The 95,076-nt window shown below is 70.9% G+C and carries 85 protein-coding genes, 2 tRNA genes and 2 pseudogenes (1 of these 89 cut by a window edge); 57 read left to right on the top strand and 32 right to left on the bottom strand.

From position 1 onward, the window contains the following. A partial coding sequence (locus HDC37_RS11445; RefSeq protein ID WP_179560501.1) for an HNH endonuclease occupies positions 1 to 555 on the top strand: 555 nt, incomplete at its 5' end. Between the two features lie 80 nt (positions 556 to 635). Here the strand turns inward: HDC37_RS11445 and HDC37_RS11440 are convergent. After that, the gene (locus HDC37_RS11440; RefSeq protein WP_179560500.1) at positions 636 to 1,334 is read right to left on the bottom strand and encodes a GAP family protein; all 699 of its coding nucleotides are present in this window, start codon (positions 1,332 to 1,334) and stop codon (positions 636 to 638) included. A 1-nt stretch (position 1,335) separates the two neighbouring features. Next, positions 1,336 to 2,442: a methyltransferase gene (locus tag HDC37_RS11435; protein WP_179560499.1), complete on the bottom strand. Its 1,107-nt coding sequence runs from the start codon at positions 2,440 to 2,442 to the stop codon at positions 1,336 to 1,338. A 108-nt stretch (positions 2,443 to 2,550) separates the two neighbouring features. Here HDC37_RS11435 and HDC37_RS11430 point away from each other — a divergent pair, with 108 nt between their 5' ends. Both HDC37_RS11430 and HDC37_RS11425 read left to right on the top strand, forming a co-directional pair. Further along, complete coding sequence (locus tag HDC37_RS11430; RefSeq protein WP_179560498.1) at positions 2,551 to 3,015, top strand: DUF3817 domain-containing protein; 465 nt, start codon at positions 2,551 to 2,553, stop codon at positions 3,013 to 3,015. Positions 3,016 to 3,039: 24 nt separating this feature from the next. After that, on the top strand, positions 3,040 to 3,450 hold the full coding sequence (locus HDC37_RS11425; protein ID WP_179560497.1) for a hypothetical protein: 411 nt from the start codon (positions 3,040 to 3,042) through the stop codon (positions 3,448 to 3,450). On the opposite strand, the gene HDC37_RS11420 is transcribed toward HDC37_RS11425, so the two are convergent. Further along, complete coding sequence (locus HDC37_RS11420; RefSeq protein WP_179560496.1) at positions 3,447 to 4,184, bottom strand: EI24 domain-containing protein; 738 nt, start codon at positions 4,182 to 4,184, stop codon at positions 3,447 to 3,449. The two genes, HDC37_RS11425 and HDC37_RS11420, sit on opposite strands and share 4 nt — an antisense overlap. A gap of 56 nt (positions 4,185 to 4,240) precedes the next feature. Between HDC37_RS11420 and nagA the strand changes: the two genes are divergently transcribed. The 6 genes from nagA (at position 4,241) to HDC37_RS11390 (ending at position 11,882) form a co-directional block, all read left to right on the top strand. Next, positions 4,241 to 5,395, top strand: a complete 1,155-nt coding sequence (nagA, locus tag HDC37_RS11415; RefSeq protein ID WP_179560495.1) for an N-acetylglucosamine-6-phosphate deacetylase — start codon at positions 4,241 to 4,243, stop codon at positions 5,393 to 5,395. Next, a complete protein-coding gene (locus HDC37_RS11410; RefSeq protein WP_179560494.1) occupies positions 5,392 to 6,180 on the top strand; it encodes a hypothetical protein in 789 nt (262 codons plus the stop codon). The genes nagA and HDC37_RS11410 overlap by 4 nt, the downstream gene beginning before the upstream one ends. A 108-nt stretch (positions 6,181 to 6,288) precedes the next feature. Beyond that, the gene (locus HDC37_RS11405) at positions 6,289 to 8,832 is read left to right on the top strand and encodes an ATP-dependent Clp protease ATP-binding subunit (RefSeq protein ID WP_179560493.1); all 2,544 of its coding nucleotides are present in this window, start codon (positions 6,289 to 6,291) and stop codon (positions 8,830 to 8,832) included. Between the two features lie 29 nt (positions 8,833 to 8,861). Continuing rightward, positions 8,862 to 9,632, top strand: a complete 771-nt coding sequence (locus tag HDC37_RS11400; protein WP_179560492.1) for an LLM class flavin-dependent oxidoreductase — start codon at positions 8,862 to 8,864, stop codon at positions 9,630 to 9,632. 34 nt (positions 9,633 to 9,666) lie between these two features. After that, the gene (locus tag HDC37_RS11395; protein WP_179560491.1) at positions 9,667 to 11,187 is read left to right on the top strand and encodes an ATP-dependent DNA ligase; all 1,521 of its coding nucleotides are present in this window, start codon (positions 9,667 to 9,669) and stop codon (positions 11,185 to 11,187) included. Between the two features lie 2 nt (positions 11,188 to 11,189). Next, complete coding sequence (locus HDC37_RS11390; protein ID WP_179560490.1) at positions 11,190 to 11,882, top strand: NAD-dependent deacylase; 693 nt, start codon at positions 11,190 to 11,192, stop codon at positions 11,880 to 11,882. A 38-nt stretch (positions 11,883 to 11,920) separates the two neighbouring features. Here the strand turns inward: HDC37_RS11390 and HDC37_RS11385 are convergent, their stop codons facing one another. The 11 genes and pseudogenes from HDC37_RS11385 to hrpA all read right to left on the bottom strand — a co-directional run bounded on the left by HDC37_RS11385 (position 11,921) and on the right by hrpA (position 26,353). Continuing rightward, on the bottom strand, positions 11,921 to 13,192 hold the full coding sequence (locus HDC37_RS11385; RefSeq protein WP_179560489.1) for a sugar ABC transporter permease: 1,272 nt from the start codon (positions 13,190 to 13,192) through the stop codon (positions 11,921 to 11,923). Further along, on the bottom strand, positions 13,189 to 14,001 hold the full coding sequence (locus tag HDC37_RS11380; RefSeq protein WP_179560488.1) for an ATP-binding cassette domain-containing protein: 813 nt from the start codon (positions 13,999 to 14,001) through the stop codon (positions 13,189 to 13,191). Before HDC37_RS11380 ends, HDC37_RS11385 begins: the two co-directional genes overlap by 4 nt. A 96-nt stretch (positions 14,002 to 14,097) precedes the next feature. Then, positions 14,098 to 15,159, bottom strand: coding sequence for a sugar ABC transporter substrate-binding protein (locus tag HDC37_RS11375; protein WP_179560487.1), 1,062 nt, complete (start codon positions 15,157 to 15,159; stop codon positions 14,098 to 14,100). Positions 15,160 to 15,305: 146 nt separating this feature from the next. Next, positions 15,306 to 16,487, bottom strand: a complete 1,182-nt coding sequence (locus HDC37_RS11370; protein ID WP_179560486.1) for a sugar ABC transporter permease — start codon at positions 16,485 to 16,487, stop codon at positions 15,306 to 15,308. Beyond that, positions 16,484 to 17,347, bottom strand: a complete 864-nt coding sequence (locus HDC37_RS11365) for an ATP-binding cassette domain-containing protein (RefSeq protein ID WP_179560547.1) — start codon at positions 17,345 to 17,347, stop codon at positions 16,484 to 16,486. Before HDC37_RS11365 ends, HDC37_RS11370 begins: the two co-directional genes overlap by 4 nt. Positions 17,348 to 17,355: 8 nt before the next feature. Continuing rightward, positions 17,356 to 18,429 (bottom strand): sugar ABC transporter substrate-binding protein, encoded by a 1,074-nt coding sequence (locus tag HDC37_RS11360; RefSeq protein WP_179560485.1) that lies wholly within the window; start codon positions 18,427 to 18,429, stop codon positions 17,356 to 17,358. Positions 18,430 to 18,436: 7 nt separating this feature from the next. Further along, positions 18,437 to 19,639, bottom strand: coding sequence for an ROK family transcriptional regulator (locus HDC37_RS11355; RefSeq protein ID WP_308472185.1), 1,203 nt, complete (start codon positions 19,637 to 19,639; stop codon positions 18,437 to 18,439). A 17-nt stretch (positions 19,640 to 19,656) separates the two neighbouring features. Next, positions 19,657 to 20,514, bottom strand: coding sequence for an NYN domain-containing protein (locus HDC37_RS11350; protein ID WP_179560483.1), 858 nt, complete (start codon positions 20,512 to 20,514; stop codon positions 19,657 to 19,659). Further along, positions 20,514 to 21,497: a Gfo/Idh/MocA family protein gene (locus HDC37_RS11345; protein WP_179560482.1), complete on the bottom strand. Its 984-nt coding sequence runs from the start codon at positions 21,495 to 21,497 to the stop codon at positions 20,514 to 20,516. Before HDC37_RS11345 ends, HDC37_RS11350 begins: the two co-directional genes overlap by 1 nt. Positions 21,498 to 21,782: 285 nt before the next feature. After that, a pseudogene (locus HDC37_RS17235) lies at positions 21,783 to 22,364 on the bottom strand (zinc-binding alcohol dehydrogenase family protein); the annotation flags it as partial. Positions 22,365 to 22,495: 131 nt separating this feature from the next. Then, on the bottom strand, positions 22,496 to 26,353 hold the full coding sequence (gene hrpA, locus HDC37_RS11335) for an ATP-dependent RNA helicase HrpA (RefSeq protein WP_179560481.1): 3,858 nt from the start codon (positions 26,351 to 26,353) through the stop codon (positions 22,496 to 22,498). A gap of 97 nt (positions 26,354 to 26,450) precedes the next feature. Between hrpA and HDC37_RS11330 the strand changes: the two genes are divergently transcribed. Next, the gene (locus HDC37_RS11330; RefSeq protein WP_179560480.1) at positions 26,451 to 27,284 is read left to right on the top strand and encodes an aldo/keto reductase; all 834 of its coding nucleotides are present in this window, start codon (positions 26,451 to 26,453) and stop codon (positions 27,282 to 27,284) included. 11 nt (positions 27,285 to 27,295) lie between these two features. On the opposite strand, the gene HDC37_RS11325 is transcribed toward HDC37_RS11330, so the two are convergent. Beyond that, positions 27,296 to 28,543, bottom strand: coding sequence for a glutamyl-tRNA reductase (locus HDC37_RS11325; protein ID WP_179560479.1), 1,248 nt, complete (start codon positions 28,541 to 28,543; stop codon positions 27,296 to 27,298). Between the two features lie 56 nt (positions 28,544 to 28,599). Between HDC37_RS11325 and hemE the strand changes: the two genes are divergently transcribed. The 6 genes from hemE to HDC37_RS11295 are packed head-to-tail and all read left to right on the top strand — an operon-like array spanning position 28,600 to position 34,893. Further along, positions 28,600 to 29,676, top strand: a complete 1,077-nt coding sequence (hemE, locus tag HDC37_RS11320; RefSeq protein WP_308472184.1) for a uroporphyrinogen decarboxylase — start codon at positions 28,600 to 28,602, stop codon at positions 29,674 to 29,676. Continuing rightward, on the top strand, positions 29,666 to 30,961 hold the full coding sequence (locus HDC37_RS11315; RefSeq protein ID WP_179560478.1) for an NAD(P)/FAD-dependent oxidoreductase: 1,296 nt from the start codon (positions 29,666 to 29,668) through the stop codon (positions 30,959 to 30,961). The genes hemE and HDC37_RS11315 overlap by 11 nt, the downstream gene beginning before the upstream one ends. Then, positions 30,958 to 31,641, top strand: a complete 684-nt coding sequence (gene hemQ / locus HDC37_RS11310; protein ID WP_179560477.1) for a hydrogen peroxide-dependent heme synthase — start codon at positions 30,958 to 30,960, stop codon at positions 31,639 to 31,641. The genes HDC37_RS11315 and hemQ overlap by 4 nt, the downstream gene beginning before the upstream one ends. Next, a complete protein-coding gene (gene hemC, locus HDC37_RS11305) occupies positions 31,638 to 32,561 on the top strand; it encodes a hydroxymethylbilane synthase (RefSeq protein ID WP_179560476.1) in 924 nt (307 codons plus the stop codon). The genes hemQ and hemC overlap by 4 nt, the downstream gene beginning before the upstream one ends. Beyond that, a complete protein-coding gene (hemB, locus tag HDC37_RS11300) occupies positions 32,558 to 33,550 on the top strand; it encodes a porphobilinogen synthase (RefSeq protein WP_179560475.1) in 993 nt (330 codons plus the stop codon). The genes hemC and hemB overlap by 4 nt, the downstream gene beginning before the upstream one ends. Next, complete coding sequence (locus tag HDC37_RS11295; protein WP_179560474.1) at positions 33,547 to 34,893, top strand: glutamate-1-semialdehyde 2,1-aminomutase; 1,347 nt, start codon at positions 33,547 to 33,549, stop codon at positions 34,891 to 34,893. Before hemB ends, HDC37_RS11295 begins: the two co-directional genes overlap by 4 nt. Here the strand turns inward: HDC37_RS11295 and HDC37_RS11290 are convergent. Next, positions 34,890 to 36,413, bottom strand: a complete 1,524-nt coding sequence (locus HDC37_RS11290; RefSeq protein ID WP_308472183.1) for a phospholipid carrier-dependent glycosyltransferase — start codon at positions 36,411 to 36,413, stop codon at positions 34,890 to 34,892. The genes HDC37_RS11295 and HDC37_RS11290 overlap by 4 nt on opposite strands. A 40-nt stretch (positions 36,414 to 36,453) precedes the next feature. On the opposite strand from HDC37_RS11290, the gene rsmI reads away from it, so the two are divergent. Genes rsmI through HDC37_RS11270 form a run of 4 tightly spaced genes read left to right on the top strand, consistent with a single transcriptional unit; the run spans position 36,454 to position 40,307 of the window. Further along, on the top strand, positions 36,454 to 37,299 hold the full coding sequence (rsmI, locus tag HDC37_RS11285) for a 16S rRNA (cytidine(1402)-2'-O)-methyltransferase (RefSeq protein WP_179560473.1): 846 nt from the start codon (positions 36,454 to 36,456) through the stop codon (positions 37,297 to 37,299). A 9-nt stretch (positions 37,300 to 37,308) separates the two neighbouring features. Next, entirely contained in the window at positions 37,309 to 38,913 is a 1,605-nt protein-coding gene (gene metG / locus HDC37_RS11280; protein WP_179560472.1) for a methionine--tRNA ligase, read from the top strand. Next, positions 38,910 to 39,794, top strand: coding sequence for a TatD family hydrolase (locus HDC37_RS11275; protein ID WP_179560471.1), 885 nt, complete (start codon positions 38,910 to 38,912; stop codon positions 39,792 to 39,794). Before metG ends, HDC37_RS11275 begins: the two co-directional genes overlap by 4 nt. Positions 39,795 to 39,800: 6 nt before the next feature. Further along, entirely contained in the window at positions 39,801 to 40,307 is a 507-nt protein-coding gene (locus tag HDC37_RS11270) for an NUDIX domain-containing protein (protein ID WP_179560470.1), read from the top strand. Positions 40,308 to 40,322: 15 nt separating this feature from the next. Here the strand turns inward: HDC37_RS11270 and HDC37_RS11265 are convergent, their stop codons facing one another. Together HDC37_RS11265 and HDC37_RS11260 are read right to left on the bottom strand one after the other, a co-directional pair. Then, complete coding sequence (locus tag HDC37_RS11265; RefSeq protein ID WP_179560469.1) at positions 40,323 to 41,585, bottom strand: MFS transporter; 1,263 nt, start codon at positions 41,583 to 41,585, stop codon at positions 40,323 to 40,325. 53 nt (positions 41,586 to 41,638) lie between these two features. Further along, positions 41,639 to 43,066: a sugar porter family MFS transporter gene (locus HDC37_RS11260; RefSeq protein ID WP_257021468.1), complete on the bottom strand. Its 1,428-nt coding sequence runs from the start codon at positions 43,064 to 43,066 to the stop codon at positions 41,639 to 41,641. A 108-nt stretch (positions 43,067 to 43,174) separates the two neighbouring features. Between HDC37_RS11260 and rsmA the strand changes: the two genes are divergently transcribed. Then, positions 43,175 to 44,035 carry a 16S rRNA (adenine(1518)-N(6)/adenine(1519)-N(6))-dimethyltransferase RsmA gene (rsmA, locus tag HDC37_RS11255; RefSeq protein ID WP_179560467.1) on the top strand — a complete coding sequence of 287 codons (861 nt, stop codon included), beginning with the start codon at positions 43,175 to 43,177 and terminating at the stop codon, positions 44,033 to 44,035. A gap of 113 nt (positions 44,036 to 44,148) precedes the next feature. After that, on the top strand, positions 44,149 to 45,099 hold the full coding sequence (locus HDC37_RS11250; protein ID WP_179560466.1) for a phosphodiesterase: 951 nt from the start codon (positions 44,149 to 44,151) through the stop codon (positions 45,097 to 45,099). On the opposite strand, the gene HDC37_RS11245 is transcribed toward HDC37_RS11250, so the two are convergent. Further along, positions 45,053 to 46,630 carry a stealth conserved region 3 domain-containing protein gene (locus tag HDC37_RS11245; protein ID WP_179560465.1) on the bottom strand — a complete coding sequence of 526 codons (1,578 nt, stop codon included), beginning with the start codon at positions 46,628 to 46,630 and terminating at the stop codon, positions 45,053 to 45,055. The genes HDC37_RS11250 and HDC37_RS11245 overlap by 47 nt on opposite strands. Before the next feature lie 115 nt (positions 46,631 to 46,745). Between HDC37_RS11245 and HDC37_RS11240 the strand changes: the two genes are divergently transcribed. From HDC37_RS11240 to HDC37_RS11205, 8 genes are all read left to right on the top strand, one after another. After that, positions 46,746 to 47,681: a 4-(cytidine 5'-diphospho)-2-C-methyl-D-erythritol kinase gene (locus tag HDC37_RS11240; protein ID WP_179560464.1), complete on the top strand. Its 936-nt coding sequence runs from the start codon at positions 46,746 to 46,748 to the stop codon at positions 47,679 to 47,681. A gap of 92 nt (positions 47,682 to 47,773) precedes the next feature. Then, positions 47,774 to 48,076 carry a DUF427 domain-containing protein gene (locus HDC37_RS11235; RefSeq protein ID WP_179560463.1) on the top strand — a complete coding sequence of 101 codons (303 nt, stop codon included), beginning with the start codon at positions 47,774 to 47,776 and terminating at the stop codon, positions 48,074 to 48,076. 21 nt (positions 48,077 to 48,097) lie between these two features. Next, positions 48,098 to 48,925, top strand: coding sequence for an ABC transporter ATP-binding protein (locus tag HDC37_RS11230; protein WP_179560462.1), 828 nt, complete (start codon positions 48,098 to 48,100; stop codon positions 48,923 to 48,925). Beyond that, a complete protein-coding gene (locus HDC37_RS11225) occupies positions 48,922 to 49,611 on the top strand; it encodes an ABC transporter permease (protein WP_179560461.1) in 690 nt (229 codons plus the stop codon). The genes HDC37_RS11230 and HDC37_RS11225 overlap by 4 nt, the downstream gene beginning before the upstream one ends. Continuing rightward, positions 49,608 to 50,327: an ABC transporter permease gene (locus HDC37_RS11220; protein WP_179560460.1), complete on the top strand. Its 720-nt coding sequence runs from the start codon at positions 49,608 to 49,610 to the stop codon at positions 50,325 to 50,327. The genes HDC37_RS11225 and HDC37_RS11220 overlap by 4 nt, the downstream gene beginning before the upstream one ends. Positions 50,328 to 50,367: 40 nt before the next feature. Next, positions 50,368 to 51,291: an ABC transporter substrate-binding protein gene (locus HDC37_RS11215; RefSeq protein ID WP_179560459.1), complete on the top strand. Its 924-nt coding sequence runs from the start codon at positions 50,368 to 50,370 to the stop codon at positions 51,289 to 51,291. A gap of 66 nt (positions 51,292 to 51,357) precedes the next feature. Then, positions 51,358 to 52,665: a GNAT family N-acetyltransferase gene (locus tag HDC37_RS11210; RefSeq protein WP_179560458.1), complete on the top strand. Its 1,308-nt coding sequence runs from the start codon at positions 51,358 to 51,360 to the stop codon at positions 52,663 to 52,665. A gap of 60 nt (positions 52,666 to 52,725) precedes the next feature. Then, positions 52,726 to 54,540 (top strand): ABC-F family ATP-binding cassette domain-containing protein, encoded by a 1,815-nt coding sequence (locus HDC37_RS11205; protein WP_179560457.1) that lies wholly within the window; start codon positions 52,726 to 52,728, stop codon positions 54,538 to 54,540. Positions 54,541 to 54,543: 3 nt separating this feature from the next. Here the strand turns inward: HDC37_RS11205 and HDC37_RS11200 are convergent, their stop codons facing one another. Continuing rightward, complete coding sequence (locus tag HDC37_RS11200; protein WP_179560456.1) at positions 54,544 to 55,041, bottom strand: MarR family winged helix-turn-helix transcriptional regulator; 498 nt, start codon at positions 55,039 to 55,041, stop codon at positions 54,544 to 54,546. 45 nt (positions 55,042 to 55,086) lie between these two features. On the opposite strand from HDC37_RS11200, the gene HDC37_RS11195 reads away from it, so the two are divergent. The 6 genes from HDC37_RS11195 (at position 55,087) to HDC37_RS11170 (ending at position 60,666) form a co-directional block, all read left to right on the top strand. After that, positions 55,087 to 55,158, top strand: a tRNA-Gln gene (locus HDC37_RS11195). 1 nt (position 55,159) lies between these two features. Then, positions 55,160 to 56,632: a bifunctional UDP-N-acetylglucosamine diphosphorylase/glucosamine-1-phosphate N-acetyltransferase GlmU gene (gene glmU / locus HDC37_RS11190; RefSeq protein ID WP_179560455.1), complete on the top strand. Its 1,473-nt coding sequence runs from the start codon at positions 55,160 to 55,162 to the stop codon at positions 56,630 to 56,632. Then, positions 56,607 to 57,641, top strand: coding sequence for a ribose-phosphate diphosphokinase (locus HDC37_RS11185; RefSeq protein WP_179560454.1), 1,035 nt, complete (start codon positions 56,607 to 56,609; stop codon positions 57,639 to 57,641). The genes glmU and HDC37_RS11185 overlap by 26 nt, the downstream gene beginning before the upstream one ends. Before the next feature lie 94 nt (positions 57,642 to 57,735). Further along, entirely contained in the window at positions 57,736 to 58,194 is a 459-nt protein-coding gene (locus HDC37_RS11180) for an FMN-binding protein (RefSeq protein WP_179560453.1), read from the top strand. A gap of 1 nt (position 58,195) precedes the next feature. Next, on the top strand, positions 58,196 to 59,098 hold the full coding sequence (locus HDC37_RS11175; protein ID WP_179560452.1) for an FAD:protein FMN transferase: 903 nt from the start codon (positions 58,196 to 58,198) through the stop codon (positions 59,096 to 59,098). Next, positions 59,095 to 60,666, top strand: coding sequence for an FAD-dependent oxidoreductase (locus HDC37_RS11170; protein ID WP_374939173.1), 1,572 nt, complete (start codon positions 59,095 to 59,097; stop codon positions 60,664 to 60,666). The genes HDC37_RS11175 and HDC37_RS11170 overlap by 4 nt, the downstream gene beginning before the upstream one ends. On the opposite strand, the gene HDC37_RS11165 is transcribed toward HDC37_RS11170, so the two are convergent. From HDC37_RS11165 to HDC37_RS17230, 5 genes are all read right to left on the bottom strand, one after another. Further along, positions 60,660 to 62,138, bottom strand: a complete 1,479-nt coding sequence (locus tag HDC37_RS11165) for an ATP-binding protein (RefSeq protein WP_308472182.1) — start codon at positions 62,136 to 62,138, stop codon at positions 60,660 to 60,662. The two genes, HDC37_RS11170 and HDC37_RS11165, sit on opposite strands and share 7 nt — an antisense overlap. Further along, on the bottom strand, positions 62,135 to 62,866 hold the full coding sequence (locus HDC37_RS11160) for a response regulator transcription factor (RefSeq protein WP_179560451.1): 732 nt from the start codon (positions 62,864 to 62,866) through the stop codon (positions 62,135 to 62,137). Before HDC37_RS11160 ends, HDC37_RS11165 begins: the two co-directional genes overlap by 4 nt. A 70-nt stretch (positions 62,867 to 62,936) precedes the next feature. Further along, entirely contained in the window at positions 62,937 to 63,929 is a 993-nt protein-coding gene (locus HDC37_RS11155) for an SDR family oxidoreductase (protein ID WP_179560450.1), read from the bottom strand. A gap of 14 nt (positions 63,930 to 63,943) precedes the next feature. Then, the gene (gene gndA, locus HDC37_RS11150) at positions 63,944 to 65,443 is read right to left on the bottom strand and encodes an NADP-dependent phosphogluconate dehydrogenase (RefSeq protein WP_308472189.1); all 1,500 of its coding nucleotides are present in this window, start codon (positions 65,441 to 65,443) and stop codon (positions 63,944 to 63,946) included. A 150-nt stretch (positions 65,444 to 65,593) separates the two neighbouring features. Continuing rightward, on the bottom strand, positions 65,594 to 65,716 hold the full coding sequence (locus HDC37_RS17230; RefSeq protein WP_257021435.1) for a hypothetical protein: 123 nt from the start codon (positions 65,714 to 65,716) through the stop codon (positions 65,594 to 65,596). A gap of 229 nt (positions 65,717 to 65,945) precedes the next feature. Between HDC37_RS17230 and HDC37_RS11145 the strand changes: the two genes are divergently transcribed. Then, on the top strand, positions 65,946 to 66,611 hold the full coding sequence (locus HDC37_RS11145; RefSeq protein WP_179560448.1) for a 50S ribosomal protein L25/general stress protein Ctc: 666 nt from the start codon (positions 65,946 to 65,948) through the stop codon (positions 66,609 to 66,611). A gap of 9 nt (positions 66,612 to 66,620) precedes the next feature. Continuing rightward, entirely contained in the window at positions 66,621 to 67,205 is a 585-nt protein-coding gene (pth, locus tag HDC37_RS11140; protein ID WP_179560447.1) for an aminoacyl-tRNA hydrolase, read from the top strand. Between the two features lie 10 nt (positions 67,206 to 67,215). Here pth and HDC37_RS11135 read toward each other — a convergent pair whose 3' ends face one another. Next, the gene (locus HDC37_RS11135) at positions 67,216 to 67,716 is read right to left on the bottom strand and encodes a hypothetical protein (protein WP_179560446.1); all 501 of its coding nucleotides are present in this window, start codon (positions 67,714 to 67,716) and stop codon (positions 67,216 to 67,218) included. Positions 67,717 to 67,764: 48 nt separating this feature from the next. On the opposite strand from HDC37_RS11135, the gene mfd reads away from it, so the two are divergent. Next, a complete protein-coding gene (gene mfd, locus HDC37_RS11130; protein WP_179560445.1) occupies positions 67,765 to 71,394 on the top strand; it encodes a transcription-repair coupling factor in 3,630 nt (1,209 codons plus the stop codon). Here mfd and HDC37_RS11125 read toward each other — a convergent pair. Then, a complete protein-coding gene (locus HDC37_RS11125; RefSeq protein WP_179560444.1) occupies positions 71,379 to 74,048 on the bottom strand; it encodes a phosphoenolpyruvate carboxylase in 2,670 nt (889 codons plus the stop codon). The two genes, mfd and HDC37_RS11125, sit on opposite strands and share 16 nt — an antisense overlap. 131 nt (positions 74,049 to 74,179) lie before the next feature. On the opposite strand from HDC37_RS11125, the gene nhaA reads away from it, so the two are divergent. Genes nhaA through hisS form a run of 3 tightly spaced genes read left to right on the top strand, consistent with a single transcriptional unit; the run spans position 74,180 to position 77,385 of the window. Then, positions 74,180 to 75,376 (top strand): Na+/H+ antiporter NhaA, encoded by a 1,197-nt coding sequence (gene nhaA, locus HDC37_RS11120; RefSeq protein ID WP_179560443.1) that lies wholly within the window; start codon positions 74,180 to 74,182, stop codon positions 75,374 to 75,376. 16 nt (positions 75,377 to 75,392) lie between these two features. Next, entirely contained in the window at positions 75,393 to 76,079 is a 687-nt protein-coding gene (locus tag HDC37_RS11115) for a MazG family protein (RefSeq protein ID WP_179560442.1), read from the top strand. A 31-nt stretch (positions 76,080 to 76,110) separates the two neighbouring features. Continuing rightward, positions 76,111 to 77,385 (top strand): histidine--tRNA ligase, encoded by a 1,275-nt coding sequence (hisS, locus tag HDC37_RS11110; protein ID WP_218869692.1) that lies wholly within the window; start codon positions 76,111 to 76,113, stop codon positions 77,383 to 77,385. Here the strand turns inward: hisS and HDC37_RS11105 are convergent, their stop codons facing one another. Continuing rightward, positions 77,386 to 78,648, bottom strand: coding sequence for an APC family permease (locus HDC37_RS11105; RefSeq protein ID WP_179560441.1), 1,263 nt, complete (start codon positions 78,646 to 78,648; stop codon positions 77,386 to 77,388). It abuts the gene before it with no gap. Between the two features lie 130 nt (positions 78,649 to 78,778). Here HDC37_RS11105 and HDC37_RS17225 point away from each other — a divergent pair, with 130 nt between their 5' ends. The 13 genes and pseudogenes from HDC37_RS17225 (at position 78,779) to HDC37_RS11045 (ending at position 89,667) form a co-directional block, all read left to right on the top strand. Continuing rightward, complete coding sequence (locus HDC37_RS17225; protein ID WP_257021434.1) at positions 78,779 to 79,090, top strand: hypothetical protein; 312 nt, start codon at positions 78,779 to 78,781, stop codon at positions 79,088 to 79,090. Next, a pseudogene (locus tag HDC37_RS17220) lies at positions 79,039 to 79,281 on the top strand (SGNH/GDSL hydrolase family protein); the annotation flags it as partial. The gene HDC37_RS17225 and the pseudogene HDC37_RS17220, both read left to right, overlap by 52 nt. A 149-nt stretch (positions 79,282 to 79,430) precedes the next feature. After that, positions 79,431 to 80,096, top strand: coding sequence for an O-methyltransferase (locus HDC37_RS11095; protein ID WP_374939177.1), 666 nt, complete (start codon positions 79,431 to 79,433; stop codon positions 80,094 to 80,096). A gap of 88 nt (positions 80,097 to 80,184) precedes the next feature. Then, a complete protein-coding gene (gene eno / locus HDC37_RS11090; protein ID WP_179560439.1) occupies positions 80,185 to 81,465 on the top strand; it encodes a phosphopyruvate hydratase in 1,281 nt (426 codons plus the stop codon). Positions 81,466 to 81,577: 112 nt separating this feature from the next. After that, positions 81,578 to 82,006, top strand: a complete 429-nt coding sequence (locus HDC37_RS11085; protein ID WP_179560438.1) for a septum formation initiator family protein — start codon at positions 81,578 to 81,580, stop codon at positions 82,004 to 82,006. A 9-nt stretch (positions 82,007 to 82,015) separates the two neighbouring features. Further along, positions 82,016 to 82,531, top strand: coding sequence for a DUF501 domain-containing protein (locus HDC37_RS11080; protein WP_179560437.1), 516 nt, complete (start codon positions 82,016 to 82,018; stop codon positions 82,529 to 82,531). Further along, positions 82,528 to 83,811: a S8 family serine peptidase gene (locus HDC37_RS11075; RefSeq protein ID WP_179560542.1), complete on the top strand. Its 1,284-nt coding sequence runs from the start codon at positions 82,528 to 82,530 to the stop codon at positions 83,809 to 83,811. The genes HDC37_RS11080 and HDC37_RS11075 overlap by 4 nt, the downstream gene beginning before the upstream one ends. Before the next feature lie 21 nt (positions 83,812 to 83,832). Then, on the top strand, positions 83,833 to 85,257 hold the full coding sequence (locus HDC37_RS11070) for an FAD-dependent oxidoreductase (RefSeq protein ID WP_179560436.1): 1,425 nt from the start codon (positions 83,833 to 83,835) through the stop codon (positions 85,255 to 85,257). Positions 85,258 to 85,286: 29 nt separating this feature from the next. Continuing rightward, positions 85,287 to 85,359 (top strand) — tRNA-Leu (locus tag HDC37_RS11065). A gap of 23 nt (positions 85,360 to 85,382) precedes the next feature. After that, entirely contained in the window at positions 85,383 to 86,624 is a 1,242-nt protein-coding gene (locus HDC37_RS11060) for an alanine racemase (RefSeq protein WP_374939172.1), read from the top strand. Then, a complete protein-coding gene (locus tag HDC37_RS11055) occupies positions 86,621 to 87,928 on the top strand; it encodes a D-arabinono-1,4-lactone oxidase (protein WP_179560435.1) in 1,308 nt (435 codons plus the stop codon). The genes HDC37_RS11060 and HDC37_RS11055 overlap by 4 nt, the downstream gene beginning before the upstream one ends. Before the next feature lie 84 nt (positions 87,929 to 88,012). Beyond that, positions 88,013 to 88,582 carry a LemA family protein gene (locus HDC37_RS11050; RefSeq protein WP_124293613.1) on the top strand — a complete coding sequence of 190 codons (570 nt, stop codon included), beginning with the start codon at positions 88,013 to 88,015 and terminating at the stop codon, positions 88,580 to 88,582. Continuing rightward, the gene (locus HDC37_RS11045; protein ID WP_179560434.1) at positions 88,579 to 89,667 is read left to right on the top strand and encodes a DNA glycosylase AlkZ-like family protein; all 1,089 of its coding nucleotides are present in this window, start codon (positions 88,579 to 88,581) and stop codon (positions 89,665 to 89,667) included. Before HDC37_RS11050 ends, HDC37_RS11045 begins: the two co-directional genes overlap by 4 nt. Here HDC37_RS11045 and HDC37_RS11040 read toward each other — a convergent pair. Next, positions 89,664 to 90,569 carry a hypothetical protein gene (locus HDC37_RS11040; protein WP_179560433.1) on the bottom strand — a complete coding sequence of 302 codons (906 nt, stop codon included), beginning with the start codon at positions 90,567 to 90,569 and terminating at the stop codon, positions 89,664 to 89,666. The two genes, HDC37_RS11045 and HDC37_RS11040, sit on opposite strands and share 4 nt — an antisense overlap. A 14-nt stretch (positions 90,570 to 90,583) precedes the next feature. Beyond that, entirely contained in the window at positions 90,584 to 91,837 is a 1,254-nt protein-coding gene (locus HDC37_RS11035; protein WP_308472181.1) for a DNA glycosylase AlkZ-like family protein, read from the bottom strand. 61 nt (positions 91,838 to 91,898) lie between these two features. Here HDC37_RS11035 and HDC37_RS11030 point away from each other — a divergent pair, with 61 nt between their 5' ends. Both HDC37_RS11030 and ilvA read left to right on the top strand, forming a co-directional pair. After that, positions 91,899 to 93,086: an AI-2E family transporter gene (locus tag HDC37_RS11030; RefSeq protein ID WP_179560431.1), complete on the top strand. Its 1,188-nt coding sequence runs from the start codon at positions 91,899 to 91,901 to the stop codon at positions 93,084 to 93,086. Then, positions 93,083 to 94,330, top strand: coding sequence for a threonine ammonia-lyase (ilvA, locus tag HDC37_RS11025; protein WP_179560430.1), 1,248 nt, complete (start codon positions 93,083 to 93,085; stop codon positions 94,328 to 94,330). Before HDC37_RS11030 ends, ilvA begins: the two co-directional genes overlap by 4 nt. Before the next feature lie 15 nt (positions 94,331 to 94,345). Here ilvA and greA read toward each other — a convergent pair whose 3' ends face one another. Further along, positions 94,346 to 94,837 carry a transcription elongation factor GreA gene (gene greA, locus HDC37_RS11020; RefSeq protein WP_179560429.1) on the bottom strand — a complete coding sequence of 164 codons (492 nt, stop codon included), beginning with the start codon at positions 94,835 to 94,837 and terminating at the stop codon, positions 94,346 to 94,348. Positions 94,838 to 94,918: 81 nt separating this feature from the next. Beyond that, positions 94,919 to 95,076, bottom strand: the end of a protein-coding gene (locus HDC37_RS11015) for a DUF4307 domain-containing protein (RefSeq protein ID WP_179560428.1). 235 nt of this gene lie beyond the right edge of the window; only the last 158 of its 393 coding nucleotides appear in the window; its start codon lies beyond the right edge, outside the window; the stop codon is at positions 94,919 to 94,921.

Here is a 95,076-nt window from a genome sequence, read left to right as displayed (position 1 = left end):
GCCCTGATGGGGCAAAGCGATGTCCCCTGCGACCTCGCCGGGGTCGGACCCATCGATGCGAAGACGGCCCGGTTGCTGGCGGGGAACAGTGACGGGACGTGGGAACGGTTGCTGGTCCACCCGATCACCGGGTTGACGATGGCGGTGGACACCTACCAGCGCACCACAGCCATGGACCGGTTCCTGAAGGGCAGGGACAAGCACTGCCGGTGGCCGGGCTGCCGCATGCCCGCGAGGAAGTGCGAGGTCGACCACAACCACGACGCCGCACTGGGTGGGAAGACGGAGATCTGCAACCTCTGCTGCCTGTGCCAAAGACACCACAGCATGAAACAGTTCACCGCCTGGAAAATCCGACAACTCGACGGCGGGGTCATCGAGTGGACCTCCCCGACGGGACGGGTCTACATCGACAACCCACCAGGACACGGGGTCCACTTCACCCCGGAAGAAGACCTCCCCGACGACCTCTGGGCGAAATGGACCAACCCCGGCACCGAATTCCGCATCACCCGCGAACCCGCTCACGACCCCCGACAACCCCCACCGTTCTGACAGAACCCACCGCTCTGACGACGGTCGTCACGTCAGAGCGTGCACACGCCGTGACAGAGAAGCGACGGTGTGCGCTCCTGTCATTGCCCGGCAAGAAGCCCGAAGCCGAGGCACACGATGCCGGCGACGGCGAGGACCGCCGCGTACGTCCACCGGTAGTCGAGGTGGATGAGTCGGTCGTAGGTGCGCGAGACGAAGGCGGCAGTACCGGGCAGCCGCGACCACAGACCGGCGAGCATGACGAACGGGGCGATAAGGGCGAGAAGGAAGACGGCGTACGCCAGAATCCGAGGGACCACCTCGTCGCTGAGGCCCGCGGTCACACGGCCCGTGGTGTACATGATCGGCAGCGTCGTGAAGCCGACGATCGAGCAGCTGAGACCGAGCCAGAAGTAACTGCCCGGATGAGCGCGCGCCCGCGCGGGGCGGGCGGACGCTGCTCGTCGAGGGACCCGAAGTCGCCAGATGACGACAGCGATCGCCGCGGCCAGAAAGACCCCTGCGGCGATGAGGTCGATCGTCCGGCTGAGCGCCAGGGCGTCGGCCTCGCGTTCGGCCGCAGCGACGAGATTCGTCGGATTGAAGCTCTGCAGGGCCACGAGGAGGATCGTGGCTCCCGTTGCAAGGCCTCCGACCATCCACGCCATCCGCGCCGGCACCTGCGTGTTGCGCGCCAGCATGTCGGCCGTCGCGCCATACAACGCAGGGTTCAGCCCGAGCGCGAGACCCAGACCGATCAGCGTCGACAGGGCGACGGTCCACCGGCCGATGTCGTGCATGTCAGGCGCTCCTGGACACGGTGACGGTGAATTTGGCGTTCCGCGCGACCTGGCGAGTGGGACCGACGAGCCGTTCGAGTGCCGACCGGTAGCGAAGATGCGAGTTCCAGACGGTCCAGAGCTCCCCGCCCGGGGCGAGCACCCGTGCGGCGTCCGCGAACAGTCCGTGGGCGAGCCGCTCATGCACGGCTGCGCCGGTGTGGAACGGAGGATTCAGCGCGATGAGGTCGGCCACGCCGTCGGGAAGGCTCGACAGACCGACATCCTGGATCACCTCGACGCGATCCGCGACGCCGTTGGCGGCGACCGTGGCCCGCGCCGAGGCGACGGCGGCCGCCGAGACGTCGGAGGCGTGAACCCGCACGCGGGGATGACGCCGGGCGAGCGTCGCAGCGACGACGCCGTTCCCGCAGGCCAGGTCGACGACGAGTGCGCTGTCTCGAGTCGGCGTAGAGAGATTGTCCAGCAGAAACCGCGTGCCGATATCGAGGCCCGCGCCGGCGAAGACGCCGCCGAAGGCGCAGACCTCCAGATCGCCGACCTGCGCGCGCTTCGGCTCGGGATCGCGTCCGCCGTGAGGTTCTGCGGCGATGAGGACGCGCGACTTCTGCCGTGCTGCGCTGATGTCGAGGCGGCCGAAGTACCGCCGCAGGACGTCGTTCATGGCAAGGGTCATGTGTTTGATCCGTCCGCCGGCAAAGACGCGCACCTCCGGATGGGCGTACTGCGCGATGAGCCCGGCGACGTCGTCCAGCGCATCCAGGGAACGGGGGAGGCGGAGCAGGACGACCCTCGCGTCGCGGACGAGCTCCCCGCTGAGCGGCAGCGAGGCGATCCGACCGGGCGTACCGACTCTCTTGGCGTTCGCCGCGAGGGCGCGCTCACCGAGCAGGGAGTCCTGGTGCACCCGCACGGGCTGGCCCCCGGCGGCCGACGCGAGGGAGAGTGCCCCATAGGCATCGCCGATCACGACGACCTCGCCCGGCGCCGCGTCGCGGCGTGCGTCCTCGGACAGGTCCAGCAGCAGGCGGTCGGCGGCATCGACGGCCACGAGATCCGGTGCCTCGACGTCGGGCCACCGCCGCAGCGCGTCGAAGGGGAACTCCACCCCTCCACGCTAGGCGCCGACGCAATCTCTTGACACCGACACGACCGGGCGCGGGCGTTCTGTGCGCTTCTCTAGGCTGGAAACCCCGCCCCTCGCCGAGGAGAACCCGTGTTCCGCACGCCCCTGACCCTCTTTCGCACCCTCGCCATCGCCGAGGCGGTGTCGTGGACCCTGCTGATCACCGGACTGATCCTGCGAGCGACCGCCGGTCTCGACATCGCGGTGACGATCGGGGGCGGCATCCACGGCTTCGTGTTCCTCGCGTACGGGGCGACCGCTGTCCTCGTCGCCCTCAATCAGCGCTGGTCGCCGGGGCCCGCGATCGTGGCCGTCGGCAGCGCGGTGATCCCGTACGCCACCATCCCGACCGAGATCTGGCTGCAGCGCTCCGGCCGCCTGGGCGGCGCGTGGCGCACCGAGGAGTCGTCCGATCCCCGCGACCGCCGTCCCCTGGACCAGATGCTGCGCTTCTTCCTTCGGCGCCCGTGGGTGCTCGCGCTGCTCATCGCGGCCGCGGTGGTGCTGCTGTTCGTCGTGCTCCTCATCATCGGTCCGCCCGGCGGTCGGGACTGATCTCCCCGCCGATAGGCTGACGGGATGTCGGACAGCTCGAGCCCTCTGCGCACCTTCGCCCGCTGGTCGCTGGCGGGAGCCATGGTGTTCGCCGGCGTCACCCACCTGTTCTGGGGACGCAAGGAGTTCCAGGCGCAGGTACCCGACTGGACCACCCGCGGCACCGGATTCGACAAGGACGACGTCGTCATCGTCTCGGGAGTGCTCGAGGTCATGCTCGGCGCGTCGCTCGTGCTCCTTCCGGGTTCACGACGGACGCTCGGGAACTACCTGGCGGCGTTCTTCGTGGCGATCTTCCCCGGCAACATCGAGCAGTACCTGAAGAAGCGGGACGGCTTCGGCCTCGACACGGACCGCAAACGGTTCGTGCGGCTCTTCTTCCAGCCCGTCCTCGTCGCCGTGGCGCTGTGGTCGACACGGGACGGACGGCGCTAACCGCTCGCGTCCTCCCCGACGAGCGTCCGCGCGAGCATCGTCGCGCCTGCCGTCGCAGCCGGCATGACCGCCACCGCGCCCAGCGGCACGAGGAAGCACAGCTGAGTCGCGATACCGAAACCCCACACCCGAGGTCGGGCGCGGCGGAGCAGCGCGCGCCGCTCCTTCCGGGAGATCCCGCGCGCCGTCAGGGCGCGAGAGGTGAGTTCGTCGGCGAGGACCCACCCGGTGAGCGTCGTTCCGACGACCGCGCCGAGAACCGTGCCGACGACGGGGACGAAGCCCAGCAGAGCCGCGCAGATCGCGACGACGATACCGCGGCCCAGCAGCGAGAGCGCATCTCCGGCCGATCGCCAGAATCCGTAGTCCGCGCCGGGGACATCGCCGCCCGCGCTCTTCTCCACCGAGCGCCAGATGCGATCGTAGAACGGCTCGCCGGCGATGAGGGTGACGGCGGTGAACGAGACGATCGCGATGATGCCCGCGCCGCCGAGCAGCGCCGCACTCACCGCGATGCGCAGCACCCCTGTCCAGAACTCCGGCCATCCTGCGGCGAAGGGCGTCAGCCACTCGGCGACCCCGGGGACCCACGCGCCCAGGACGACCAGGGCCGTGAGGAAGACCACCGCGACGACGACGGCGGGAATGAGACCGAGCGCCATCGCCGCGGGACGACGAGCCCACCACCCGAACCCACGGAGGAGGAGTCCCACCCCGCGCCACAGTTCCGACATCCTGCTCCTTCCGGCCCTGTGAAGGATAGCGAGGCGCGGACGGATATCGTGGCGGAGTGAGCGCGACCGGCACGACAGTCCTGCATTCGGCCCGGCTGGTCTCGGGCGGTGAGATCCACGACGACGCCTGGCTGGTGCTCGACGGCGACACCGTCGGCGCCCGCGGCACCGGCGACGACTGGCGGCGTCACGCTGCCGGAGACGTCGTGGACGTCGCGGGGCGTGTCCTCACCCCCGGATTCATCGACCTGCACTGTCACGGGGGAGGCGGGGCCTCCGTCGACGACGGCATCGCCTCCATCGCGCGAGTCTTGGACACCCACACCGCCCACGGGACGACGCGCTCGGTGCTCTCCCTCGTCAGCGCACGCGTCGACGTGCTCGCCTCGCGCCTCGCAGCGATCGCGGAGGCGAAGGCCCGCGACACGCGCGTCCTGGGCGCGCACCTGGAGGGCCCCTTCCTCCACCCCGACTTCCGGGGCGCACACGATCCGCACGTCCTGTGCGACCCTGATCCCGAGACGGTGCGTCGCCTGCGGGATGCTGCGGGGGATGCGCTCGTCCAGATCACCCTCGCTCCCGACCGGCCTCACGCCCTGGAAGCGATCGAGACGTTCGTGGCCGCCGGCGTCGTCGTCGCGGTGGGACACACGGGTGCCGATCGCGCCCTCGCCGATGCGGCGTTCGAGCGCGGCGCGAGCCTTCTGACCCATGCCTTCAACGGGATGCGCGGCATCCATCACCGGGCCCCCGGGCCCGTCCTCGCCGCGGTGGGCGCGCCGGGAGTCGTCCTGGAGGCGATCCTCGACGGCAGCCATCTCGACCCTCGCGTGGCCCGGATGCTGTTCGAGCTCGCCCCGGGGCGGATCGCCCTCGTGACCGATGCGATGGCCGCCGCCGGGGCGGCGGACGGCGACTACGTCCTCGGCGACCTGGATGTCACCGTGTCGGACGGCGTCGCGCGACTGACGGGCACGGAGACGATCGCCGGATCCACCCTCACCCAGGATGCGGCGCTTCGCCGCGCCGTCGATCAGGTGGGGCTCGACCTGCCGACGGCGGTCGCCGCGCTGACGCAGACACCGGCGACCGTCCTCGGGCGACAGGATCGGCTCGGACGTCTCGACCCCGGATACGCCGCCGACGTCGTGCTGCTCAGCCCCGCCCTCGAGGTCGAGGCCGTGTGGGCGGCGGGACGGCGGGTGCGGTGACCCAGGTCGCGCCCGCGACATCCCTCGCCCGCACCTATCGCTATGTGCGGCTCGCGATCCTCGGGGCGGTGCTCGCCCTCCTCGTCTCCGTCACGGCTGCCGCGCTCACCGCCGGTACGGCACCGGAGTCGTTGAGCGCCGGCTTCTACACCCCAGCGCGCACCGTGTTCACCGGGTCGCTGTTCGCCGTGTCGCTCGCCCTCCTCGCCCTGTCGGGGCGAAGCGTGCCGCAGGCTCTGCTCGACATCGCCGCGGTCCTCGCCCCGCTCATCGCGATCATCCCGACGCCGGTCGGCGGCGTCGTTCCCGTCGCCGTGCACGCCGACGTCGTCAACGGTCTCCTCACGTTCGCGATCGTCGGGGTGGCCGGGGTCGTCGCAGCGCTCCTCGTCGCCCGTGCCCAACGGACCCTCACCCGCGGCGTGCTGATCACGGCCGGCGCCGCGGGCGCGCTCATCATCGGCTTCCCGCTGTGGGCGGCCGCGGATCAGGAGAGTCTCCTCCGCTTCGGCCATCTCGCGGCGACCCTGGCCTTCTTCGCGCTGATCGCCGCCGTCGCCGGGTGGACGGCGTGCGCGCCGTCGTCCTCGCGGCCCACCGCCCGCGGGATCTACGCGGTGATCGCCGTGGGGATCCTCGCTGCGGTCGGTTTCCTCTTCGTCGTCTTCCTCGCCGCCCTCCCCCTCGTCCTCATCGGTGAAGTCGTCCTCCTCCTGCTGTTCTCGGCGTTCTGGATCGTCGAAACGGTCCAGACCTGGAACGATCCGGATCCGAGGATCCGATGACGGACGCGGGAATAGTCACCGCCCCCTCGCGTTGAACTTGATACGTGTCTGCTCAACTTCGCTCCGCGGGGGCGAGCAGGCTTCGCATCACCATTCACGGAGAGTGACATGCCCGAAGACTTCCCCCCGACCGGTGACGGTCAGAGTGCGTTCGACGAGTTCCTCGCTCGCTACCTCGCGGGCGAGCGGGCACGGGCCGAGCGTTCCATCGACCTCAGCCGCTTCCTGAGCGCCCGCACCCAGGAGATGCTGCAGCGTTCGGGCCGCTACGCGCTCGAGCGCGGTCAGCGCGAGCTCGACGCCCTGCACGTGCTGCGCGTGCTGGTCCAGCACGCCCCGGCGAAGGACGCGGTCGCGCGGATCGGCGCCGACTCCGCGGCGATCGCCCGCGCCGCCGAGGAGCGGCTTCCCGCCGCATCGTCGGCCGCCGACGTCGACGGCGCCGTCGTCACCCCGTCGGTGCAGCGCGCCCTCTTCCACGCCTTCCAGGTCGCGCGCTCCTCCGGCTCGACCTACGTCGACCCCGAGCACCTCTTCTTCGCACTCGTCCTCGCTCAGGACACTCCGGCAGGGCAGATCCTCGCTCAGGCGGGCGTCACCGCCGAGGCTCTCACCCAGGGGGTGCGCGAGACGGTCACCCCCGGCGGGGCGAGCACGGACGAGAGCGCGGATGCCGCGGCATCCGATTCCCCTATGCTCGACCGTTTCGGCACCGACCTGACCGCCCGCGCCCGTGACGGACTGCTCGACCCGGTCATCGGGCGCGAGGACGAGATCGAGCAGACCATCGAGATCCTCAGCCGCCGCACGAAGAACAACCCCGTGCTCGTCGGCGAGGCCGGCGTCGGCAAGACCGCGATCGTCGAGGGCCTCGCCCAGGCGATCGTGTCGGGTGCTGTTCCCGAGCAGCTGCGCGACAAGCGCGTCATCGCCCTCGATCTGCCGGCGATGCTCGCCGGAACCCGCTACCGCGGTGACTTCGAGGAGCGCCTGACGAACACGATGGACGAGATCGCCGCGCGCTCGCGCGAGCTGATCGTCTTCATCGACGAGGTGCACACCGTCGTCGGCGCCGGCGGCGGAGGCGAAGGCGCGATGGACGCCGGCAACATCCTGAAGCCCCGGCTCGCGCGCGGTGAGCTGCACCTCGTCGGCGCGACGACGCTCAAGGAGTACCGCACGATCGAGAAGGACCCGGCTCTGGAGCGCCGGTTCCAGCCGGTGAGGGTGGGTGAGCCGTCGCTCATCGACACCGTCGAGATCCTCCGCGGCCTCCGCGGCGCCTACGAGGAGCACCACGGCGTGTCGTACACCGACGACGCGCTGCGCGCGGCCGTCGAGCTCAGCGACCGCTACCTCACCGACCGGGTGCTCCCCGACAAGGCGATCGACCTCATCGACCAGGCAGGTGCCCGCCTGCGGCTCCGCCTGGGAGCGAAGGTCGACACGCGCGAGCTGATGGAGCGGCTCGCCACGCTCGAGGCCGACAAGAACGCCGCGGTCACCGCCGAGCGTTACGAAGAGGCCTCGCAGATCCGCGACGAGATCACCACGGTCCAGGATCGCCTGCGTGAGGCGACCGGCGCCGCAGCGGGCGCGGCCGTGGTGGACGAGCCCGAGATCGCGGCGGTGATCAGCCGCGCGACCGGCATCCCCGTCCAGCGGCTCACCGAGACCGAGCGGGAGCGCCTCGCCGTGCTCGAGAGCGAGCTGCACGCGCGGGTGATCGGACAGGATGACGCGGTGACCGCCGTCGCCAAGGCCGTGCGCCGCAACCGTACCGGCATGGGCGACAGCCGTCGCCCGGTCGGTTCGTTCCTCTTCCTCGGCCCGACGGGGGTGGGAAAGACCGAGCTCGCGAAGGCCCTGGCGCACTCCCTCTTCGACGACGATGGGGCGGTCATCCGCTTCGACATGAGCGAGTTCGGCGAACGCCACACCGTGTCGCGCCTGGTCGGCGCCCCTCCCGGGTACGTCGGCTACGACGAGGCGGGGCAGCTCACCGAGCGTGTGCGTCGCAACCCCTACTCGATCGTGCTGTTCGACGAGATCGAGAAGGCCCACCCCGACGTGTTCAACCTGCTGCTGCAGGTGCTCGACGACGGCCGGCTGACCGACGGTCAGGGCCGCACGGTCGACTTCCGCAACACGGTGATCGTCATGACCTCCAACATCGGCAGCGAGTTCCTCGCGTCGCGATCGGGAGCGATCGGCTTCATCGCCGACGGCGGCGGGGCCACCGGTTTCGGTTCGGACAAGGATCTCCGCGACCGCGTCATGGGGCGCCTCCGCGACGCCATGCGGCCGGAGTTCCTCAACCGGATCGACGAGATCGTGCTGTTCCGCAAGCTGGAGAAGGAGCAGCTGGAGCAGATCGTCGGACTGCTGCTCGGCGCCACCCGCGCGCGGCTGGCCGCCCGCGAGGTGGCGCTCGAGATCGACGACTCGGCGATCGCCTGGCTCGCCGAGAACGGCTACGAGCCCGAGTACGGGGCGCGGCCGCTGCGCCGCCTCATCCAGCGAGAGGTCGACGACCGGATCGCCGACCTGTTCGTCTCCGGTGAGTTGAGCGACGGTGGCGCGGTGCGCCTCGATGCCCGTGACGGGATGCTGCGGGTCGCCGCCGGAACGACGGTCGCCGCCGCAGCGTGACGCGGGTTCCGATGGGGCATGCTGAGGTCATGGCATGCTCCATCGGAATCGCCGCCGCGGTCGGCCCTGCCTTCGCCCGCGAGATCGCCCCGGCCGTGGAACAGGCCGGGTTCACCGCGCTCTGGGTCAACGACATCCCGGGGCATGATGCGCTCGAGGTGCTCGCGGCCGTCGCCGAGGTCACCGAGACCCTGGGGCTCGCCACCGGCGTCCTCCCGGTGGATCGGCGTCCGGGGGAGCAGATCGTCGCGCGGGTGAGGGCGCTCGATCTGCCGGTGGACCGGCTCACGCTGGGCATCGGGTCCGGAGGCTTGCGGCGCGGGGGCCTCGACGCCGTCCGCACCGCGATCACACGCCTCAGGGAGGGAGCCGACGCGCGCATCGTCGTCGGCGCCCTGGGGCCCCGGATGCGACGTCTCGGCGCGACTGCGGGCGACGGGGTGCTGCTCAGCTGGCTCGATCCCGAGATCGCGGCGGCGCAGGCCATGGAGGCGCACCACGCCGACGAGGGGGCTCACGCAGCCCTTTACGTCCGCGCCGCGCTCGAGCTCGACGCCGTGCCACGGCTCGAGGCGGAGCGCGATGCGTACGCCGGCTATCCCGCGTACGCCGCGAACTTCGCCCGTCTCGGGCTCTCACCCGCCGACACGGTCATCACCCCCGAGACCGCTGCGGCACGGGTGCCGGCGTACCTCGACGCCGCCGACGAGGTGGTGCTGAGGATGATCATCGCCGATCCCGCCGACTCTGACGCGGCGGCGCGCTTCATCGATCGCGCGGCCGAACTCGCCCTGTCCTGACCGGGTGTCGCCGGGGCATGGCAGAATCGCGCTCATGCTCCTTCGCGAGGTCGTCGAGGCCGCCGACGCCCTCTCGCGCACGGCGTCGAGAAAGGCGAAGATCGGCGTCCTCGCCGAGGTGCTGAAGGGTCTTGACCCGGAGGAGGTGCCGAGCACGGTGGGGCTGCTCCTCGCCAAGCCGAGACAGGGACGGCTGGGCGTCGGGTGGCGCACCCTGGCCGCCGAGCGCTCGCACGCCCCGGTCGCCACGCTCGGGGTCCTCGACGTCGATTCCGCCTTCGCGCGCCTGGCGGTCGCCGGCGGAACCGGCTCCGCCGCCCGCCGCCAGACCGAGCTCGATGCCCTCGCCGGCGCCGCGACCGCGGCGGAGTGGGACTTCCTGTCGCGGGTGATCCTGGGCGAGCTGCGCACCGGCGCCCTGGAGGGGGTCCTCCTCGACGCCGTGGCGCTCGCGGCCGATCGCCCGGCGGCATCGGTGCGACGTGCGGCGATGCTCTCGGGAGATATCGGAGAGGCGGCGGCGGTGGCGCTGTTCGGCGGAGCCGATGCACTCGAGGACGTCGGTCTCGTCGTCGGCCGTGCCGTGCTGCCCATGCTCGCCGCGACGGCGTCATCGGCGGGTGAGGCGGTGGCGGCCACCGGTGAGTCGTCGGTGGAATACAAGCTGGACGGCGCGCGCATCCAGGTGCACCGCGACGGCGAGGAGGTGCGGGTCTTCACCCGCACCCTGGCCGATGTCACCCACCGGCTCCCCGAGATCGTCGAGACGGTGCGCGCCCTGCCGGTGGAGACCGCGATCTTCGACGGCGAGACGCTCGCACTCGACGAGGACGGCGCTCCCCGCGCCTTCCAGGAGACGATGTCGCGGTTCGGTTCCGAGGTGGCGACGGCGGTGGCGCTCCGCCCCTGGTTCTTCGACCTCCTGCACCTCGACGGCCGTGACCTCCTCGACGAGCCGCTTCACGTCCGGCAGGCCGAGCTCGATCGCGTGGCGGGGGAGTGGCGGGTGCCCGCGGTGCGCACCGCTGATCCGGATGTCGCGGAGCAGACCGCGCGCGCTGCCCTCGCCGCAGGCCACGAGGGCGTGATGGTCAAGGGTGTCGATGCGCCCTATCAGGCGGGGCGGCGCGGGAAGAGCTGGCTGAAGGTCAAGCCGGTGCTCACCTTCGACCTCGTGGTCCTCGCCGTGGAGGAGGGGTCGGGGCGCCGCAGCGGTCAGCTGTCCAACCTGCACCTCGGCGCCCGCGACCCCGTCGGCGCCTTCGGACCGCCCGGCGGGTTCGTGATGGTGGGCAAGACCTTCAAGGGGCTGACCGACCAGCTCCTCGCCTGGCAGACCGCCCACTTCCCGACGATCGCGACCGCGCACGCGGGGCATACCGTGCACGTGCGACCCGAGACCGTCGTCGAGATCGCCATCGACGGCGTGCAGCGCTCGACCCGATACCCCGGTGGCGTCGCGCTCCGCTTCGCGCGGGTGAAGGGGTATCGTCCCGACAAGACGGCCGCCGAGACCGACACCATCGACGCGCTGCGGGCGCTCCTGCGGGGCTGATCATGCGCGTGGTCGTCCTCACCGGCGCGGGGATCTCCGCCGAGAGCGGTGTGCCGACGTTCCGCGACGCCGATGGGCTGTGGGAGGGGCACCGGGTCGAGGATGTCGCGACGCCGGAGGCGTTCGAGCGAGACCCCGACACCGTGCTGCGCTTCTACGACGGGCGTCGGCGAGCCGTCGCATCCGCTCTGCCCAACCTCGCCCATCGCGCGCTGGCGCACCTGGAGGAGGCGATCGGGGATGATCTCCTCGTCGTCACCCAGAACGTCGACGACCTGCACGAGCGCGCCGGTACGACGCGCCTGGTGCACATGCACGGCACCCTCGCCCACGCGCTGTGCACGGCCTGCGGCGAGCTGTCGGTGATCACCGATGACCTGGCAGGCCGGCCGCCGTGTCCGGCGTGCGGAGCGCGAGAGCTCCGCCCCGACGTGGTGTGGTTCGGTGAGATGCCGTACGAACTCGACCGGATCGAGCGGGCGCTCGTCACCGCGGACGTGTTCGTGTCGATCGGCACGTCGGGGAGCGTCTACCCCGCCGCCGGCTACGTCGCGTTCGCCGCGGCGCTGGGCGCCCGCACCGTCGAGCTCAATCTCGTACCGAGCGATGCGGCCGTCCCGTTCGACGAGGTCCGGGCGGGCCCGGCCTCCCAGGTGGTTCCCGCCTGGGTGTCGGAGGTCCTCGCACACGGGTGAGGGCGCCGCGGGTCGTGCCGCAGCGCCCTCACCGGTGGTCAGATCCTTATGCCGCCCGACCTCAGTCGCGACAGCGCGTCGACGGTTGCGGCGAGGATCAGCACGCCGCCGGTGACGAGCAGGTTGACGCCCGCGGGCAGGTTCAGCAGCCCGAGGCCGTTGGTGATCACGGCGATGACGAGCGCACCGATGGCCGCGTGGACCAGGCGCCCGCGCCCGCCGAAGAGGCTGACGCCGCCGACGACGGCCGCGGCGACACCGCTCAGCACGATGTCCCGACCGACCGTGGCATCCACCGATCCGACACGCGTCACCGCGAGGAGGGCCGAGGCCACGGCGAGGCTCGAGCAGATGACGAACGCCCACCACTTCACCCACCGCACCTTGACGCCGGAGCGGCGTGCGGCCTCGGCGTTGCCGCCGATGGCGTAGATGTAGCGGCCGAACTTCGTGCGGTCGAGCACGAGCGTTCCGATCCACAGGATCGTCAGCACGACCGGGACGATGATCGGAACGCCCTCGACGGCGACGACCGACTGCCCGCGGTTCTGGTTCAGGACGTACACCACCGCTCCGCCGATGACCGCGATCGCCGCGAGCTTGATCCACACGAGCGAGAGAGCCCGGTTCGGCACTCCGGCACGTGTGCGGCGGTTGCGGTCCCAAAAGCTCGTCGCCGCCGAGATGAGCAGCATCACCACCAGCATCGCCCAGCCGCCCCACACGGGAAGGTTCCCGTTCTGCAGCGCCAGGAGCTCAGGCACCTCGACGCGGTAGAGGCCGCCGGGTCCGATGACGGTGAGAGCGAGCCCCTGGAAGCCGAGGAACAACCCCAGGGTCACCACGAAGGAGGGGATCCCCACCCTCGCCACGAAGAACCCGATGAAGGCGCCCGTGAGGAAACCAAATCCGAATCCGATGAGGAGCGCAAGCGGCCACGGCACGCCGAACTGCGCGGTGAGCACGACGAACAGTGCCATCCCGACACCGCCGGTGACGCCGGCGGACAGGTCGATCTCGCCGAGGAGCAGGACGAAGACGAGCGCCATGCCGAGCACGACGAGAGTCGCCGCCTGGTTCAGCAGGTTGGCGAAGTTGCGTTCGGTGAGGAAGAACGGACTGAGGGTGGAGAACAGGACGGCGAGGACCAGCAGTCCGCCGATCGCGGGGAGGGCTCCCATGTCGCCACCGCGCACGCGCTGGAGCCAGGCGCGGACCTGGTCCATCAGTCCGCCTTCGACGCCGCTGCCGATGAGGTCGCTGGTCACCGGGTCGGGTGCCGCCTCGGTTCGGGTCGCGTTGCTGCTCATTCGGCTCCTCCCGTGCTGAGGGTGGTGGTGTCGATGATCTCGACCCCGTTCGTCTTGGTACCGGTGATGTAGCCGACCACGTCGTCGCGGGTCGTCTCGCCGGTGGGGATCTGCGTCACCATCTGACCGAGGTAGAGCACGGCGATGTCGTCGGCCACGGCGAAGACATCCGCCAGGTTGTGGCTGATGAGGATGACGGCGACACCCTGCTGCGCAAGGCGCTGGACGAGGTTCAGCACCTGCTCGGTCTGGGCGACGCCGAGCGCGGCGGTCGGCTCGTCGAGGATGACCACACGGGCCTTCTTCAGCACCGCACGCGCGATGGCCACCGTCTGCCGCTGCCCGCCGGAGAGGGAGGAGACCTTCTGGCGCACCGACTTGACGGTGCGCACCGAGAGGGACCGCAGGGTGTCGGAGGCCTCCTTCTCCATGCGCCCCTCATCGAACATCCCGAAGGTGAGCTCCTCGCGACCGAGGAACATGTTCTGGACGATATCGAGGTTGTCGCAGAGCGCCAGGTCTTGATAGACGACCTCGATGCCGAGGCCCGAGGCGTCGCGCGGTGCGTGGAGGTCGCGGTGCTGGCCGTCGATGAGGACCTCGCCCTCATCGTAGGGCTGCACGCCGGCGAGGCCCTTGATCAGGGTGGACTTGCCCGCGCCGTTGTCGCCGACGAGGGCGGTCACCTTGCCGGGGTAGACCTTGAGGTTCACGCCCTTGAGGACGCTGACGGGACCGAAGGACTTCTTGACCCCGACGAGTTCGATGATGGGCTCCACGGCGGTGGAGGTGTGAATGGTGTCTGTCATGCTCGCTTCCTTGCGACCGGGTGGAGGGGCGCGGCGGGGGCGCCACGGCGCGGTGCCGTGGCGCCCCCGGTTCGGCGCGTTCTCACGCGCGGGGCATCACTCGGTGACGCCGAACTCCTCGCACGCGGCCATCACGTCGGGGGTGCAGACGTCGTCGTAGGAGGCGTCGCCGGCGGCGATGACGTCCTTGACTTCGTTCGGTCCGACGAGGACCGGCGTGACCTGGATGTACGGCGTGCCGTCCTCGAGCTCGGCCTCGGCGGTGACCTCTTCGCCGTTGAGCAGCGCCACGGCGAGCTCGACGGCCGCGTCGGCCTCATCCTTGACCGGCTTGTAGACCGTGGCGGTCTGCCAGCCGAGGAGGATGTTCTGCAGGCCGGCGACGTTGGCGTCCTGACCCGAGACGGCGACGCCTTGGAGGTTGTTGTCCTGCAGCACCTTGATGACGCCCGCAGCGTTGGTGTCGTTCGCCACCCACACGCCGTCGACCTGTCCGCCGAGCGAGGTCAGAGCCTGCTCGAAGTTGGTCTGCGACTCCGCCTGGTCCCAGACCCCCGGGGGCTCGGCGGCCGGGGTGATCCCCGCGCCCTCCATGACCTCCACGGCACCGGACTTGAACATCGCGGCGTTGCCGTCGGTGGGGTCACCGCCCATGTAGACCACCGTCGCGGTCGCAGGGTCCTTGCCCGCGGCCTCGAGGCCGTCGAGCACCGTCTGGCCCTGCAGGCGACCGACCTCCTCGTTGTCGAACGAGACGTAGTAGTCCGCGCCCTCGAACGGGCGGTCGTACGCGATCACCGGAATGCCCTCGGCGGTGGCGTCGGCGGCGACCGCTTCGGCGGCACCCTGGTAGTCCACCAGCAGCATCACGCCGCAGCCCTGGGTGAGCTGCTGGTCGGCGATCGTGGAGTAGGTGTTGGTGCTGCCCTGGGCGTTCTGGATGTCGACCTCGAAGCCGGCGGCTTCCAGGCCCTCCTGCAGGTACTTGCGGTCGAAGTTCTCCCAGCGAGGCGAGGACGCCGCGTCGGGGAGGATGACGCAGGCGCGGCCCGCAGCGTCGCCACCGCCGGTGTCGCCGCCGGTCGAGCTGGAACAGCCCGCCAGCAGCATCACGGCTGCGCCGGCGACCGCCGCGGCCGAGAGCAAGGATTTCTTCATTGTTCACCTTTCATCGTCGAACGGTGAGCGCGACGCCCCCATGGAGCCGCTCACGAAAGCGATCATCCCGACTGGCGGCCCTTGGCGTCAAGTAGTGAACGTAACGCTTTGGCAACGGCGCTCATGCGTTCGGTCCGTGAAGGCAGTTATCGGCCGGTGGCCTCCCGGGTCCGCCGGGACAGCGAATCGATGATGACGGCGATGACGAGGACGAGACCGGTGATCATGAAGCGCACCGACGAGTCCAGATTCAGCAGCGTCAGCCCCGACGAGATCGACTGGATGACGACGATGCCCAGCAGCGCAGAGTACGCCGTGCCGCGCCCGCCGAACAGGCTCGCCCCGCCGATCACCGCCGCAGCGATCGCGTTGAGGTTCGTGTCGCCGGCGCCCGAGCTCTGACTCACGGCCGCCAGTCGTGCGGCGGCGAGGATGCCGCCGACCGCGGCGAGGCTGGAGCAGAGGGCGAACACGGTGACGTAGATGCGTCCCACCCGGATCCCCGCGCGTCGTGCCGCCTCCTTCGACCCGCCGACGGCGTACACCGCCCGGCCCCATCGGGTCTGCTGGAGCACGATGTCGATGACGACGACCAGGGCGAGGAAGAACAGGAACATCACCCCGACCCCGCGCGAGAGGTTGAGGTACCACGTGGTCCCGGCGAGGAACACGCCGAGGATCACCGTGCGCACGGCGATCTCGCGATAGGTCTGGCTGTCGAGGTTCGCCTGCACGCGGCGCCGCGCGCGGCGCACGCGCGAGAGGGCGAAGCCGGCGACGGCGAGGGCGACGACCACGTAGGAGAGCCAGTCCGGGAGGAACAGCTGCTGGGCGAAGACGACCAGCCAGGAATCGAAGGGCAGGTTGATCGAGCCGGTCTCGCCGAGCACCCACAGCTGCAGGCCGAGGAATCCCAGCAGTCCCGCCAGGGTGATGACGAAGCTCGGCAGGGCGAACCGGGTCAGCAACACCCCGTACCCGGCGCCGATCGCCGCCCCCGTCGCGACCGCCGCGACGATCGCCAGCAGCAGGTCCCATTCGAGTTGGACGAACGTCACCGCGAGGATCGCCGCCGCGAGCCCCGAGACCGACCCCACCGACAGGTCGATCTCACCGACGAGGAGGACGAGCACGACACCCAGAGCGATGGTGCCGATCGCGGCGCACTGCATCGTCAGGTTGACGAGGTTCTGACTCGACAGGAACAGCGGATTCAGCGCCTGGAAGACCGACCAGATGACGACCACCCCGACGATGACGGGGAGCGCACCGAGGTCGCCCTCCCGCACGCGGGCGGCGACGCGCGAGAACGTGTCGGCGGCGGTCATCCGTTGATGTCCTGCGCGCGCGGACGTCGGCGGGGGCGGTCGGTGGGCAGGGGGATGATGCGACCGGGCGTCGCCTGCTCGGGTGCCGGCGCGGGGCGCGGCGGCGCATCGGCGGTGGCCCCGGTGATCGCGGCGATGAGGGTCTCGGTCGTGATGTCGGCGATGTCGTACTCGCCGTTGTTGCGCCCGAGCCGCAGCACCACGGCGCGGTCGGCGACGGCCATGACGTCGGCCATGTTGTGGCTGATCAGGATGACGCCGTGGCCGCGCTCGCGGAGCCGCTCGATGAGGTTCAGCACCTCGGCCGTCTGCGCCACGCCGAGGGCCGCCGTCGGCTCGTCGAGGATCACCACGCGCGGGTCGCCGATCAGCGATCGGGCGATCGCGACGGTCTGTCGCTGACCGCCGGAGAGCGAGGCCACCGGCACGCGCACCGAGGGGAGCTTGGCGGCGAGCTCGCGCAGCAGCGTCCAGGTGCGCTGCTCCATCTCGACTTCGTCGAGGCGGCGCCCCGCGACCAGCTCCCGGCCGAGCCACAGGTTCGCGACGACATCGAGGTTGTCGCACAGCGCGAGGTCTTGGAACACCGTCGCGATGCCCAGCTCCTGCGCGTCGGCGGGGCTGCCCAGCCGCACCGGTGCGCCGTCGAACTCGATCACGCCGGCATCGGCGGTGTAGACACCGGCGAGGATCTTCACCAGCGTCGATTTGCCGGCTCCGTTGTCGCCGACGAGGGCGACGACCTCGCCCTCGTCGACCCAGAAGTCCACATCGCTCAGGGCCCGGACGGCCCCGAACCGCTTGCCGATGCCGTGCATGGTGAGCACACGCTCCCGAGGGCGGGGCCCCAGGGCCGCCATCCCGCCGGTCATCGAAGCCCCGCCTGCTCGCAGGCCGCGGCGTACTCGGCGGTGCAGATGTCGTCTATCGTCCAGAACCCGTCGGCGATGACGGTGTCGGCGATGTTCTCGACGGTCACGGCGACCGGGTCGAGCAGTGTCGTGGGCGTTCCCTCGATCTCCAGCGGCGCGCTCACCTCCTCGCCGCGCAGCAGCGCCACCGCCACGTCGGCGGCGCGCTCGGCCTGGGGGCGGATCGCCTTGTAGACGGTCATGTACTGATCGCCGGTGAGGATGCGTTGGATGGCCGTCAGCTCGGCATCCTGGCCGGTCACGATCGGAAACGGCGTGACGTTGCCTGCCCGCAGCGCCGCCACCGCACCCCCTGCGGTGGCATCGTTGGCGGCGTAGACCGCGGCGATGCGATCGCCGAACTGGGCGACCTGACCGGCGACCCACTCCTGCGCGAGGTCGGGACTCCACTCGGGTGTGTCGAAGGAGGACAGCACGGTGAGTCCTGCCTCGTCGATGACCCGCTGGGCGCCGGATTTGAAGAGTGCGGCATTGCTGTCGGTCGGCGAGCCGTTCACCATCAGGATGCCTCTCTGCTGCGTCTCGGGTTCGATCGCGGCGTCGTCGGAGGCCAGGGCCTCGGTGAGCGCGGCCGCCTGCAGCTGACCCACCTTCTCGTTGTCGAACGAGACATAGTAAGCCAGATCGCCGCCGGCGACGAGACGGTCGTACGAGATCACCGGGACACCCTGCGCATTGGCCTCCCGGACGATCGTGACGGCGGCGTTGGCGTCGACCGGATCGAGCACCAGGACCCCGGCGCCCCCCGTGAGTGCGGCCTCCGCCTGCTGCTGCTGCTTGGCGGCGTCCTGATCGGCGTTGGAGTACAGCACGCGGAAGTCGCCGAGCTCTTCCACCCGCTCTTCGAAGTAGGGCCGGTCGAACGTCTCGTACCGGGCGGTCTTGGCGTCGGGGAGGAGAAGTGCGATGGTCCCCTCCTCGCCGCCGGTCGGCGCAGCACAGCCTGCCGCACCCAGCGCGATCACCGCCCCGAGGAGAGCCGCGGCGATGCGGCGGAGAGCGGAGGTCATGGGCCGCTCACGCGGTGGCGCGATCGACTCCGCTGTCGACCGCGACATGATCGAAGGCGACGGCGTCGAGCGCTGCCGCGATGGCTCCCCGGGTCTCGGTCCACTCCCCGAACGAGCTCGCGACGATCTCGGGCAGGCCGTTTCCACTCGCCAGCGCCGTGCGCTCCAGCGAGTGCCGCATCGGCGCCATCAGGATCTCGCCGGCCTCGGCCAACTCGCCGCCGACCACGATCAGCCCGGGATCGAGAAGGTTGCACAGGCTCGCCGCAGCGATGCCGATGTGCCGGCCGGCGTCGGCGATGACCCGCCGCGCGCTGCCGTCGCCGGACTCGGCGGCCTGGATGAGGTCGCTGAGACGTCGCATCCCCTCCCCGGGCGGAAAGAGGGAAAGAAGCGCCGGCCCGCCGGCGTACGTCTCGAGACAGCCGCGGTTGCTGCAGCGGCAGATGGGCCCGTTCTCGTCGATGGTGACGTGGCCGATCTGGCCGGCCTTGCCGTTGACACCGCGGAACAGCTCGCCGGTGACGACCATCCCCGCGCTGATCGTGTGTCCCACGCGGAGGTACACCGACGACGGAACGTCCCTCGACACGCCCTCGCGGGCCTCGGCCAGCGCTCCCAGATTGGCCTCGCTGTCGACGAGGACCGGGCGCTGGATGCGAGCGGCGAGCGATGTCGCGATGTCGACGTTCTCCCAGCCTCGGAGGAGTCCAGCGGCGCTCACCATCCCGGTCCGCGGATCGATCGGGGCGGGAAGGGCCAGACCGACGGCGAGGAGGTCGTCGGTCGCGCCGCCGAGGGAGTCCATCATGTCGCCGAGGAGCAGCGCGAGACGGTCGAGTTCGGCATCGTGCCGGTGGTCGAGGGGAAGGGGGAGTGAGCTCTGGCTCACCACGGTGCGGGTGACGTCCGAGATGGCGATGTGCAGCTGTCGCGAACTGAAGTGCGCCCCGGCGACGAGGCCCAGTTGCCGGGCGAGCGAGACCAGAGTGGCCCGGCGACCGCTGCGCGAGGTGATCGAGGTATGCAGCACCCCCGAGGCGACGAGCTCCTTGACGATATTCGACACCGTCGCCGGGGAGAGGCCGGTGATGCCGGCGAGCTCCACCTGTGTCATCCGCCCGTGACGCTTCAGCGTCTCGAGCAGGCGCGCGCGGTTGGCTTCACGCAGTGACGACTGCGAGCCGGGCGGCGTCTCTCGGCGGATCACATGCACACTGTAGCGCGTCAGGTCTTCTCGCCAGCGAGGCGGATGAGCACGATATGACCCGACTCGTCGACCTCGGCGACGTCGGCATGGGCCTTGACGAACTCCGAGAAGCTGCGGAAGCCGTACGCCTTCTCGCTGAAGGACGGATCCAGACGCTTGATGAGGCTCTTCACCGCCGAGGCGTGCTGCCAGTCCTCGCCCTCGCGGTCGCTCTCCAGGCGCAGTGCGCGCTGGAGGAGTTCGGCGCCCGGGTCGACGGTCTTCTTCCGCGACCGGCTGCGTGCGGTTTCGGGCTTCTCGGCGACCGCCGGGGCGGGGATGCCGGGGAGGGCGTCGTACGCGTGGAACTGGTCGCACGCCGCGGCGAGGGACTTGGCGGTGGAACCCGCCACCCCGATGCCGACGACGAAGCGTCCGAGTCGCTTGCAGCGCTGAGCCAGCGGGACGTAGTCGGAGTCGCCCGCCACGATGACGACGTGGGTGAGGTCGTCCAGGCGGAACATGTCCTCGACCGCGTCGACGGCCAGCCGGATGTCGGCGCCGTTCTTGGCATACGCCGCGGCCGGAAAGAGCTGGACGAGGTCGACCGCCCGGGCCACCAGCTGCGACCGGTACACCGCGTTGACCGGCGACGACCAGTCGGCGTACGCGCGGGTCAGGACGAGCGTGCCGAAGGTGGCGGCGTAGTCGATGATCGCGCCGACGTCGATCATGGCAGCGGCCAGCCGCTCCGTGATCTCGGCGTCGCCGTCGCCGGCGACGATGCGCTGACGGTCACGGGCGTAGGAGTTGCGCCCGTGCACCCGGTCGTACCAGGACATGACGATGTTGTCGAAGTCGAGGTAGACCGCCACGCGGCCGTGCGGATCGGCCATCACCTCTCCCCGGGGTAGCGGACGCCGATCTGCGAGCGGATCTCGTCGAGGGTCGCCATGATCGCGACCGTCTCATCGATCCCGAGCAGCGGGCTGTCGATCTCACCACGAGCGATGATCTCCTCGGCCGCCAGTGCCTGGAACTGCATCCCCCGCCCGGAGATGTCGCTGACGTAATCCTCGATCACGCTGCCGTCCGGCCCGATGACGCGGAAACTGGTGGGGGTGTACCAGGTGCGATCGATGTCGATGCGAGCCTCGGTCCCGACGATGTGGGCGGTGTTCGGGCCGGCCGAACGCGACGAGGTGACCGAGGAGGAGATGGCGCCCGAGGCGTGGGTGAAGATCGTCGCGACGTCGGCGTCGGCGCCGGTGTCGGCGAGTCGCGCGCGCGCGGTGACCGACGTCGGCTCGCCGAGGATGTCCCAGAAGAACGAGATCGGGTAGATCCCGAGGTCCAGGAGCGCCCCGCCGCCCAGCTCGAGCGCGTTCAGCCGGTGCGAGGGATCGGCGGTGATCTTCTGGGTGTGGTCGGCGAAGACGGCGCGGATCTCGCCCAGGGTGCCGGCGGCGATGATCTCGCGGATCCGGATCATGTGGGGGAGGTACCGCGTCCACATCGCCTCCATCGCCAGGAGGCCGTTCGCGCGGGCCGCGTCGCGGATCGAGGCGGCCTCGGCGGCGGTGAGAGCGAAGGGCTTCTCGACCAGGACGTGCTTGCCGTGCTCGAGCGCGAGGATCGCGTTCTCGGCGTGGAAGGGGTGGGGAGTGGCGATGTAGAGGATGTCGACGTCGGGGTCGGCCACGAGCGCTTCGTAGGAGGAGTGCGCGTGAGGGATGCCGAACTCGGCGGCGAACTCCCGCGACGCCTCCTCACGCCGCGAGCCGACGGCGACCATGTCGCGCTCGGCGGTGCGCAGATCGGTGGCGAAGGAGTGCGCGATGCCTCCGGTGGCGAGGATGCCCCAGCGAAGTCCAGTCATGGGTTCGAGCGTAGCGGGGTGGGAGGTGGCATCAGGGAAGCAGGATGACCTTGCCCGCGGCGCCCTGCTCGACGGCGCGGTGTGCGGCGGCGGCGTCCTCGAGCGCGAAGGAGGGTCCGAGTTCGACGGTGAAGGCCCCCGCGGCGAGAAGCGAGAGCGCCACGGGGATCGCCTCGGCGCGCCATCCGAGCTGCTGCGGCGTGAGCGGGTCGGGCGCACCGCCGCCGAAGGCTCGAATGCCGAACCCTGCTGCATCGCGCCCCCGGACGAGGTCGCGATGCGTGCCGCGGGCGCGAGGGCGAGCGAGGTCTGGATGGCCTCGTCGGTGCCCGCCGCATCGAGGGCGACGGAGATGCCCTCGGGCGCGGCCGCGCGAACCCGGTCGGCGAGGCCCTGGCCGTACGCGATCGGCTCGGCTCCGAGATCGCGGACGCGATCGAAGCGCTCCGGCGAGGAGGTGGCGATGACCCGCGCGCCCCAGAGTGTCGCCAGCTGGACGGCTGCCTGGCCGACGGCGCCGGACCCGGCGTGGAGGAGGAGGGTGTCGCCTTCGCGGACGCCGAGAGAGCGCAGCGCCTGATACGCCGTTGCCACGGGGATGCCGAGGGCCGCGCCCTCGGCTGCCGTCACGGATGCCGGCCGGGGCTGCACCGACCGGACGGGGACGGCGATGTCGGCGGCGTAGGCACCGGTCGCGCCGAACACGACGACGGGGTCGCCTTCGCGGAAGCCGTCGACGTCGGGGCCTACGGCCGTGATCACTCCGGCGCCGTCGGCCCCGATGCGCCGGGGTGCGTCGATGGGCGCGGAGGGACGCAGACCCGAGCGCAGCTTGTGGTCGATCGGATTGACTCCCGCCGCCTCCATGCGCACGGAGACCTCGCCCGCGCCGGGGGCGGGATGGGGGATGTCGACGACGGTCAGGACTTCGGGACCGCCGAACGAGGAGTACACGATCGCCTGCGCCATACCCGGGGGAACGTGGGGCGCCGGCGCGGCTATTCCCGCAGCGCCTTCTGGATCCGCTGCAGCGAGACCGGTTCGGCCGTGCCCAGAGGCTGGGCGAAGAGGCTCACGCGGTACTCCTCGAGGAGCCACCGCGCGCGCACGAGGGCAGGCGGGGCTCCCGCCGGAAGCGGGGTGGTCCCGCCCGCCTCGGCGAACACCGCTGCGGCGCGTTCGAACTCCGTCATGCGCTGGCGGTCCCGCCCGGGGTTGTCGGCGAGAGCCCGCGCCCGCTCGGCGGCGGCGCGGAGGTAGCGGGGAAGGTGGGTCAGCCGGGTCGTGCCCGTGCGCGAGAGGAATCCGGGGAAGATGAGGCCCGACAGCTGCGCCTTGATGTCGCCCAATGCGCCCAGGAGGGCCATCGACGTCACCCCGCGCACCGCCCGCTCCACATCACGGGCCGCCGTGAGGATCTTCGCGGACAGGGAGACGAGGGCGAACAGCTCATCGACATTCGCCCGGGAGAACTCGTCGCGTGCTCGTGCGAAGACCGCGGCCGTACGCACCGGCTCTGGGCCCGCCACCCGATCGAGAACGGCGTCGGCGAGGGCGGAGCGTGCATCCTCGATGAGTGCGCGGGCCGACGGGTAGGGGCTCGCGGCGAGCGCGAGCTTCTCCGGGGCGGTGAGGTGATCGAGCACGTAGGTCGCAGGCGAAGGCACCGCGAGCAGCAGCAGCCGGCGGACTCCTGCGCGCAGGGCCGCGGCCGCGGCATCCGGAGTCGACTCGATCCGGAGCGCGACGCTGTCGCGCTCGTCGATCAGCGCGGGATAGCCGCGCACGACACCGCCGGCGACGCGGGTGTCGACGACCGTGGGGAGGTCGCCGAGATCCCAGGTGGTGAGGCCGGTCCGCTCCGCGGGGGTGACCCCGGCGGGCTCGGCGGCGGCGGCCACCCGCGCGGCCGGGCGCTCCAGGGTGCGGGCGACCGAGGAGCGTGCGCGCCCGCGGAGGCGGTCCTGGAGGGCGGGGAGGTCGCGGTCGCTGCCGAGGGCCCGCCCGCGGTCGTCGACGGCGCGAAACGACATCCGCAGGTGCCCGGGAACCCGCTCCAGATCGAAATCGTCTTCGCTCACGGGCTGACTCGCGGCGCGCTGGATCAGCCGGGCCAGCGCAGCGGTGAGGGTCGCCGGCGGAAGGCCGTCGGCGGCTTCCGGACCCTGGCCGTCGAGCTCGTCGCCCAGCCGCGCCGCCCAGTCGGCGGCGGGGACCACGTGACGGCGGATGGCTTTGGGGAGGGAGCGGATGAGCGCGGCGATGAGCTCGGGGCGAAGCCCCGGCACCTGCCAGTCGAAGCCGTCCGGCCGCAGCTGCGCGAGGAGCGGCAGCGGGATGACGACGGTGACGCCGTCATCGGGAGCGCCGGGTTCGAACCGGTAGGCGAGGGAGAGCACCTGGTCGCCCTGCCGCCAACGGGTGGGGAAGTCCCGCTCGTCGGCACGGGCGGCGTCGTCGAGGAGGTCCGCCTCGGTCATGTCGAGAAGGCGGGGGGTGCGGGTGGAGGCGTCTTTCCACCACCGCTCGAACGAGCGCACGTCGTAGACGTCGACGGGGAGGCGTGCGTCGTAGAAGGCGTAGACGGCCTCGTCGCCGGCGAGGATGTCGCGTCGCCGTTCGCGTTCCTCGAGCTTCTCCAGTCGTCGTCGGAGATCGGCGTTTCGGCGCTCGAAGGCGCTCAGCCTCTTGTCGAGATGCGACAGATCGACCTCGCCCTCCACGAGCGCGTGGCGGAGGAACAGCTCGCGGGCCAGGGGGCGGTCGAACCGGGCGAGCTGTACCCGACGCCGAGGGATGATCTCCACCCCGAACAGCGTGATCTTCTCGTACGCCGACGCCGCGCCCGCGCTCTTGGACCAGTGGGGCTCGCTGACGCTGCGATGGGCGAGATCGCCGGCGAGGGCCTCCGCCCACGCCGGGTCGATCTCGGCGACGGTCCGGGCGAACAGGCGCGAGGTCTCCACGAGTTCGGCGGCCATCACCGCGGCGGGACGGCGCTTGCGGAGCCCCGAGCCGGGGAACATCGCGAACCGGGTGCCTCGCGCGCCCCGGTATTCGGCGCGACCCTGGTCGCCGCGCGTGCGATCGCGGCCGCGCTCGTCGGGTCGGGAGGTGGGGCGCTCGTCGAGGATGCCGATCTGCGAGAGGAGGCCGGCGAGGATCGCGCGGTGGATGTCATCCGGATCGGCCGGGGCCGCGGCATCCGCTCTTCTCGCACCCAGCAGCGCGCTGAGCTGGCGGTGCACGTCGAACCATTCCCGAACGCGCACATAGTTCAGGTGCTCGCTGCGGCACAGGCGCCGGAACGCGCTCGACCCGAGCTCGGACTGCTGCTCGCGCAGGTGATTCCACAGATTCAGCAGCGTCAGGAAGTCGCTCGTCGGGTCGGTGAACCGGGCGTGGAGGCGGTCGGCCTCCTCGCGGCGCTCCTCCGGCCGCTCGCGGACGTCCTGGATCGACAGACCCGCGACGATCGCCAGCACCGGAGCGAGCACCGTGGTCCGCTCGGCCTCGATCAGCATGCGCGCGAAGCGCGGGTCGATGGGAAGCCGGGCGGTCCGCCTGCCGATGTCGGTGAGGCGGGGACCGCGCTCGCCGGCCTGCACCGCGCCGAGCTCTGTGAGGAGGTCGAGCGCGGCCTTGACCCCCCGCGAGTCGGGTCGGGTGAGGAAGGGGAAGGATGCCACGTCGCCGAAGCCGAGGCTGAGCATCTGCAGGAGCACTGCGGCCAGGCTCGTGCGAAGGATCTCGGGCTCGGTGAACTCCGGACGCGCGGTGAAATCGTCTTCGGCGTAGAGGCGGATCGCCACGCCCGGCGCGGTGCGGCCGGCGCGGCCGGCGCGCTGCTGGGCCGAGGCCTGCGACACCGGCTCGATCGGCAGGCGCTGGATCTTGCTGCGGTTGCTGTACCGCGAGATGCGCGCCGTTCCGGTGTCGACGACATACCGGATGCCGGGCACGGTGAGGCTCGTCTCGGCGACGTTCGTCGCGAGGATGACCCGGCGACGGAGCCCCGCGGTGCTCGACCGCTCGAACACGCGGTGCTGTTCGGCGGAGGTCAGGCGCCCGTAGAGGGGGAGGACCTCGGTGGGCGAGACGTCCTTGGCGTACATGCCGCGGACGGCATCCATGGCGTCGCGGATCTCGGCCTCGCCGGGCAGGAAGACGAGCACATCGCCCGCGGGCTCGCGATCGAGTTCACGCAGTGCCGCGATCAGCCCGTCGATGTCGTCATCGGCCGCCTCCGTCTGGGGGCGGTAGCGGATCTCGACCGGGTAGGTGCGGCCTGAGACCTCGATGATCGGCGCGGGGGTACCCGACCGGTCGGCGAAGTGCGCCGCGAAGCTCTGGGGGTCGATCGTGGCGGAGGTGATGATGACCTTGAGGTCGGGACGCTGGGGGAGGATGCGGGTGAGGTAGCCGAGGAGGAAGTCGACGTTCAGCGACCGCTCGTGCGCCTCGTCGACGATGATCGTGTCGTAGCGGCGCAGGAGCCGGTCGCGGTGGATCTCGTTGAGGAGGATTCCGTCGGTCATGAGCGCGACGCGGGTGTCGTCGGAGACCTGGTCGGTGAAGCGGACCTTGTACCCGACCGTGCCACCGAGGGGCACCTCGAGCTCCTCGGCGATGCGCTCGGCGATCGAGCGCGCGGCGATGCGGCGGGGTTGGGTGTGGGCGATCCGCTCCCGCCCGAGCTCGAGGCAGATCTTCGGCAGCTGCGTGGTCTTGCCCGAACCCGTCGCCCCGGCGACGATCACCACCTGGTGATCGCGGATGGCTGCGGCGATCTCCTCCCGAGCCGCGCTGACGGGCAGCTCGGGCGGGTAGGTGATCACCGGGGCGGTCGTGGGCATAGCCCTCCATCGTACGGCCGGGTGGCCGTCGCTAGCGGGTGGGGTCGGATGGCGCAACACGCGACCGGGGCCGCGGTGGGGATTCTAGGGTGAAGGGATGACGATCCCCACAGTGAAACTCAACGACGGACATGAGATCCCCCAGCTCGGGTACGGCGTCTTCCTGGTTCCGCCGGAGGACACCGAGCGGGCCGTCGGCGAAGCCCTCGAGATCGGGTATCGCCACATCGACACCGCGGCGATCTACCGCAATGAGGAGGGTGTCGGCGCGGCGATCGCGAAGTCGGGGATCCCGCGCGACGAGCTCTTCATCACCACGAAGCTCTGGAACGACCGCCAGGGCGGCGACGAGCCGCACGCGGCGATCGACGAGAGCCTCACCAAGCTCGGTCTCGACCACGTCGACCTTTACCTCATCCACTGGCCGGCGCCGAAGCGCGGATCCTACGTCAACGCCTGGGAGAAGCTCGTCGCGATCCGCGACGCCGGCAAGGCCCGCTCGATCGGCGTGTCGAACTTCCACGTCAGCCACCTCGAAGAGGTGATTGCGGCGACCGGTGTGACCCCGGCGATCAACCAGATCGAGCTGCACCCGGCCTATCAGCGTCGCGACATCACCGACTGGGCCGCCGACCACGACGTGCGGATCGAGTCGTGGGGGCCGCTGGGTCAGGGCAAGTACGACCTGTTCGACCTCCCGGCCGTCGCAGACGCCGCCGCCGCGCACGGCAAGACGCCCGCGCAGGCGGTGCTGCGCTGGCACATCCAGCACGGCTTCATCGTCTTCCCGAAGTCGGTGCGCCGTTCGCGGCTGGAGGAGAACGTCGACCTGTTCGACTTCGAGCTGACCACCGACCAGATGGCGTCGATCGACGCGCTGGATCGCGCGGACGAAGGACGTGTGGGCGGCAGTATCGACGAGGTCGGCTGACGCGCAGCGCCTCAGCCGGCGGCCGGTGACACCGCGCCGCCGGCTTCGTCGTCTTCGGCTGCGCCGTGGTCGACGGTGATCCCGAACACCAGGTCCAGCGCCCGTTCGAACGCAGCCAGTTCGCCGGCGGCAGCGGCCTCGCGCGCGCGGACCGAGGGTCGGTGGGAGAGCACCCCGGCGAGGTGGCGGAGCGCGGCGCGGGCCTGCTCCGCGTCCTCGGGCAGTCGCGACAGCTCGTCGTCGAGGGCGTCCTGGATGTGACGTCGCACCGCGACGATCGCCGGGGCGGCGGCCCGCTCGGCGGTGAACGTCGCCGCCGCCGAGCCCACCAGCTCGTGGGCTCCGGGGCCGAGCTCGGGGAGCGCGGCGTGGCGGCCGAGAAGCTCGAGGTCGAGCAGCTCGACGCCGGGGAGTTCGCCCACCTCGGGGGAGACGTTGCGGGGGAGGCCCAGATCGATCACGATCCGCTGTGCGGTGTCGGGGATGTCGTCGGGGGTGACGACATAGCGGGCGGTGCAGGTGATGACGATCTCGGCGTGCGCGATCGCTCGGGCGAGGTCGGCCTCGGGGCGGACGCCGTAGCGCGCGGCGAACCGCGCGGCCCGGCCGGTGGCGGAGTACACGCCGATGTCACGCGCGCCGCGGGCGCGGAGGGCGGCGATGGTGGTCGCCGCATAGCTGCCGGTGCCGACGAGGAGAACGGGGACGGTGGCCCAGTCGGTCACGCGCGTGTCGACGAGGTCGAGCGCGAGGCGTGCCAGGGAGCGACGCCCCGCGCCGACATCCGCCTTGGCTCGCATCTCACGGGTGGCGTGGGTGGCGCGCTGGAAGACCTGTTCGAGCTGGGTGCTGGTCGTGCCGTCGGTGCGGGCCTGGACCAGCGCCCGCTGCACCTGACCGCTGATCTCCTCTTCGCCGACGACCATGGACTCCAGGCCCGAGCTCACCGCGAACAGGTGACGCACGACGTCGTCGCCGCACAGCGACAACGCTGACTCGCGCAGCGCATGCGCATCGCTGCCGGCGGCATCCCCGAGAGCCTCGAGCACCGCTTCGCGGGCGACGACCGCGCCGCCGGTGAGGGGTTCGTCGAGCTCGAGATACGCCTCGAAGCGGTTGCAGGTCGACAGCACCACCGCGCCGCGGACGAAGTCGTGCTCGGAGACGAGCGCTCGCCCCGTGGATTCGGCGACGGCCGAGATGCGACCCAGCACCTCGAAATCCGTATTGCGATGATTCGCCGTCACACAGAACAGCACCGGACAAGTCTACCCAACCGACGAGCCGAAGGCCGCGCGCGTCTAGCCTGGAGGGCGTGTCATCCGCCGAATCCACGCCCCTCCTTCCCGCCGCGCACCCCCTGGTCGACGGGCGCACCACCGACAGTCCGCTCGTGCGTGCCGCCCGGGGCGACCGCCCCGAGCGCCCCCCGGTGTGGTTCATGCGGCAGGCGGGCAGGTCGCTGCCGGAGTACCGGGCCTCGCGCGCCGGCACCGAGATGCTCGACGCGTGCCTCACTCCCGACCTCGCCGCCGAGATCACCCTGCAGCCGGTGCGGCGACACGGCGTGGATGCAGCGGTGTTCTTCAGCGACATCGTCGTGCCCGTGCTCCTGGCCGGGGTCGAGGTGACCATCGTTCCCGGTCGCGGTCCGGTCATCGATCAGCCGGTGCGCTCGTCCGCCGACATCCTGCGCCTGCGCCCGATCGACCCCGAGGCGCTGGCCCCGATCCGCGAGGCCGTCGGGATCGTCGTCGCCGAGCTCGGGTCCACGCCGCTCGTCGGGTTCGGCGGTGCGCCCTACACGCTCGCCAGCTACCTCGTCGAAGGCGGCCCCTCCAAGGAGCAGCTGCGCACCCGCGCCCTCATGCGCACCGATCCTCACGCGTGGGCCGCGCTGCTGAACTGGTGCGCCGACGTCACGGGCGCGTTCCTGCGCGCCCAGGTCGAGTCGGGCGCGAGCGTCGCGCAGTTGTTCGACTCCTGGGCGGGGTCACTCTCCCGCGGCGACTACCAGAAGCGTGTCGCGCCGCACTCCCGTCGCGCGTTCGATGCGCTGCGCGGCACCGACGTGTCGCGCATCCATTTCGGCCTGGGCCTCGGTGAGGTGCTCGACCTGCTGCCCGGTATCGGCGCCGACGTGGTCGGCATCGACTGGCGACTCCCGCTCGATGAGGCGAACCGCCGTCTCGGGGGTCGCGTCCCCCTGCAGGGGAACATCGACCCTGCCCTGTTGAACGCCCCCTGGCGCCTGCTCCAGCGCCACGTCGAGGAGGTCATCGAGGCGGGGGCGGCGGCGCCCGCCCACATCCTGAACCTCGGTCACGGGGTCCCGCCCGAGACCGATCCCGACGCCCTCACGCGCATCGTCGCGTTCGTCCATGACCGCTGACCTCCTCGTCGTCGGCGGGGGAGTGGCGGGGCTGGTCTTCGCCCGGCGCGCCGCGCTCGCAGGTCTCCGGGTGCGGCTCTTCGAGGCGGAGAGCGTCTTCGGCGGCCAGGTGTCACGGCAGGATGTCGCGGGCGTGGCGCTCGACGCCGGGGCTGAGTCCTTCGCCACCCGGGGCGGTGACGGGCCCGGGACCGTTCTGGCGCTGCTGGGCGAGCTCGGGCTCGCGGGCGACATCGTCGCACCCGCGGCCGGCTCGCCCGCCTGGGTGCAGGAGCGGAGCGACCGCGCCTTCCCGCTCCCTGCGGCGGGGCTCCTCGGCATCCCGACGATCCTCGACGAGTCCCTCCTCCCCGCCCTCGGCGCGTCGGGCCTCGCCCGCGCCCGCCAGGACGCGATCCTTCCCCCGGAGGAGGGAGCGTCGGCCGACACCCTGGGCGCCCTCGTCCGCGCGCGTATGGGCGACCGCGTCGTCGACGCCCTCGTCGCCCCGGTCGTCCGGGGCGTGCACTCCACCACCCCGGACGCGCTGCCGATCGACAGCGCATCGCCGCGACTTCGCGAGGAATTCCGCCGCACCGGGTCGCTCGCCGCCGCCGTCGCATCCATCCGCTCCACCTCCCCCGCCGGCAGTCAGGTCGCCGGGGTGCGCGGCGGGGTGTTCCGTCTCGTCGACGCCCTCGTGACCGACGCCGCCGCGCACGGCGCCGAACTCACCGCCGGCGCCCGGGTCACGGCCGTCGCCGACGACGGCATCGAGGTGGGCGGACGCCGGCTCCGCGGCATCCCGATCCTCGCCCGCCCCCGGCGGGCGCCCGACCCCCACCGGCGCATCACCGTGGTCACACTGGTCGTCGAGGCAGCCGCGTGGCGCGATGCCCCGCGGGGCACCGGCGTGCTCGTCGGTCCCGACGTCCAGGGCGTGCGCGCTCGCGCCCTGACCCACCTCACCGCGAAATGGCCCTGGATCCGCGAGTCCCTCGGTCAGCGGGAAGCGGTGCGGCTGTCGTACGACGGCTCTGCCGCTCCGGATGCCGTCGCCGCGGCCGTCCGCGACGCCGAGGCGCTCCTGGGTGCACCCGTGGAGGCGCTCCTGGACCACACCGTGCGCACGTGGGATCGCTGGGGTCGCGCCGACCCGGAGGACCCCGTCCTCGCCGTGGGCGAGGAGCGGGCGGGCACGGGTCTTTCCGCCGTCGTCCGCCAGGCCGAGGCGCTCGCGACATCTCTCACCGTCGAGAGGGCGAGTGGCCACTCCTCCGCGGAACGGGGGAGGATGGAGGGGTGACCGATACCGCCCCCTCCGCTTCGCCCCAGACCCCGAACGACCGCCACTACGCCCTCTGGGCGGTGCTGCGACGTCAGCCCGGGACTCCGGTGGCCGAGGGGCTGCCGTCGATCGTCGACGCGGCGACGACGGCCGGCGACACCCTCCGCGGCGTCTACGACGTCTCGGGCTTGCGCGCCGACGCCGATCTCCTGCTCTGGCTCGTCGGGAACTCCGCGGAGCACCTGCAGTCGGTGCTGCGCGACCTCCGGCGCACCCGCGAGCTCGCCCCGCTCGCGCCGACCTGGAACGCCATGGGCGTGCACCGCGACGCGGAGTTCAGCCGCGACCACAGCCCGGCGTTCGCCCGGGGCCTCGCGCCGAAGCAGTGGCTGACGGTGTACCCGTTCGTGCGCAGCTACGAGTGGTACCTCCTCCCTGCCGAAGAGCGCGGCAAGATGCTCGGCGAGCACGGCCGGATGGGCCGGGACTACCCGCAGGTGCAGAGCAACACCGTGGCGAGCTTCGCGCTCGGCGACTACGAGTGGCTCCTCGCCCTCGAAGCCGACGACGTCATCGACCTCGTCGACCTGATGCGCTACCTCCGGGCCACCGAGGCGCGACGTCACGTGCGCGAAGAGGTGCCGTTCTTCACCGGACGCCTGATCGACCCCGCCGAGATCGCCGACGTGGTGCGATGACCCTGCGTCTGGGAACCCGCGCCAGCGCACTGGCGATGGCGCAGGCGGGCGCCGTCGCGGCGGCCCTCGGCGCGGAGCTCGTGCCGATCGTCTCGGACGGCGACCGCTCGAGCGCGCCGCTGGCGTCGCTCGGCGGCGCGGGCGTCTTCGCCACGGCGCTGCGCGCGGCGCTTCGCGCCGGTGAGGTGGACGTCGTCGTCCACTCGTACAAGGACCTTCCCACCGCCCCCGAGGAGGGCCTTGCGATCGGAGCCGTTCCGACCCGGGCGGACGCGCGCGACGCGCTCTGCGCGCGCGACGGACTCACCCTCGACACCCTTCCCGAGGGCGCGCGCGTGGGCACGGGCTCGCCCCGCCGTAGGGCGCAGCTCGCCGCGCGGCGCCCCGACCTCGACCTCGTCGACATCCGCGGCAACATCGACACCCGCCTCTCCCGGGTGGGGTCGGATGACCCGGAGCGGCGTCTCGACGCCATCCTCCTCGCCGCCGCCGGGCTCAGCCGCATCGATCGCTCCGACGCGGCGACGGAGTTCCTGCCGCTGGAGCGCTGGCCCACCGCCCCCGCGCAGGGCGCGCTCGCCGTCGAGACGCGTGCCGGCGAAGAGCACCGCGTCTCGCGGCTCGACCACCGCCCGACCCGCCTGGCCGTCGACGCCGAGCGGGGCGTCCTGGCGCGTCTGGAGGCGGGCTGCGCGGCCCCGATCGGGGCCCACGCCTTCTTCGACGACGGGCTGATGTTCCTCACCGCACGGATCTACCGCCCCGACGGCACGGCACAGCTCACCAGCGCCCACGCCGCCGACGCCGACGACCCCGGCGTCGCCGCAGAGCTGGCCGTACGCGTCGCCGACGAGCTTCTGGCTGAAGGCGCGGCCGACCTGGCGCCGGTCGGCCCCGGCGCCCGAGAGGACCGCGCATGACCTCCACCCCGCCGCCGTTCCCCGCCACCCGCCCCCGGCGGCTCCGGCGGAGCGCCGCCTGGCGGCGCCTGGTCGCCGAGACCCGGGTGCACCCCGCCCAGCTCGTGCTGCCGATGTTCGTCCGCGAGAACGCCGACGCGGCTCTGCCGATCGGTTCGATGCCGGGCGTGCAGCAGCACTCCCTCGACTCCTTCCGCGGCGAGCTGCACCGTGCGGCTGCCGCGGGCATCGGCGGCGTCATGCTCTTCGGCGTCCCCGAGCACAAAGACGCGCGGGGCTCGGGCGCGACCGACCCCGACGGCATCCTCAATGTCGCCACCCGCATCGCGGCGGAGGAGGTCGGCTCCGACCTCGTCGTGCAGACCGACCTGTGCCTCGACGAATTCACCGACCACGGTCACTGCGGCGTGCTCGACGCGGCGGGGGGTGTCGACAACGACGCGACCCTCGAGCGGTACCGCGACATGGCCCTCGCACAGGCTGCCGCTGGGTCCGAGCTCCTGGGGCTGTCCGGGATGATGGACGGCCAGGTCGCCGTCATCCGCTCCGCCCTCGATGAGGCCGGGTTCTCCCACGTCGCGCTCCTCGCCTACGCGGCCAAGTACGCCTCGGCGTTCTACGGCCCCTTCCGCGAGGCCGTCCAGTCCTCCCTGCAGGGTGACCGGCGCACCTACCAGCTCGATCCGGGGAACCGCCGCGAGGGCGCCCTCGAAGTCGCGCTGGACGTCGCCGAGGGCGCGGATATCGTCATGGTCAAGCCCGCGATGTCGTACCTCGACGTGCTGGCCGATGCCGCGGCATCCTCCCCGGTTCCCGTCTGGGCGTACCAGGTCAGCGGCGAATACGCCATGATCGAGGCCGCCGCCGCACACGGCTGGATCGACCGGGACCGCGCCGTCGACGAGTCGCTGCAGAGCATCGTCCGCGCGGGCGCCGACGCGGTGCTGACGTACTGGGCCGTGGAGGCGGCAGAAAGGTGGGCGCGATGAGCATGACCCTCACTCCGACCGACAACATCGAGGCCGCCGCGCGGGCCCGTGCTGTGATCCCCGGCGGCGTCAACTCCCCTGTCCGCGCTTTCGGCTCGGTGGGGGGCACCCCGCTGTCGATCGTCGGCGCGCACGGCGCGTACGTCCGCGACGTCTCAGGACGCGAGTACGTCGATCTCGTCGCCTCGTGGGGGCCCGCCCTCCTCGGCCACGCCCACCCGGGCGTCGTGGCCGCGGTGCAGGAGGCGGCCGCCCGCGGACTGTCCTTCGGCGCCTCGACCCCGGGCGAGACGCTCCTCGCCGAGGCGGTCATCGACCGACTCCGGGTCGGGAAGGCCTCCGAGATCGAGCGGCTGCGCCTGGTGTCCACCGGCACCGAGGCGACCATGACCGCGATCCGCATCGCCCGTGGCGCCACCCAGCGGGACCTCATCGTGAAGTTCGCCGGGCACTACCACGGTCACTCCGACGGCCTCCTCGCCGAATCGGGCTCGGGGGTGGCGACCCTCGGGCTCCCCGGATCGGCGGGTGTCCCTGCCGACATCGCCGCGCTGACCCTGGTGCTGCCGTACAACGACCGGGGCGCGATCGAGGAGGCGTTCGCCCGTCACCCGGACCGCATCGCCGCCGTCATCACCGAGGCCGCCGGCGCCAACGCGGGCATCCTCCTGCCCGAAGACGGCTTCAACGCCTTCCTCGCCGACACCGCGCACGCCCACGGCGCCCTGCTCATCTCCGACGAGGTGCTCACCGGCTTCCGGGTGGATCCCGCCGGCTGGTGGGGACTCGAGCACCGGGCCGGGGCGTCCTGGACGCCCGACCTCGTCACCTTCGGCAAGGTCATCGGAGGCGGGATGCCGCTTGCGGGCATCGGTGGTCGCCGAGACCTGATGGAGCTGCTCGCCCCGCTCGGACCCGTCTACCAGGCGGGGACCCTGAGCGGGAACCCGCTCGCGGTGGCCGCGGGGCTCGCCACTCTGCGCCTGGCCGACGAGGCCGTCTACGCGCACGTCGATCGTGCCGCCGGGGTGGTCTCCCGCGCCGCGGGGGAGGCCCTCGACGCCGCCGGTGTCGCTCATGTCATCACCCACGCCGGGAGCCTGTTCTCGATCGCCTTCCGCGACCGGCCGGTGCGCGACTACGACGATGCGCGGGATCAGGAGGGATGGCGCTACCGCGCCTTCTTCCACGCGATGCTCGATGCGGGGGTCTCGCTTCCGCCGAGCGTGTTCGAGGCGTGGTTCCTTACGGCCGCGCACGATGACGAGGCGCTGGAGAAGATCCTCGCCGCGCTTCCGAAGGCGGCCGCCGCGGCGGCCGCGGCCACCCCTCCCGAGGCTTAGACCCAGCCGGGGAGCCAGTTGTGCGCCCGCCAGAAGTCGTAGGGCACCGTCGTCGCGGTGAGGATCGGGTACCAGAAGGCCGACACCAGCAGCACGACCCCGAGGAAGGCGACCACGGCCACCCTGCCGGGCAGGCGGCGCTGCGGGTCGGGGGATCGGGTGATGTCGCGCAGTGCGAAGGTGAGCGCCAGCACCGTGAAGGGCAGGATCGCCACGGTGTAGAACTGGAACACCGTGCGCTCGGGGTAGAGCAGCCACGGCAGATACGTCACGGCGACGCCGGTGAGGACGAGCGCGTGGCGCCAGTCGCGATCGCGGAAGAACCGGTACGCGAGGTAGACCACCGCCGCGACCCCCGCCCACCAGATGAGCGGGTTCGGCATCGAGTAGATGTTCTGCACCCCGGCGTCGGTCTGGTCGTAGTACATCGAGGTCGGGCGCAGCAGCAGCGGCCACTGCCACGCGGGGCTCTGGTAGGCGTGGTCGGTGTCGAGGCCGACGTGGAAGGTATAGATGTTCTGGTGGTAGATCCACAGGCTCTCGAGCGCCGTCGCGGCGCGCTGACGGTCGTACCCCCCGGTGGTGCCCAGCCAGCCCCACCACGAGGCGAGGTAGATCAGCGCGGCGACCGGAACGAGCAGCAGGAACGACACCGGCCCCTGCCGGAGCACCCCGTCGACCGCCCAGAGCCGGATGCCGGCCCGTCGCCGGGCGAGGAGGTCGGTGACGACGGCGTAGATGCCGATCCCCGCGAGCGCATACAGCCCCGACCACTTCACGCCGCTCGCGGCGCCGGCGGCGACCCCGGCTGCCACGAGCCATGGCCGATCCCACAGCAGAGGTCCGAGGCGATACCCCCCCTCGCCGTCGGGTGATCGCAGGGCGAGCGCGGCGGCGAGCCGATCGGGGAGGCGCCGCCGATCGAGGGCGACGAACCAGAACGCCATGAGCACGAACAGCGCCACGAAGATGTCGAGGAGAGCCACCCGGCTCATCACGATGGCGAGGCCATCGACGGCGAGCAGCAGACCCGCGACGGTGGCGAAGACGGTCGAGGCGGTGAGCGTGCGGGCGAGAAGGAACAGCACGAGCACGAGCGCCGTCCCCGCGAGCGCGGTCGCGAACCGCCAGCCGAACGACGAGTCGGCGCCGAAGAGCGCCATCCCCGCGCCGATGAGGAGCTTCCCGAGCGGCGGATGCACGACGAACGCGGGATCGTCGGCGTTGAAGATCCCGGTCTCGCCGGCGACGAACCGGTCGTTGGTGTCGTCACCTTTCGGCCACTCGGCGGCGTACCCCAGCACCCACTGGCTCCAGGCGTCCTTGACGTAGTACGTCTCGTCGAAGACCAGGGCGTCGGGGTGACCGAGGTTCCAGAACCGCAGCACGGCGGCGAGGAGGGTCACCGCCGTCGCGGCGAGGACCGTCCACCGGCGGGCGAGCGAGCCGTCGCCGGAGATCCGGTGCTGCCACCGGTCCCACGCCGACGGCCGGGTCAGCGCGGGTGCGGGGGCGGTCACGTCGACCAGCCTAAAGGCGCGCGCCGCCTAAGCTGACGGCATGCTGATCCTCGCGGCCACCCCGATCGGCAACCTCGGCGATGCGTCGGATCGGCTCCGGCGCGCACTGGCAGACGCTCCCGTCATCGCCGCGGAGGACACCCGCACGACCCAGCGCCTTCTCGCCGCCCTCGGGGTCGAGAACCGCCCGCGGCTGATCGCCCTGCACGATCACAACGAGAAGGGCAGAGCGGCGGAGATCGTCGAGCTCGCCCGCGAGCAGGATGTCCTCCTCCTCAGCGACGCGGGCATGCCGACAGTGAGCGATCCGGGCTTCTCCGTCGTCGCGCGGGCGGCTGTCGAGGGCGTCACCGTCACGGTGATCCCGGGTCCGAGCGCCGTGGTGACCGCTCTCGCCGCCTCGGGGCTGCCGACCGACCGCTTCACCTTCGAGGGCTTTCCGCCGCGCAAGGCCGGCGAACGCGACGCGCTCTTCGCGGAACTGTCGACCGAGCGGCGGACGATGGTGTTCTTCGAGGCGCCGTCCCGAATCGCCGAGACGCTCGGTGCGCTCGCCCGCGCGTTCGGGCCCGAACGCCCCGCCGCGGTCTGCCGAGAACTCACGAAACTCCACGAGGAGATCCGCCGCGGGTCTCTCCGCGAGCTCGCGGAGTGGGCGGCCGACGGGGTCCGCGGTGAGATCGTCGTCGTGGTCACAGGCGCCGAGCGCCGTGGGGTCTCGCTCGCCGACGGTGTCGCCGAGGTGACCGACCTCGTCGCGGGGGGCATGCGGTTGAAGGATGCCGCGGCAGACGTCGCCGGTCAGACGGGCCTGTCCCGTCGAGATCTTTACGAAGCGGCGCTGGCCGCCCGTCACACGGCGGAAGGCGGCATCGGCTCCACCTAGAATTCTCGGGTGACTTCCGGCCGATCCTTCTACATCACGACGCCGATCTACTATCCCAGCGACGTGCCCCACATCGGCCACGGCTACACCACCGTCGCCGTGGACGCGCTGGCGCGCTGGCACCGCCAGGCCGGCGACGACACCTGGATGCTGACCGGCACCGACGAGCACGGGCAGAAGATGCTGCGCGCCGCCGCCGCGAACGGGGCCACCCCGCAGGAGTGGGTGGACCGGCTGGTGGCGGAGTCGTGGTTTCCGCTCCTTCAGACCCTGGATGTCGCCAACGACGACTTCATCCGCACCACCCAGCCCCGGCACGAGGAGCGCGTGCGTCAGTTCGTGCAGGCCATCTACGACCGCGGGTACATCTACGCCGGCGAGTTCGAGGCGCTGTACTGCGTGGGCTGCGAGGAGTTCAAGACCGAGTCCGAGATCGTGGACGGCACCGGCGCGTTCGAGGGCCTGAAGGTCTGCGCCATCCACTCCAAGCCCCTGGAGCTCCTGCAGGAGAAGAACTACTTCTTCAAGCTCAGCGAGTTCACCGAGCCGCTGCTGAAGCTCTACGCCGACAACCCCGACTTCATCCGGCCCGAGTCGGCGCGGAACGAAGTCATCTCCTTCGTCAAGCAGGGGCTGAAGGACCTCTCGATCTCGCGGTCGACGTTCGACTGGGGCATCAAGGTGCCGTGGGATGAGACCCACGTCATCTACGTGTGGGTGGATGCGCTGCTGAACTACGCCACCGCCGTCGGCTTCGGCTCCGACCCCGAGGAGTTCGCCCGGCGGTGGCCCGCGTACCACGTCGTCGGCAAGGACATCCTGCGTTTCCACGCCGTCATCTGGCCCGCCATGCTCATGGCGGCCGGCGTCGAGGTGCCCCGCGGCGTCTTCGCCCACGGGTGGCTGCTGGTCGGCGGCGAGAAGATGTCGAAGTCGAAGCTGACGGGGATCGCCCCCACGGAGATCACCGACGTCTTCGGGTCGGATGCGTACCGGTTCTACTTCCTCTCCGCGATCGCGTTCGGTCAGGACGGCTCGTTCTCGTGGGAGGACCTCTCGGCCCGGTACCAGGCGGAGCTCGCCAACGGCTTCGGGAATCTCGCCTCGCGCACGACGGCGATGATCGCCCGGTACCGGGAGGGGATCGTGCCGCCCGCGGGGGAGGAGACCGACGGCGACCGGGTCATCCGCGAGACCGTGGCGAGTGCGGTGGAGAGGGCGGATGCCGCGATCGAACGGTTCCGGCTGGATGAGGCCATCGCCGCGATCTGGACGATCGTCGATGCGCTGAACCTGTACATCACCGAGAACGAGCCCTGGGTGCTCGCGAAGGACGAGGGCTCCCGCAGCCGCCTCGACACGGTGCTCTACACCGCCGCCGAGGGGCTCCGCGCGCTCGCGGTGCTGCTGTCGCCGATCATGCCGATCGCCACCGAGAAGCTGTGGGTGGGGCTCGGCGCGGCCGAGTCACTCGGCCGATTGCGGGATCAGGCGCTCCGCGATGCGGGTCGCTGGGGGCAGCTCCGCCCGGGCACGAGCGTCAACGCCCTCTCGCCGCTCTTCCCGCGGGTCGAGCAGCCGGGTGACGCACAGCCGGGGGGCCGGGGCGAGTGACCGACCCGAGCGGATACATCCGGGAGCGCCACAACGACGGGTCACGCGACGTCCGGTGGCCGGTGGCTCCGGAGCCGCTGCGCGTACCGGTGTACGACAACCACGCGCACCTGGAGATCATCGACGGTGACGAGCCTCTCGACCTCGATGCCCAGCTCGCCCGTGCCCGCGCCGTCGGCGTGATCGGGGTGGTGCAGGCCGGGGGTGACATCGAATCCAGTCGCTGGTCGGCCGCCGCCGCGGCATCCCACCCCGACGTCCTCGCCGCCGTCGCCATCCACCCCAACGAAGCACCCGCCTACGCCGAGGCCGGACGCCTCGACGAGGCGATCGGGGTGATCGACGCGCTCGCCGCCGAACCGCGCGTCCGCGCCATCGGCGAGACGGGCCTGGACTTCTTCCGCACCGGCGACGAAGGACTCGCCGCCCAGCACACCTCGTTCGAGGCGCACATCGCCCTGGCCAAGAAGCACGGGCTGGCGATGCAGATCCACGACCGCGATGCGCACGAGGCCGTTCTCGAGACCCTCGCCCGGGTGGGTGCGCCCGACAGAACGGTCTTCCACTGCTTCTCGGGCGACGCCGAGATGGCGCGCCGCTGCGCCGACGAGGGCTACTACCTCTCCTTCGCGGGCAATGTGACGTTCAAGAACGCCCAGAGCCTGCGCGACGCCCTGAAGGTGACGCCTCGGGAGCGGGTGCTGGTCGAGACCGACGCGCCCTTCCTCACGCCCACGCCGCACCGAGGCCGTCCGAACGCGCCGTACCTGGTTCCCGTGACGGTGCGCTTCCTTGCTGTCGAACTCGAGGTCGACGTCGACGAGCTGTGCGCGCAACTGGCCGAGAACACCCTCGCCGTGTACGGCGCCTTCACCGACTGAGGCGCGATGAGAGAGCTGTGGGACCTGATCGACGAGACCGGGCGGCCGCTCGGGCGGACGCACCGGCGCGATGACCCCGACTTCCCCGACGGATCGTTCCACCTCGTCGTGTCGGTGTGCGCCGTCCGGCGCGACGGGCGGGTGCTGACCTCTCGCCGCGCGGCCGTGAAGGACTGGCCGCTGTCGTGGGAGTTTCCCGCGGGAAGCGCGCTGGCCGGAGAGACGAGTCGGCAGGCAGCGGTGCGCGAGCTCTCCGAGGAGACCGGTGTCGTCGTCGACCCCGCCGCGCTCGAGCCCGTCGGTCGCGTGCGGGAGGAGCGGGCCCTGTTCGACCTGTACGTCGTGCGGGTCGACGATCCTGCGGTCGTGCCCGATCCCGCCGAGGTCAGCGAGGCCGAATGGGCGCCGGTCGACACCGTCTTCGCGCGCACAGCGGCCGGGGAGATGGCAGGACCGTGGGCGCGGCGTCTGGCCGAACTCGGTGACGCGCTGCGGGCGCTGCTCGCGAGCTGACTGCGGGCCCGCCGCTCAGGCCGGGGAAGCGGTGGGGTCGGTGTCTCGTGCCGGAGGGGCTGCGGCGATGTGGGAGATCGACCGCCAGACCAGCGCGAGGGTGATGGCCGAACCCGCGAACGCGAACCACCAGGGCCCCGTCGGACCCCAGATCTGGGCGATGACGCCCCCGAGGAACTGGCCGATCACGAGCCCGCCGAACACCCCGACCATGTTCACCGATGCGATCCTGCCCTGCAGTGGCATCGGGACCAGACGCTGACGGACCGTCGTGGAGATCGTGCCCCAGACGAAGGCGTAGAGGCCGAAGCCGAACATGATCACGAAGGCCACCGCCGGGACGGTGGTCAGCGCGAAGGCGAGGTGCATGAGCACCTCGCACGTGAGGACCACGCGCATGAGCGTGGCGAAGGGGACCTTCTTCTCCAAGAAGCCGAAGCTGAAGATGGCGATGATGCCGCCGAGGGCCGAGGCGGTCGTCAGCGCGCCGTAGCCCACGGGCCCCATGCCCAGGTACTCGGTGGCGTAGAGCACCAGCACCCCCCAGGGCGCCGCCCAGGTGACGTTGAAGACGAGGATGATCACCACGAGCGTCCGCACCGGCGCGTTGTGCCGGAGCCAGCCGAGCCCCTCCCGGATGGCGCGCAACTTCGACTCGCGCTCGGTGCCACCGGAATCGGGCACGGGGGTGCGGGCGATCCGGGAGATTAAAAGGATTGCGAGGCTCACGCAGAGCACCTGCAGGAGGAACGGGAGGAAGGACCCGGCGGCGAAGAGGAAGGCGCCCAGCGGCGGGCCCGCCAGCTGATTGCCCACGAGGAACCCGGCCTGCATCCGCGCGTTCCCGATGCCCAGATCCGCAGGACGCACGAGCATCGGCAGGAGCGTGCTGCCGGCGGTGTCGGCGAACACCTCCGCGGTGCCGTAGAGGAACGACGTCACCAGCACCAGCCAGACGGTCGCCTGCCCCGTGAGGAGGGAGACCACCAGCCCGAGGATCACCAGCGCACGAAGGGCGTTGGCGAGCATGACCAGGCGCCGCCGATCGTGGTGGTCGGCGACGGCCCCCGCGAGGAGCCCGAACAGCAGCCAGGGGAGGAACTGCATCATGGCGCCGGCGGCGACCAGGATCGGAGACGACGTGAGCGACGCGATGAGCAGGGGCGCAGCGGCCAGCGCGATCCCGTCGCCGAGGTTGCTCGTCCAGGAGGAAGCCAGCAGCCATCGGAAGTCGCGCCCGAGGCGGCGCGGTGCGACGAAGTCGCCGAGGGAGGGCATCGGATCATCCTACGATCGGTCGCCGCGGCGGACGGCCCGCGGCGGGCGGCCCGTCAGGCGCTGCGGCCGGCTCTGGCGCGCTCCTTCGTCACGAACAGGGTCTCGGTCTGCTCCAGCTCCATCCCCTTGGTCTCGGGGATCTTCAGCAGCACGTAGACGAACGACAGCCCGGCGAAGACGGCGTACATGGCGTAGGTGAGGGGGAGCGACCAGTCCGACATCGCAGGGAAGCTGACGGTGATCAGGAAGTTCGCGATCCACTGGGCACCCGCAGCGACGCCCAGCGCCTTCCCGCGGATACGGCTCGGGAAGATCTCGCCGAGCAGCACCCACACCAGCGGGCCCCACGACGCACCGAACCCGATCACGAACAGGTTCGCCGCGACCAGCGCGATCGGACCCCACGCCCCCGGCAGGCTCACCTCGCCGTCCACGGTCTCGGCGAACGCGAACGACAGCGCCATCGCGCCGAGCGCCACGGTCATCATCACCGATCCGGTGAGCAGGATGGGCTTTCGTCCCACGCGATCGACGAGCACGATCGCGACGATCGTCACCAGGACGTTGGTGACCGAGGTGATGACGCTGATGAGGAGGGAGTTCTGCTCGGTGAACCCGACCGCGCGCCACAGCGTGGTCGAGTAGTAGAAGATCACGTTGATGCCGACGAACTGCTGGAACACCGACAGGATGATGCCGACCCAGACGATCCCTTGCAGACCGAACCGCGGACCGCGCAGCGACACGCCCTTGGCCTTCTTGTCAGCCGCGATCGCCTGATCGAGGTCCTTCATCGTCTGATCCAGGTCGGCCTCGGGCACGAGCCGGGCGAAGATGGCACGTGCCTCGTCGTACTTGCCCTGCGAGATGAGGAACCGCGGCGACTCGGGCATCCGGAACGCCAGGACGCCGTAGACGACCGCGGGCACGGCCTCGACCAGCAGCATCCAGCGCCAGGCCTCCAGCCCCAGCCACAGCTGCGAGGATGCGCCCCCGGCGATCCCCGCGAGCAGGGCGTTGGAGAGCAGGGCGCCGAAGATGCCGAGCGTGATCGCGAGCTGCTGCAGCGAGCCGAGGGTGCCGCGGATCTGGCGGGGCGCCACTTCGGCGATATAGGCCGGTGCGACCACCGAGGCGATGCCGATGCCGAGGCCGCCGATGAAGCGCCACACGGTGAGGTCGACGGCGCTGAACGCCAGGCCCGACCCGACGGCGCTGACGAAGAACAGCACGGCACCGACGAGCATGACGCGCAGGCGCCCCCAGCGGTCGCTGAGAACGCCCGCGAGCACCGCGCCCAGCGCGCAGCCGAGGAGCGCGACCGCGACGACGAACCCGGTGATCACCGCGGTGAGGTCGAACTGGCTCTCGATGGAGTCGACGGCGCCGTTGATGACCGAGGAGTCGAACCCGAAGAGGAATCCTCCGACCGCCGCGGCGATCGAGAGGGCCACCGCTCGGCGTCCGAACGGACTGCGCATGGAGAAGGCCTGGGTGGGAATCGACGCGGAGGAGCTCACGAGGGTCACCATAGTGCCGCGGAATGGTGCGCGTCAGGGCTTGCGCGGCGAGTCACTAGGGTGGAACCCATGGCGGTGACCCTTCTCGGTGCGGGCGAGATCCGCGCCCTCGCCGCCGAACTCGACGTCACGCCGACCAAGAAGCTGGGTCAGAATTTCGTCGTCGACGCCAACACGGTGCGCCGGATCGTCCAGGCGGCACGGGTGGTGGCGGGCGAGCACGTCGTCGAGGTCGGGCCCGGGCTGGGTTCGCTCACGCTCGCCCTCCTCGATGCCGGCGCCGAGGTGACCGCCGTCGAGATCGATCACCGTCTGGCGGCGCGACTGGAAGTCACCGCCGGCGCGCACGGCGCGGCGCCCGGATCGCTGCACGTCATCGACGCCGATGCGCTGGCCGTCACCGACCTCCCCGGCGATCCGTCGGTGCTGGTGGCGAACCTCCCCTACAACGTGTCGGTCCCCGTGCTGCTGCACTTCCTCGAGACCTTCCCGGCGCTCCAGCGCGGCGTGGTGATGGTCCAGGCCGAGGTGGGGGAGCGGCTGGCGGCGGCGCCGAGGACGAAGGCGTACGGTTCTCCGAGCGTGAAGGCGTCGTGGTACGGACCGTGGCGGTTGGCGGGGAACGTGCCGCGGCAGGTGTTCTGGCCCGTCCCGAACGTGGACAGCGTGCTGGTGGCCTTCGAGCGTCGAGACACACCGATCGGCTCCGAGGACGAGCGCCGGGCGACCTTCGCGCTCATCGACGCCGCTTTCGGCCAGCGGCGGAAGATGCTGCGTCAGGCCCTGGCGGGCGTGCTCGGCGGGAGTTCCGTCGAAGCATCCGCGCTCCTGGAGGCGGCGGGCGTGGCCCCCACCGCCCGCGGCGAGGAACTCGTGGTGCACGACTTCCTGCGCATCGCGCACGTCGTCCAGACGCGGCCGTCCGCCTGACGACATCGTGTGTATACGGGGTGTGCCGCCCGTGTTCACCCGGCGGCACCCTACGGTTTAGGTGTCCGGCTAGCATCGGACGACACCGACCGCCAAGGGGGCGGAGAAGAAAAGTGGACAGACTCCTCGCCGAGTACCCCAGACCCGAACGCGTGCTCCTGCATCTCAGCGACACGCATCTGAGGGCCCACGGCTCCCGCCTGTACGACCGCATCGACGCCGAAGAACGCCTCGAGCGCGCTCTCACCGCGATCACCGATTCCGGAGTCCAGCCTCACGCACTCGTCTTCACCGGTGATCTTGCCGATCACGGTGAACCCGAGGCCTACGACCGCGTCCGGTCGCTCGTCGAACCGGTCGCCGAGGCCGTCGGCGCGCGCGTGATCTGGGTGATGGGAAATCACGACGAGCGTGCGGCGTTCCGCAGGGGACTGTGGGGCCGGGCGGACGAATCGGGCCGGCCCGTCGACCGGGTCGACGAGATCGACGGGTTGCGCATCGTGACCCTCGACACGAGCGTTCCCGGCCGGCACCACGGCGAACTGACCGATGCGCAGCTGTCGTGGCTTCGTGGGGTGCTCGAGGTCCCCGCGCCGCTCGGCACCATCCTCGCCATGCATCATCCCCCCGTGCCGAGCGTGCTCGACCTCGCCGCGAGTGTGGAGCTGCGCGACCAGGCACGGCTCGCCGAGGTGATCGGCGCCGGCGATGTCCGCGCCATCCTCGGCGGTCACCTGCACTACTCCACCTTTGCGACGTTCGCCGGGGTGCCCGTCTCGGTCGCGTCGGCGACCTGCTACACGCAGGACCTGACCGTGCCCGTCGGGGGAACGCGAGCGCAGGACTCGGCGCAGTCGTTCAACGTGGTTCACGTCTACGACGACACCGTCGTGCACTCGGTGGTGCCGGTGGACGCCGGTCCGGTGCTCGACTTCGTCGACGCAGCGGAGTCGCGCCGACGCCTGGACGACGCGGGCATCGGTCTTCGGGGCGTCGACGAGGTCGACCCCGACACTGTCAGCGGGAAGTCGCCGCCGACGTCCCCACTGCCGGTGCTTCGCTGATCTCGTCGCGCTCCCACGGCGCGCGCACCGGGAAGTAGCGCTCCAGGCTGTCGCGGATCGCGCGGATGCGCACTTCCTCCGGGAGCTCGGGGACGCTTCCGTCGTTCAAGCAGAACATGTCGGTGTCGCGGCGGGCCAGAAGCCGCTCTATCCGGCGCAGCGAGGCGAGCTGCGTCGTCTGGATGTAGCGGACCCGGGGCTTGGTGGTCACGATCGCCCGCCCGGTGAGAAGCGCGTAGTAGTGGTACAGGCTGTTGGTGACGGAGATGTCGGTGGCCGACCGGAAGGGGCTCCCCGCGGTGCGGGCGTAGTCCTCGGCGAACTCGCGTTCGAGCTCGTAGGCGACCGAGCGGCGCATCGGCACCGCGCAGTGCTCGAGGTCGTGGGTGATGAGGCGCCCGAAGCGCTCCCGCAGGAGGGCGCGATTGACGCGGAGACCGTTGTCGTGGCCGCTGCGCTCGGGGCGGGGGTCACCGGTGCCGATCCGCACCCGGCTTTCGACGAAGGTGCTGATGCCCCCCGGGGAGAAGAACAGCTCGGGGTCGACGGGCCGACCGAAGAACATGTCGTCGTTGCTGTACAGGAAGTGCTCGGCGAGTCCGTCGATACGGTGCAGCTGCGCTTCGACCGCGTGGGAGTTGTGCGTGGGGAGGACGCCGGGGTCTGCGAAGAACTCCTCGCTCCTCACGATCGTCACACGGGGGTGGTCGGCCAGCCATGCGGGCGCGGGGGAGTCGGTGGCGATGAAGATCCGCCGCAGCCAGGGCGCGTGCATGTAGACGCTGCGGAGCGCGTACTTCAGCTCATCGATCTGGCGGTAGCGCGCCGGGGCGTCGTCGCCGTCTCCGACGACGTAGCTCTGCATGCGCGCCGCGCGGCTGCGCTGGAAGTCGCTGGATGAGCCGTCGACCCACGAGAAGACCATGTCGACGTCGCCCGAGAACTCCGTCGCGTGCACCTCGTACATGCCGGAGAGGGTGCGCCAGCGCCGGCCGTGGCGCTCGACGGTGGTGTACGACACGTCGTCGGCGGCCATGGTCCGGCGGGTGAGGAGCGTCGGGCGCGGCGCCTCGACGAGGTCGGCCCCGAATCGCCACAGGTCCACGCGGATCCCGGAGCTCGACCCGTAGCGCAGCGTGGCACTGCTGGTCACTCGCGGCCGGAACACCGTGACGGTCGCCAGGCCCACCGGTTCGGCGAGGGTGTGGAGCGGGATCGCGTCCTCCCCGGGAGTGCGCGCGTAGAACGGCTCCGCGCCACCGAGGCGGCGAAGCGCGTCGTACGCGCGCGCGCCGTCCTCGACGTCGACGACGAGGCGATCGCGGCGCTCGGCATCGCGCACGAGGAGAACGCCGATCTCCGCGGTGGAGAGTGCGTCGGCGACGGCGAGCAGATCGATCGCGGTGGCCTCGGCCACCGGGAGGGTGTCGTGGACCGTGTGGAGCATCCCGTCGACGAGACGGACGTCATCGCGCGCGAGGAGGTTCGTCCAGGGATCGCTCATCGACGGAAGGGGAGCGACACGTGTCATGGGAACCTCCTTGCGAAGTCAGGTGGGGCGTGCCCCGCACGGGGCACCGGACAACTGTAGTTCCCGTTCTGTTTCCCCGGCGTTTCGCCGGCGCCGTGGACGATAGCCTCGATGCATGACCGTGGACCCCGCCGGCCCCGCCGATCGCGTCCACGTCCGCGCTCCGGGCAAGCTCAACGTCTTCTTCGAGGTCGGGGCGGTCCAGCCCGACGGCTACCACGACGTCGCTTCCGCCTATCAGGCCGTGTCCCTCGTGGAGGACCTGTGGGCCGAACGCGACGACGAGTTCTCGCTGACGGTGTCGGGCTCGGTGGATGTCTCGGGCGTGCCGGTGGACGATCGCAACCTCGCCCTACGGGCGGCGCGGTTGGTGGCGAGCGAGATCGGGCACCGCGGCGGAGTGCGGCTGCACATCGACAAGCATGTGCCCGTCGCGGGAGGGATGGGCGGCGGGTCGGCGGATGCCGCGGCTGCCCTCGTCGCGTGCGACGCCCTGTGGGGGGCCGAGCTCGGGTCATCCGGACTTCATCGCCTGGCCCGTCGCCTCGGAGCGGACGTGCCGTTCGCGCTCATGGGCGGGACGGCGATCGGCACCGGGCGGGGGGACCAGCTGAACCGGGCGCTCGCCAAAGGCCGCTTCGACTGGGTCGTCGTCACCTCGGAGGAGGGACTGTCGACCCCTGAGGTCTACGGCCACCTCGACGCGATGAGGGCGCGCTCCGACATCGCTCCGTCGCCGCGCAGCCCCGACGTCGATCCGGGAGTCCTTCAGGCGCTGCGGGTCGGCGACGCCGTCGCCCTCGCCGCGCACGTGCGCAACGACCTGCAGGCGGCGGCGCTGTCGCTGCGGCCCGACCTGCGCGACGTCCTCGAGCTCGGTGAGAGCTCGGGCGCGCTCGTGGGAATGGTGTCGGGATCGGGACCGACCTCGGCATTCCTCGCGGCCGATCCCGAGTCCGCGCTCGAGCTGCAGGTCGCGCTGAGCGTCGCCGGATACCACGCCCTCCACGTCCACGGCCCGGTTCCGGGCGCGCGGATCGTGTCGGAGTAGGTCGTCATTTCCGTCCCGGTGTCGCCGGTGTCGGCTAGCGTGAACAGGGTCGTCGCTCCGGCGGCGGATCGGCACGACGTCGGGAGGACCCCATGAAGGCAGTACTGGACGGAACGGTGATCGCCGAGGCGCCGAAGGACGACCTCGTCTCGATCGAGGGCAACTGGTACTTCCCGCCCTCGAGCGTCGCCGAGGGTGTGCTCGTCGAGAGCCCCACCCCTTACACCTGCCCGTGGAAGGGGGAGTGCCAGTACTTCGACGTGACGTCGGGCGACAACGCGCTGAAGGACCGCGCCTGGTCGTACCCCACCCCGTACCCGACCGCGATCGAGCGCGTCGGCAAGGACTTCTCGGGGTACGTCGCGTTCTGGAAGGAAGTCCAGGTCGTCGACTAAGTCGACCGGACGCACCGCGCCATGATCGAATTCCGAGGCGTCACCAAGCGTTTCCCCGACGGCACGGAAGCGGTCCGGTCGTTCGACCTCGTTCTGCCGGCACACACCACCACGGTGTTCGTCGGCTCTTCGGGATGCGGCAAGACGACGCTCCTGCGCATGATCAACCGCATGGTCGAGCCGAGCGACGGCACGATCCTCATCGACGGCGACGACATCGCCGGACGCGACCCCGTGAAACTGCGCCGCAGCATCGGCTACGTCATGCAGAACTCGGGCCTCCTGCCGCATTTCACCGTGGCCGAGAACATCGCCACCGTCCCGGTGCTGGAGGGCGCGAACCGCAAGAAGGCCCGGGCGCAGGCGCTCGAGCTCATGGACACGGTGGGGCTTGACCGGGGGATGGCCGACCGGTACCCCAGCCAGCTCTCCGGCGGCCAGCAGCAGCGGGTCGGCGTGGCGCGGGGGCTCGCGGCGAACCCCAACATCCTGCTCATGGACGAGCCCTTCGGGGCCGTCGACCCGATCGTGCGGGCTGAGCTCCAGGAGGAACTGCTGCGCATCCAGCGCGACGTGGCCAAGACGATCGTGTTCGTCACCCACGACATCGACGAGGCCTTCCTCCTCGGCGATCAGGTGGTCATCCTGGAGAAGGGCGCCCAGATCGCCCAGCGGGGGACCCCCGACGAGATCATCGAGGCACCCGCCACCGACTTCGTCGCCTCCTTCATCGGTGCCGACAAGGGGAAGCGCGCGCTGCGGCTGAGGCAGACGCCGCACGGCACGGTGGTCGTCGACGGCGAGGGGCGCACGCAGGGAGCTCTCATCGAGGATGGCGCTCGCACGTGACCTGGGTGCTGGACAATCTCGACCTGATCGGCGAACTCTCCCTCGTCCACCTGCGGCAGAGCGTCCTCGCCCTGGTTCTGGGATTCGTCATCTCCGTGCCCCTGGGGTGGGTGGCCTGGAGGTACCGCCTCGTTCGGAGCGGTGTCATCACCATCACCGGCCTGCTCTACACCATCCCCTCGATAGCCCTGCTGGTGCTGATTCCCAGTGCAACCGGGCTGTACTCGATCACCAGCGAGACCAATCTCGTCGTGGCGTTGACCATCTACGCGGTGGCCATCCTGGTCCGTGCCGTTTCCGACGGCCTCGACTCCGTCGACGAGGGAGTCAGGCAGTCCTCCACCGCCATGGGGTACGCCTCGTTCCGTCGGTTCTGGGCGGTCGAGTTCCCGCTCGCCGGCCCCGTCATCCTCGCCGGGCTGCGCGTGGCGGCGGCGAGCACCATCGCTCTGGCCACCGTCGGAATCCTGGCCGGCATCATCAATCTCGGTTACCTCTTCACCAATGGGCTTGATCGACGCATCATCCCCGAAGTGGTGGCGGGGGTCGTCGCCGTCGTCGTTCTCGCCCTCCTTGTCGATCTGGCCCTCATCGTCGCGGGCAGGCTCCTCATGCCGTGGACCCGTCGGGTCAAGAGCACGCGGGTGCCGTCACGTCGGGTGGCCCTGACAGGAGCGACCGCATGAGCTACTTCATCGATGCGTTCGCCTGGATCTTCGGCGGTGACACCGGATTCCTCGATCCGATTCCCGTCGCCTTCGCTCAGCAGGTCGCGTACACCGTCATCGCCGTCGTCATTGCCGGCGCCATCGCGACCCCGATCGGCTGGTGGATCGGACACACCGGCAAAGGACGCGAGGTCGCGGTGGCGATCTCGGGTGCCGCGCGCGCCATCCCCTCTTTCGGCCTCCTCATCCTCCTCACCCTGCTGCTGGGAGTGCTCCGCAAGCCCGAGGCTGCGGTCATCACCTTCGTCGTCCTGGCCATTCCGTCGATCCTCGCCGGGGCGTACGCCGGGTTCGAGGCCATCGACCGCCGGGTCATCGACGCCGGTCGGTCCATGGGGATGACGGAATGGCAGATCCTCTGGCGGATCGAGGTACCACTCGGACTCTCGCTCCTCATCGGAGGCATCCGCTCCGCGACCCTTCAAGTCGTCGCGACGGTCACCATCGCCGCGTACATCGGACTGGGCGGTCTCGGGCAATACATCATCACCGGCTTGGAGTTGCGTCGCATCGAGGTCATCATCGGCGGCGCGATCCTCGTCGGTGCTCTCGCGCTCGCCCTCGACGGCGTCTTCGCGATCCTGCAGCGGGTCGCGATGCCCCGTGGTGTCATCGCCGGGCAGCGGCAGGTGACGTCGTCCCGTGGTCGCACGCCGCGCGTCGCCGCCGTCTGAGCCTCACCACTTCCCTATCCGCATCAGAAAAGAGGAAACCATGTTCACAGCACGACTTCGAAAGGGTCTGGCCGGCGTCGCCGTCCTGACCGGTGCCGTCATCACGATGGCCGGATGCGCCACGAGCGATCCGCTGGACTCCGGTGACGGCGACGAGAGCGCCGGCACGGGTGACAGCAGCACGATCGTCGTCGGGTCGCAGGCCTACTACTCCAACGAGATCGTCGCCGAGATCTACGCCCAGGCTCTCGAGAACGCCGGCTTCGAGGTCGAGCGCCAGTTCAACATCGGACAGCGCGACGCCTACATTCCGCTGCTCGAGGACGGCGAGGTGAACCTCTTCCCCGAGTACAGCGGCAACCTGTTGCAGTACTTCGACGGAGAGACCACCGCTCGCACCGCGGAAGAGGTGTACGCCGCTCTGCCCGACGCGCTTCCGGAGGGGCTGACGGTGCTCGACCAGTCCACCGCCAGCGACCAGGACTCGTACACCGTGACCGCGGCATTCGCCGACGAGTACTCGCTGGCCTCGATCGCCGACCTCGCGAACGTCGACGTGCCGCTGACCCTCGGCGGTCCGCCTGAGCTCGCCGAGCGGCCCTACGGTCCGGCAGGGCTCGCCGAGACCTACGGGGTGGACGTGTCGTTCTCCGCGACGGGCGACACGACGGTCGAAGACCTCGTCGCCGGCACCGTCAACGTCGCGAACGTCTTCACCGCCGACCCGCGGATCCAGACGGAGGACCTCGTCGTCCTCGACGACCCCGAGGGCCTGTTCCTCGCCTCGAACGTGGTGCCGGTGGTCAGCACCGACATCGCCGATGAGATCGCCGACGTCATCAACCAGGTGAGCGCTGCGCTGACCCCGGAGGCGCTTGTCGCCCTGAACGTGCAGAGCACGGTCGACCAGCTCTCCAGCGACGACATCGCCACCCAGTGGCTCGAGGAGAACGGCATCTCCTGATCCGGGCACGGCTGAGGGGCATCGGCGGGCGTGCGCCTGCCGGTGCCCCTCAGTAGCGTGGGGGGCATGGATGCTTCTGCTGCCGACGCCCATCTCGCGCGTGATGTCGATCCGATCTCCCGGGAGCGCCTGGAGGCTCAGGGCCTCCAGATGCGGTTGGTGACCGACGACGCCGACCGCGAGGCCTTCATCCAGGTCGTCGCGCGCGGCTTCCTCGATCCCGAGCTGACCGACGAGCAGGTGCGCGAGACGCGTGCGCGGGGAAGTCACCGGCGGCTGACGGGGGTGTACGACCCGCAGGCCCCGACCTCGGCTCCCGTGGCCACCAGCGCATCATGGCTCTCGGAACTCACGGTTCCCGGCGGTGGGGTTCTGCCGGGCAGCGCCGTGAGCGCCGTCTCGGTCGCCCCCACCCACCGGCGACGCGGCATCGCGCGCGCCCTGTTGGAGGCGGAGTTGCGCAGCGCTGTCGCCGGCGACGTTCCGCTGGCGATGCTGACCGTCAGCGAGGCCACGCTCTACGGCCGCTACGGCTTCGCCCCGGCCGCTTCGGCGGCCACCTGGGTCATCGACACCAAGCGGGCCGGATGGCGCGGACCGGGCCGATCCGGCCGGGTGGATTTCATCCCACGTGAGACGTGGCGCGAGATCGCGCCCGCCCTCCACGAGGAGGTGCGCCAGCGCTCGGCCGGCGAACTGGAGATCCCCGCCGGTCACTGGGACAGCTTCGCGGGCACCCGGCCCGACGCCAAGGACCCGGGGAAGCGGCGTGCCATCCAGTGGCGCGACGACGCCGGACGGGTCCGGGGAGCGGCGCTGTACACGGTCACCGAGAACAGCGATGACTGGACGAAGTCCCGTGTCGATGTGTCCTCCCTCATCGCCGTCACACCCGCCGCGTACGCCGCGCTCTGGCGCTTCCTGCTCGAGCTCGACCTCGTCGGCGAGATCCACGCCGGCGAACTCGCTGTCGATGAGCCGCTGTGGTGGATGATCGCCGACCAGCGCGCCGCGACGATCACGGTTCGCGACCACCAGTACGTGCGGATCATCGACGTCCCCCGCGCGCTCGAGGCGCGGACCTACACGGGATCCGGCGATGTCGTCCTCGACGTGGAGGACTCCCTCGGCCTGTCCACCGGCCGGTGGCACCTGCAGGTGGTCGACGGTATCGGAACGGTGGAAGACGTCGGTGATTCCGCAGCTGCCGCTCCGGTCCTTCGCCTGGGAATCGAGGAGCTGTCGGCGATCTACCTCGGTGGCGTGTCGGTGGCGACCCTGGCCGGCGCCGGTCGCCTCGCCGTCGACGACCCCGACCTCGTCGCCCCGCTCTTCCTCACGCCCCGCGCGCCACGTCTGAGCTTCTGGTACTGAGCTTCTGGTACTGAGGCTCTGGTCGGCGGGGTCGACCCAGGGCCATAGCCTGGAGGGGATATGGCGCATCTTCTCGGGGCCGAAGCCCTGCATCTGGAATTTCCCACGAAGGTCGTCTTCGACGGCATCTCTCTCGGCATCGACGAGGGAGACCGCATCGGCGTCGTGGGGCGAAACGGCGACGGCAAATCGACTCTCCTCGCCATGCTGGCCGGGCGGCTCGAGCCCGACTCGGGTCGTGTCACCGTCCGGCGGGGTGTCCGCGTCGGTGTCCTCGACCAGTCCGACACCCTCGACGACGGTCACACCGTCCGCTTCGCCGTGGTCGGCGACCGTCCCGATCACGAGTGGGCGGGCGATCCGCGCGTGCGCGACGTGATCGCCGGCCTCCTCGAAGGGCTGGACTGGGAGGGCCCGGTCACCGGGCTGTCGGGGGGCCAGCGCCGCCGGGTCGCCCTGGCCTCCCTTCTCGTCGGCGACTGGGATGTGCTGTTCCTCGACGAACCCACCAACCACCTCGACGTCGAGGCGATCGCGTGGCTCGCCGACCACATCCGCCGCCGGTGGCCGGCGAACCAGGGCGGGCTCCTCGTCGTCACCCACGACCGCTGGTTCCTCGACGAGGTCTGCACCATGACCTGGGAGGTCCACGACCGGATCGTCGAGCCGTTCGAAGGCGGGTACGCCGCCTACATCCTTCAGCGGGTCGAGCGCGACCGGCAGGCGGCGGCGATCGAAGCGCGTCGTCAGAACCTCGCCCGCAAGGAGCTCGCCTGGCTGCGACGCGGTGCCCCCGCGCGGACGTCGAAGCCGAAGTTCCGCATCGACGCCGCCAACGCGCTGATCGAAGACGTGCCCGAGCTGCGCGACCCGGTCGCGTTGCAGGCACTGGCCATCACGCGACTCGGCAAGGACGTCGTCGACCTGCTCGACGTCTCGGTCGTCTACGACGACGGCACCACCCGGACCGAGGTCTTCCACGACGTCGAGTGGCGCATCGCGCCCGGCGAGCGCACCGGCATCCTGGGGGTCAACGGCGCGGGCAAGTCCACGCTGCTCTCGCTCATCTCCGGCGAGCGGGAACCCACCTCCGGGCGGGTGAAGCGAGGCAAGACCGTGCGGGTGGCGATCCTCAGCCAGCGCATGGACGAGCTCGATCCGCACCTGGACGATCCCGTCCGGGTGGTCATCTCGGGTCTGCGCACGACCTACACACTCGGCGCCGGGTCGAAGGCCCAGGAGCTCTCGCCCGGGCAGCTGCTGGAGCGGATGGGGTTCGCCAGCGCGCAGCTTTCCACCCCGGTCCGCGACCTCTCGGGCGGGCAGAAGCGGCGCCTGCAGCTGCTGCTGATCCTGCTTTCGCAGCCGAACGTGCTGATCCTCGACGAGCCGACCAACGATCTCGACACCGACATGCTCGCCGCGCTCGAAGACCTGCTGGACTCCTGGCCCGGCACCCTCATCGTCGTCTCGCACGATCGCTACTTCATGGAGCGGGTGACCGACCAGCAATACGCGCTGCTGGGGGGGCGGCTTCGACACCTGCCCGCCGGGGTCGACGAGTATCTGCGCCTGCGCGCCGCGGGGAGGCTTTCGGCAGCGGCGACCCCGCCGTCCTCCGAGCAGACCGCGTCGCCGGCGACCACGGCGCTCACCGGAGCTGAGCTCCGCGCCGCGCAGAAGGAGGCCGCCGCCCTCGAACGGCGCATCGAGAAGCTCGAGTCGGAGGTGTCGCGCGCCAAGATCGCCCTGGCCGACCACGATCAGTCCGACTTCACGGGTCTCTCGGCGGAGATGAGCCGGATCGGCGCCCTCGAGGCGGAGCGGGATGACACGGAGGAGCGCTGGTTCACGCTCATCGAGCAGATCGGCTGATGCTCACCCGTCGAAGCCCAGACTGAGTTTCCTCAGCAGCCCCGCCAGGCGGTCCCGATCGCCCCGCGACAGGGAGCCGAGTAGGAGGGCTTCGGCGTCGACGAGGCGGGTGATCGCGGCGTCGACGCGGGTACGGCCCTCCTCGGTGAGCGTCACCAGGATGCTCCTCCCGTCACCGGGGTCGGCTTCGCGGCGCACCAGACGACGTCCCACGAGGCGGTCGATGCGATTGGTCATCGTGCCGCTGGAGACGAGGGTCTGCTGCAGCAGCTGCTTGGGGCTCAGCTGGAACGGCTCGCCGGCCCGCCGCAACGCCGACAGGACGTCCCATTCCCACGGCTCCAGCTCGCTGCGGCGGAACGCCTCACGCCGGGCGCGATCCAGGTGCCGCGACAGCCTGTCCACCCGGGAGAGCACCTCCAGGGGGGAGAAATCGAGGTCGGGACGCTGCGCACCCCACGCCTCGACGATGCGGTCGACTTCGTCCGACTCTCGGGGCATGCATCCACTCTGGCAGACTTGTCCGGGCGCCCACTGCGGGCGCGGTCCGCCGTGGTGTAATGGCAGCACGACAGCCTTTGGAGCTGTGAGGTCTAGGTTCGAGTCCTGGCGGCGGAGCATGACAGACACCACCGCCCCCTCCTCGCTCTCGGTGATCGTCCTGGCCGCGGGGCAGGGCACACGGATGAAGTCCGCGACGCCGAAGGTGCTCCACCGCATCGGCGGCCGCTCGCTGCTCGGTCACGTCCTGCAGACCGCCGCGGGGCTCAGCCCCCGGAACACGGCCGTCGTCGTCCGTCACGAACGCGACCTCGTCGCCTTCGAGGCGACCGAGGTGTCGCCCGGGGCGGTGATCGTGGATCAGGACGAGGTTCCCGGCACGGGGCGCGCGGTCGAGCTCGGGCTGGAGGCCCTCGGCGAGGGTGACGAGGACGTCCTGGTGCTCAGCGGCGACGTGCCGCTGCTCGAGGCGGAGATGCTCGCCACGCTCCTGGACACCCACCGCGAGCGCCGGGCCGCAGCGACCCTGCTGACGGCGGTGCTCGAGGACGCGTCGGGCTACGGGCGGGTCATCCGCGCCGGCGACGACACCGTCGCGCGGATCGTGGAGCAGAAGGATGCCGCTGCCGACGAACTCGCGGTCACCGAGATCAACGCGGGGGTCTACGTCTTCCAGGCGGCCTCGCTCCGCCGCGAGCTCGCGCGGGTCGGCACCCAGAACGCGCAGGGTGAGAAGTACCTCACCGACGTCATCGGTCTGCTGCGCGACGCGGGGCTGCCCGTCGCCGCCGTCACCGCGCCGGACGCAGCCGCCGCGCTCGGGGTCAACGATCGCATCCAGCTGTCCGAGGCGGCGCGTACGCTCAACGCCCGCACCGTCCGTCACTGGCAGCGCGAGGGCGTGACCGTGATGGACCCGGCCACGACCTGGATCGATGTCACCGCGACCCTCGCGCCCGATGTCACCCTGCTGCCGGGCACGCACGTGCTCCGCGCCACCGTCATCGGCGAGGGAGCCGTCGTCGGCCCCGACACCACCCTCGTCGATTGCGAGGTGGGGGAGAGGGCGACGGTCACCCGGACCGACGCGACCCTCGCCGTGATCGGCCCCGATGCGACGGTGGGACCGTTCGCGTACCTCCGCCCCAACGCCCGACTGGGCGCGGGCGGCAAGATCGGCACGTTCGTCGAGGTGAAGAACTCCGACATCGGTGAGCGCAGCAAGGTGCCGCACCTGTCCTACATCGGCGACACCACGATCGGCACGGGGGTCAACCTCGGCGCCGGAGCGATCACGGCCAACTACGACGACCTGGCCAAGCACCGCACCGAGATCGGCGACGAGGTGCACAGCGGCTCGCACAACGTCTTCGTCGCGCCCGTTAGGATCGGAGACGGCGCGAAGACCGGAGCCGGCGCCGTCATCCGCAAGGATGTGCCTGCCGGTGCTCTGGCCCTGAGTGTGGCCCCTCAGCGCAACGTCGAGGGGTGGGTCGAGAAGAACAGGCCCGGGACGGCCGCGGCCGAGGTCGCAGCGCGAGCCCGGACGTCACAGAAAGCGGACGATGGCTCGCAAAACGAAGACAGTTGATCTCGACCGCGACAACGACATCGCCCCCGGCATCGTCGCCAAGACCAAGAAGCGGCTCGTCGTCGCCGCCGGTCGCTCGCACCAGGCCCTGGCCGCCGAGGTCGCGGCGGGCCTGGGTACCCAGCTGGTGCCCACCGAGTACCGCACCTTCGCCTCCGGCGAGATCCTGACGCGCTTCGAGGTGTCGATCCGCGGCTGCGACTTCTTCCTGGTGCAGAGCTTCGGCCCGCCGGTCAACGAGTGGCTGATGGAGACGCTCATCATGCTCGACGCGGCCAAGCGGGCGTCGGCGAAGCGCATCACCGTCGTCGCGCCGTACTACCCCTACAGCCGGCAGGACAAGAAGGGTCGTGGGCGCGAACCGATCAGCGCACGCCTCGTCGCCGATCTGCTCCGCACCGCGGGCGCCGATCGTGTCATGAGCGTGGATCTGCACGCCGCGCAGATTCAGGGCTTCTTCGACGGTCCGGTGGATCACCTCTTCGCCAAGCCGGTGCTGCTGGAGTACTTCCGCGACACTCTCAGCGCCGCAGACCGCGCCAAGCTGACCGTCGTCTCACCCGATACCGGCCGCGTGCGGGTCGCCGACACGTGGTCGGACAGTCTGGGGGCGCCGCTGGCCATCATCCACAAGCGCCGCGATCCGAACGTGGCGAACCAGGTCACCGTCAACGAGATCGTCGGTGAGGTGAAGGGGCGCGTGTGCCTCCTCGTCGACGACATGATCGACACCGGCGGCACCATCGTCAAAGCCGCCGAGGCGCTCAAGGCCAGCGGCGCGGAACGAGTCATCGTCGCCGCGACCCACGCGATCTTCAGCGACCCGGCCGCCCAGCGCCTGCGCAGCGAGTCCATCGACGAGGTCGTCGTCACCGATACCGTGCCGGTGCCGGATGAAAAGCGCTTCCCTGGGCTCACCATCCTCCCCATCGCCCCGCTCCTCGCCCGCGCGATCCGAGAGGTCTTCGAAGACGGTTCCGTGACCAGCATGTTCGACGGCGCCGCGTGAACTGACTCTTTGCTGCGTCTGCGCCCACTCAGAGCCGGTCCATAGGGTGCCCGGTGCAGGATGACGGTAGTCGACCCTTCCCCCTGGAGGAACAGTGATCCGTCTCAGCCTCGCCCCCCGTCCTGTCCGCGTCGGTGCCGCCGGCGCCGGTGTGCTCGGAGCGCTTCTCCTGGCCGGATGCTCCACCGGAGCCGTGGACGCCGGAACCCAGGACGCCGGAGCGGACACCGATGCGGGCGCCGCAGCGACCGGTGGGCCGTACCGCGACGGCACCTACACCGCCGAGGGCACCTACAACACCCCCGAGTCCGTCGAGCAGATCGCGGTCACCCTGACGCTGGAGGACGACATCGTCACCGACGTCGAGGTGACCGGCGACCCGCAGCGACCGGAGTCGGAGCGGTACCAGTCGCAGTTCATCGGCGGGATCGCCGACGAGGTCGTCGGTCAAAACATCGACGATCTGTCCGTCGACCGGGTGGCGGGATCGTCGCTGACCAGCGGCGGATTCAACGCGGCGGTCGAGGAGATCAAGGCCGAAGCGGCCGCCTGAGATGCCCCGGCCGAGCGCGGGCCGCGCGCTTTTCGAGATCTGGCGTTTCGAGGCGATCGGCACGGGCTGGGAGGTGGGCACCACCGGGCCGTTGCGCGCAGATGACCGCGCGGCGGTGGCCGACGCGGTCGACGCCTTCGACCGCGCGTGGTCGAGGTTCCGCGACGACTCCGTGGTCACGGGTCTGGCCCGGCGCGGGGGAGAGGTGGTCCCGCCCGAGGACACCGACCTGCTGCTCTCGCGCCTGACCGAGATCGCCGATGCCACCCACGGCGCGGTCAGTCCCCTCATCGGCGGAGTCCTGGCCCGTCGGGGCTACGACGAGAGGATGTCCCTGACCGACCGGGGGGCCCGGTCCGCGCCCCCCTGGCGCGACGTCCTGGCGTGGAGCCACGATGCCCTGAGCCTGTCCGGACCGGCGACGATCGACGTCGGCGCCCTCGGAAAGGGCCGCCTCGTCGACATCGTGCACGGCCTTCTCTCCGAGCGTGTGACGGGGCCGCTCCTCGTCGACGCCTCCGGGGATCTCCGCGTGAGCGGGACCGAGCTGCGGATCGCCCTCGAGCACCCGTTCGACACGACACGCGCGATCGGCGTGGTGACCGCGTCGTCCGGGGCGGTCTGCGCCTCGGCGACCAACCGGCGGCGGTGGGGCGAGGGGCTGCACCACGTCCTGGATGCCCGCACCGGGGATCCGGTGCGGACGATCGCCGCGTCATGGGCCTTCGCGTCCGACGCCATGACAGCGGATGCGGTCGCCACCGCGCTGTTCTTCGACGGCGGTCCGGAGATCGCTCACCGGTGGGGCGCGGAGTGGGTCCGGATGACCACCGACGGCCGGGTGGAGTGGTCGCCGGGCAACCCCGCCCAGCTGTTCCGACGGGCGGATACGGTGGCATCGTGAACGCGTTGACCGTCGGCCTCCGCGCGGTCACCGTCCGGGTCTTCGCTCTTCTCGGCCGGTTCTCGATGTATCGCGTCATGCTGCTCGCGCTCGCGGCGCTGACGGCGATCTCGGTGGCGCTGGCCGCATTCGGCGCACTCGCGCAGAGTCCGCTCGACATCCTGCTCACCCTGGCCGTGCTCGTCGCCGCGTGCGGAATCGTCGACCTTGTCGCCCAGCGCACCCTCCGCCTCCCGCGGCGGTGGGAGTCATCGGTGATCACCGCGGGCATCCTGCTCTTCGTTCTCGCCCCCTCATCCGACCCTCTCCTTCTTCTCGGAGCCGCGCTCGCGGGCGCCATCGCGGCGCTGTCGAAGTACGTCCTCGTGTGGCGGGGGCGGCATATCCTCAACCCCGCGGCCACGGGCGCGTCGGCCCTCACTCTTCTCGCCGTCTGGGTGCCCGCGCTCGGCGCCTCAGCCTGGTGGGTCGGAAGCCCGGTGCTCGCCGCGCCCGTGATCATCCTCGGGGTCATCGTGCTGTGGCGGGCGGAGAAGCTCCGCATCGCCGCCCTCTTCCTCATCGTCGCCGTGGGCGTCGCCCTCGTACGCGTCTTCTCGCAGTATGCGGCGCTGGGTGTGCCGGTGGCGCTCGGCGACATCCTTCCGCAGGTGCTGTTCTCCTCGCCGTTCCTGTTCCTCGGTGCCTTCATGCTCTCCGAGCCCCTCACCCTTCCGCCGAGGAGGTGGCAGCAGCTGCTGGTCGCGCTCGTCGTCGGTGCGCTGGCGGGGTGGCCGATCGTCATCGGGGCGTTCAGTCTCGGGCAGGAGCGAGCCCTTCTCCTGGGCAACATCCTCGCCTTCCTGCTCGCCGTGCGGGCCGCCCATCGACTCCGACTGGCCGAGCGCACGCACGTGACGCCCACCGTGCGCGAGCTCACCTTCTCCGTCTCCGGGCCGCTGTCCTTCGCGCCGGGGCAGTACCTCGAGCTCGAGGTGCCGCACCGACGCGCCGACGGACGAGGCACGCGCCGGGAGTTCAGCATCGCGTCGGCGCCCGAGGATCTCCCGGAACTGAAGATCGCCTACCGGGAGCCCGCGGCGGGCGCGCCGTCGAGCTTCAAACGCGCTCTGGCCGAGACGCCCGCCGGTGCCGAGGTGCGGGTCACCGGCGTGTGGGGCGACTTCCTCCTGCCCTCGAGCACGGCGGTGCCGGTGCTTCTGATCGCCGCCGGCATCGGGATCACCCCGTTCGTCTCGCAGCTGCGGCACCACCGTCTGGCCGACGAGGACCGCGACATCGTGCTCGTCTACGTCGCTTCGGATGCCGCGGAGCTGGCCTACCGCGACGAGATCGCCGCGTCGGGGGTGCCGGTCATCGTCTTCACCCGTGGGGCACCCGCCGACCTCCCGCCGCACTGGCGCTGGGCCCGCGGCGTTCGGCTCGACGCCGACGGGCTGCTGGGTGTCGTTCCCGACGTCTCCGCCCGGCACGCGTTCATCTCAGGGCCGGCGGGCCTGATCGCCGAACTCGCCCCGGCGCTGCGCCGGGCACGGTCGCTGACCACCGACGCCTTCAGCGGCTACTGACCCTCGGCGGGGTCCTCGGGGCGGGCCGGCAGGCGCATCTCGAACGTCGTGTCCCCGGGCGTGCTCGTGACGGTCAGGGTGCCGGTGTGGGCCATCACGATCGCCCGGGCGATCGACAGACCGAGGCCGGTGCCGCCGGTGTTGCGTGCCCGCGATCGGTCGGCGCGGGAGAACCGCTCGAACAGCTCGTCGGCGATCGCCGGGTCGATGCCGGGGCCGTCGTCGTGAACCCGGACCACAGCGTCCGACCCCTCGCGCTCGACCGAGACGCGGACGGTGGTGCCGGCCGGGGTGTGGATCCGCGCGTTGCCCAGGAGATTGGCCATGACCTGGTGCAGGCGCCGCGCATCGCCGGCGACGACGACGGGATCTTCGCCGACGTCGGCGACCCAGTGGTGATCCGGCCCCGCCGCCTGGGCGTCGCCGAGGGCCTCGACGGCCAGCTGCGACAGATCGACCGCGCCGTAGACCAGCTCCTGACCCTCGTCGAGCCGGGCGAGGAGGAGCAGGTCCTCCACCAGCGAGGTCATCCGCAGCGACTGGCTCTGAATGCGCTCGAGGGACGCCTCGGCGGTGTCGAGGGCTCCGCCGTCGTGGCCGCGCTCCAGAGCGCGCAGTGACAGCTCCGAGTAGCCGCGGATCGAGGCCAGAGGGGTGCGCAGCTCATGGCTGGCGTCGGCGACGAACGAGCGCATCCGCTCCTCGTTCCGCTGCCGTGCGGTGAGCGAGGTCGACACATGGTCCAGAAGGGTGTTCAGCGCCTGCCCGACCTGCCCGATCTCGGTCCGCGGGTCGGCCTCGGCATCCGGGACGCGATCGCGGATCGAGACCTCGCCCTGGTCGAGGGGGAGCGCCGCGACCCGCCGGGCGGTCTCGGCGACGGAGCGGAGGGGGGCGAGGCCCGCCCGTACCGTCCAGGCTGTCGCGACGGCCAGGAGCAGCAACCCGCCGAGGGTGAGAAGCGCGATCGTCAGGAGCATCTCGCCGATGGTGGCCGCCACGGCGGTGCGCGAGATCCCGACGACGACGATCGCGGGGGAGGCGGGGACGTTCGCCAGACGGTAGGTCCCCACACCGTCCAGGGCCGTCACCGCCGGGCCGGCGGTGTCGAGCCGCTTCACCAGCTCGGTGATCTGCGCGTCGCTGAGTTCGACCACGCGTCCGCGGTCGTCGGTGGCCGCCGCGGTGGTCTCCCCGGTCACGGGGTCGCCCACCACGAGCAGGAAACCCGGCTGCGGGGCCTGTTCCCCCAGGATGTCAGCGGCGGTGGCGCCGCTGCCGATCAGCGGCCGGATCCAGGTCGCCGCCCGATTCGCCGTCGCCTCCACCTGGCTGTCCAGGCTCCGCTCCAGCACCGATCCGAGGATGGCGGAGGTGGCGACACCCACGAGGATGAGGATGAGCGAGACGATCGCGGCGATCGTGACGATCAGTCGTCGCTGGAGCGTCCACGGATGGCGGGCTCGCCTCACTGGGAGGCCTTGATCATGTACCCGACGCCGCGAACGGTGTGGATCAGGGGCTCTCGGCCCTGGTCGATCTTCTTGCGGAGGTAGGAGATGTACAGCTCGACCACGCTGGAGCGCCCGCCGAAGTCGTAATTCCACACCCGATCGAGGATCTGGGCCTTGGACACCACGCGGCGCTGGTTGCGCATGAGGAAGCGCAGCAGTTCGAACTCCGTGGCGGTCAGCTCGATCTCCACGCCGGCGCGCTGGACCTCGTGGCTGTCCTCATTCAGAGTCAGGTCGCCGACGCGGAGGATGGGCTCGGCTTCGGCGGTCTGGGCCGTCCCCGCGCGGCGCATGAGGCCGCGAAGTCTCGCGACGACCTCCTCGAGGCTGAAGGGCTTGGTGACGTAGTCGTCTCCACCGGCGGTCAGGCCCGCCACGCGGTCGGAGACCGCGTCCTTCGCGGTGAGGAAGAGCACGGGCACGTCGTCGCCGGAGGCGCGCAGGCGCTGCAGCACCGACATCCCGTCGAGGTCGGGCATCATGATGTCGAGCACCATGGCGTCCGGGCGGAAGTCGCGGACCGCCTGGAGCGCCTCGAAGCCCGAGGACGCCGTCTTCACCTCCCAGCCCTCCATCCGCAGCGCCATCGACAGCAGGTCGGTGAGCATCTGCTCGTCGTCCACGACGAGGAGGCGGAGCGCCTGCCCGTCGGGGCGGCGAAGTGCGGAGGGTGCGAGGGTCGTCATGGTCCCCAGTGTGCGGGCTCAGCTATGGATTTCCTATGGCGTCCGCTATGCGCCGGCTGAGAGTCGGCGCTCATCCCGCCTGTCGTGCGTGGGCCGCGATGCGATCGAACAGCGCATCGCGGTCCGCGTCGACCTGTCGACGGTCGGGATGGGCGTCGTAGAAGGCGACGATCTGCCGGGCGCCCTCGTCGAAGGTGATCGTCGTTTCGAACTCCGGCACCAGAGCGGTCACCTTGGCGTTGTCGAAGACCATCGAGTGCGCCTTGTCGCCGAGGAGCGTCGGGCCGAGGTCGGGGGCGAAGGCGGCGATCGTCTCGGATGCCACGTGGACGAGGTCGGGCGAAGGGACGCCTGCCGCGTCGGCCAGCCAGCCGTAGATCCGGTTCCAGCTGGGTGCGTGGTCGCCCGTCACGGTGAACGCCTCACCGAGCGCATCGGGGTGGCCCGCGAGGCCTGTGATCGCGACCGCGACATCGTCGCTGTGCGTGATGGTCCACAGACTCGTCCCGTCGCCTTGGACGATGACGGGGCGACCCGTCCGCATTCGTGCGATGTCGGTCCATCCCCCCAGGGTCGGGAGGAGCTGCTCGTCGTATGTGTGGGACGGACGCACGATCGTGGCCGGGAAGCCGCGCTCGCGGTAGGCGGCCACGAGCAGGTCCTCGCAGCCGATCTTGTCGCGGGAGTACTGCCAGAAGGGATTGCGCAGAGGCGTGGACTCGGTCACTGGAAGGCGCATCGGCGGCTTCTGGTAGGCCGATGCAGAGCTCACGAACACGTACTGGCCGGCGCGTCCTTCGAACAGGTCCAGATCGGCCTGGACGTGCTCGGGTGTGAACGCCAGGAACTGCAGAACGACGTCGAACTCTTCAGGCCCGATCGCCGCCCGGACCGCCTCGGGGTCGCGCAGGTCCGCCCGAAGGGTTCGCACCTCCGGGGGAAGGTCGCGCCGCCCTGTGCCCCGATTGACGACGGTGACCTCGTCCCCGCGCGCCACCGCGCGGCGCACGCACGCCGCGCTGATCGTTCCGGTACCGCCGAGGAAGAGGATGCGTCGCGTCATCCTCCGACCCTAGATCAGTGCGTGTCCTCGGCCGTGATCTCGGAGCGGTCGCCCGACCACAGCGTGTGGAAGGTCCCCTCCCGGTCGATGCGGCGATACGTGTGGGCGCCGAAGAAGTCGCGTTGGCCCTGGATGAGCGCGGCCGGGAGCCGGGGGGCGCGCAAGCCGTCGTAGTAGGCCAGGGACGACGAGAACGCCGGCGCGGGGATGCCCGCCGTCGCCGCCGTCGCCACGATGTGCCGCCACGCGTCCTGGGCGCGGCCCAGCGCCTCGACGAAGTAGGGGGCGGCGAGCAGCACGGGAAGGTCCGCCGTCTCGGCGTACGCGTCGGCGATGCGGTTGAGGAACTGCGCGCGGATGATGCATCCACCCCGCCAGATGCGCGACACCGCACCCAGGTCGATCTGCCAGTCGTACTGGGCGGCACCGGCGCGGATGGCGTCGAAGCCCTGCGAGTACGCGACGATCTTCGACGCGTACAGCGCCAGCCGCACCTGCTCGATGAAGGCGTCCGGATCGGTGACGGCGGATTCCACGGCGTCCTCCGCAGGGCCCGGGAGTCCGGCGGCGGCCTGACGCTGTTCGGGGTGCGACGACAGCGACCGGGCGAAGACCGCCTCGGCGATGCCCGACACGGGAACGCCGAGATCGAGAGCGGTCTGCACCGTCCAGGCGCCGGTGCCCTTCGCACCGGCCTGGTCGAGGATCACGTCCACGAGGGGACGCTGCGACGTGGCGTCGACCTGCCGGAGCACCTCGGCGGTGATCTCGATGAGGTACGACTCGAGCTCACCGCGGTTCCACTCGGCGAAGACGTCCGCGATCTCGGCGGGGGATTTGCCGGTGCCCCGACGGATGAGGTCGTACGCCTCAGCGATCAGCTGCATGTCGGCGTACTCGATGCCGTTGTGGATCATCTTCACGAAATGACCCGCGCCGTCGTGGCCGACGTGCGTGACGCAGGGCTCGCCCTCGGCCACCGCCGCGATGGAGCGGAGGATCGGGCCGAGCGTCACCCACGATTCGTCGGAGCCGCCCGGCATGAGCGACGGACCGAGCAGGGCTCCTTCTTCGCCGCCCGAGACGCCCATGCCGACGAAGTTGATGCCGGTCTCGCGGACGGCCTTCTCGCGGCGGATGGTGTCGCTGAAGAGCGCATTGCCGCCGTCGACGATGATGTCGCCCGGCTCGAAGACGCGGACGAGCTCGTCGATCACCGCGTCGGTGGCGCGGCCGGCCTTGACCATGATGATCGCGGTCCGGGGGGTGGAGAGGGCCGCGGCGAACTCCTCGTACGAGAACGTCGGCACGAAGCCGGCCTCGGGGTGGTCGCTGTGCAGAACGTCGGTCTTCTCACGGCTGCGGTTGAACACCGCCACGGTGTTGCCTTCGCGGCTGGCGAGGTTGCGGGCGAGATTCGAGCCCATGACCGCCAGTCCGACCACACCGATGTTGGCCGTCGCCGCGGCGTCCGACGGGGCCGCGACGCCTGCTTCGGCCCGGTGGCGGGGCACATCCTCAGGGGCGGGAGCGCCCTCGTGTTCCTCGGTCGACCCGGGCTGGTCGTCGCGGTCGGTGGAGATCTTCGGCGAGCGGGAAGGATCGGTCACCGTTTCAGGCTATCGGGTCCGCTCCCGGCGCCCCGAACCGACGGGGGTGGCGGGTCAGTCCTTGCGGTACGCGGTCCGCGCCATGGAGAAGATCGCCAGAACCGCGCCGACGGCGCCGACCGCGGTGATCGCCCCGACGACCCAGACGAGCACGTGCGAGAGAAAGCCGTATTCCATGGTGTCCTCCGTCGGGATGGCAGTGCCTCCCATGCTATCGCCGGTCGCTGGTAGACTCTCCCACTGGACTTCGGCGAGGGATCCCGACTGCGCACGCACTGGCGGGGATCCGTGATCGACGGGGGTGTGAAGGCTCGTTTTCCTCACGCGCTCGCGTTCGAGTCGACCCAGACCCAGACCCAGGCCCCCGAGGCCGAGACGACAGGCGAGAGCCTGCGAGGAGAACACCATGCCCACCGAGACCGACACCACCGTCGCCGCCGAGCGCCGCGAGAACTTCGGCAAGGGCTTCGCCCGCCGCCTCCGTGCCGCCGGCAAGATCCCCGCCGTGCTCTACGGCCACGGCACCGACCCCGTGCACCTCGCGCTGCCGGGCCACCAGACCGCGCTGCTGATCCGTCGCGCCAACGCCGTCCTCGACCTCCGGGTCGACGGCGCATCGCAGCTCGCCCTGGTCAAGGACGTGCAGAAGGACCCGGTGCACCAGATCATCGAGCACATCGACCTGCTCGTGGTCAAGAAGGGCGAGAAGGTCCAGGTCGACGTCCCCGTCGTCATCACCGGTGAGTCCTTCGCCGGCACCATCGCGAACCTCGACTCGGCCACCGTGTCGCTCGAGGTCGAGGCCACCCACATCCCCGAGACCGTCGAGGTCGATGTCGAGGGCCTCGAGGACGGCACCCACATCACCGCGGGCGACCTCACGCTGCCGCGCGGCGCGACGCTGGTGACCGACGCCGACGTCCTCGTCGTGGCGATCGCCGTGCCGGTGTCCACCCTGATCGCCGAAGAGGAGATCGCCGAGGCCGACGCCGAGGTCGCCGCCGAGCAGGCCGAGGAGTCCGAGCAGGGCGAGGTCGAGGCGTCGGGCGACGAGGCCTCCGACAGCGAGTAAACACCGGCCATGCCGGACACGTGGCTCGTGGTGGGGCTCGGCAACCCGGGGCCCCGCTACGAACGCACACGTCACAACGTCGGCCAGCTCGTCCTCGACGAGCTGGCCGACCGGCGTGACGCCCCCTTCCGGGCCCATCGCGCCCATGCACGGGTGGCGGAGACGTGGCTGCGGCCCGGCGGGGCGAAGCTCATCCTCGCCAAGCCGAATTCGTTCATGAACGTCTCGGGCGGCCCGGTCTCGCAGCTCGCCCGCTTCTACCGGACCGAGCCCGAGCGCCTCGTGGTCGTCCACGACGAGCTCGACATCCCGTTCGACACCGTTCGGCTGAAGAGCGGCGGCGGGCACGGCGGTCACAATGGCGTCCGCGACGTGGCTGCGGCGCTCGGTTCCCCCGCCTTCACCCGGGTGCGGGTGGGGATCGGCCGTCCGCCGGGGCGGCAGGACGCCGCGGACTGGGTTCTCCAGCCCTTCTCCGCCGGTGATCGTGAGGCGGTGTCGATGCTGGTCTCCGATGCCGCCGACGCGGTCGAAGACATCATCGAGCACGGGCTGGTCGCGGCTCAGCAGCGTTTCCACGCTCCCCGCGCCTGACGCCCGGAGGTCAGCTCGCCGCCGCCGCGAGCCCCGCCACGATCATCGCCTGGAGCGTCAACCCGAAGACCACGGGGCCGAGGGACGCCACCACCACGGCCGCGATGGCCCAGCCGCGGCCGGCGCGTCGGGCGATGGCGATGATTCCCTGCACGATCGCCCAGACGCCGAGCGCGGTGCCGGTCCAGAAGCCGATTTCGGCCAGCAGCACCCACTCGCGCACGGGGCTCAGCAGCGACCAGTCGAAGTCCGTGCCGAGGGTGCCGGCGATGAGGCGGTCACCGGTGCCGGTGCCGATGCGGAACCCGGCGAGACCGGCGGCGGCCGGGGCGAGGACCGCCGCGCCCAGCGACAGGAGGAAGGCCGTCAGCCCGAGAGTGGCGCCGCGCGCCGGTTTCGGCTGCGAGGGGACCCACCCCGATCCGCTGGCGGGACCCGGCGCGGGCAGATACCCCGGGGGCGGTGCGTAGCCGGAGGGCGCCGGTGTACCGTGCGCGGAGGGTGTGCTCACGCTGACATCCTAGGAGCCGATGTCGGCGGGCGACCGTAGACTTCTCCGGTGACAATTCCCGGGATCGTGCGCGCCCTCGAGCAGGCTGACTCCTTCCGGGAGGCGGTGACCGCCGGCGTGGCCGACGCCGAGTACTCGGTGGTCGAAGGCGTCGACGCGCCGCTGCTCGCCGCTCTCCTCGAGCGACGCCGCGCAGCCGGCAAGCCCGCGGTGCTCCTGGCGATCGCGCCCACCGGTCGCCGGGCCGAGACCCTCGGACCGGCGCTCCAGGCGCTTCTGCCTCACGCCGAGGTGCGCCACTTCCCCGCGTGGGAAACGCTGCCGCACGAGCGGCTGAGCCCCACACCTGAGATCGTGGGGCGACGTCTCGACGTCCTCGGCCGTCTGGCGCGGCTGCGTGCCAACGACACCCTCGTCGTCACGGCGTCGGTCCGCGGCGCGGTCCAGCCGCTGGCGGCGGGGCTGGACCACGCGACCCCGATCGAACTCACCGTCGGCGAGCGCGGCCACGACCTCGGCCAGGTGGCCGCGATGCTCGTCGAGCGCGCCTACCACCGGGTCGACATGGTGTCGCGGCGCGGCGAGTTCGCCCTGCGCGGCGGCATCCTCGACGTCTTCCCTCCCACCGCCGAGCACCCCTACCGCGTGGAGTTCTTCGGCGATGAGGTCGACCAGATCCGCGCGTTCTCGGTCGCCGACCAGCGCTCCCTGCCCGGCGAGGTCACGGCGGTGAGCCTGCTGGCCAGTCGCGAGCTGCTGCTCACCGAGGCCGTCCGCGACCGCGCCCGTCAGTTGAAGGACGAGTTCCCGGGGCTCCGCGGCATGCTCGAGAAGATGGCCGAGGGCATCCCCGTGGAGGGGATGGAATCGCTGATGCCTGCGGTGGTCGATCAGCTCGTCACCCTGGTGGACTACTTCCCCCGCGGCACCGCAATCGCCCTGGTGGACCCGGAGCGCGCCGCCACTCGGGCCACCACCCTCAGCGACACCAACAGGGAGTTCCTGGATGCCGCGTGGAACGCGGCCACCTCGGGAGCCGAGTCGCCGATCGACCTCGGTGCCGGAGACTTCGTCCCGCTGCCGCGGCTGCGCGAGGTCGTCGCCGAGCGCGAGGGCGTGTGGTGGAGCCTCAGCTCCTTCGATTCCGGCGCCGCCGATGCCTCGGCGGAGGGGCTGCTGGACGCGGGAGAGACCGGCGTCACCCGTGTCGCCGCGACATCCGTCCCCTCCTTCCAGGGGAATGTCGACGGCGCCGTCAGTCACGTCGCCGAAAGGCTCCGCGCCGGGTGGCGGGTCGTCGTCATGGCCTCCGGCGGCGGGCTCGTCGAACGCGCCCGCGACGTGCTGGCCGAGCGGGGCCTCGCAGCGCGTCGCGTGGACACCATCGACGACGCCCCCGAGCCGGGTGTCGCCCAGGTGGTCGCCTGTTCGCTCGAGCGCGGGTTCGAAGTCGCCGAGGCGCAGCTGTCGGTCATCACCGAGTCGGAGTTCTACGGCCGCACCATCGGCGGTGACACGCGGGTGGTCAAGAAGCTCGCGTCGCGTCGACGCAACGTCGTCGACCCGCTCCAGCTCAAGGCCGGCGACTACGTCGTCCACGCCACGCACGGCATCGGTCGCTTCGTCGAGCTCACCCAGCGCGAGGTGTCCAGCGGCGGCCGCAACGCCGTCAAGAGCGTCCGGGAGTATCTGGTGCTGGAGTACGCGCCCTCCAAGCGCGGCTACCCCGGCGACAAGCTGTTCGTCCCCACCGACCAGCTCGACCTGCTGTCGAAGTACGTCGGCGGTGAGGCGCCCACCCTGTCGAAGATGGGCGGAAGCGACTGGGCCCAGGCCAAGGGACGTGCGCGCAAGGCCGTGCGCGACATCGCCGTGGAGCTGGTCAAGCTCTATTCCGCGCGGATGGCGGCGCGCGGTCACGCCTTCGGGCCCGACACGCCCTGGCAGCGCGAGCTCGAGGAGGCCTTCCCCTTCGCCGAGACGCCGGACCAGCTCCAGACGATCGACGAGATCAAGGCCGACATGGAAAAGCCCATCCCCATGGACCGGCTGCTCTCGGGCGATGTCGGCTTCGGCAAGACCGAGGTGGCGGTGCGGGCGGCCTTCAAGGCGATCCAGGACGGCAAGCAGGTCGCGATGCTCGTGCCGACCACGCTCCTGGTCAAGCAGCACCTCGAGACCTTCACCGAGCGCTTCGCCGGATTCCCGGTGAAGGTGCGCGCCCTGTCGAGATTCCAGACCGACAAGCAGGCCAAGGAGATCGTCGCGGGTCTGGCCGACGGAACCATCGACATGGTCATCGGCACCCACCGCATCCTCACGGAGCGGGTCGTCTTCAAAGACCTCGGACTCATGATCATCGACGAGGAGCAGCGGTTCGGCGTCGAGCACAAGGACGCGCTGAAGAAGCTCAAGACCAACGTCGACATCCTTGCGATGAGCGCCACTCCGATCCCGCGCACGCTCGAGATGGCCGTCACCGGCATCCGCGAGATGTCCACCCTCGCCACGCCGCCCGAGGACCGGCACCCGATCCTCACCTACGTCGGAGCCCGCAACGACAAGCCGATCACCGCCGCCATCCGTCGGGAGCTCCTGCGCGAAGGGCAGGTCTTCTACGTGCACAACCGGGTGTCGTCGATCCAGCGCGTGGCCGCCCACATCGCCGAGCTCGTCCCCGAGGCGCGCGTGGCAGTCGCCCACGGGCAGATGGGAGAGCATCAGCTCGAGCAGGTCGTCGACGACTTCTGGGAGCGGCGGGCGGATGTCCTGGTGTGCACGACCATCATCGAGACCGGGCTCGACATCGCCAACGCCAACACGATCATCATCGACCGGGCCGACAAGTACGGGCTGTCGCAGCTGCACCAGCTGCGGGGCCGGGTGGGCCGGGCCCGCGAGCGCGCCTACGCCTACTTCCTCTACGACGAGGTCAAGCCGCTGACCGAGACCGCGGCCGACCGCCTCGAGACCATCGCCGTCAACAACGACCTGGGCAGCGGCATGCAGGTGGCGCTGAAGGACCTCGAGCTGCGCGGCGCGGGAAACCTCCTCGGCGCCGAGCAGGCCGGTCACATCGCGGGCGTCGGATTCGACCTCTACCTCCGCATGATCGGCGAGGCGGTGGCGACCTTCCGCGGTGAGGACACCGAGGGACCCACCGAGCTTCGGCTCGAACTGCCGGTGCAGGCGCGCCTCCCCGAGGACTACATCGACAGCGAGCGGCTGCGCCTGGAGGCTTATCAGAAGCTCTCCGCTGCTGCCGCGCCGACCGCGGTCTCGCGCGAGGCCGATGGGCGCGATCCGATCGACGCGGTCATCGACGAACTGCGCGACCGCTACGGCGAGCCGCCCGCCGAGGTCGACGGGCTCGTCGCGGTCGCCCGCCTGCGGCGCAAGGCCGCGCGGGCGGGCCTCACCGACGTCGTGGCGGTGGGACCGAACCTGCGCGTCGCGCCGGCCGACCTGCCCGACTCGATGCGCGTGCGGTTGCAGCGCCTGCACCCCAAGGCCAAGCTCCTTGCCGGCGGGGAGGCGCTCGTGGTGCCCCTTCCGCGGGCAGGCGACGCCCCGCTCGGCGACGCCGAGCTGCTGGCCTGGGTCGATCAGCTCCTCACGCAGCTGTGGCCCGAGCCCGTCGCAGAATCCGCCGCCGCCGCGGATCAGCCGGTGTTCTGAAGGCCCGCCGCGACGCCGCTGACCGAGAGCAACAGGAGGCGCTGCTGCTCGGGGTCTGCGGGAGAGCCCGCCTGCGCATCCCGGCGCAGCGCCCGGAGTGCCCGCAGCTGCAGCAGGGACAGGGCGTCGACGTAGGGGCTGCGCATCTTCACCGCGCGCTGGAGCACCGGCTTGCTGCCGAGAAGTTCGGCGCCGCCGGTCACCCGGATGACCCAGGCCCGCGTGAGCTCCATCTCGCTCATCACCAGATCCGCCAGGTCGGCGCGATCGCCGAGGTCGAGGTAGCGACGGGCGATGCGGGCGTCGGCCTTGGCGAGGCTCATCGCGACGTTGTCGATGAGGGTGCGCAACAGCGGCCACTCCTCGTAGGCGCTGCGCAGCACCTCCTCGTCGCCGACGGCCTCCAGCGCCGTTCCGAGACCGAACCAGCCGGCCAGGTTGATCCGCGCCTGGGTCCACGCGAACACCCACGGGATGGCGCGCAGATCGGCGAGCGATTCCACCGACAGGCCTCGGCGGGCGGGGCGGGATCCGAGCGCGAGCAGTCCGATCTCCTCCATCGGGGTGACCTGGGCGAACCACGGGGCGAACCCGGGGGCCTTCACCAGCTCGAAGAACCGCGCCCGGGACGCCTCGTCCATCCGGGCCGCGACCGCGGCGAACCGCTCCGCCGCGGCACGGTTGCGCGCCTCGATCGAGGGGGAGGAGGCCAGGAGCATCGCCGCGACCACCTGATCGATGTGACGCATCGCGATCGCCGGGTCGCCGTAGCGGGCGAAGATCACCTCGCCCTGCTCGGTGAGCTTGAAGCGCCCGTCCACCGACCCCGGCGGCTGTGCGAGGATGGCGGAGTTCGCCGGACCACCGCCGCGCCCGAGGGCGCCGCCTCGACCGTGAAACAGTGTCAGCTCGATGCCGTTCTCCTGCGCCCACGCGGAGATCTGCGCCTGTGCCTGGTAAAGGGCCAGGGTCGCCGCGACGGGGCCGACGTCCTTCGACGAGTCGGAGTAGCCGAGCATGACCTCCATCCGCCGGCCCGTGGCATCCAATCGCGCACGGAACTCGGGGTGATCGATGATCTCGGCGAGGATCCGAGGGGCTGCCTGCAGGTCGGCGAACATTTCGAACAGCGGGATGACGTCCAGGACCGGAACCCGGCCGTCGTGCCCTGCCGCGTAGCGGGCGAGACGGTGGACGGCGGCGAGGTCGTCGGCAGACTGGGTGAACGACACGATGTAACGCCCCGCGGCGCGCGGGCCGTAGCGGTCCTGGAGGAAGAGCACCGCCCGGAAGACGTCGAGCACCTCCTCGGTCAGCTCCGAGCGCGGGTCGCCGGCATCGAGCTCGGCGAGGACCTTCGCGTGCACGGCGGAATGCTGGCGCACCTCCAATTCGCTGAGGTGGAACCCGTAGGTCTGCACCTGCCAGATGAGCTGCTGCAGATGACCGTAGGCCTGCCGGGGCGCCCGCGCGGCGACGAGCGAGTCCTGCACCACGCGCAGGTGGCGGTGGAGTTCCTGCGGGTCGCTGTAGGCGAGGTCGGCGTTGCGAAGCCTCGTGGCCTCGATCTTGCGGGCCACCATGAGGAGGATCTGCCGATGCGGCTCCTGCGGCGACCGCGCGGCGATCTCCGCGGCCGCGTCCTCGTCCTCGGTGCGCAGACGCTGCCACAGCGCGGAGGCCTCGGGGCTCGGGGGAGTGGTCGCGGCGTCGAGGGTGAGCGTGCGGCCGATCCTCTCCGCCGACCGCTCGAGCCCGCGCAGCACGTGCTCACTGGCGATGGCGGCGGCCTTGCGGGTCACCGATGCGGTGACGAAGGGGTTGCCGTCGCGGTCACCGCCGACCCAGGATCCGATGCGGACGAAGGGGCGCACGAGCGGTGCGGCGCTTCCCGCCGTCTCGCCCTGCAGGGCATCATCGACGCGGCGGTAGACGTGGGGGATGGCGGTGTAGAGCGTCTCATCGAAGACGGCCATGACGGCGCGCACCTCGTCGGTCGGCGTGGGCTTCTCGTGACGCAGCGGCGCGGTGCGCCACAGGGTGTCGATCTCCTCCAGCATCCGCCGGCGGGCGCGTCGCTGTTCGCTGCCGCCCTCCGGCGCGCTCTCGTGCTCGGTGAGCAGGGCGGCGAGGCGGCGGATGCTGGTCGACACCGCGCGCCGGCGCGCTTCGGTGGGGTGCGCGGTGAAGACGGGGTGGAACCGCAGCGCCTGCAGGCGACTCGTCGCGGCGTCCTCGCCCACTTCGTCGGCCAAACGCCGGAAGGCTGCGGGGATCGAGTCGCCGTCGGCGTCGGGCGTGCGGTCGCGCTCGCGCAGAACCCGCACGCGCTGGTGCTCCTCGACGAGGTTGGCCAGATGGAAATAGCAGGTGAAGGCCCGGGCGACCTCGTCCGCACGGGTCACCGAGAACGAATCGGCGGTCTCGGCGGCGCGTGCGAAGGCCTCGTCGGTCTCATCGGTGTACGCCTGGATGGTGGCGATCCGCAGGCGTTCGACGTCGTCGAACAGTCCGGGCGAGCCGCTCTCGCGGAGCACCTGCCCGAGGAGGGCGCCCAGCAGGCGGACGTTGGCCCGCATCGATTCGGGGATGCCCTGCCCCGCCTCGTAGCGACCGACAAGGTCGATGGCCTCCGTCTGGGTGAGTTCGCGCATCCCCCCACGGTATCGCCGCCGTGTGACGGGGATGTCACAGGAGACCTCGGTAGAATGGGCCACGGTGTGCCGGGAAGCCTGGTCGGCGTGCGCGTCAGCGTACCCGTCAGACACCGACGAAAGGACCGCCTGTGTCCCTGCTGCGCTCTGCCCGTTTCCCCGCCATCGTGCTCCTCGCCGCCGCTGCCGCGGCGCTCATCGTGGCCAACTCCCCGCTCGGCCCTGCCGCTCAGGCGCTGAAGGAGACCTACCTCGGCATCCCCGGCGTGTTCGAGATGTCGGTGGGCCACTGGATCCAGGACGGCCTGCTGGCGATCTTCTTCTTCGTCGTCGCCGTGGAGCTGCAGTACGAACTCACCAGTGGTGAGTTGAATTCGGCGAAGAAGGCCCTTCAGCCGGCGATCGCCGCGGCGGGCGGTGTCATCATCCCGGTCGCGATCTTCCTGCTGATCGCCGGACGCTCGGACGCCGCGCAAGGATGGCCGATCCCCACGGCGACCGACATCGCCTTCGCCCTGGGCGTGCTCGCCGTCTTCGGCAAGGGCCTGCCCTCCGGCATCCGCATCTTCCTCCTCGCCCTGGCGATCCTCGACGACATCGTCGGCATCATCTTCATCGCGGTGCTCTTCACCACCGACGTCAACGTCGGGCTGCTCGCCGTCGCCGCCCTGCTGGTGATCGCGTTCGGCTTCCTCAGCCGGCGCCTCGACACCCGGGGCCGCGTCCCGATCGTCGTCGCCCTCGTCGTGATCGGTCTCGCCACCTGGGTTCTGGTCTACCTCTCGGGCGTCCACGCGACCATCGCCGGCGTGGCGCTCGGGATCGCGATGGCTCAGCAGCCGGCGCTTCGCACCCGCCACGCCCTCGAGCCGTGGGTGAACGGACTCGTCCTGCCGCTGTTCGCGTTCTCGGCAGCCCTCGTCGTCATCCCCGCCGTCTCGCCGACCCAGCTCTCCCCGGCCTTCTGGGGCATCCTCATCGCGCTTCCCGTGGGCAAGATCATCGGCATCTCCGTATTCAGCTGGATCTCGATGAGGCTTCTCAACCGCGGTGCCACTCCGCCGCTGTCGTTCCTCGACCTCATGGCCGCCGGGGCGCTGGGCGGTATCGGGTTCACCGTGTCGCTGCTGCTGTCCGAACTCGCCTTCGCAGGCAGCCCCCTCGTTCGTGACGAGGCGACACTGGGTGTCCTCGCGGGGTCGGGAATCTCGATCATCCTCGCGGCGCTCCTGGTCGCCCAGCGCGCCCGCCACTATCGTCGGGTGTCTCCCGAGACCGCCGACGAAGAGCTCCCCGAGCCGGCTTCGACGACGGGGGACATCGCCTGATCCGCGAAGGGGGAGCATGAGCGAGGATGACGGGCTGCGCCGGGCGGCCGAGGTGATGCACGCCGTGCGGGAACGGTGCGCGTGGTCGCGCGAGATCACCCATGACGATCTCGTGCCCTACCTCGTCGAGGAATCGGCCGAGCTGATCGACGCCGTCGAGGTGGGGTCGCGCCCGGAGCTGCGAGAGGAGCTCGGCGACCTCCTCTGGCAGGTGCTCTTCCACGCCGAGATCGCCTCCGAAGACCCCCACGACCCGTTCGACATCGACGACGTCGCCGCCGCGCTCGCCGAGAAGATGCAGCGCCGCCACCCGCACGTCTTCGCCGACGCCGTCGCAGAGACTCCGGAGGAGGTGCTCGTCCACTGGAACGCCGCGAAGGCGGCGGAGAAGAGCACCCGGACGAGCGTGCTGGACGGGGTGTCGGAGCGGATGCCGGCCCTCGCCCTCGCGCAGAAATTGCTGGGGAAGGCGGCGCGGGTCCCCGGGTTCACGCCTTCGCCCGTCGTTCCGGCGGCCGTCCCGGCGCCCTCGACCGAGGCGGAGCTCGGCGACGCCCTCCTCGCGTTGGCGGCGCATGCGCGGGAGCAGGGATGGGACGCGGACCGCGCGCTCCGCGGCGCACTGCGCAACCTCGGCGTTCGAATCCGCTCGGCCGAGGGCGCCGAGCGCGACGCGGCGCCCGGAGACGACCTGGGAGGATAGTCCGGTGCCCACCGTCACCCCGCCGCGCGGCATGCGCGATTTCCTCCCCGCCGACAAAGCCCGCCGCGAGCGTGTGCTCCGCACCATCCGCGACCGCTATCGGGTGCACGGCTTCGACGAGATCGAGACCCCGGTGATGGAGGACTACGACCGTCTCCACGCCGGTATCGGCGGCGACAACGAGAAGCTCGCCTACAACGTGCTCAAGCGCGGGCTCGACGCCGAGGCCATCCGCGCGGCCGCCGACGACCCCGCATCCCTCACCGACCTGGGTCTGCGCTACGACCTCACCGTGCCGCTCGCGCGCTTCTACGCCAGTCACCGTGCCGAGCTACCGAGCGTCTTCCGCGCTGTGCAGATCGCGCCGGTATGGCGCGCGGAGCGGCCGCAGAAGGGCCGCTACCGGCAGTTCCTGCAGTGCGACATCGACGTCATCGGCGACGCCACGCCCGGTGCCGAGGCGGAGCTGGTCATCGCAACCCTCGACACCCTCGATGCGCTGGGGCTGGAGGGCGGCGAGGTCCGTATCAACGACCGTCGCCTGCTGGACGCGATGCTCGAGACCTTCGGGTTCCCCGTCGACGCGCGCGCCGGGGTGCTGATCACGCTGGACAAGCTCGATAAGATCGGCCCCGACGGCGTGACGGCCGAGCTGCGCGAGCGCGGCGCCGACGAGGCCGCGGTGACAGCGGTGGCGACCCACCTCGCGCATCTGGCCGCGGCCGGCTCGGCGCACGCGCTCACGGCGTCGGGGATCCGCGAGGCGCTCCCGGGCGGGATGCCCGACGACGTCGCGGCAGATCTCGTGGGCATCGGCGAGGCCGTAGCGGCTGCGCGCGGGCTGGATGCGGGCAGCGGCGAGGTTCCGCTGCGGTTCGATCCGTTCCTCGTGCGGGGGATGGGGTACTACACGGGCACGATCTTCGAGCTCGCCCACCCCGCGGTGTCGTACTCGCTGGGCGGCGGAGGCCGCTACGACGGGATGATCGGACGGTTCCTCGGACAGGAGGTCCCCGCCGTCGGCTTCTCGCTCGGATTCGAACGGCTCGTCGACCTCGTCCCCGCCGGTGACGACACCGCCGCCGACGCGGTCGTGCTGGTTCACGATCGAAACGCCTCGGTCGGCGATCTGCTGACCCTGAAATCCGCGCTCATCGATCGCGGCGCTCGCGTGCGGCTCGAGCAGCGCACGAAGAACCTCCGGGCCCTCCTCGAGCGTGCTCGCGCCGACGGGTTCACCGCGTTCGCGACGGTGGGTGCGGGCGACCGTGACGCCGGGACGCTCGAGATCAAGCCCCTGGGCTGATCACCCGGCGCGAGCGGCCCGCAGGCGCACGATCCGGTAGACAAGCCCGATCGCGAGAACGGTGGTGCCCCCGGCGACGCTCTGCCACGGGAGACTCAGCGCGAGGATGACGCACCCGGTGACCCCGAGCAGCTGCAGCCAGCGGGGGTAGCGGCGCGCGCTTCCCGTCTGCCTGTGCGCGGCCAGGTTCGCCACGAGGTAGTAGGTCAGGACGCCGAAGGAGGAGAAGCCGATCGCGCCGCGCAGGTCGGTCGACAGCACCAGCACGACCACAGCCAGGACGATCAGCACCTCGGCGCGATGGGGAACGTGCCACCGCGGATGCACGGCCGAGAGGAAGGCGGGGAGGTCCCGCTCGCGCGCCATGGCGAGCGTCGTCCGTCCCACCCCGGCGATGAGGGCCAGGAGGGCACCGAGTGCGGCGGCCGCGGCGCCGACCCGCACGACCGGATCCACCCACGTCCAGCCGGCGGTCGCTGCCGCCGCAGCGACGGGATCGGATGACGCCGCGGTGGCCTCCGGTCCGAGCGCGGCCAGGACCGCGACGGCGACGACGGCGTAGATGACGACGACGATCAGGAAGGCCAGCGAGATCGCCCGCGGGATCACGCGCGCGGGGTCGCGGACCTCCTCGCCCATCGTGGCGATGCGGGCGTAGCCGGCGAAGGCGAAGAACAGCAGGCCCGCCGACTGGAGGATCCCGTACGGGCCGCCGACGAAGAGCTCCTGCGCCCACACCGAGGGTGCGGCGGGAGCGTCCGCTGCTCCCGCGCCTGCGGCGATCACCGCCACCGCGAGGCACAGCAGCACGACGGTGACGATGATGCGGGTCAGCTGCGCGGTCCGGGTGACGCCGAACCAGTTCACCGCGCCGAGGGTGACGACCGCCGCGACGGCGAGGGGTCGCTCCCACCCGGCCGGGGCGACGTAGGCGGCGAAGGTGAGGGCCATCGCCGCGCAGCTGGCGGTCTTGCCGATGACGAAACCCCAGCCGGCGAGGAAGCCCCACCAGTCGTTCAGCTCCGCGCGTCCGTACACGTAGGTGCCGCCCGATGTCGGATACACCGCGGCGAGCTGGGCGGAGGAGGTCGCATTGGCGTACGCCACCACACCGGCCAGCACGAGCCCGAGGAGAAGACCCGCGCCGGCGGCCTGGGCCGCGGGCGAGAAGGCGGAGAAGACACCGGCGCCGAGCATCGCGCCGAGCCCGATGAACACCGCATCGCCCAGGCCCAGCCGTCGGGCGAGGGAGGGAGAGGACACGACCCGAACCCTACCGAGACCGGATGGCCGGGTGGTCACCCTTTTGTCGCCGTCCGTTCACCGAACGCCCCTCCAATGGTTCCATGAGGTCCTCGGCCAGAGCCGCGCGGTGCGCCGGTGTCGCCGTCGCATGCAGGGTGACCCGATCGACCTGGTGATCCTCGGCGATTCCATCGCCGCGGGCCTCGGCGCGGAGCGCCCGAAGGACACGCTGGGAGCAAGAGCGGCGAAGGGACTGGGCACCGCGCTGAAGCGCCCGGTGCGACTTCGATCCGTCGCGATCGTCGGGTCCGAGTCATCCGCCCTTCCCTCCCAGATCGAGCGCTTGCCGCCCGGGCTGCGCCCGGATCTCGCCGTCATCGTCGTCGGGGCAACGACGTCACCCACCGCGTGCCGAGGGAGGTCTCGCTCGCCCACCTGGCCGACGCCGTGCGCGAGCTGAGGGCGCGTGGCGCACGCGTGGTGGTGGGAACCTGTCCCGACCTCGGCGCGCTTCGACCCGTGCCGCAGCCCCTGCGCACGCTCGCGTCCCGCCTGTCGCGCCGACTCGCCGCGGGACAGGCGCGCGTCGCACGTGCACAGGACGCGCGGCCGGTCTCCCTGAGGGCAGCGGTCGGACGAGCCTTCGCCCGCGACCCTGAAACGATGTTCAGCCCGGACAGGTTCCACCCGAGCGCCCTCGGCTACCGACGCACCGCCGAGGCTCTCGTGCCCGCGCTGGTGGCGGAGTGGCGAGCTCGCCCTTGACGCGCGGGCGTCGGCGCTTGTTGGCTGGGGGAGTGATCCTGCCCACCTCCGACGCGTGGACCCGCGTCGACCGCTACCTCAGCGACGCCCTCGTCGGCGAAGACACCGCCCTCCGCGAGGCGGTGGCCGACCAGCGGGCGGCCGGACTCCCCGCGATCGAGGTGGCGCCGCTGACCGGGAAGTTCCTCCATCTGATGGTCCGGCTGACCGGCGCCCGACGCGTCCTGGAGATCGGGACGCTCGGGGGCTACTCGGCGATCTGGATGGCGCGGGCGCTGCCGGAGGACGGCGAGGTCGTGACCGTGGAGGCCGAGCCCCGGAACGCGGCCGTGGCACGCGCCAATCTCGCCCGTGCCGGGGTCTCGGGGCGGGTGCGCATCGCCGAGGGTCGCGGTGCCGACGTGCTGCCGACGCTCGTCGACGAGGCGCCCTTCGACCTGGTCTTCATCGACGCCGACAAGGAGTCCAACACCGTCTATCTCGACTGGGCGGCCCGGCTCGGACGACCCGGCACGGTCGTGATCATCGACAACGTGGTGCGCTCGGGCGAAGTGGCCGATCCCGCCAGCGAGAGCCCGCAGGTGCACGGTGTGCGCCGGGGCCTGGAGATGCTGGCGCGCGACCCGCGCTTCGACGCCACCGCCCTGCAGACCCTCGACGCCAAGGGATGGGACGGCTTGGCGCTGGCCATGGTGGTGTGAACCGGGGTCACTAGACTCGGGGGCGGACCGACGATGCTCCACCGTTCCATCGGGCGCAGGACGCCCTCCACGAGCAAGGAGACACCCCGTGGCATCAATCGAGGCTGTAGGCGCGCGCGAGATCCTGGATTCGCGCGGCAACCCGACCGTCGAGGTGGAGGTGCTGCTCGATGACGGCATCGTGCAGCGCGCGGCCGTCCCCTCGGGCGCGTCCACCGGAGCCTTCGAGGCGTACGAGCTGCGCGACGGCGACAAGAGTCGCTACGGCGGGAAGGGCGTGCTGAAGGCCGTCGCCGCGGTCATCGACGAGCTCGGACCGGCGATCGAGGGCGTCGACGCCAGCGAGCAGCGCATCATCGATGAGATCCTCATCGAGACCGACGGCACCGAGAACAAATCCCGCACGGGCGCCAACGCCATCCTCGGCGTCAGCCTCGCGGTGGCCAAGGCCGCGGCCGACAGCGCCGACCTGCCGCTGTTCCGCTACCTGGGCGGACCGAACGCCCACCTCCTGCCGGTGCCGCTGTTCAACGTCATCAACGGTGGCGAGCACGCCGACAACGGCATCGACTTCCAGGAGTTCTTCCTCGCGCCCATCGGCGCAGACACGTACGCCGAGTCGCTGCGCTGGGGCACGGAGGTCTACCACGTACTCAAGGGCGAGCTCAAGAGCGCCGGGTTCGCCACCGGCCTCGGCGACGAGGGCGGCTTCGCCCCTGATCTGCCGAGCAACCGCGAGGGCCTGGACTTCCTCATCCGCGCCATCGAGAAGGCCGGGTTCACCCCCGGTGCCGACATCGCCGTGGGCCTGGACGTGGCGGCGACCGAGTTCTTCTCCGACGGCGTCTACACCGTCGAGGGCAAGGCGTGGAGCGTCGACGAGCTCATCTCGTACTTCACCGACCTCGTGGCCAACTACCCGATCGTCACCATCGAGGACGCCCTGGCCGAGGATGACTGGGACGGCTGGAAGAGCCTGACCGACGCGATCGGATCGAAGGTGCAGCTGGTCGGCGACGACCTGTTCGTCACCAACCCCACCCGCCTGGCCGACGGCATCTCCCGCGGCGTGGCGAACGCGCTCCTGGTGAAGGTCAACCAGATCGGCACCCTGTCCGAGACGCTCGACGCCATCGCGCTTGCCACCCGGTCGGGCTACGCCTCGATGCTCTCGCACCGCTCCGGAGAAACCGAGGACACCACCATCGCCGATCTGGCGGTGGCGGTGAACGCCGGCCAGATCAAGACCGGCGCGCCCGCTCGCAGCGAGCGCGTCGCGAAATACAATCAGCTTCTGCGCATCGAGGAGGAGCTGGGCGACGCCGCGGAATTCGCCGGCCGCTCCGCCTTCCCCCGCTACCGGGGCTGACGCGCGACAGAACGTCGAGGAAGGGGGAGCCGTGACAGCACGATCGGCTCCCCCTTCTTCGTCGCCGTCGACCAGGCGCCGGCGGCCGGGGCCTCGCCGCGCGAACGGCCGCGTGGACGTGCGCGGGTGGCTCGGCGGCATCCGACTCTCCGGATTCATGGTGATCATGCTGGGGCTGGTGGTGCTGGCCGCCTTCGTCCTCGTGCCGACGGTGGGGACCTATCTCGATCAGCGTCAGCAGATCGCCGCACTGCAGCAGTCCGTCGACCTCACGCAAGAGCAGATCGAGGAGCTCGAGTCCGAGCGCGAGCGCTGGAGCGAGCCGGCCTACATCACGACCGAGGCCCGTGAGCGTCTGTACTACGTGCGTCCCGGTGAGGTGGTGTACCTGGTCGACAACGACCTGCCGCCCGAGGACGTCCCGCGGGAGCAGGGCGCAGTGAGCGAGGAGGTCGAGCGCACCCGCACCGACTGGATGTCGCAGCTTCTGCGCTCGGTCACCGAGGCGGGCCTCGCCACCACCGTCACCGACCCCGGGTAGCCTGTCGGGGTGACGAGGCCGCCGTACCCGCCCGTGAGCGACACCGATCTCGCCGTGCTGCAGCGACAGCTGGGACGCCCGGCGCGCGGCGTGCTGGGCATCGCCGCACGCTGCGTCTGCGGCAACCCCACGGTCGTCGCCACCGCGCCGAGACTCCCCGACGGGACGCCGTTCCCGACGTTCTACTACCTGACGCATCCTGGCGCGACCGCCGCGATGTCGGCGCTGGAGGCCGGGCAGGTGATGCCCGAGCTGCTGGCCGAGCTCGAGGCCGATCCCGAGGGGCTTCCGGCCTACCGGCGCGCTCACGAGGAGTACCTCGCGGATCGCGCGCAGTTCGGCGAGGTCGCCGAGATCGCCGGAATCTCGGCCGGGGGGATGCCGACGCGGGTGAAGTGCCTCCACGCGCTGGCGGCACACGCGCTGGCGGCCGGTCCGGGGGTGAATCCGGTGGGTGACGCGGCCCTGGCTCGGGCGACCTGGTCGCCGGAGGTGTGCGCGTGTCCGCGGGAGGGAAGCGGATGACCCGGCGCGGCCGCGCAGGAGTGATCGGCGTGCTCGTCGCGGGGCTGGTCGGGGGAGGGGTGACCTCCGCCGCAGCGGCCCCGCCGGCGCCCGACGCCGCCGCCGATCCCGTGCGCGCCGCGGAGTACTGGCTCGATGATTACGGCATCCGTGACGCCTGGCGCACGACCCGCGGCGAGGGCTCGCGCATCGCCATCATCGACACCGGCATCGGCCGCGGACCGATCGAGTTCGCCGGGGCGGTGGTCGGCGGCACCGATGTGTCCGACATCGGCGCGCCCGACGGCCGGCTGCCGGTCGGCGCGGTCGACGGCAACCACGGCAGCTGGGTCGCTTCGCTCGCCGCCGCGCGCGGGACAGGCCCCGACACGGGCATGATCGGCGTCGCTCCGGCGGCCGAACTGCTGTCGGTGTCGATCGGGGTGGGGAACGCCTCGCCGGTGCCGTTCGCCGAGCAGATCGCCGAAGCCGTCCGCTGGTCGGTGGACAACGGCGCCGACATCATCAATCTCTCCCTCACCACGAACACTCCCGACTGGGACCGCAGCTGGGACGACGCGTTCCTCTACGCCTTCGACAACGACGTCGTCGTGGTCGTGGCCGCCGGGAACCGCGGAACCGGGACGACCCGCGTGGGAGCCCCGGCGACGATTCCGGGGGTCCTCGCCGTCGGCGGGGTCGACCCCGGGGGGCGAGCCAGCGTGGAGGCCTCCACCCAGGGGATCACCATCGGCGTCGCCGCCCCCAGTGAGAACCTCCTCGGCATCTCCGCGGACGGCCGGGTGGTGTCGTGGAACGGCACCAGCGGAGCAGCACCCATCGTGGCGGGCGTGGCGGCGCTGGTGCGCTCGGCGTATCCCGAGCTCGACGCGGCCAACGTGATCAACCGCATCATCTCCACCGCGCGACCGGTTCCGGGGGTGTCCGTCCCCGATCCTCTCTACGGGTACGGCCTCGTCGACGCCGCTGCGGCGCTCAGCGCGACGGTGCCCGAGGTGGCGCAGAATCCGCTCGGCGACCTGCGCGAATGGGTGAGGCTCTATCGTCGGGCCGAGAGTGCTCCGGAGCCCCAGCCGACGCCCAGCTCCATGGAGGTGCCGCCGCTGCCCCCGGCAGACGCTGCGGGGCCTCCCGCCTCGCCGTTCCTCCCGACGGCGCAGACCCTGCTCTACGGCACCCTGCCGCTCGGAGCCCTGACCGTCGGGGCTATACTGGTGGCGCTCGGCGTCACCGCTGCTGTCCGACGCGTCCGATTGGCGTCCCGCGCGCCGAGCCGTTGATCTAGGGGAGTACTCCACATCGTGACCCACACCGCGCACAGGATCCTCATTGTCGGTGGCGGATACGCAGGCTTCTACACGGCGTGGAAGCTGGAGAAGCGTCTGCGCCGCAGCGAGGCCGAGGTGACGATCGTCGACCCGCTCGCCTACATGACCTACCAGCCGTTCCTTCCCGAAGTGGCGGCCGGTTCGATCGAGGCCCGGCACTCGGTGGTCTCCCTGCGACGGCACCTGAAACGGACCCGGATCGTCGCAGCGAAGGTCACCGGCATCGACCACGCACACAAGACGGCCACCATCACGCCGATCGCGGGTGAGCCGTACCAGCAGGAGTACGACCAGATCGTCGTCACCGCCGGTGCGGTCTCACGCACCTTCCCGATCCCGGGCATCGCCGACAACGCGATCGGGCTGAAGACGATCGAGGAGGCCGTCGCGATCCGCGACCGGCTGCTGACCAACTTCGACAAGGCCGCAGCGCTCCCGCCCGGTCCCGAGCGCGAACGGCTGCTGACCGTCGTCGTGGTCGGCGGCGGCTTCGCCGGCATCGAGGTGTTCGCCGAACTGCGGTCGTTCGCCTCATCCCTGGTGGCGAAGTACCCCGAGCTCACGTTCGACGAGACGCACTTCCACCTCATCGAGGCGATGGGGCGCATCATGCCCGAGGTCTCGTTGAAGACCAGCGAGTGGGTGCTGAAGGACCTGGCGAAGCGCGGTGCCTTCGTCCACCTCGACACCCAGGTCACGAGCGCTGTCGACGGCGATGTCGAACTGTCCACGGGAGAGGTCATCCCCGCCGATCTCATCGTCTGGACAGCCGGCGTCATGGCCAACCCGACGGTCGTGCGCGGCGGCGATCTCCCGGTCGAGGAGCGTGGCCGCATCCGCACCCGCGCCGACCTCCGCGTGGGGACCGATGACGAGGTCGTCGAGGGGGCCTGGGCAGCGGGCGACGTCGCGGCCGTTCCGGACCTGTCCGGCGGTGGAGTCGGCGGCTACTGCGTGCCGAACGCCCAACACGCCGTCCGCCAGGGCAAGCTCCTGGCGAAGAACATCACGGCGGTGCTGCGCGGTGAGAACCCGGTCGACTACCTCCACAAGAACCTCGGTGCCGTCGCCGGTCTCGGTCTGTACAACGGGGCCTTCCAGTCGGGGAACATCGCGATCAAGGGTTTCCTCGCCTGGCTGGCGCACCGTGGCTACCACGGCCTGGCCATGCCGACGTGGGAGCGAAAGCTGCGCGTGATCGCCGGATGGCTGGGCAATGTCGTCCTCGGTCGCGACATGGCGAACCTCGAAGCCGTGCAGACGCCGCGTGCCGCGTTCGAGGAGTTCGCGGCGCGTCCGCGACCTGCTCAGGCCGCCGTGACGCCCCCGCAGACGCCTCGCGACGCCGGTGCGGATGCGGATGCTCCCGAGAAGTCGAAGGTCGCCGCGGGACGCTGACGCTAAGGTGGCGGGTGTCGCACGGCGGCGCCCCCGTAGCCCAATGGCAGAGGCAGGCGACTTAAAATCGCTTCAGTGTGGGTTCGAGTCCCACCGGGGGTACGCATCTGCGCGAGGATGAGCCCGTGACGATCGATCTCCTGGCGCAGGATGCCCCATCGACGACGTTTCGCGAGCGCTGGCGTACGCCGGCGCGGTACTGGGCCGAGTTATCGGCGGCCACCGCTCACCTGCCGGCACCGGTCGCGGCGATCGATCGGCGGGCGCTGGCGTTCAATGCGCTCGACATGGTGGTGCGGGCAGGTGGCGTTCCCATCCGGGTGGCGAGCAAGTCCATCCGCGTGCGGGAGGTGCTCGATGCGGTCCTGCGGCTCCCCGGGTACCGCGGCATCCTGGCTTTCACGCTCGCCGAAGCCCTCTGGCTGAGCGCAGACCACGATGACATCGTGCTGGGCTATCCGACGGCTGACAGGCGGAGTCTCGCGCGCTTGGCCGCCGACGAGGATGCTGCGGGCCGGATCACCCTCATGGTCGACGACCCCGCGCAGCTCGACCTGATCGATGCGGTCGTTCCGCCGACCGCGCGCACCGAGCTGCGGGTCGCCCTGGACGTGGACGCGTCGTGGCGGGCCCCCGGGCTCGGTCATGTGGGAGTGCACCGCTCACCGGTGCACTCGGCCCGGGAAGCGCTCAGCCTGGCACGGCTCATCGCGCAGCGCCCGGGGTTCCGACTGGTCGGGTTGATGATGTACGAGGCCCAGATCGCCGGTCAACCGGATGCGACCGGCGCCGGCGACGGCGTGATCCGCTGGATGCAGCGCCAGTCTGCGGCCGAACTGCGCGAGCGCCGCGCCGAGGTCGTCGGTCGCGTCCGTGAGATCGCGCATCTGGAATTCGTCAACGGCGGAGGTACCGGGTCGCTGGAGACGACCGCGGCCGACCTCGCCGTGACGGAACTGACAGCCGGCAGCGGCCTGCTCGCCGGGCACCTCTTCGACGGCTACCGCTCGTTCGACCCGGCTCCCGCGGCGGCGTTCGCGCTGGACATCGTGCGGATTCCCGCGCCCGGCATTGCGACGGTCCTCGGCGGAGGGTGGGTCGCTTCGGGTCCTGCCGCTTCCTCGCGGCTGCCGCGTCCTGTCTGGCCGGCCGGCCTGCGTCTGATCGCCCGCGAGGGCGCAGGCGAGGTGCAGACTCCCCTTCGCGGCCCGGCCGCCGCGCATCTGGCGCTCGGTGACCGCGTGTGGTTCCGTCATGCCAAGAGCGGGGAACTGGCCGAGCGGGTGGAACGGTTCGTCCTCGTCTCGGACGGCGGGATGGTGGCCGAGATCCCGACGTACCGCGGCGAGGGGAAGGCCTTCCTGTGACCCGACCGGGCGCCGTCTGGCGCAACTGGGGGCGCACGGTCCAGGCGAAGCCGGTGCGCGCCGAGTTCCCGGCCACGGCGGACGCCGTCGCGCGCGCGGTCAGCGCTGCCGCCCGCCGGGGACTTCGGATCAAGCCCGTCGGTTCCGGGCACAGCTTCTCGGACATCGCGGTCGCACCCGATGTGCTGCTGGACCTGTCCGCGCTGTCGGGCATCGTCGCGATCGACCGCGAGACACGGCGCGTGACCTTCGGTGCAGGCACGCCTCTGCACCAGGTTCCGCGCCTTCTCGCCCGTCACGGACTGGCCATGCAGAATCTCGGCGACATCGATCGTCAGACCATCGCCGGCGCGATCTCCACCGGCACCCACGGCACCGGCATCGCCTTCGGGGGGTTGGCCACCCAGGTCGTCGGCGTCACGATCATCACCGGCAGCGGCGAGACCCGGCGGATCGGAGCGGATGATCCCCTTCTCGCCGCAGCCTCGCTCGGTCTCGGCGCGCTCGGTGTTCTCGTCGATGTGACGCTGCAGTGCGTTCCCGCCTTCCACCTCGAAGCGGTCGAACGCCCCGAGCCGCTCGACGAGGTCGTCGCGGAGCTTCCGGATCGGGCGGGGGCGGCGGACCACTTCGAGTTCTACTGGTTTCCCCACACCGACGTGGCACTGACCAAGACCAACCGAAGGGTTCCGGAAACGACTCCTCGCCGTCCGCTGCCGCGGGTCGGGAAGTTCCTCGACGAGACGGTGCTCGCGAACGGCGTGTATCGCGGCATGTGCGCCGTCGGACGGGCGCTTCCCCCGGTCATCCCCGCCTTCTCGCGCCTCGCCACGCGCGTCACCGGCCACCGGGAGTATCTCGACCGCTCGCACCGCGTCTTCACCCAGCGGCGGGGGGTGCGCTTTCGCGAGATGGAGTACGCCCTGCCCGCCGAGAAGGTGGCATCGGCGTTCGCAGAGGTGCGCGCACTCATCGCTGCCGAGGGGTGGCGGATCTCCTTCCCCCTCGAAGTCCGCTTCGCCGCGGGCGACGATCGCTGGCTGTCGACCGCGTACGGCAGACCGACAGGCTACATCGCCGCGCACCGCTACTTCCGCGAGGATCCGACGGCGTACTTCGCCGCCGTCGAGCAGATCATGCTGGCCCACGACGGGCGGCCGCACTGGGGCAAGCTCCACTCGCTCGGTGCCGACCTGCTTCGCGACCGGTATCCCCGGTTCGACGACTTCCTCGCGGTGCGCCGGGAGTTCGACCCCGAGGGCCTTTTCCGCAATCCGTATCTGGATCGGGTGCTCGGGCTCTAGGCCTGTGAGGTCGCCGCACAGCCTGGGGAGCGCATCGGCGGACCGTTAGGATTGTCAGCACTGACCTGGAACGGAGACCCCGGTATGTGGGAATGGCTCATCCCCGTCCTGATCGTCGTCGCACTGGTCGTCATCGCGGGGATCTACCTGTGGGCGACGTACAACTCGCTGGTGCAGCTGAACGTGCGCGTCGATGAGGCATGGAGCGACATCACCGTTCAGCTGAAGCGCCGGGCTGATCTGCTTCCCAATCTCATCGAGGCGGTGAAGGGCTACGCCGCGCACGAGAAAGCGGTGTTCGAGAACGTGACCCGCGCGCGTGCCGAGACGCTGTCTGCGGGAGGTCCCGCGGAGGCGGGTGTCGCAGAAGGCCATATGCAGCAGGCGCTGCGGTCGCTCTTCGCGGTCGCCGAGGCGTACCCGCAGCTGCAGGCCAGCCAGAACTTCCTGCAGCTCCAGCAGTCGATCGTCGACACCGAAGACAAGATCCAGGCGTCCCGCCGCTTCTACAACGGCGGGGTCAGGGAGCTGAACACCAAGATCAAGGTGTTCCCCAACAACCTCTTCGCGCGCAATCTCGGATTCGACGAGCGCGAGTTCTTCGAAGTCGTCGACGGCGCCGCGATCTCGGAGCCCCCGCGCGTCCAGTTTTGACGTCGGTCCGCACCCTCTCGCGCGCCGAGGCGGCGCGAATCGCGGTGCGCGCCCAACTGCTGACGGCGGATCGTCCCGGCGACATCATCGAGACCGTCGAGTCGCTGACCGTTCTGCCGATCGATCCGACGACGGCGATCGCTCCGAGCGTCGACCTCATCCTGTGGAGTCGCATCGGCTGGCCCTACGAGCCCGCTGACTTCCGCCGCCTCTTCCGTGAGGACCGGCAGATCTTCGAGTGGAACGGGTTCTTCCGCCCCATGAGCGACCTGCCCCTGTTCCTCCCTCTGATGCGGCGGGGTCCGAGGTCGGCGTCGGCCCGTGACTGGGTGGTCGCCAACGACCGGTTCCGCCGAGACATCTTGATGCGGCTTCGGGATGAGGGGCCGCTGCGTCCCGCCGATATCGCCGACACGGCGGCGGTGCCCTGGCGTTCGACGGGGTGGACGAACGATCGGAACGTGCTGCAGATGTTGGAGATCCTCGTCGAGAGTGGCGAGGTGGCGGTGGACCATCGCGATGCGAAGGGCCGGTGGTTCGACCTGGCCGAGCGGGTCTACCCCGCCGTCTCGACGCTCTCCGACGGCGAGGCCGCACGCGGTCGGACAGCGCGACGACTGTCGGCACTGGGGATCGCGAGACGGAAGGAAGTGGCCCCGCCGGGGGAGCCGGTCGATGTCGGTGACGCCGGGGTGGAAGTGACCGTCGACGGCGTCGAGGGCCGCTGGCAGGTCGATCCCGTTCTCCTGGACGCCGAGATCCCGCACCTGCGCTCTGCGCTCCTCTCGCCGCACGACCGGCTCGTCTTCGACCGCGTCCGCTTGCGCGAGCTGTTCTCTTTCGACTACGTCCTGGAGATGTACAAACCCGCCGCGACGCGGCGCTGGGGGTACTTCGCGCTGCCGATCCTCCACGGCGATCGGCTGGTCGGGAAACTGGACGCCACTCTCGATCGCCGCGCGGGGACGCTGCGCATCAACGCCGTGCACGAGGACGAACCCTTCCCGGCGGCGGTCGCCGAGGCCGTGGACGCCGAGGTCGACGAGCTCGCGCGATGGCTCGGCGTCGAGGTCTCGCGGCGTTAGAGTACGTCGAGTCGGAGCTGTTCTCCGGTGACGGTGATCGTTCCTCGAACGGCCCACGCGTCGTCGCGGTAGGTCACCGCCGCGGGGGAGCCGTCACGACCGGTGCCGCTGGCCGTGGCGACGACGACGCCTCCGGTGGCGGCGAAACCGCCGTCGTCGGTCAGCCGCACCTCGGGGAGCCTCTCGATGCGGTAGACGATGCGCTCCAGGACCGCGAGGTCGGCGGGCCACGGCACGCGCAGGCCGCAGTAGTCCGCCACGGTGGCCGCCGGCTGGGTACACGCGTTCAGGTGATCGGTGACGGCATCCCGGATGGCCTCGACAGCGGCGTCGGTGAACCTCGGGTCGATCGCGACGGTCGCGGTCTCACCCGGGAGGACGGTCACCGAGGTCGCGCCGGCGAGGTAGTCGCGGGGAGCGGCGTTCAGATCGTAGATCCCGGGGAGAAGCCGGACCCCTCCGGCGGGGACCACGACATCTCCGATGGTGACGCTGTCTCCCAGGCCGGTGCGGACCTCCAGCCGGCCGAGCGCGTCCGGGCCGACCCGCCACCCGTCCGACGTCTGCGCGAGCGGGAGGCTGACCTCATGTGTCTCGCCTGCCAGGACGAAGGAGACGTCGGCCTCCGCCGCATCGCTCTCGGTGCGCACCGCATTCACCGACGGCTCCGAGAGTCTCTCGGGCGAGATGCCGACATCGAGGGCGTCGACTCCTGCGCTCATCGCCGCCAGCGCCGCATCCTCGTCGCCGTCGGCGACAGCGACCAACCATGCCCGCGCGACGTCCTCTGGACCCTCCTGTCGGGATGCCACCCACATCAGGACGCCCGTGAGCCCCACGATGACCACGGCCGCCGCCGCGGTGATGATCGCGGTCGTCCGGGCGCGACGCGGTCCTGGCATCTTCCTACGCTCCGTCATCCGGTTGCGGGTCCGGCGGCGTGCCGGGAGGCGTGGGGGAGGGCAGCGGCCAGGTGGTCGACGGCGTCGCCCCAGCGCGACACCGAGAGGCGCTCCAGCCCCTGCCAGCTCGCCGCCTGACGCACCTGCTCCGCCACGCGGTCCACGACGGAGGGCGTGGGCTCGCGCTCCCACCACGCGGACTGCACCTGCAGGGTCTGCGTCGAACGGTCGGCCTTCAGATCCACCCGAGCGACGATGGCATCGTCGACGAGCACCGGCAGGGAATAGTAGCCGAACCGTCGCCGGGCCGCCGGAGTGTAGATCTCGATGCGGTAGTCGAAATCGAACAACCGCTCCGCGCGGTCGCGGAACCAGACCATCGGGTCGAACGGGGTGAGAAGCGCTGCCGCCTCCACCCGTCGCGGGACCCTTGCGTCGCGGTGCAGCCATGCCGGTGTCGGGCGGCCCGCCGTCGTCCATCCGGAGACGGCGACGGGGATGAGCTCCCCCTGCTCGACGAGATCGGACACCGCGGCGAGGATCGCGCGACGGTCTCTGATCCGCCAGTAGTCGGCGAGGTCGGCAGCGGTCGCCACTCCGTACGCCCGCGCTGCGCGACGCACCAGCTCTCGGATGGCTTCGGGCCTCGGGACCTCCCGACCGGCCAACTCGGCGCCCAGGACGTCGACGGCGAGGCCGTAGCGTCGTTCGAAGCCGCGTCGCCCGGCGATCGCGACCTCGCCGAAGAGCCAGAGGAACTCCAGTGCCTCCTTCACGACGTCCCACTCCCACCAGCCGCCGCGCGGGGAGCGGCGCACGTCCCGCTCGATCTCCGCGGGTCGCAGCGGACCGCGTGCGGCGAGCTCGGCGCGGACCCAGTCCACGACGTCTCGATGCCGCGAGACCCACCCGTCGGGGTCTGACTCGTACTTGCGCCGAAGCTCGGCCATCCGGAACGCGAAGAGCGGGCGGTCGGCGGCGGCGACGAAGGCGGCGACGTGCGCCCAGTACTCGACGTAGCGCGGCCGGCGGGCGAAGAGCAGGCGATCGAGATCGCCCGTGTCGTATGGACCGAGCCGGGAGAACAGGGGGAGATAGTGCGAACGCGCGAAGACGTTGACGGAGTCGATCTGCAGCACCGACATCCTGCGCAGCGCGTCGTTCAGCTGTCGGACGCCGACGCGGGCGGGCCGCGCGCGATCAAGACCCTGCGCGGCCACCGCGACACGCCGTGCTTCCGCGGCGCTGAGCTGGTCTCGAGGCGTCACGACCGCAACACTAGACCCGGCCCCCGACATGCGATGCGCGCGGCGGTTCTAGACTTGCCGAATGGCCGGATCGGACGAGCGCGAGTCGCTGTGGAGCGCCCTGCGCGACCGGACGCGCGTGGTGTCGACCGAGCTGACGGGGTCCCTGCCGCGCGGCCTCCGACTGGCCGCGGCGTATTCCTGGCGCTTCCTCGTCATCGCCGCGGCCGCGGGCGTCGTCATCTGGCTCGTCATCCAGCTGAAGCTGCTGGTGGTGCCGCTGCTCATCGCGATCCTCGTCACCGCCCTGCTGTGGCCCTTCTTCAGCTGGATGCTGCGCCACCGCGTGCCGAGATGGCTCGCGATCGTGATCGCGGTGGTCACGACGCTCGCCGTCGTGTCGGGACTCCTGTGGGTCGTGGTCTGGCAGATCACGCGGCAGTTCGGGCAGGTCCAGGACCGGACGGTCGAAGCCATCGCCGCCTTCCGGCAGTACCTCATCGACGGTCCGCTCCACCTGTCCGCCCAGCAGATCGACGACCTGTTGAACCAGGCGGGCACCCTCATCCAGGAACAGGCCTCGCTGCTGTGGTCGGGAGCACTTGCGATCGGGACGACTCTCGGCCATGTCGTGGTCGGCGCGATCCTGGCCCTGTTCATCCTGCTCACCCTTCTCGCCGACGGGGGAGGGATCTGGCGCTGGAGCATCCGCCTCCTTCCCAAAGCTGCACGCGTTCCGGTGGACGGAGCCGCCCGGGCGGGGTGGGTGACGCTGGTGAACTACGCCCGCACGCAGCTGCTGGTGGCGACCATCGATGCCGTCGGCGTCGGCCTGGGCGCTCTGCTGCTGGGGGTGCCCCTGGCCGTGCCGATCGCGGTCCTGGTCTTCCTCGGAGCCTTCGTGCCCATCGTCGGCGCGGTCGTGACCGGAGCGGTGGCGGTGTTCGTGGCCCTCGTCTACAACGGTCCGCTCATCGCCCTGTGGATGCTGATCGTCGTCCTCGGCGTGCAGCAGCTCGAGGGACACGTGCTGCAGCCCCTGCTCATGGGGGCAGCCGTGAAGGTCCATCCCCTCGGCGTCGTCCTCGTCGTCGCCGGCGGGGCGATGATCGCCGGCATCCCGGGCGCGCTCTTCGCCGTTCCCCTGGCCGCTTTCGTCAATGTGGTCGTGCTCTACCTCGGCTCCCGCGGGTGGGAGACGGGTGGGGGGCCGCCGCCGGAAGACCTGATCTGGAGTACCGTCCCCCGTCGAAGGAGAACCCCCGCGTGAGCATCCCGACGATCGCCGCCGGCATCCCGACGCTCGCTGAATTCGAGGACGCGGCGGCGGCGTTGCGCGGTGTGGCCGCGCACACCCCGCTCGAGGAGTCTCAGCACCTCACCGACCTCCTGGGCGTCCCGACGTACCTGAAGCTGGAGAACCTGCAGCGCACGGGGTCGTTCAAGATCCGCGGCGCGACCTACCGCCTCTCCCGGCTGACCGCGCAGGAGCGGGCCCGGGGCGTCGTGGCGGCGTCGGCGGGCAACCATGCGCAAGGTGTGGCGCTGGCCGCGCAGAAGCTCGGGATCCCCGCCACCATCTTCATGCCGCTGGGCGTTCCCGTGCCCAAGCTCCTGGCCACCCGCGGGTACGGTGCCGACGTCATCCTCGAGGGGGAGACGGTGGAGACGCCGCTGCGCCTGGCCGCGGAATTCGCGGAGCGGACCGGCGCGGTCCTCATCCACCCGTTCGACCATCGCGACATCATCCTCGGTCAGGGGACTCTGGGACTGGAACTGCACCACGATCTCCCCGACGTCGAGACCGTGGTGGTGTGCGTCGGCGGCGGGGGACTCGTCGCCGGCGTCGCCGCCGCCATGAAGGCTCGTGCAGCGGCGGAGGGTCGTCGCATCCGCATCATCGGGGTTCAGGCCGAGAACGCGGCCGGCTACCCGCCGTCGTTGGCCGCGGGGCATCCGGTCAGCGCGCCCTCTCGACCGACGATCGCCGACGGCATCGCCGTGGCGCGCCCCGGCGATGTCCCATTCGCGATGATCCGTGATCTCGTGGACGAGATCGTCACCGTGACCGACGACGACATCGCCCGTGCCATCCTCGTCCTTCTCGAGCGGGCGAAGCAGGTCGTCGAGCCGGGGGGTGCGGCCGGTGTCGCCGCGATCCTGGCGGGCAAGATCCGATCCGGCGGGCCGACGATCGCGATCCTCTCCGGCGGCAACATCGACCCGCTGCTGCTGCAGCGGGTGGTCGCCCACGGCCTGGCCGCGTCGGGCCGGTACATGACCCTGCGCATTCCGCTTCCCGACCGCCCGGGCCAGCTCGCCCGGGTGTCCGAGGTGCTCGCCCAGGCGGGGGCGAACGTCATCGAGGTGCTGCACACGCGGCACGGCCAGGGGCTGCAGATCAGCGAGGTGATCCTGCAGCTGAGCGTGGAGACGCGGGGAGAGGATCACCGCGCGCATGTGATGCAGATGCTCACCGACGCCGGCTTCGTCCCGACGATCGCCGTCGACTGAGCCGCGGCGAGGGGCTCACTGCCCCGAGTACGTCTCGACCTTGACGATATCCACCGCGATCTCGCGACCGTTGGGTGCGGTGTATGTGGTCTTCTCGCCTTCCGCCAGGCCCAGGATGGCCGCGCCGAGCGGGGAGGCTTCGCTGTAGACGTCGAGCTCGGAACCCGCGGCGATCTCACGGTTGCCGAGGAGGAACACCTCCTCGCCGCCGGCGACGATCGCCGTCACGACGGTTCCCGATTCGACCACGCCCGTACTCTGGGGGGCCTCGCCGACCTTGGCGTCCTTGAGCAGCTGCTTCAGCGTCCGGATGCGGGCCTCCTGCTTGCCCTGCTCGTCCTTGGCCGCGTGGTAGCCGCCGTTCTCCTTGAGGTCGCCCTCCTCACGCGCGGCTTCGATGCGCTTGGCGATCTCTTCGCGGCCGGTGGTCGAGAGGTGCTCGAGCTCGGCGGCGAGACGGTCGTAGGCGTCCTGGGTCAGGAAGGTCACCGGGGCTTCGCCAGTCACGTTCGTCTCCTTCGGTCGTCGGCTGGTATGCAAAGACGCCCCGGCGCTGGCCAGGGCGTCCCTTCGAGTCGTCCCGACAGATTACGTCACCCAGCAGGAGTTGACCAAACCGGTCGTCGCCTCGGCGACGGTGGGAATGGTCTCCTGGAACGCCCGCGGGGTGCCGTCGGTCTCGCTGAGGGTGATGACTTTCCAGCCAACGACGCCGTGATCGGCGTCCTGCGCCTCCAGCGCACATG

This window comes from Microbacterium sp. AK009 (assembly GCF_013410955.1).
Classification (GTDB): Bacteria; Actinomycetota; Actinomycetes; order Actinomycetales; family Microbacteriaceae; genus Microbacterium.
Note: the sequence above shows the minus strand (reverse complement) of the source record. Positions and strands in the feature narration are given on the sequence as shown.

Bases quoted from the DNA above. Each gene is read 5' to 3' on its own strand.
- HDC37_RS11440 (WP_179560500.1), bottom strand. From the start codon at position 1,334: ATGCACGACATCGGCCGGTGGACCGTCGCCCTGTCGACGCTGATCGGT.
- HDC37_RS11425 (WP_179560497.1), top strand. From the start codon at position 3,040: ATGTCGGACAGCTCGAGCCCTCTGCGCACCTTCGCCCGCTGGTCGCTG.
- HDC37_RS11420 (WP_179560496.1), bottom strand. From the start codon at position 4,184: ATGTCGGAACTGTGGCGCGGGGTGGGACTCCTCCTCCGTGGGTTCGGG.
- HDC37_RS11405 (WP_179560493.1), top strand. From the start codon at position 6,289: ATGCCCGAAGACTTCCCCCCGACCGGTGACGGTCAGAGTGCGTTCGAC.
- HDC37_RS11400 (WP_179560492.1), top strand. From the start codon at position 8,862: ATGGCATGCTCCATCGGAATCGCCGCCGCGGTCGGCCCTGCCTTCGCC.
- HDC37_RS11395 (WP_179560491.1), top strand. From the start codon at position 9,667: ATGCTCCTTCGCGAGGTCGTCGAGGCCGCCGACGCCCTCTCGCGCACG.
- HDC37_RS11390 (WP_179560490.1), top strand. From the start codon at position 11,190: ATGCGCGTGGTCGTCCTCACCGGCGCGGGGATCTCCGCCGAGAGCGGT.
- HDC37_RS11385 (WP_179560489.1), bottom strand. From the start codon at position 13,192: ATGAGCAGCAACGCGACCCGAACCGAGGCGGCACCCGACCCGGTGACC.
- HDC37_RS11380 (WP_179560488.1), bottom strand. From the start codon at position 14,001: ATGACAGACACCATTCACACCTCCACCGCCGTGGAGCCCATCATCGAA.
- HDC37_RS11375 (WP_179560487.1), bottom strand. From the start codon at position 15,159: ATGAAGAAATCCTTGCTCTCGGCCGCGGCGGTCGCCGGCGCAGCCGTG.
- HDC37_RS11370 (WP_179560486.1), bottom strand. From the start codon at position 16,487: ATGACCGCCGCCGACACGTTCTCGCGCGTCGCCGCCCGCGTGCGGGAG.
- HDC37_RS11365 (WP_179560547.1), bottom strand. From the start codon at position 17,347: ATGGCGGCCCTGGGGCCCCGCCCTCGGGAGCGTGTGCTCACCATGCAC.
- HDC37_RS11360 (WP_179560485.1), bottom strand. From the start codon at position 18,429: ATGACCTCCGCTCTCCGCCGCATCGCCGCGGCTCTCCTCGGGGCGGTG.
- HDC37_RS11350 (WP_179560483.1), bottom strand. From the start codon at position 20,514: ATGGCCGATCCGCACGGCCGCGTGGCGGTCTACCTCGACTTCGACAAC.
- HDC37_RS11345 (WP_179560482.1), bottom strand. From the start codon at position 21,497: ATGACTGGACTTCGCTGGGGCATCCTCGCCACCGGAGGCATCGCGCAC.
- hrpA (WP_179560481.1), bottom strand. From the start codon at position 26,353: ATGCCCACGACCGCCCCGGTGATCACCTACCCGCCCGAGCTGCCCGTC.
- HDC37_RS11330 (WP_179560480.1), top strand. From the start codon at position 26,451: ATGACGATCCCCACAGTGAAACTCAACGACGGACATGAGATCCCCCAG.
- HDC37_RS11315 (WP_179560478.1), top strand. From the start codon at position 29,666: ATGACCGCTGACCTCCTCGTCGTCGGCGGGGGAGTGGCGGGGCTGGTC.
- hemC (WP_179560476.1), top strand. From the start codon at position 31,638: ATGACCCTGCGTCTGGGAACCCGCGCCAGCGCACTGGCGATGGCGCAG.
- hemB (WP_179560475.1), top strand. From the start codon at position 32,558: ATGACCTCCACCCCGCCGCCGTTCCCCGCCACCCGCCCCCGGCGGCTC.
- HDC37_RS11295 (WP_179560474.1), top strand. From the start codon at position 33,547: ATGAGCATGACCCTCACTCCGACCGACAACATCGAGGCCGCCGCGCGG.
- rsmI (WP_179560473.1), top strand. From the start codon at position 36,454: ATGCTGATCCTCGCGGCCACCCCGATCGGCAACCTCGGCGATGCGTCG.
- HDC37_RS11270 (WP_179560470.1), top strand. From the start codon at position 39,801: ATGAGAGAGCTGTGGGACCTGATCGACGAGACCGGGCGGCCGCTCGGG.
- HDC37_RS11265 (WP_179560469.1), bottom strand. From the start codon at position 41,585: ATGCCCTCCCTCGGCGACTTCGTCGCACCGCGCCGCCTCGGGCGCGAC.
- HDC37_RS11260 (WP_257021468.1), bottom strand. From the start codon at position 43,066: ATGCGCAGTCCGTTCGGACGCCGAGCGGTGGCCCTCTCGATCGCCGCG.
- rsmA (WP_179560467.1), top strand. From the start codon at position 43,175: ATGGCGGTGACCCTTCTCGGTGCGGGCGAGATCCGCGCCCTCGCCGCC.
- HDC37_RS11245 (WP_179560465.1), bottom strand. From the start codon at position 46,630: ATGACACGTGTCGCTCCCCTTCCGTCGATGAGCGATCCCTGGACGAAC.
- HDC37_RS11240 (WP_179560464.1), top strand. From the start codon at position 46,746: ATGACCGTGGACCCCGCCGGCCCCGCCGATCGCGTCCACGTCCGCGCT.
- HDC37_RS11235 (WP_179560463.1), top strand. From the start codon at position 47,774: ATGAAGGCAGTACTGGACGGAACGGTGATCGCCGAGGCGCCGAAGGAC.
- HDC37_RS11230 (WP_179560462.1), top strand. From the start codon at position 48,098: ATGATCGAATTCCGAGGCGTCACCAAGCGTTTCCCCGACGGCACGGAA.
- HDC37_RS11220 (WP_179560460.1), top strand. From the start codon at position 49,608: ATGAGCTACTTCATCGATGCGTTCGCCTGGATCTTCGGCGGTGACACC.
- HDC37_RS11215 (WP_179560459.1), top strand. From the start codon at position 50,368: ATGTTCACAGCACGACTTCGAAAGGGTCTGGCCGGCGTCGCCGTCCTG.
- HDC37_RS11210 (WP_179560458.1), top strand. From the start codon at position 51,358: ATGGATGCTTCTGCTGCCGACGCCCATCTCGCGCGTGATGTCGATCCG.
- HDC37_RS11205 (WP_179560457.1), top strand. From the start codon at position 52,726: ATGGCGCATCTTCTCGGGGCCGAAGCCCTGCATCTGGAATTTCCCACG.
- HDC37_RS11200 (WP_179560456.1), bottom strand. From the start codon at position 55,041: ATGCCCCGAGAGTCGGACGAAGTCGACCGCATCGTCGAGGCGTGGGGT.
- glmU (WP_179560455.1), top strand. From the start codon at position 55,160: ATGACAGACACCACCGCCCCCTCCTCGCTCTCGGTGATCGTCCTGGCC.
- HDC37_RS11185 (WP_179560454.1), top strand. From the start codon at position 56,607: ATGGCTCGCAAAACGAAGACAGTTGATCTCGACCGCGACAACGACATC.
- HDC37_RS11175 (WP_179560452.1), top strand. From the start codon at position 58,196: ATGCCCCGGCCGAGCGCGGGCCGCGCGCTTTTCGAGATCTGGCGTTTC.
- HDC37_RS11160 (WP_179560451.1), bottom strand. From the start codon at position 62,866: ATGACGACCCTCGCACCCTCCGCACTTCGCCGCCCCGACGGGCAGGCG.
- HDC37_RS11155 (WP_179560450.1), bottom strand. From the start codon at position 63,929: ATGACGCGACGCATCCTCTTCCTCGGCGGTACCGGAACGATCAGCGCG.
- HDC37_RS17230 (WP_257021435.1), bottom strand. From the start codon at position 65,716: ATGGAATACGGCTTTCTCTCGCACGTGCTCGTCTGGGTCGTCGGGGCG.
- HDC37_RS11145 (WP_179560448.1), top strand. From the start codon at position 65,946: ATGCCCACCGAGACCGACACCACCGTCGCCGCCGAGCGCCGCGAGAAC.
- pth (WP_179560447.1), top strand. From the start codon at position 66,621: ATGCCGGACACGTGGCTCGTGGTGGGGCTCGGCAACCCGGGGCCCCGC.
- HDC37_RS11125 (WP_179560444.1), bottom strand. From the start codon at position 74,048: ATGCGCGAACTCACCCAGACGGAGGCCATCGACCTTGTCGGTCGCTAC.
- HDC37_RS11115 (WP_179560442.1), top strand. From the start codon at position 75,393: ATGAGCGAGGATGACGGGCTGCGCCGGGCGGCCGAGGTGATGCACGCC.
- hisS (WP_218869692.1), top strand. From the start codon at position 76,111: ATGCGCGATTTCCTCCCCGCCGACAAAGCCCGCCGCGAGCGTGTGCTC.
- HDC37_RS17225 (WP_257021434.1), top strand. From the start codon at position 78,779: ATGCAGGGTGACCCGATCGACCTGGTGATCCTCGGCGATTCCATCGCC.
- HDC37_RS11075 (WP_179560542.1), top strand. From the start codon at position 82,528: ATGACCCGGCGCGGCCGCGCAGGAGTGATCGGCGTGCTCGTCGCGGGG.
- HDC37_RS11050 (WP_124293613.1), top strand. From the start codon at position 88,013: ATGTGGGAATGGCTCATCCCCGTCCTGATCGTCGTCGCACTGGTCGTC.
- HDC37_RS11040 (WP_179560433.1), bottom strand. From the start codon at position 90,569: ATGCCAGGACCGCGTCGCGCCCGGACGACCGCGATCATCACCGCGGCG.
- HDC37_RS11030 (WP_179560431.1), top strand. From the start codon at position 91,899: ATGGCCGGATCGGACGAGCGCGAGTCGCTGTGGAGCGCCCTGCGCGAC.